The 115343-nt window shown below is 60.2% G+C and carries 92 protein-coding genes, 4 tRNA genes and 1 riboswitch (1 of these 97 running past the window's edge); of the genes, 44 read left to right on the forward strand and 52 right to left on the reverse strand.

Going from position 1 to position 115343, the window contains the following annotated elements; translation table 11 throughout:
- Positions 1–54: 54 nt before the first annotated feature.
- Positions 55–951 (forward strand): LysR family transcriptional regulator, encoded by an 897-nt coding sequence (locus HDE79_RS19330; RefSeq protein WP_184604508.1) that lies wholly within the window; start codon positions 55–57, stop codon positions 949–951.
- Positions 952–1370: 419 nt separating this feature from the next.
- On the opposite strand, the gene HDE79_RS19335 is transcribed toward HDE79_RS19330, so the two are convergent.
- Positions 1371–2126, reverse strand: coding sequence for a DeoR/GlpR family DNA-binding transcription regulator (locus tag HDE79_RS19335; RefSeq protein WP_184604510.1), 756 nt, complete (start codon positions 2124–2126; stop codon positions 1371–1373).
- An 83-nt stretch (positions 2127–2209) separates the two neighbouring features.
- Between HDE79_RS19335 and HDE79_RS19340 the strand changes: the two genes are divergently transcribed.
- Positions 2210–2812, forward strand: a complete 603-nt coding sequence (locus tag HDE79_RS19340) for an NUDIX domain-containing protein (RefSeq protein WP_184604512.1) — start codon at positions 2210–2212, stop codon at positions 2810–2812.
- Between the two features lie 75 nt (positions 2813–2887).
- Here the strand turns inward: HDE79_RS19340 and HDE79_RS19345 are convergent, their stop codons facing one another.
- A complete protein-coding gene (locus HDE79_RS19345) occupies positions 2888–3208 on the reverse strand; it encodes a helix-turn-helix domain-containing protein (RefSeq protein ID WP_184604514.1) in 321 nt (106 codons plus the stop codon).
- A gap of 127 nt (positions 3209–3335) precedes the next feature.
- Here HDE79_RS19345 and HDE79_RS19350 point away from each other — a divergent pair, with 127 nt between their 5' ends.
- Positions 3336–5213, forward strand: a complete 1878-nt coding sequence (locus HDE79_RS19350; protein WP_184604516.1) for an aspartyl protease family protein — start codon at positions 3336–3338, stop codon at positions 5211–5213.
- 213 nt (positions 5214–5426) lie between these two features.
- On the forward strand, positions 5427–6632 hold the full coding sequence (locus tag HDE79_RS19355) for an MFS transporter (RefSeq protein WP_184604518.1): 1206 nt from the start codon (positions 5427–5429) through the stop codon (positions 6630–6632).
- Positions 6633–6660: 28 nt separating this feature from the next.
- Here HDE79_RS19355 and HDE79_RS19360 read toward each other — a convergent pair whose 3' ends face one another.
- Positions 6661–7671, reverse strand: a complete 1011-nt coding sequence (locus HDE79_RS19360) for a DUF4105 domain-containing protein (protein ID WP_255488520.1) — start codon at positions 7669–7671, stop codon at positions 6661–6663.
- Positions 7672–7786: 115 nt separating this feature from the next.
- Here HDE79_RS19360 and HDE79_RS19365 point away from each other — a divergent pair, with 115 nt between their 5' ends.
- Positions 7787–9712 (forward strand): alpha/beta fold hydrolase, encoded by a 1926-nt coding sequence (locus HDE79_RS19365; protein ID WP_184604519.1) that lies wholly within the window; start codon positions 7787–7789, stop codon positions 9710–9712.
- Here HDE79_RS19365 and eat read toward each other — a convergent pair.
- The 4 genes from eat to HDE79_RS19385 form a co-directional block, all read right to left on the reverse strand.
- Complete coding sequence (gene eat, locus HDE79_RS19370; protein WP_184604521.1) at positions 9696–11072, reverse strand: ethanolamine permease; 1377 nt, start codon at positions 11070–11072, stop codon at positions 9696–9698. The genes HDE79_RS19365 and eat overlap by 17 nt on opposite strands.
- Positions 11038–11841 (reverse strand): ethanolamine ammonia-lyase subunit EutC, encoded by an 804-nt coding sequence (eutC, locus tag HDE79_RS19375; RefSeq protein WP_184604522.1) that lies wholly within the window; start codon positions 11839–11841, stop codon positions 11038–11040. The genes eat and eutC overlap by 35 nt, the downstream gene beginning before the upstream one ends.
- Positions 11841–13229, reverse strand: a complete 1389-nt coding sequence (locus HDE79_RS19380; RefSeq protein ID WP_184604524.1) for an ethanolamine ammonia-lyase subunit EutB — start codon at positions 13227–13229, stop codon at positions 11841–11843. The genes eutC and HDE79_RS19380 overlap by 1 nt, the downstream gene beginning before the upstream one ends.
- A gap of 311 nt (positions 13230–13540) precedes the next feature.
- On the reverse strand, positions 13541–14389 hold the full coding sequence (locus HDE79_RS19385) for an alpha/beta hydrolase (protein ID WP_184604526.1): 849 nt from the start codon (positions 14387–14389) through the stop codon (positions 13541–13543).
- A 176-nt stretch (positions 14390–14565) separates the two neighbouring features.
- On the opposite strand from HDE79_RS19385, the gene HDE79_RS19390 reads away from it, so the two are divergent.
- Positions 14566–14730, forward strand: a complete 165-nt coding sequence (locus HDE79_RS19390) for a hypothetical protein (RefSeq protein ID WP_184604527.1) — start codon at positions 14566–14568, stop codon at positions 14728–14730.
- On the opposite strand, the gene HDE79_RS19395 is transcribed toward HDE79_RS19390, so the two are convergent.
- From HDE79_RS19395 to HDE79_RS19425, 7 genes are all read right to left on the reverse strand, one after another.
- Complete coding sequence (locus HDE79_RS19395; RefSeq protein ID WP_343206008.1) at positions 14699–16939, reverse strand: beta-glucosidase; 2241 nt, start codon at positions 16937–16939, stop codon at positions 14699–14701. The two genes, HDE79_RS19390 and HDE79_RS19395, sit on opposite strands and share 32 nt — an antisense overlap.
- Before the next feature lie 184 nt (positions 16940–17123).
- A tRNA-Cys gene (locus HDE79_RS19400) sits at positions 17124–17197 on the reverse strand.
- 97 nt (positions 17198–17294) lie between these two features.
- Positions 17295–17370 (reverse strand) — tRNA-Gly (locus HDE79_RS19405).
- A 148-nt stretch (positions 17371–17518) separates the two neighbouring features.
- Positions 17519–17594 (reverse strand) — tRNA-Gly (locus tag HDE79_RS19410).
- Between the two features lie 72 nt (positions 17595–17666).
- On the reverse strand, positions 17667–18287 hold the full coding sequence (gene pgsA, locus HDE79_RS19415; RefSeq protein WP_184604529.1) for a CDP-diacylglycerol--glycerol-3-phosphate 3-phosphatidyltransferase: 621 nt from the start codon (positions 18285–18287) through the stop codon (positions 17667–17669).
- Between the two features lie 102 nt (positions 18288–18389).
- Positions 18390–20231: an excinuclease ABC subunit UvrC gene (gene uvrC / locus HDE79_RS19420; RefSeq protein ID WP_184604531.1), complete on the reverse strand. Its 1842-nt coding sequence runs from the start codon at positions 20229–20231 to the stop codon at positions 18390–18392.
- Positions 20232–20240: 9 nt separating this feature from the next.
- On the reverse strand, positions 20241–20747 hold the full coding sequence (locus HDE79_RS19425; RefSeq protein ID WP_184604532.1) for a low molecular weight protein-tyrosine-phosphatase: 507 nt from the start codon (positions 20745–20747) through the stop codon (positions 20241–20243).
- Between the two features lie 162 nt (positions 20748–20909).
- Here HDE79_RS19425 and fabV point away from each other — a divergent pair, with 162 nt between their 5' ends.
- Positions 20910–22112, forward strand: coding sequence for an enoyl-ACP reductase FabV (gene fabV / locus HDE79_RS19430; protein ID WP_184604534.1), 1203 nt, complete (start codon positions 20910–20912; stop codon positions 22110–22112).
- A gap of 76 nt (positions 22113–22188) precedes the next feature.
- Here the strand turns inward: fabV and kdsB are convergent, their stop codons facing one another.
- The 5 genes from kdsB to HDE79_RS19455 all read right to left on the reverse strand — a co-directional run bounded on the left by kdsB (position 22189) and on the right by HDE79_RS19455 (position 27709).
- The gene (kdsB, locus tag HDE79_RS19435) at positions 22189–22965 is read right to left on the reverse strand and encodes a 3-deoxy-manno-octulosonate cytidylyltransferase (RefSeq protein WP_184604535.1); all 777 of its coding nucleotides are present in this window, start codon (positions 22963–22965) and stop codon (positions 22189–22191) included.
- Between the two features lie 227 nt (positions 22966–23192).
- Positions 23193–24509 (reverse strand): 3-phosphoshikimate 1-carboxyvinyltransferase, encoded by a 1317-nt coding sequence (aroA, locus tag HDE79_RS19440; RefSeq protein ID WP_184604537.1) that lies wholly within the window; start codon positions 24507–24509, stop codon positions 23193–23195.
- A 69-nt stretch (positions 24510–24578) separates the two neighbouring features.
- Positions 24579–25682: a prephenate dehydratase gene (gene pheA, locus HDE79_RS19445; RefSeq protein ID WP_184604539.1), complete on the reverse strand. Its 1104-nt coding sequence runs from the start codon at positions 25680–25682 to the stop codon at positions 24579–24581.
- Between the two features lie 74 nt (positions 25683–25756).
- Positions 25757–26842, reverse strand: a complete 1086-nt coding sequence (serC, locus tag HDE79_RS19450; protein ID WP_184604540.1) for a 3-phosphoserine/phosphohydroxythreonine transaminase — start codon at positions 26840–26842, stop codon at positions 25757–25759.
- Positions 26843–26938: 96 nt separating this feature from the next.
- Positions 26939–27709, reverse strand: coding sequence for an FHA domain-containing protein (locus tag HDE79_RS19455; protein WP_184604542.1), 771 nt, complete (start codon positions 27707–27709; stop codon positions 26939–26941).
- Between the two features lie 114 nt (positions 27710–27823).
- Here HDE79_RS19455 and HDE79_RS19460 point away from each other — a divergent pair, with 114 nt between their 5' ends.
- Entirely contained in the window at positions 27824–28099 is a 276-nt protein-coding gene (locus HDE79_RS19460) for a polyhydroxyalkanoic acid system family protein (RefSeq protein ID WP_184604544.1), read from the forward strand.
- A gap of 103 nt (positions 28100–28202) precedes the next feature.
- Positions 28203–28421 (forward strand): translation initiation factor IF-1, encoded by a 219-nt coding sequence (gene infA / locus HDE79_RS19465; RefSeq protein ID WP_007508585.1) that lies wholly within the window; start codon positions 28203–28205, stop codon positions 28419–28421.
- 117 nt (positions 28422–28538) lie between these two features.
- Here infA and clpA read toward each other — a convergent pair whose 3' ends face one another.
- On the reverse strand, positions 28539–30815 hold the full coding sequence (gene clpA, locus HDE79_RS19470) for an ATP-dependent Clp protease ATP-binding subunit ClpA (RefSeq protein WP_184604546.1): 2277 nt from the start codon (positions 30813–30815) through the stop codon (positions 28539–28541).
- Between the two features lie 66 nt (positions 30816–30881).
- A complete protein-coding gene (gene clpS, locus HDE79_RS19475) occupies positions 30882–31208 on the reverse strand; it encodes an ATP-dependent Clp protease adapter ClpS (protein ID WP_184604548.1) in 327 nt (108 codons plus the stop codon).
- A gap of 131 nt (positions 31209–31339) precedes the next feature.
- Here clpS and HDE79_RS19480 point away from each other — a divergent pair, with 131 nt between their 5' ends.
- From HDE79_RS19480 to HDE79_RS19515, 8 genes are all read left to right on the forward strand, one after another.
- A complete protein-coding gene (locus tag HDE79_RS19480) occupies positions 31340–31858 on the forward strand; it encodes an NUDIX hydrolase (RefSeq protein WP_184604550.1) in 519 nt (172 codons plus the stop codon).
- Positions 31855–33009 (forward strand): tRNA 2-thiouridine(34) synthase MnmA, encoded by a 1155-nt coding sequence (gene mnmA, locus HDE79_RS19485; protein ID WP_184604552.1) that lies wholly within the window; start codon positions 31855–31857, stop codon positions 33007–33009. Before HDE79_RS19480 ends, mnmA begins: the two co-directional genes overlap by 4 nt.
- Positions 33010–33019: 10 nt before the next feature.
- A complete protein-coding gene (gene hflD / locus HDE79_RS19490) occupies positions 33020–33643 on the forward strand; it encodes a high frequency lysogenization protein HflD (protein ID WP_184604554.1) in 624 nt (207 codons plus the stop codon).
- A 300-nt stretch (positions 33644–33943) separates the two neighbouring features.
- Positions 33944–34609 carry a response regulator gene (locus HDE79_RS19495; RefSeq protein ID WP_184604556.1) on the forward strand — a complete coding sequence of 222 codons (666 nt, stop codon included), beginning with the start codon at positions 33944–33946 and terminating at the stop codon, positions 34607–34609.
- Between the two features lie 109 nt (positions 34610–34718).
- Complete coding sequence (locus tag HDE79_RS19500; RefSeq protein WP_184604559.1) at positions 34719–36107, forward strand: ATP-binding protein; 1389 nt, start codon at positions 34719–34721, stop codon at positions 36105–36107.
- A 174-nt stretch (positions 36108–36281) separates the two neighbouring features.
- On the forward strand, positions 36282–39578 hold the full coding sequence (locus tag HDE79_RS19505) for an efflux RND transporter permease subunit (protein ID WP_184604561.1): 3297 nt from the start codon (positions 36282–36284) through the stop codon (positions 39576–39578).
- The gene (locus tag HDE79_RS19510) at positions 39568–40761 is read left to right on the forward strand and encodes an efflux RND transporter periplasmic adaptor subunit (RefSeq protein ID WP_184604563.1); all 1194 of its coding nucleotides are present in this window, start codon (positions 39568–39570) and stop codon (positions 40759–40761) included. The genes HDE79_RS19505 and HDE79_RS19510 overlap by 11 nt, the downstream gene beginning before the upstream one ends.
- Before the next feature lie 4 nt (positions 40762–40765).
- A complete protein-coding gene (locus HDE79_RS19515) occupies positions 40766–42265 on the forward strand; it encodes an efflux transporter outer membrane subunit (protein ID WP_184604565.1) in 1500 nt (499 codons plus the stop codon).
- Positions 42266–42428: 163 nt separating this feature from the next.
- Here HDE79_RS19515 and HDE79_RS19520 read toward each other — a convergent pair whose 3' ends face one another.
- The gene (locus tag HDE79_RS19520) at positions 42429–43775 is read right to left on the reverse strand and encodes a hypothetical protein (RefSeq protein ID WP_184604567.1); all 1347 of its coding nucleotides are present in this window, start codon (positions 43773–43775) and stop codon (positions 42429–42431) included.
- Between the two features lie 421 nt (positions 43776–44196).
- On the opposite strand from HDE79_RS19520, the gene rnt reads away from it, so the two are divergent.
- The 6 genes from rnt to phoU all read left to right on the forward strand — a co-directional run bounded on the left by rnt (position 44197) and on the right by phoU (position 49696).
- Entirely contained in the window at positions 44197–44838 is a 642-nt protein-coding gene (rnt, locus tag HDE79_RS19525) for a ribonuclease T (RefSeq protein WP_255488521.1), read from the forward strand.
- A 149-nt stretch (positions 44839–44987) separates the two neighbouring features.
- Entirely contained in the window at positions 44988–46022 is a 1035-nt protein-coding gene (gene pstS, locus HDE79_RS19530; protein ID WP_184604569.1) for a phosphate ABC transporter substrate-binding protein PstS, read from the forward strand.
- Positions 46023–46178: 156 nt separating this feature from the next.
- Complete coding sequence (gene pstC / locus HDE79_RS19535; RefSeq protein ID WP_184604570.1) at positions 46179–47198, forward strand: phosphate ABC transporter permease subunit PstC; 1020 nt, start codon at positions 46179–46181, stop codon at positions 47196–47198.
- Positions 47198–48064, forward strand: coding sequence for a phosphate ABC transporter permease PstA (gene pstA, locus HDE79_RS19540; protein ID WP_184604572.1), 867 nt, complete (start codon positions 47198–47200; stop codon positions 48062–48064). The genes pstC and pstA overlap by 1 nt, the downstream gene beginning before the upstream one ends.
- 31 nt (positions 48065–48095) lie before the next feature.
- Positions 48096–48866, forward strand: coding sequence for a phosphate ABC transporter ATP-binding protein PstB (pstB, locus tag HDE79_RS19545; RefSeq protein ID WP_255483937.1), 771 nt, complete (start codon positions 48096–48098; stop codon positions 48864–48866).
- A gap of 104 nt (positions 48867–48970) precedes the next feature.
- Positions 48971–49696 carry a phosphate signaling complex protein PhoU gene (gene phoU / locus HDE79_RS19550; protein ID WP_184604575.1) on the forward strand — a complete coding sequence of 242 codons (726 nt, stop codon included), beginning with the start codon at positions 48971–48973 and terminating at the stop codon, positions 49694–49696.
- Positions 49697–49827: 131 nt separating this feature from the next.
- Here the strand turns inward: phoU and HDE79_RS19555 are convergent, their stop codons facing one another.
- From HDE79_RS19555 to rnr, 3 genes are read right to left on the reverse strand one after another with little or no spacing between them, the layout of a single operon-like run.
- Positions 49828–50121 carry a hypothetical protein gene (locus HDE79_RS19555; RefSeq protein WP_184604577.1) on the reverse strand — a complete coding sequence of 98 codons (294 nt, stop codon included), beginning with the start codon at positions 50119–50121 and terminating at the stop codon, positions 49828–49830.
- Positions 50118–50864 (reverse strand): 23S rRNA (guanosine(2251)-2'-O)-methyltransferase RlmB, encoded by a 747-nt coding sequence (rlmB, locus tag HDE79_RS19560; protein WP_184604578.1) that lies wholly within the window; start codon positions 50862–50864, stop codon positions 50118–50120. Before rlmB ends, HDE79_RS19555 begins: the two co-directional genes overlap by 4 nt.
- Positions 50861–53599, reverse strand: coding sequence for a ribonuclease R (rnr, locus tag HDE79_RS19565; RefSeq protein WP_184604580.1), 2739 nt, complete (start codon positions 53597–53599; stop codon positions 50861–50863). The genes rlmB and rnr overlap by 4 nt, the downstream gene beginning before the upstream one ends.
- Positions 53600–53731: 132 nt before the next feature.
- Here rnr and HDE79_RS19570 point away from each other — a divergent pair.
- Positions 53732–53818, forward strand: a tRNA-Leu gene (locus HDE79_RS19570).
- Between the two features lie 106 nt (positions 53819–53924).
- Positions 53925–54389 (forward strand): nuclear transport factor 2 family protein, encoded by a 465-nt coding sequence (locus HDE79_RS19575; RefSeq protein WP_184604582.1) that lies wholly within the window; start codon positions 53925–53927, stop codon positions 54387–54389.
- A 14-nt stretch (positions 54390–54403) separates the two neighbouring features.
- Here HDE79_RS19575 and HDE79_RS19580 read toward each other — a convergent pair whose 3' ends face one another.
- A complete protein-coding gene (locus HDE79_RS19580) occupies positions 54404–54634 on the reverse strand; it encodes a hypothetical protein (protein WP_255488522.1) in 231 nt (76 codons plus the stop codon).
- Between the two features lie 1104 nt (positions 54635–55738).
- Between HDE79_RS19580 and HDE79_RS19585 the strand changes: the two genes are divergently transcribed.
- The 8 genes from HDE79_RS19585 to HDE79_RS19620 all read left to right on the forward strand — a co-directional run bounded on the left by HDE79_RS19585 (position 55739) and on the right by HDE79_RS19620 (position 71356).
- Positions 55739–58720 (forward strand): TonB-dependent receptor, encoded by a 2982-nt coding sequence (locus tag HDE79_RS19585; RefSeq protein ID WP_184604584.1) that lies wholly within the window; start codon positions 55739–55741, stop codon positions 58718–58720.
- Between the two features lie 150 nt (positions 58721–58870).
- The gene (locus tag HDE79_RS19590; protein WP_184604833.1) at positions 58871–60685 is read left to right on the forward strand and encodes a beta-galactosidase; all 1815 of its coding nucleotides are present in this window, start codon (positions 58871–58873) and stop codon (positions 60683–60685) included.
- 95 nt (positions 60686–60780) lie between these two features.
- Positions 60781–62157, forward strand: a complete 1377-nt coding sequence (locus HDE79_RS19595) for an APC family permease (protein ID WP_184604586.1) — start codon at positions 60781–60783, stop codon at positions 62155–62157.
- Positions 62136–63065, forward strand: coding sequence for a carbohydrate kinase family protein (locus tag HDE79_RS19600; RefSeq protein WP_255488523.1), 930 nt, complete (start codon positions 62136–62138; stop codon positions 63063–63065). Before HDE79_RS19595 ends, HDE79_RS19600 begins: the two co-directional genes overlap by 22 nt.
- Positions 63062–64486 carry a 6-phospho-beta-glucosidase gene (locus HDE79_RS19605; protein WP_184604588.1) on the forward strand — a complete coding sequence of 475 codons (1425 nt, stop codon included), beginning with the start codon at positions 63062–63064 and terminating at the stop codon, positions 64484–64486. The genes HDE79_RS19600 and HDE79_RS19605 overlap by 4 nt, the downstream gene beginning before the upstream one ends.
- Positions 64487–64755: 269 nt before the next feature.
- Positions 64756–64870: riboswitch (glycine riboswitch) on the forward strand.
- 39 nt (positions 64871–64909) lie between these two features.
- On the forward strand, positions 64910–67858 hold the full coding sequence (gene gcvP / locus HDE79_RS19610) for an aminomethyl-transferring glycine dehydrogenase (protein WP_184604590.1): 2949 nt from the start codon (positions 64910–64912) through the stop codon (positions 67856–67858).
- Positions 67859–68056: 198 nt separating this feature from the next.
- Positions 68057–69097, forward strand: coding sequence for a hypothetical protein (locus HDE79_RS19615; protein WP_184604592.1), 1041 nt, complete (start codon positions 68057–68059; stop codon positions 69095–69097).
- A gap of 156 nt (positions 69098–69253) precedes the next feature.
- The gene (locus tag HDE79_RS19620; RefSeq protein WP_184604593.1) at positions 69254–71356 is read left to right on the forward strand and encodes a catalase; all 2103 of its coding nucleotides are present in this window, start codon (positions 69254–69256) and stop codon (positions 71354–71356) included.
- Positions 71357–71424: 68 nt separating this feature from the next.
- Here HDE79_RS19620 and HDE79_RS19625 read toward each other — a convergent pair whose 3' ends face one another.
- The gene (locus HDE79_RS19625; protein ID WP_184604595.1) at positions 71425–73020 is read right to left on the reverse strand and encodes an inorganic phosphate transporter; all 1596 of its coding nucleotides are present in this window, start codon (positions 73018–73020) and stop codon (positions 71425–71427) included.
- A 158-nt stretch (positions 73021–73178) separates the two neighbouring features.
- Here HDE79_RS19625 and HDE79_RS19630 point away from each other — a divergent pair, with 158 nt between their 5' ends.
- The gene (locus HDE79_RS19630) at positions 73179–73985 is read left to right on the forward strand and encodes a CHAD domain-containing protein (RefSeq protein ID WP_184604597.1); all 807 of its coding nucleotides are present in this window, start codon (positions 73179–73181) and stop codon (positions 73983–73985) included.
- 18 nt (positions 73986–74003) lie between these two features.
- Here HDE79_RS19630 and HDE79_RS19635 read toward each other — a convergent pair whose 3' ends face one another.
- Entirely contained in the window at positions 74004–75965 is a 1962-nt protein-coding gene (locus tag HDE79_RS19635) for a serine hydrolase domain-containing protein (protein ID WP_184604598.1), read from the reverse strand.
- Between the two features lie 331 nt (positions 75966–76296).
- On the opposite strand from HDE79_RS19635, the gene HDE79_RS19640 reads away from it, so the two are divergent.
- Positions 76297–77358 carry a hypothetical protein gene (locus HDE79_RS19640; protein ID WP_221440270.1) on the forward strand — a complete coding sequence of 354 codons (1062 nt, stop codon included), beginning with the start codon at positions 76297–76299 and terminating at the stop codon, positions 77356–77358.
- A gap of 422 nt (positions 77359–77780) precedes the next feature.
- Positions 77781–78008, forward strand: coding sequence for a hypothetical protein (locus HDE79_RS19645; protein WP_184604600.1), 228 nt, complete (start codon positions 77781–77783; stop codon positions 78006–78008).
- Between the two features lie 5 nt (positions 78009–78013).
- Here HDE79_RS19645 and HDE79_RS19650 read toward each other — a convergent pair whose 3' ends face one another.
- The 12 genes from HDE79_RS19650 to miaA form a co-directional block, all read right to left on the reverse strand.
- Positions 78014–79234, reverse strand: coding sequence for a GAF domain-containing sensor histidine kinase (locus tag HDE79_RS19650; RefSeq protein WP_255488524.1), 1221 nt, complete (start codon positions 79232–79234; stop codon positions 78014–78016).
- Between the two features lie 237 nt (positions 79235–79471).
- A complete protein-coding gene (locus HDE79_RS19655) occupies positions 79472–80968 on the reverse strand; it encodes an amidase (protein ID WP_184604602.1) in 1497 nt (498 codons plus the stop codon).
- Positions 80969–81235: 267 nt separating this feature from the next.
- Positions 81236–81490: a hypothetical protein gene (locus HDE79_RS19660; RefSeq protein WP_184604603.1), complete on the reverse strand. Its 255-nt coding sequence runs from the start codon at positions 81488–81490 to the stop codon at positions 81236–81238.
- Positions 81491–81525: 35 nt separating this feature from the next.
- Positions 81526–82014: a DUF6496 domain-containing protein gene (locus HDE79_RS19665; protein WP_184604605.1), complete on the reverse strand. Its 489-nt coding sequence runs from the start codon at positions 82012–82014 to the stop codon at positions 81526–81528.
- Positions 82015–82197: 183 nt separating this feature from the next.
- Positions 82198–82563, reverse strand: coding sequence for a nucleotide pyrophosphohydrolase (locus HDE79_RS19670; protein WP_184604607.1), 366 nt, complete (start codon positions 82561–82563; stop codon positions 82198–82200).
- A gap of 79 nt (positions 82564–82642) precedes the next feature.
- Positions 82643–85078, reverse strand: coding sequence for a DNA/RNA helicase domain-containing protein (locus HDE79_RS19675; RefSeq protein WP_184604609.1), 2436 nt, complete (start codon positions 85076–85078; stop codon positions 82643–82645).
- Between the two features lie 184 nt (positions 85079–85262).
- A complete protein-coding gene (locus HDE79_RS19680) occupies positions 85263–86555 on the reverse strand; it encodes an adenylosuccinate synthase (protein WP_184604610.1) in 1293 nt (430 codons plus the stop codon).
- 92 nt (positions 86556–86647) lie between these two features.
- Positions 86648–87517: a protease modulator HflC gene (gene hflC, locus HDE79_RS19685; protein ID WP_184604612.1), complete on the reverse strand. Its 870-nt coding sequence runs from the start codon at positions 87515–87517 to the stop codon at positions 86648–86650.
- Positions 87514–88599, reverse strand: coding sequence for an FtsH protease activity modulator HflK (gene hflK / locus HDE79_RS19690; RefSeq protein WP_184604613.1), 1086 nt, complete (start codon positions 88597–88599; stop codon positions 87514–87516). Before hflK ends, hflC begins: the two co-directional genes overlap by 4 nt.
- 184 nt (positions 88600–88783) lie before the next feature.
- Positions 88784–90151, reverse strand: a complete 1368-nt coding sequence (gene hflX, locus HDE79_RS19695) for a ribosome rescue GTPase HflX (RefSeq protein WP_184604615.1) — start codon at positions 90149–90151, stop codon at positions 88784–88786.
- 57 nt (positions 90152–90208) lie between these two features.
- The gene (hfq, locus tag HDE79_RS19700; protein ID WP_184604617.1) at positions 90209–90490 is read right to left on the reverse strand and encodes an RNA chaperone Hfq; all 282 of its coding nucleotides are present in this window, start codon (positions 90488–90490) and stop codon (positions 90209–90211) included.
- Between the two features lie 185 nt (positions 90491–90675).
- On the reverse strand, positions 90676–91623 hold the full coding sequence (gene miaA / locus HDE79_RS19705) for a tRNA (adenosine(37)-N6)-dimethylallyltransferase MiaA (protein ID WP_184604619.1): 948 nt from the start codon (positions 91621–91623) through the stop codon (positions 90676–90678).
- 164 nt (positions 91624–91787) lie between these two features.
- Here miaA and HDE79_RS19710 point away from each other — a divergent pair, with 164 nt between their 5' ends.
- From HDE79_RS19710 to kbl, 4 genes are all read left to right on the forward strand, one after another.
- Positions 91788–92519: a hypothetical protein gene (locus HDE79_RS19710; RefSeq protein ID WP_184604621.1), complete on the forward strand. Its 732-nt coding sequence runs from the start codon at positions 91788–91790 to the stop codon at positions 92517–92519.
- A 119-nt stretch (positions 92520–92638) separates the two neighbouring features.
- A complete protein-coding gene (gene tdh / locus HDE79_RS19715; RefSeq protein ID WP_184604841.1) occupies positions 92639–93661 on the forward strand; it encodes an L-threonine 3-dehydrogenase in 1023 nt (340 codons plus the stop codon).
- Positions 93662–93869: 208 nt separating this feature from the next.
- Positions 93870–97520, forward strand: a complete 3651-nt coding sequence (locus HDE79_RS19720; RefSeq protein WP_184604623.1) for a DUF748 domain-containing protein — start codon at positions 93870–93872, stop codon at positions 97518–97520.
- 96 nt (positions 97521–97616) lie between these two features.
- Positions 97617–98816, forward strand: a complete 1200-nt coding sequence (gene kbl, locus HDE79_RS19725) for a glycine C-acetyltransferase (RefSeq protein ID WP_184604624.1) — start codon at positions 97617–97619, stop codon at positions 98814–98816.
- 26 nt (positions 98817–98842) lie between these two features.
- Here kbl and HDE79_RS19730 read toward each other — a convergent pair whose 3' ends face one another.
- The 3 genes from HDE79_RS19730 to HDE79_RS19740 form a co-directional block, all read right to left on the reverse strand.
- The gene (locus HDE79_RS19730) at positions 98843–99547 is read right to left on the reverse strand and encodes a pseudouridine synthase (RefSeq protein ID WP_255488525.1); all 705 of its coding nucleotides are present in this window, start codon (positions 99545–99547) and stop codon (positions 98843–98845) included.
- Between the two features lie 209 nt (positions 99548–99756).
- Positions 99757–100944: an OmpA family protein gene (locus HDE79_RS19735; RefSeq protein ID WP_184604627.1), complete on the reverse strand. Its 1188-nt coding sequence runs from the start codon at positions 100942–100944 to the stop codon at positions 99757–99759.
- Between the two features lie 345 nt (positions 100945–101289).
- A complete protein-coding gene (locus tag HDE79_RS19740) occupies positions 101290–102741 on the reverse strand; it encodes a bifunctional 2-methylcitrate dehydratase/aconitate hydratase (protein ID WP_184604629.1) in 1452 nt (483 codons plus the stop codon).
- A 300-nt stretch (positions 102742–103041) separates the two neighbouring features.
- Here HDE79_RS19740 and HDE79_RS19745 point away from each other — a divergent pair, with 300 nt between their 5' ends.
- A complete protein-coding gene (locus HDE79_RS19745; protein ID WP_184604631.1) occupies positions 103042–103725 on the forward strand; it encodes a TerC family protein in 684 nt (227 codons plus the stop codon).
- A gap of 118 nt (positions 103726–103843) precedes the next feature.
- Here the strand turns inward: HDE79_RS19745 and HDE79_RS19750 are convergent, their stop codons facing one another.
- The 5 genes from HDE79_RS19750 to HDE79_RS19770 form a co-directional block, all read right to left on the reverse strand.
- Positions 103844–104617 carry an autotransporter outer membrane beta-barrel domain-containing protein gene (locus tag HDE79_RS19750; protein WP_255488526.1) on the reverse strand — a complete coding sequence of 258 codons (774 nt, stop codon included), beginning with the start codon at positions 104615–104617 and terminating at the stop codon, positions 103844–103846.
- A gap of 283 nt (positions 104618–104900) precedes the next feature.
- Positions 104901–106052: a 2-methylcitrate synthase gene (gene prpC / locus HDE79_RS19755; RefSeq protein ID WP_184604635.1), complete on the reverse strand. Its 1152-nt coding sequence runs from the start codon at positions 106050–106052 to the stop codon at positions 104901–104903.
- A 70-nt stretch (positions 106053–106122) separates the two neighbouring features.
- Positions 106123–107016, reverse strand: a complete 894-nt coding sequence (gene prpB, locus HDE79_RS19760) for a methylisocitrate lyase (RefSeq protein ID WP_184604637.1) — start codon at positions 107014–107016, stop codon at positions 106123–106125.
- A gap of 164 nt (positions 107017–107180) precedes the next feature.
- A complete protein-coding gene (locus HDE79_RS19765; protein WP_184604639.1) occupies positions 107181–108167 on the reverse strand; it encodes a malate dehydrogenase in 987 nt (328 codons plus the stop codon).
- Between the two features lie 92 nt (positions 108168–108259).
- Positions 108260–109459, reverse strand: a complete 1200-nt coding sequence (locus HDE79_RS19770; RefSeq protein ID WP_184604641.1) for a pyridoxal phosphate-dependent aminotransferase — start codon at positions 109457–109459, stop codon at positions 108260–108262.
- Between the two features lie 246 nt (positions 109460–109705).
- On the opposite strand from HDE79_RS19770, the gene HDE79_RS19775 reads away from it, so the two are divergent.
- Positions 109706–109963: a GlsB/YeaQ/YmgE family stress response membrane protein gene (locus HDE79_RS19775; RefSeq protein ID WP_184604643.1), complete on the forward strand. Its 258-nt coding sequence runs from the start codon at positions 109706–109708 to the stop codon at positions 109961–109963.
- Positions 109964–110055: 92 nt separating this feature from the next.
- Here the strand turns inward: HDE79_RS19775 and HDE79_RS19780 are convergent, their stop codons facing one another.
- Together HDE79_RS19780 and HDE79_RS19785 are read right to left on the reverse strand one after the other, a co-directional pair.
- A complete protein-coding gene (locus HDE79_RS19780; protein ID WP_184604644.1) occupies positions 110056–110484 on the reverse strand; it encodes a YidB family protein in 429 nt (142 codons plus the stop codon).
- Between the two features lie 180 nt (positions 110485–110664).
- Positions 110665–111174, reverse strand: a complete 510-nt coding sequence (locus HDE79_RS19785) for a peptidylprolyl isomerase (protein WP_184604646.1) — start codon at positions 111172–111174, stop codon at positions 110665–110667.
- Positions 111175–111478: 304 nt separating this feature from the next.
- On the opposite strand from HDE79_RS19785, the gene typA reads away from it, so the two are divergent.
- Positions 111479–113305: a translational GTPase TypA gene (typA, locus tag HDE79_RS19790; protein ID WP_184604648.1), complete on the forward strand. Its 1827-nt coding sequence runs from the start codon at positions 111479–111481 to the stop codon at positions 113303–113305.
- A gap of 153 nt (positions 113306–113458) precedes the next feature.
- Here typA and HDE79_RS19795 read toward each other — a convergent pair whose 3' ends face one another.
- Both HDE79_RS19795 and HDE79_RS19800 read right to left on the reverse strand, forming a co-directional pair.
- A complete protein-coding gene (locus HDE79_RS19795; protein WP_184604650.1) occupies positions 113459–114256 on the reverse strand; it encodes a MipA/OmpV family protein in 798 nt (265 codons plus the stop codon).
- 64 nt (positions 114257–114320) lie between these two features.
- Positions 114321–114539 carry a hypothetical protein gene (locus HDE79_RS19800; protein WP_221440274.1) on the reverse strand — a complete coding sequence of 73 codons (219 nt, stop codon included), beginning with the start codon at positions 114537–114539 and terminating at the stop codon, positions 114321–114323.
- A 260-nt stretch (positions 114540–114799) separates the two neighbouring features.
- Between HDE79_RS19800 and HDE79_RS19805 the strand changes: the two genes are divergently transcribed.
- Positions 114800–115343: the 5' portion of a response regulator gene (locus HDE79_RS19805; protein WP_184604654.1), read on the forward strand. Its footprint extends 167 nt past the window's final position; only the first 544 of its 711 coding nucleotides appear in the window; its start codon is at positions 114800–114802; the stop codon falls past the right edge of the window.

The raw sequence follows: 115343 nt of genomic DNA on the forward strand, positions 1-115343 counted from the left end.
GAACCGCTGATAATGGCCTAGATTTCAATAACATTAATTCTCAAGGCGAATGGGTTGGATAGATTCCACGAATTAAGCGCCTTCATAGCCGTGGTTGAAGCAGGCGGTTTCACCGCCGCCGCGCGTAGAACCGGCGATTCACAGTCGGCGGTCAGTAAAGCTATCGGCGCGCTCGAGCAACGCCTCGGCGTCGTGCTGTTTAACCGAAATACGCGTAGCGTGACGCTTACGGACCAAGGGAGGAGATACTACGATCGAGCAAAACCACTTCTTGACGGTATGGATGACGCCGATAGCGAACTGACCAACAGCACGCATAATGTCTCGGGTCTAATCAGGATCGCTGCATCAGGTACTTTCGGTCGTCTTCATATTTTGCCCCTTATCCCCAACCTGTTAGCACTCCACCCCGGCCTTCAAGTAGATCTCGTTCTCTCGGACTTCGTGCGAGATATGGCGGAAGATGGAATTGATCTTGCGATACGCGTCGGACCCGTGAGCGATCCTGACGCGATCGCCAAGCGCGTGGCCAGCACTCCTCTGGTATGTGTCGGGTCTCGCCGCTACTTCGAGCAACGAGGAATACCAAAGACCCCCGCCGAGCTCGTCGATCACAATTGCCTTTTATATCGCGGCTTGACGGAGCCAACGCATTGGCCTTTTGTAGGGCCAGAAGGTCGATTTAGCGTGGCCGTACGCGGAAATCTCACGTCCAACAGTGTCGAAACGATCCGGGCTGGTGTGCTAGCCGGTGTCGGAATCGGCCGGTTTGCCAAGGTCTCCCTTGCCGATGATCTCCGAGATACCGACGTCATCACCGTTCTCGACGAATTCATGAGCGACGCCAGAGACATAAACCTCATCTGGCCAAGACGCCGCTTCGTGCCGGCGCGCGTGCGACGAGTCACCGATTTCTTCGCAGAGGCTATTCCGCAGCGGATTTATCCCTAAATTTTGGAGAAATGCTCGGCGATGGTCAGAAGTAGTGACCACTTGCGCTGCCGTCTGGGCCGGATGGCTGACTTGGTCAATGAAATGTCCACTCCAGTTCCCGCCCAACAATTTATTCAAGGTGGACGGCTTCGCCGCCACTTAACTCAAACGTTGAACGTCCGCTCTTGGCCGATCTGGGATGGTCGCGCAGATCTTCGCGGTGGTCTCTTGCCAGATCTTCACCGACCGGAAGGAATCACTAGAGCATGCCGTTCAATCACCCGCGGGGTGGCGGGTTTGGTAGCATTTTGGCTGGTGGGTTTGACAGCATTTCCGGTGGCCGACTTGAGTGTGGAATCGGCGGCGGGTTTGATCGGAATACGCAATCAGCTGACGGAAGAACAAGTAGCGATCCCGAATCGCTCGTTGCCGTAAATCTAGGTACGCAGGATGGTGATGCCCAATGCAGCTAGCGGCGCCGTCAATGCTTCAGGCGTTTCGCGTTCGACCACAATGGTGTTGGCCGCGGTGACTTCTGCTATGACGTAGGCGGAGGCAGCGTTGATCTTCTCTGCCGAGGCAAGCACCACAACCTCGGCGGCACGCGCAGCCAGTGCACGCTTGATGTACGCCTCTTCCAGATCGCCCGTACTCAGTCCTGCCGTGGGATGCACGCCGGTGACACCCATGAAGTACACGTCAGCACGAATATGTCCGATAGCCTCGATTGCCACGGCTCCTACCGTAACGACCGAATGCTTGAACAGGCGACCGCCGATCAGCACCACCTCGATGTGGGGATGACCAACCAGCTCAACGGCGATGCTGGGGCTGTGCGTGACAACAGTTGCCTGAAGCGTTGAAGGCAACTGCTTTGCCAACTGAACCGACGTGGTGCCGCCATCGAGGATGACGACCTGTCCGGGCAAGATCAGTTCTGCCGCTTTGCGCGCGATGGCCGACTTGGCCACCGTACTGATCTGCTGCCGCTGTACAAAATCGGCTGCGGCTGGGGATGAAGGCAATGCACCTCCGTGCACTCGTTGCAGCAATCCATCGCTGGCCAACTCGCGCAAGTCTCGACGAATGGTGTCTTCGGACACGCCGAAGGATTCGCTAAGTGCCTTGGCAATAACCTGACCGTCACGTTTGAGCGCGGCGAGAATGGCTTTTTTGCGATGGGTTGTCAGCATGATATATGCACGAAAATAATTGACATTGCACGATAATGCACAATAAAGTTTTTCGCGTGTCCTGTCCAGACAAGAGTCGTGCAATGACTGAAACCGCCGATCGGGTCCGCGTCATCGAGAGCCATGTGCTGTCCGACGATTGGTATCTGTTGAAGAAGACGGTATTCGATTTCCGCCGCGCTGATGGCCGCTGGCAGCGCCAGCAACGCGAGACCTATGACCGTGGCAACGGTGCCACGTTATTGCTCTATCAACTGACCTCGCGGCAGATTGTCCTGATCCGTCAGTTTCGTTTCCCTACCTACGTCAATGGCCACACCGGCATGATGATCGAAGCACCCGCTGGCCTGCTCGATCAAGCCACGCCAGAGCGGCGAATCCGCGCCGAGGTGGAAGAAGAAACAGGCTATCGCGTCGGTGAGGTGCGCAAAGTCTTCGAAGCGTTCATGAGCCCAGGATCCGTCACCGAAAAATTGTTTTTCTTTGTCGCTGAGTACGATGCGACATCGAAAGTTGGCACAGGCGGGGGCATTGAAGCCGAGGGCGAAGACATCGAAGTACTGGAGCTTCCATTCGATGAAGCACTGGCGATGGTTCGTCACGGCGAGATCGTCGACGGCAAAACCATCATGCTGCTTCAATACGCGGCGCTGCATATTTTTGATGCGCCAGAGCACGTCGCTTGACGCCATGACAGCACCAGCAGCGAGCTAAAGTAACAGCTCAGCACCACCACAAACACTACAGTGCGTCGACGCAACTCATGCGCGTCGCTGAATTTCTCTCGCCCTACTCTCACCATTGGTATCGTTTGATTGCACCGCGCCGACGTGATGTCGAGCGTAGTCAGTATCCAGTGCAAGGCGATGAGTTTGCCGGTGTGCCTGGGCCGTGCTTGCAGCATTAGATCGCACCTGCACCAAACCAACTTGCAGCAGTGCACGAAGATGGTAATAGAGGCCATCTTCGCGCCGACCGAGTTGTGATGCGAGTTCCGCAACCATCGCTGCAACACCCAAGGCCTGAATCGCAGTAGCAAGTTCAGCACGAATTGGCGTGGTCAGCGCAGCGATCTTTTGCATCCTCAATGAGGCTGTTCACAAGCTTTCTCTATGCCATCAGTTGGCTTGTCCATTTTGAAATTCAATGAAATTATTCAATTAAGCATTTTTTCGCACAAGCACCTGAATCGTCAAAACGGAGACGAACATGACGCACAGACTGCCCTTAAAGGCATTACTTGGCACAGTTGCTTTATTTCTTGCAGTGATGGCTCACGCCGACGATGCAAGTACCGTATTTGAGCGCTTCAAGGCAGCAAGCGGTGGTGCAATATGGGACGGCGTACATTCACTGCAGAGCGTCGGCACAGTGAAAGCAGGCGGGCTTAACGGTGAATTCCATATAACTCAGGATCTTCTGACAGGCCGCTCCAGCGAAAGCTACAAGGCCGGCCCGATTGATGGTGCGCAAGGCTATGACGGGAAGCGATCGTGGGAACGCGAGCCTGGTAGTGAAGTCGCCGTGCATGATGCTCCTGAAGCGATCAGGCGCGCGCGAAGCTCAGCGTGGGTCGATGCGCATGGTTATTGGTATCCGCAACGTATTGCCGCAGTCTATGGAAAAGTGGAAATACGCGAGCTTGAGGGCAAGAGTTATAGCGTTATCGAAGCAACGCCTGATAAGGGGGATCCAATCACGTTATGGATCGCGGCTGACACCGGTCTCCTTGCACGCATCGTCCAACGTCAAGGTCAGGACATCTCAACGACGGTGCTTGACGATTATCGCGATGTCGATGGCGTGCGTTTGCCGTTTCGCTATCTTACCGACCTGACCGACGCCGCCGGTCGCACGGATCCGCGCAACCACGAAGAAATCCAAATCGACCACATCAATGCCAATATCGCGGTATCCAATAGCGACTTTGCCGTCCCTGCAATGGTCTCTACTGCGCATATCGGTGACGCCAGTGGCATCACCAGCATTTCGTTTGATCTGGTCAACAACCATATTTATGTCAACGGCGCAGTGGATGGCAAGCCAGCACGTTTCATGGTCGATACCGGCGGTCAAAACTTGCTCACGCCATCGGCGGCGAAGAAATTCGGATTGAACAGCGAAGGCAAAATGGCCGCAGGTGGAGTGGGAGAGCAAAGCATCGATCTGGCGTTTGCTCGCGCGAAGCAAGTAAGCGTCGGTACGGCAACCCTCGCAAATCCGGTGTTCTTAGTAGTTGATCTAGGTGAACTGCCGAAGGTCGAAGGCGTTACGTTAGATGGTCTTGTTGGCTACGAGATGTTCCAGCGATTCGGCGTAAAAATAGATTACGCAAAAAGGCAGCTGACGCTTTCTGATCCGAAGAAATTTTCACCACCACCGGGCTCTACTGCAGTGGCATTCGACTTCGATGGTCATATGCCGATCGTGTCCGGCGTATTGGACAACATACCGGTGCGACTCAGTGTCGACACGGGTTCGCGTGACTCACTAACCATGAGCGCCCCGTTTGTGCATGCGCACGGCCTGATCGAAAAATACCAGGCTGCGCCAGAAAGCGTAACCGGTTGGGGGGTCGGCGGAGCATCACGCGGACACCCGGCTCGGCTGGGCGAGCTGCGGCTCGGTAACCAGAGCATCAACAATATTGCGGGCGACTTGTTCACCGGCACCAAGGGTGGCTTCACGAATCCCGACCTGGCGGGCAATCTCGGTGGTGGCGTGTTACGGCATTTTGTCGTTGCATTCGATTATGCAAACAAGAAAATGTACCTCGCACCAAACGCCGACTTTGGCAAACCCGACGCTTTCGATCGTAGCGGCCTGTGGCTGCTCACGGACAGTGACACGCTGAAAGTCGCCGATGTTGCCAAAGATAGCGCGGCTGAGCGTGCAGGTTTGCATGTCGATGACCGCATTCAATCAATCGATGGTGCGCCAATTTCCACAAAGTCACTCGCGGACTGGCGCCGTCAATTACGCGAACTGCCAGTTGGCACGAGAATGACTGTTGAATTTGAGCGCGGCGATAAAAGCAGTGACGCAACACTGATCTTGGCCGATCGGATTCCAGCCACGATGAAATAATCCGCACAACGTCAAAACCAAACCGACCACCTTCTTCGCATCGGATCGCGCCGCCTCAATCAACGGCGCGGAATTCGTGATCGATGGCGGAACGGTACCGACGGACTGATACAGGATTTTTGGGGCGCCGTCACGGGTTAACATAGGGCAAGTCTCAAACAGGTCCGATGGGCTGGTGTTTGAACCACGCTCCGACTCCAAGGATCTGCTGCCATGTCATCCTCTGCACCTGCTGAACCCGGCATTCGCGCCGTCGCGCCACACGGTGTCGGCATTGCCGAGATCTCGCTGGCGCTGGGAGGGTTGGCGATCGGTACGGCCGAATTCGCCGCCATGGGTGTGCTTCCCGAGATTTCCAGGGATCTTGGCGTTTCCGTGCCACAGGCAGGTCATCTGATCAGTGCCTATGCGCTGGGCGTGGTGGTGGGTGCGCCGGCGATCACGATCCTGATGGCGCGTACACCGCGCAAGGCCTTGCTCGTTGGCTTGATGCTGTTGTATGCCGTGGGCAATTTTGCGACGACGATTTTCCACAGCTACGGCGCTGTTCTCGTCTCGCGCTTCGTTGCCGGCCTTCCGCACGGTGCGTATTTCGGCGTGGCGTCGCTGGTGGCCGCTGCGATGGTGCCGCCATCCAAACGGGGCGAAGCCATCGGCAAGGTCATCATGGGGTTGAGCGTGGCCAATGTGCTTGGCGTGCCGGCGGCGACCTGGCTTGGCGAGACGTTTGGTTGGCACTCGACATTCATGGCCGTGGCGGTTATCGCGTTTCTTACGGCCGCGATGATTTATGTTTTCGTACCGAGCGTGACAGCGGATAAAAACGCCAGCCCGCTGACCGAGCTGGGTGCGTTGAAGCGGCCGCAGGTCTGGCTGACACTGCTGGCGGCAGCTATCGGCTTCGGCGGCATATTTGCGGTCTACAGTTACATCACTCCCCTGCTAACCGAGGTAACCCATCTGCCGCTGACGCGTGTACCGCTGATGTTGAGCTTGATCGGGATTGGCATGGTGGTGGGAAGCATCGTCTGCGGAAAACTCGCTGACCGATGGCTCAAGGGCACGATGATCGGTATGTACGCCTTTACCGCGCTCATACTGACCATCCTGGTCTTCGTGGCGCACTCGGCTTCGACCATGATTGCCGTACTGTTTCTGATCGGTGTCTGCACGATGGTGACAGTGAGTTTTCAAGCACGCCTGATGGATGTCGCGGGCCATGCCCAATCGCTGGCTGCTGCACTGAACCACAGCGCGTTCAATATCGCCAACGCCCTCGGCGCATGGCTGGGTGGCATAGCCATTGCCGCCGGCTATGGATGGACGTCGACCGGCTGGGTGGGTCTGGGCCTGTCGCTCATTGGTATCGGCGTGCTGATCTGGTCGTTCGCGCTCGACCGGAGAAAAATCTCCGCTTGAACCTCAATGCGCCCACGCCAGTTTCATCCTAGGGTCCGCGCAGACCCACACGTATCGCCCTGGAAAAATCATCCGTGGGCAGACTGGCTCTGGCCCGGTCGGTAACGCGCCCACGTCTGCGCAGCTCGTCAATCGATACGCTTTTATCGAGTGCGCCGATTTCATACAGGTATTCCGGCAGGTAACCGGTAAGCAGCAGGCGGACGTCGTACGGCAAGCCTGGGTCTATTCGCCGGGCCATGCCATAGACGATGGTGGTGCAGTTGGAAGTGATGGTGTTGTAGAACGCGGGCGTGGTCACCAGTTGGTTCGCCGCTTTTACGTAGGATAGAAACAGCTCGCGCATCGCTGCCTTGTCCATCCGCAGCGGATAAAGATAGTCATCCTCGCCACGAACATTTGTGCGCACACGAATGATATCGCGCTCGTCAGCCGCCGTAAGTACCATTTCGAACTGCTTGAAGAACCCGCCGATAGCCGAGTATTGCTGGCCGCGCTTCTTGCGAATCTCGACCGAAAAAACCACGTGGCGACCATCGCTGAAGCCGAACGAGATCATCGCGTGGGCAATGGCCTCGCTGCCCCAGTACGACAGCACGGCATCGGCCGAGACAAGTTGATCGAGATCGTAGGTGCGGGTATACCAGCGAATGTCGTGGTCGTCTTCGGTTCGCCAGGTGAAGTCGCGCACATTGGTCAGCGTGACGTGGCTGCCATCGATCGTGCCGCTCATCAGATGGGCCACGTCGTCCGCCCAGACGCGATTATTGGAAGGTGCAATGGTCGACCACCACGCCATCAGCGCGCCAAAGGCCAACACGTAGAAACCCAGCGGCAACCAGCTGCGACGACTGATCGCGAAAGCGGCCAGCGAAATCACCACGATCGCCCAGACCAGGCTGCCGATGGTCCGCACCACGGCGCCGCCAGGTAATTGAAACCACAGCGCCATCGCCCCCCATACGCCGGAAACGAACGTGACCAAGCCGACAAAGACACTGAGCACGGTGCGGCCAATCATCCAGCGTCTCTTGGTCATTTCGCCACAACTCCCATCAATAGTTGCAAGCGTGCCGGTTTGGCGGCGCAATGACAATTCGCACAACGGTGCTGGCTGTCATTGTGGTGAGGCTTTGCGCCGCTAGAATGCAAGCATGTCGATCAACTATCGAATAGGCGCATGGACGCTGCGAGGCATCGCCCTTGCCGGCCTCCTGGGCCTGTGTGCCTGCGCGATGGTGGACATGAAACACGTCACCTCGCGCGACTACGTTACCGACCGCCGCGCTGATGTGCTGGGTGCCAAGCGCCTCAGCGACAATACGGTGCAGGCATTGAACGTGGTGGCGCTGACCACCGACGGCTGCGAGAAAGCGTTCGCCAGCTGTTCGGATACCATTCTGCAATCGACCGGCCTCAACGAAGAGCAGCGGCTCTCGGCGCTCTCCGAGCTTTGGCTGGCGAAAGCTATCAAGAACACGAAGTCGAATGCCGCTGCGATGGATGACGAAGCGCTTGACGCTTATCTGCAGTCCGCACGCTATGCCTACGCCTATCTCTTCTACACGGCACGCAAGCCGTCCGATCGCGCGTTCGAACTGCGCCAGGTGCAGGTAATCGACTTCTACAATTTCTCCGTGCAGCGCGCGGTAACGCGCTTCTTTGAAGAGCTGCCGAAGCTTGGCTCGGACTGGACGCAGGCCTCGGTCGCCGGCTGGACCATCACGCACCCGCAGACCGATGTGCGGCTGTCGGGCGACGCGCAGGTGCCAGTGGAACTGATTCCCGCCGCGGGCCTGCGCTTCAAGGGGCTGCGCGATACCTATACCCGAGACGGCTTCGGCTCGGAATTCGTCGCCATGGCACCGCCGGATACCGACTCCGACGCCGTGCCATGGCGCAACCCCGACTATGTCTCGATGACCGGTGCGCTGGTGTTTGATGGGGCAACACTGAGTGACGTGCTCGCGACCAGACAGGTTCGGCTACTGGCCAAAGATCCGTATCGCGACGACACCATCACGCTCGCTGGGCGCGATGTGCCGCTGGCCGCCAACTTTACGGCGGCATACGGCGTGTGGCTGGCGCGCTCGGGATTTGCCAGCCAGTCGATCCGTTCGCTACTGGGCCGCGAAGGCGGCATCACCACACCGCGCGTGTTGCTGATGCAGCCATACGATCCGAACAGGCTGACCGTGGTGATGCTGCACGGACTGGCGAGCAGTCCCGAAGCGTGGATCAACGTATCGAACGAAGTCATGGGCGACGAAGACCTGCGCCGCAACTACCAGGTGTGGGAGGTCTACTATCCGACCAATGCCCCGGTCGCGGTGAACCTGGCGAATATCCGCAAGGCACTCGATGCGACGCTGAAGCACTTCGACCCGACGGGCAAGGCACGCGCGTCAAACAACATGGTGCTGGTCGGCCACAGCATGGGTGGCGTGATCGCGCGACTGCTGGTGTCGTCGAGCAACGAGCAGCTGTGGAACGTGATACCGGTGCGCGCCAACCTGTCTGAAGCCAAGCGTCAAAAGCTGCGCCAACGACTCGCGCCGTATCTGCAGTTCACCCCGATGCCACAGGTAACACGGGCCGTATTCATGGCCTCGCCACATCGCGGTACTCCACTAGCGCAAGGTCGACTGGCGCTGCTGTTTCGCGGACTGATCCGGCTGCCAGCAAGCCTGTTGGCGGAGGTAACGAATTTGTCCGACGTACTGAAGGATGCCTCGGCGACCGGCAAGCCCTTCCGTCTACCCAACAGCATCGACAACCTCAGCAACAAGGATCCTTTCATCATGGCGACCGAGAATCTGCCGATCTCGCCGCGCGTGCGCTATCACACCATCGTCGGCGTGTATAAATCCAACGGCGGCCCGCTGGCCACGAGCAGCGATGGGATTGTGCCCTACTCCAGCGCGCATCTGGCCGGCGCCGACTCCGAACTCGCCATACCGTCGTGGCACAGCGTGCAGGAAACGCCGGCGGCGATCCTCGAACTGCGTCGAATCCTTCGCCTGCAGGAAGCGACGACGAAACCATCGTCACCGGTGGCGACGATCAGCGCCGCGCGCTGAACTCACCGGGCTGTCCGCGCGCAATTCGCCCGCGCACAACCAACCAGTAGTACGCCGCGGCCAGCACAAACAAGCCGACAAAGATCGCGAACAGCACCGCGTTATAAAACACCATCGTCAACAGGCAGATCAGCGCAGTCACCAGCGCGATAAAGGGAAACCACGGATAGCACGGCGCGCGAAACGGCCGCTCCAGCGACGGCTCGGTGCGTCGCAGCCGCAGCAGCGCCAGCATCGAAACCAGATAAAGCACGACGGCGCCGAATACCGAAAGCGTGACGATATTCGCGGTCAACGGCTGGCCGCCAATCTGCACCCAGCGATCGGAATAGATCGCCGCCACGCCGACCACGCCACCCGCCAGGATCGCCCAGTGTGGCGTGCGTCGACGCGCACCCAGCTGTGCCAGGATGGTCGGTAAAAAGCCTGCGCGCGCCAGCGCAAAGATCTGCCGCGAGTAGCCCATGATGATGCCGTGAAACGAGGCGATCAGTCCGAACAGACCAATCGCCACCAGCATGTGCAGCCAGCCGCTGTGGCTGCCCACGACCACGCGCATCGCCTGCGGCAATGGATCGTTGATGTTGGCCAACGTGCGCCAGTCACCTACACCGCCGGCGAACAGCATGACGCCAAAAGCCAGCACGGCCAACGTGCCAATACCGGCGATATAGGCGATCGGCACGGTGCGCCGCGGATCGCGCACTTCTTCGGCAGCCATGGCCGCGCCTTCGATCGCCAGATAAAACCAGATCGCAAACGGAATCGCCGCCACGATGCCGCCCAGCGCCTTGGCATCGAGCGAGGCATGACCGGCCCATCCGTTGGCGGTGAAATGCTGCCAGGCAAAGCCGGGGGCGACCACGCCCATGAACACCAGCAGCTCGATGATCGCCAGCAGCGTGACGATCAGTTCGAAGGTCGCCGCGATGGTCACGCCGGCGATGTTCAGCGCCATGAAAACCACATACGCGCCGACCGCCACCAGCTTCGGTTCCAGCGCGGGAAACTGCACGTTGAGGTAGGCACCGATCGACAGCGCGATCGCCGGCGGCGCAAAGACAAACTCCACCACCGTAGCGAAGCCAGCGACCAGCCCACCCCAGGCGCCGAACGCGCGATAGCTGTAGGCAAACGGCCCGCCGGCGGACGGAATCATCGTCGTCAGTTCGGTGTAGCTGAAGATGAAAGTCACATACATCACCGTGATGAACACGGCGGTGACCAGAAATCCCAGTGTGCCCGCGCTGGCCCAGCCGTAGCTCCAGCCAAAGTATTCGCCCGAGATCACCAGCCCCACGGCAATGCCCCATAGGTGAAAACCGCTAAGTGTTTTCTTCAAGCCTGCTGCTGTGTTCATCCGAGATGCCCGCCTGTGATGAAAGATCAGGTTTGAGTGCCGTGCCCGTCAGCTTGCGCTGGCGTGCTTCATGGGCCAGCCACGCCAGCAGCGTGGCGGCCCGTTCGTAGCTGAGTCCGTCCGTGTGGATATTGGAGATGCAGTTGCGCAGCGAATCCGCCTGCCCCGGCTGCGGTGCCCAGGTCAGATAGACACCGAGACTATCGGCGACGCTGAGGCCCGGCCGTTCGCCGATCAGCACCGCGACCATGCGCGCTCCCAGCCGTTGCGCGATGGCGTCGCCAAGGCCGACGCGCGCCTGCGTCGCCAGTACGATCGGTGCCATCGACCAGTCGCTGAGTCGTGCAGTGCAGGCGTCGAGCATCGCGACCGAATGATTCATCGCCGCGCGCGCCGACAAACCATCGGCGATCACGAAGACGAGGTCGTACTCGCCGCGGGCTGCGTCAAGGGCATCTTCGCCCGCGCCCAGTTCGCGTCCCCAATCGGGCCGCAGCAGATAACTCTGCCGGTTGGTGGCGCGACTGCCGACCTCGATGCACTTACGGGGCATCAGGGCCTTGCGCAGCACGTCGATGTCCAGCGCCGCATGCACCGCGTCGCGTGCCTGACTCGCGGCAGCCTGGAAATTCAGCAGCTCCTTCGTTGGCAAGGCATCGCCGGTTCTGCCGAGTCCAATGCGTGCGCGGGTGAACTGGCGCAACCGCGCAAACGGATCGCGCGCCTGCTCGTCAATGATATGCCCATCGACAGCACGCTCGTCACTCATCAGGTCGGCGCCCCCAGCAACCGTCGCAGCGGCGCCCCGCCCGTTTGCGGCGGCGGCAGCCGACCTTCACCATCGAGCATGCCCATCTGCGCCAGCCAGCGTTCGAACTCCGGTGCCGGCTTCAATCCGCGCGCATGGCGCAGGCCGAGCACGTCGTGGAACGACAGGCTCTGGTAGTTGAGCATCACGTCATCCGCGCCCGGCACCGCGATCAGGAAATTGACGCCGGCGTTGGCGAGCAGATGCATCAGCACGTCCATATCGTCCTGATCCGCTTCGGCGTGATTGGTGTAGCAGACGTCGACACCCATCGGCAGCCCGAGCAACTTGCCGCAACAGTGATCCTCCAGACCCGCACGGATAATCTGCTTGGCGTCGTAGAGATATTCCGGGCCGATAAAGCCAACCACGGTATTCACCAGCAGCGGATCGAACGCGCGTGCCACCGCATAGGCGCGCACTTCCAGCGTCTGCTGATCGACGCCATGATGCTGACCGGCCGACAACGCGCTGCCCTGCCCGGTTTCGAAATACATGGCGTGTTGGCCGACCGTGCCGCGTTTGAGCGAACGCACCGCATCGTGCGCCTCGCGCAGCAGCGACAGGTTGACGCCAAAGCCGGTATTCGCGCCCTCGGTACCCGCCACCGACTGGAACACCAGATCCAGCGGCGCGCCGCGCTCGATCGCCTGCACCGAGGTGGTGACATGCGACAGCACGCACGACTGCATCGGTATATCGAAGCGTTGGCGCAAATCGTCGAGCAGCTTCAGCAGCGTGATGCAGTCGGACAGGCTGTCGCCGGCCGGATTGATGCCGATGACCGCATCCCCCATGCCGAACAGCAGACCGTCCAGCACGGCCGCCGCGATGCCGGCCGGGTCGTCGGTCGGATGATTGGGCTGCAACCGGCTCGCCAGCGTGCCCGGCAAACCGATCGTGCTGCGAAACGCCGTGACTACCCGACACTTGGCGGCCACGGCGATCAGGTCAGAGTTGCGCATCAGCTTGGACACCGCCGCGACCATCTCGGGCGTCAAACCAGGCGCCAACGCGCCGAGCGTGGCGGCATCCGCTTCGTACGAAAGCAGCCAGTCGCGAAACTCGCCGACGGTGAGGTGCGCAACGGCAGCAAAGGCAGTGGCGTCATGCGTGTCGACGATCAGCCGGGTCACCTCGTCTTCCTCGTAGGGAACCAAGGCCTGTTCGAGGAAAGTCTTCAGCGGCAGATCGGCCAACGCGAAGCGAGCGGCGACGCGCTCTTCTTCATTCGTTGCCGCCAGTCCCGCCAGCTCGTCACCGGAGCGACGCGGAGACGCGCACGCCATCAGCGCGCGCAGGTCCTCGAAACGATAATGGGTGGAACCCACGGCCGCGGTATAGGCCATCGACTTGCCCTCTCGCCGGTCGATTCGATACTAGCGGTCATTTTGTGCATTGCGCAACGACAGATCGCTCTACCCTGCATTTCCCTACTCAGGGTGGTGCCTAACCCACCGCCGGCAGGCTGATGAAACTGGCGTTGCTCACCTCGTGCTATACGCGTTGGGGTTGGACGGTACTTGATCCGGGTACACATCGATCAGCGTCATCACCCAGTCGCTATCGCTGCTACAACATCTATCGACAACTCCTCCCGCTTCACATCGATGGCTCGATGTTTATTGTCTCGGACACAGCATCCCGATGGCCGCAACAATCATGCTGTCGGCAGGCGATCCAGCCAGTCGCCCATCTGCTTCATAACCTGGATTCGCGCCGGCTCGGCCTCGTTCATCAGCTCGTGGTAGAGCGCGGCGAAATGGCGCGTGGTCAGCTGGTTGGTCGCCCATGCTCCGGCGGCGAAATCGGTGCTGCCGGAAGGATCGACCAGCTTGTCGGCACCGGCAACCAGCAAGAGCGTCGGCACTTTCAACAGGGCTGAATCGGCAATGCAGGCGGCGCCTACGCGGAAAATGAAGTCGGCCAGGCGCGGCGTAATTTTGTTGAAAACCAGCGGATCGTTGAGGTAGCCCGCAATGACCGAGGCATCGTGCGAAAGGTCGTCGACCTTCAGACCATTGCTCAGCGGCAGATTCGGCAGCACCGACGCCAACACGTGGGCCAGCTTTCGCATGCCCGCGCCTTCCCAACTGCGCAGCGCCGGGGATGTCAGCAGCATTGCGCCGGGTTTGATACGGCCATCCAGCACGGTACGTGCCGCAACCAGGCCTCCCATGCTGTGACCAAGCAACAGTGGTGGCCTCGAATGCCCGGTGGCGTAGTCGTTATAGACAGCCGTCAGATCGGTCAACAAATCGTCGTCGTGGCGCAGTGCACCTCGCGGACCTTGTGTTTGCCCATGTCCGCGCTGGTCGTAGCTACGTACATCAAAGCCGCGCGCCTGGAACCAGGCGGCAACGTGCCGATAGCGCCCGCTGTGCTCGCCCAAACCGTGCACGAACAGCACGGCTCGCTTGGCATCCGGCAGTGGCCAGCTGCGACGGCGAAGTATCTGCCCGTCGGCCATGCGCTGATCGTCAAGCAGTCCGTCGTCTGCGCTGTTCATCGCACTGGACACGCCAGATTTTGCCGCTACGCCCATGGTCCAGCCCGGTCCTGAGTCAGAGATTGCGCATCATGCTACGAGCCGCACTGCTGTTGCCACTATCTGGTGTGAGCAACGACCGATATTTCACCTGGTCATGTATATTTTTTGAGCCATCGCGCTTGAAGAGACTTCCCATGGGCTGTCTACCCGTACCTCTGTTTTTTCTGATCGGCTTCGGTATCGGCTACTTCGTCGACGGCCAACACGGCGCGCTCTGGGGCGCCGGCATCGGGCTGGTTATCGGGTTGATTGGCATGGTTGTCATGATCAAGGCGATGCGTGGGAGCGACGGGCGCTGAAGGTGGCTGCAGGGAGATCGACGCTTGTGTCGCCCTCGAATGAGGTCGCCGAATGTCCCAACTGGATGTGATAGCTACCGCCCGGCCGGCGCCAGTTTTTCTCCGTGGCATCGAACTCGGCGAGGATGCGCGGATCAGCGATGATTTCCACATGATGCGTCGCGACCTTCTTCAACGTGATCCGACTCCAACCGGCCAGTCGACGCGACTGCTTTTCCCCAGGCAGCGTGAGGTAAACCTGCGGCACATCAATGCCATCACGAGCGCCCCGATTGGTGACATCAAACGCGACGGTCAGTTTTCCGTTTTCCCATTTCGCCTGCAGCTTGCTGTAACCGAAGTTTGTATACGTAAGCCCGTAGCCGAACGGAAACAGCGGCTCGATATTTTGCCGCTGAAACCAGCGATAGCCGACATCGGCACCCTCGATGCGGTAGTCGACGGTGTCGGCAGGCTGGCCTTGCGGAGGTACACCGATCGACGCCAAGCCAGCACCGGGAATCTGCGGTCGTGGCAACTGCGACTCATCCTTCGGCCAGGTCAACGGCAGACGGCCTGACGGAGCCACCTCACCGAACAACAACCGCGTGATAGCTTCACCGCCGCGTGCCCCCGGATACCAGGCCTCCAACACCGCACTGGTTTGATCCAGCCACGGCATGTTTACCGGCCCGTTGTTTTCCAGCACCACGATGGTGTGCGGATTGGCCTTGGCAACGGCAGCGACCAGCGCATCCTGATTGTCGGGCAGCATCATGTTCGGTCGATCGAACGACTCGGCATCCCACTGTTCGACGAACACCACGGCCACATCGGCGTGCGCTGCCAGTTGGCCAGCCGCTGCAACATCGTGGCCGTCGTTGAACTGGACCTTGCCCGGCAAGCGCCGGCTGATCGCTTCCAGCGGCGCGGAAGGCTGATAAACGCGTGGCCCTGGCCAGCCATCCGGCGGCAGACCAGGTACCGCATTGCCGGCAGGCGGATACACCACCGACGAGCCGCCACCGCTGAGCACACCCTTGTCAGCATGACCGCCAATCAGCGCGATCGATTTGAGCGATCCCGACAGCGGCAGCAGACCGTGCTCGTTGCGCAACAACACAGCACCGGCTTCTTCCGCACGCAGAGCGACTTCGCCATCAGCGGCGAAGTCGATGGGCGCTGCCTTTGCCGGCTGATCGATCACCCCCACGGCAAACATGCTGCGCAGAATGCGTCGAACCATATCGTCGACGCGTGACTGCGGCACCGCACCGGAAGCGATGGCCGCGCGCAGCGGCTGATCAAAATACACCGTCGGGTCGAATACTTCGCCCGCCGATTCCTGATCGAGCCCGGCCAGCGCGGATTTGCCGGCGCTATGCACGGCGCCCCAGTCGGACATCACGTAACCGGGATAATCCCAGTCGCGCTTCAGCACGGTGTTGAGCAACCAATCGTTTTCACAGGCGTACACCGCATTGAAGCGGTTGTAGGCGCACATCACCGAACCGGGATGGCCGATGCCGATGGCGATCTCGAACGCCAGCAGATCGGACTCGCGCGCGGCGGGCTCGTCGATCTGCGCGCTGAGCGTATTGCGCCCGGTTTCCAGTGCATTGAGCGCGTAGTGCTTTACGGTGGCGATGACTTTTTGATCCTGCACGCCACGCACCGCGTTACCCGCGATGGTGCCGGCCAGCAGCGGATCTTCGCCGGCGTATTCGAAATTGCGGCCATTGCGCGGATCGCGTTCAAGGTCGACACCACCGACCAGCATCACGTTGAAACCTTTTTTTCTTGCCTCACCGCCGATCATCGCGCCGCCAGCGTAGGCGATCTGCGGATCGAAGCTGGCAGCCGTCGCCAGACCGCTGGGCAGCGACGTCGCACCACCGCTCTTGTCTGCTTTTGCCACACCCAGTCCGGCGTCAGTCTCCTGCAATGCCGGCAGGCCGAGGCGAGCCAACGCCGGTACGTAACCAGCCGAGGTAAGCGCACCTGGTGGCATCGCCCTGCCCTGACTCGGTTGACCGAAGTCGGCGCGGATCAACCGGAACTTTTCATCCTGCGTCATCGCCTTGAGCACCAGCGTCGCGCGTTGATCGGGGGACAGCGATGTATTCATCCACGATCGCGCCACTGGCGCGCTAGAGGCTGTCGCCCATGCCATGGCAGCCACGCTGCCGACGAAGAACAATCCCGCTCCCAGATGGTTTGCGCGTGCCAAAGTGAACTCCTTTCTCGTTCAAGTCGACAACAAGGATGCCACGCTCGGTCAGGCGATGTCCGTGAACATGGTTCAGCCCAGAGGCTGCTGGCAGAACGCAAATGCCGTTGCAACATGGCAAAAGCAGGCAACAAAAAACCCGCTCGACGGCGGGTTTTCAGGGCTGCTTGCAGCCACAACGCAATGGAGGCCTAGGTCGGAATCGAACCGGCGTACGCGGCTTTGCAGGCCGCTGCATGACCACTCTGCCACCAGGCCATTGCGTGCTACTTCGCGATCATTCTTATCGAATCAGAATGATCGCAGGTTGCCTCTAAAAAACAAAACCCCGGTAGTCCGAGGCTTTGCTGAAAACTGGAGCGGGAAACGAGACTCGAACTCGCGACCCCGACCTTGGCAAGGTCGTGCTCTACCAACTGAGCTATTCCCGCAACTGAGCGGCGAATCATAGCAGAAGCAACTCGCCTGTGAATACCCGCCGCATCAAATGCCACTCTGATTTGCCGCTTTTTGAGCAACTACCAGCACGCAAGTCCCAAACGGCAAAGCTCCGAACAAGTCGGGGCTTTGCTTGAAAACTGGAGCGGGAAACGAGACTCGAACTCGCGACCCCGACCTTGGCAAGGTCGTGCTCTACCAACTGAGCTATTCCCGCATTGGAGCCGGGCATTCTAATACGTGAATGCGGATCGTCAACCCCGCGCCTCCCGATTTCGCACGATTGACCTCACGCCTCGTGATCAGGCTTGCTGGCGCCTTGCGCCACAGGCACATCGCCGCGAAGCATCGGCCATGCCGCGCGCAGGTAATAAACGCCAGACCAGATGGTGAGGATACCGGCGATTACCAGCAGGCCTTCGCCGATGTGATACAGCCGCAAGGCAGTAGCCTCTTTCTCGTGCTGCACGATCAGCACCACCAGTGCCACCATCTGCATGATGGTCTTGAGCTTGCCGACCAGCGCCACCTTCACTGTGGCACTCATGCCTATTTCAGCCATCCATTCGCGCAATGCTGACACACTGATCTCGCGACCGACGATGACGGCCGACGTCAGTGCCAGCAGGATGCTCGACCAGCCACTGGTCGGATCGGATTCGACCAGCAAAAACAGCGTCACCGCCACCATCAGCTTGTCGGCGACCGGATCGAGAAACGCGCCGAACGCTGAGGTCAGGTTCATACGGCGCGCCAGGTAACCGTCCAGCCAGTCGGTAATCGCCGCGAGCACGAACACGATGGCCGCGGTGATGTTGTGTCCCGGAAACGGCAGGTAAAACACCGCGACCATCACCGGCAGCAACGCGACACGGAAGAGAGTCAGCCAGGTTGGCAGGTTGATGCGCATTTGAAGTCCAATGGTTTGTTGCAGTGTCGCATGGCATAGCTTCAACGGATGAACAAAAACTTCAGGGATCAAGCGGAAAATACAAAATCCGGACCAGAAATTTCACGGATGCAGACTGGCATAGATTCGCTCTGCCAGACCACGATCAATACCCTTTATCTGCATCAGCTCCTCGACGCCTGCGCTCTCGACACCGGACAAACCGCCGAATGCCTTGAGCAGCGCCGAGCGACGGCGTGCGCCGATGCCAGGTACGTCTTCCAACACGCTGCGCTCGCGAGCCTTTTCGCGCCGCTTGCGATGACCGCTGATGGCAAAGCGATGGGCCTCGTCGCGTACCGCCGCCACCAGATGCAGCGCCGGCGATGACGAACCGGGATGCAGCTCGCGACCAAGACTGCCGGCGGCCTTGCGCGCCAGTACCAGGGTCTCCTCGCCTGCGCGCCGGCCTGGCCCTTTGGCGACGCCAACCACTTCGATACCGGTGACGCCCAGTTCGCCCAGCACATCCAATGCCTGCGCTACCTGGCCGTTACCGCCGTCGATCAGCAATACGTCGGGCTTCGCGCCTTCGCCGTCGGCCACCTTGCGGAAACGCCGGGTCAGCGCCTGATGCATAGCGGCATAATCGTCACCCGGCGTGATGCCCGCGATATTGAAGCGGCGGTAATGCGATTTCTCCGGCCCCTCAGGCCCGAATACCACGCACGAAGCGACGGTGGCCTCGCCCATCGTATGGCTGATGTCGAAGCACTCGATCCGTCTGGGCGAAAAATCCAGCTCAAGCACTTTCTGCAGGTCGTCAAAGCGCGTGCCCAGTGTCTGCCGGCTGGCCAGCCGGGCCGTCAGCGAGGCGCGCGCATTGCGCTGGGCCATCTGCAGGAATTGCGCGCGATCGCTGCGCACGCTGGATTTCAGCTCCACCACGTGACCGGACTGTTCGGCCAGCAGCTCGGCGAGCATGGCCTGGTCGGCAATCGGCTCACCGAGAATCAGCTCACGTGGCACCGGCCGGTCGAGGTAGTACTGCGCGATGAACTGCGCCAGCACGTCGGGCGATTCGGCATCCAGCGGCAACCGCGGAAAGAAATCGCGTGTACCCAGGCTGATGCCGTTGCGGAAAAACAGCACGCTGACGCAGGCGATGCCCGATTCGATACTGCAGGCAATCACGTCCATGTCAGCGCTGGCGCCCTGCACGTGATACTGCGCCTGCAGTTGGCGCAGGGCCGCTACCTGATCACGCAGGATCGCCGCGCGTTCGAACTGTAACGCCTTGCTGGACTGCTCCATCGCCTCGCCCAGCTCGTCGAGCACGGCGTTGCTGCGGCCTTCGAGAAACATCTGCGCATGGCGCACGTCGCTGGCGTAATCGTCCACGCCGATCAGCTGTACGCACGGCGCCGTGCAACGGCCAATCTGGTGCTGCAGGCAGGGCCGCGAACGGTTGCGGAAATAGCTGTCCTCGCACTGGCGCACCTTGAACAGCTTCTGCATCAAGCTGAGGCTTTCACGCACCGCGTAAGTGCTCGGATAAGGTCCGAAAAACTTGCCCTTGAGGTTCTTCGCGCCTCGATGAAACGCCAGCCGCGGGTAATCCTCGCCGGTCGACAGATAGATATATGGATAGCTTTTGTCGTCACGCAGCAGGATGTTGTAGCGCGGCTTGAGCGACTTGATCAGCTGCGATTCCAGCAGCAGCGCCTCGCCCTCGGTGCGGGTGACTGTGATCTCGACACGGGCTATCTGCGACACCATCGCCGCAATGCGCGGCTCCATCCGTGGTTTCAGGAAATAGCTGCCGACGCGCTTTTTGAGATTGCCCGCCTTGCCGACGTAAAGCAGCTCACCTTCATCATTGAAATAGCGATAGACGCCAGACGAGGTCGTCAGCGTCTGAACAAAGACTTTGCCGTCGAATGACTGCTGTTGGGGAACCTGCATGCCGAGACTTTAGCGCGCCGCGCTGCGTGATGACGCTGCCAACGACTCGCCGCGCCGAAGTCGACCGATCAAACCATCCACACCCTGCTCCGCCAGCTTCAACACATGACGAAAGGCATCCAGGTCCTCGTAGTAAGGATCGGGCACGATCGGTGGGACATGCCGGTCCAGGCGGGCCGCATCGAGGAAGAGGCTCACACGAGCGTTGTCATCGGCGGGGCTGCGTTCGCGCAGCAAGGCAAGGTTGTCATCGTCCATCGCCAGGATCGCCTCGAAGCGACTGAAATCATCGGCAGTCAGCTGCCGCACGCGATGATCGAGCAGACTGTAGCCTGCTTCCTCGGCGACGCGTATCGAGCGGGGATCCGCACCCTGCCCCACGTGCCAGCCTCCGGTACCGCAGGAATCCACCGCGACCGACAGCCCTGCGTCAGCAAACCGCCGGCGAGCCACCGCAGCCACCAACGGCGAGCGACAGATATTGCCCAGGCAGACGAAGAGTATCGATGAAGTCATGGTGTGAAGATGTTCGAGAAAACCATTCTGCTTTTTAGATGGGGCCGTAGACCCCGCGAGCAAGGACTGCGGGACACGATTCACCCGCGTTGCGCAATGCAGAGCCACACTGGCATCGAGCAGGCTAAAATGGGGATCGGCCCACGTCAAAGGAAACACCGAGTGATCATTCATCCCAAGGTTCGAGGCTTTATCTGCATCACCGCGCATCCCGTGGGTTGCGCGAAGAATGTGCAGGAGCAGATCCAGATCACCGAGGCGCTGGACAAGCCATCGATCGGCCCCAAGCGTGTGCTGGTGATCGGCGCTTCGACCGGCTATGGCCTGGCCAGCCGCATCACCGCGGCGTTCGGCTATGGCGCGGCGACCCTGGGTGTTTTCTTTGAAAAGCCGGGTACGGAAAAGTGCGGCACAGCCGGCTGGTACAACGCCGGCGCGTTCGACAAACTGGCCAAGCAGGCCGGCCTTTTCAGCAAATCGATCAATGGTGACGCGTTTTCGAATGAAGCACGCCAGCACGCCATCGATATCATCCGCAATGAGATGGGCGGCCAGATCGATCTGGTGGTCTATTCGCTCGCCTCGCCCGTGCGCAAGCTGCCCGGCAGCGGTGAACTGAAGCGCTCAGCGCTCAAAACCATCGGCGAGGTTTATACCGCCACCACGGTCGACACCAACAAGAACGCCGTGGTCGAAGTCTCGGTGGAACCGGCGACGGAGCAGGAAGTTGAAGACACCGTCGCCGTGATGGGCGGCGAGGACTGGTCGCTCTGGATCGACGCGCTGAGCGAGGCCGGCGTGCTGGCGGACAACGCCAAAACCGTCGCTTACAGCTACATCGGCACCGAAATCACCTGGCCGATCTACTGGCATGGCGCGCTGGGCCGGGCCAAGCAGCATCTCGATCGCACCGCCAGCGAATTGCGCGAGCGGTACAAAGCGAAAGGTCTTGCCGCGAACGTGGCCATGATGAAGTCCGTCGTGACCCAGGCCAGCGCAGCGATTCCGGTACTTCCGCTGTATATCGCGCTGGTGTTCAAGGTGATGAAGGAAAAGGGCCTGCACGAAGGCACCATCGAGCAGGCCAACCGCCTTTTCCGCGAGCATATGTACCGCGCCGACGGCCAGGCACCGGTGACCGATGACGAGCACCGTCTGCGGCTGGACGACTGGGAGCTGCGCGAAGACGTACAGGCACGCTGCAAGGAACTGTGGCCGCAAGTCACTACCGAGAACCTGTTCGAGATCAGCGACTACGCCAGTTACAAGCACGAGTTCCTCAAGCTGTTCGGCTTCGAGCGCAAGGACGTCGACTATGACGTGGATGTGCCGACCGTACTCGCCTTTGATTGCGACGAGCTTTGAGTGATCCTACGCCGTCAGCTCAACGACACGACGGCGTATATCTCAATCTGCGGATAGATTGATCAGCCCTGGTTGATCAGCGCTGCGCCAGCAGCCACTGCTCGGCACGCTGCAGGTCTTCGAGCGTGTCGATGCCAGGCGGAAACGGTTCGGGCGTCATGCGCACGGCGATGGCGTAACCATGCTCGAGCACGCGCAGCTGCTCCAGCGACTCGGCCTGCTCCAGTACCGTGCGCGATAGCGTGGTGTATTGCTTGAGAAAGCCCGCGCGGTAGGCGTAGATGCCGATATGCCGCAGAAATGGCAGCTCGACCGGCAGCGTGTCACGACTGATCGCGAAGGCGTCGCGTGCCCACGGCAGCGGCGCGCGGCTGAAGTACAACGCACGGCCATTGACCGCACGCACCAGCTTCACCACGTTGGGATCGAACAGCTCGTGTGCTTCGGCGATCACGGTGGCCAGCGTGGCCATCGACGCATCGTCCTCGGCCAGCGCACGCGCCACTTCGCGAATACCCGCCGCCGGCGCAAACGGCTCGTCACCCTGCAGGTTCACCACAATGGCGTCATCGGCCCAGCCGTAATAAGCGGCGCATTCGGCGAGCCGGTCGCTGCCGGAGGCGTGATCCGGACGCGTCATGCAGATATCGACACCCTGCCCGACCAGTGCATCGGCGATGCGTTGATCATCCACTGCCACTACCACCTGACTCGCACCTGCCTGCAGCGCACGCTGGGCCACCCGCACCACCATCGGCACGCCCGCAATGCTTCGCAGCGGTTTGCCTGGCAAGCGGGTCGACGCGTAACGGGCCGGGATGGCGACAATGAAGTCGGGTACAGCGTCAGTCATGAGAGTCTCTCGGCATGGGAGCCAAGGCTAGGAGCCTGGGCAGCAGAAACACAAGCGGCGGCGGCGGCGCTCTTTTGGCCAGCTTTTCCGCTCCTTTTCGTTGAATAGCTACGGCTATTCGCCTCAAATGATCGAAAAACCCCACTCAAAAGTGCTTTGCCTCGCTCGCTTGGTTTCTACCGCCCAGGCTCCTGGCCGCAACGATGGCCTAAGGCGAACCGGCGAACTTAATCGACCGCCCGCAGCGCGAAACCGCAGCCGTTCGCCAGTTCAAGAAAACCAGGAAATGACGTGGCGACATGGCTGCAATCGTTGATCCGCACCGGCGCTTCGGCGACCAGACCAGCCACTGCAAAGCTCATCGCAATACGGTGATCAAGATGGCTTTGCACCGAACCGCCGCCAAGCTTGCCACCGTGGATGATCGCGCCGTCTGGCGTTTCTTCGATGGACGCGCCGAGCGCACGCAGCCCAGTAGCCATCGTCGCGATGCGATCGGACTCCTTTACCCGCAACTCGGCAGCGCCGCGGATCGTCGTGGTTCCCGTTGCCACCGCCGCTGCAATGAACAGCACGGGGAACTCGTCAATCATGTCAGGCACCAGCGACTCGGGCAGCTCGATGCCGTGCAGCGGTGCATAACGGACGACAAGGTCGCCTACCGGCTCACCACCGCTCTCACGCGGCGACTCGATGACAATGTTCGCCCCCATCAGGCGCAACGCATGCAGCAAACCGGTGCGACGCGGATTCAGGCCCACCGCCGGCAGGCGCAGGTGTGAACCCGGCACGATGCTGGCAGCGACCAGGAAAAATGCTGCTGAGGAAAAGTCGGCTGGCACTTCCACGTCCGTGGCGTGCAGTGTATGGCCACCCTCCAAGCTGGCATGACCTGGCGAAAAGTCGATCGGCCAGTCGAAGGCAGCCAGCATGCGCTCGGTGTAATCGCGGGTCGGATGCGGTTCGATGATCTCGGTGACACCCTCGCTGTAAAGGCCGGCCAGCAGCAGAGCCGACTTCACCTGCGCACTGGCAACCGGCAATTCGTAACGAATGCCGCGCATGGCCTGACCACCGTGCACGATCAGCGGCGGCAGCCCATCGCGGCTATCGATGCGCGCCCCCATCTGCGTCAGCGGATCGGTCACCCGGCGCATGGGCCGCTTCGACAGCGAGGCATCGCCGACCAGTTCGCTGTCGAACGCCTGCCCAGCCAGCAAGCCGGTGAGCAGGCGCATGCCGGTTCCCGCGTTGCCGCAATCAAGCGGCTCGGAGGAACCGCGCAAACCGTGCAGGCCAACACCGTGGACCACTCGCTCGCCGCTCGAGGGCGTCTCGATGCGCACGCCCAGCTTCGACAACACTGCGGCAGTGGCACGGGTATCTTCGCCTTCAAGAAAACCGTGGATACGCGATGTACCCTCGGCAATCGCGGACAGCATCAGGGCACGGTGGGAGACGGACTTGTCGCCAGGCACACGGAGTTCGCCATGCAGGGGCTGACCCAGCTGACTGCTCCAGTCAAGACTGCTTCGATCAGACATGGTCAAACGACTTTCTCCAGAACGATTTCTTCGACAACGATCAATGCTGTATCGCGCACATCGATCATCTCAGGGCAACGCCACCGGATAGGAACCCAGCACGCGAACGGTAGCCGCGGTTTCGCTGATTTCCCCAACCGCCGCCTGCAGCTTGGCTTCATCGATATGACCGGACACATCGATGAAGAACGCGTACTGCCACTTGCCGGTATGCGCCGGCCGCGATTCGATGCGGTTGAGGCTGACGTCGTGCTTGGCGAACGGGCTGAGTACGGCGTAGAGCGCGCCCGGCTGATCGTTCACCGTGACCAGCAGTGAGGTGCGGTCATTGCCTGATGGCGGAAACAGCGAGCGACCGATCACCAGGAACCGCGTGGTGTTATCGGCGCGATCCTCAATGCCCGTGGCGAGCGTCTTCAGTCCATAGATCTTGCCGGCCGTCTCACCCGCAATCGCCGCGGCGTCATCTGCATGCCGCGCCATTCGCGCCGCCTCGGCGTTGCTGCCCACCGCAATGCATTCGACGCCCGGCAGATTGATACGCAGCCAGGTCTTGCACTGCTGCAGCGACTGCGCATGCGCGTAGACACGCTTGACGTCTTCGAGCTTACCCGCCAGCGAATGCAGGCATTGATGCACGCGCAGTTCCACTTCGCCGCAGATGGTGGCCTTGGAAGTGAGGAACATGTCCAGCGTGACCTGGATCATGCCCTGGCCGGAATTCTCCACCGGCACCACACCGAAGTCGGCATGGCCAGCCGCGACTTCCTGAAACACTTCCTCGATGCTACCCAAGGGCAAGCCATAGGCCGCATGGCCGAAATGCTTACGCACGGCCTGTTCGCTGAAGGTGCCTTCCGGGCCGAGAAAGCCGATCTTCAACGGATCTTCCTGCGCCAGGCAGGACGACATGATCTCGCGGAAAAGCCGCACCATCTCGGTATCGGACAGCGGGCCATCGTTGCGGTCCACCACCATGCGCAGCACATGGGCCTCACGCTCGGGCCGGTAATAGTCGATCGCCGACAGCCCCTCGCCCTTCACCTTCGCCACTTCCTGCGCGCGGTTGGCGCGCTCGGAAATCAGCTGCTGGATCTGCCGGTCGATGCTGTCGATACGCTCGCGCATTTCGGACAGCGGAGTCTTTGGATCGGTCGTACCACGATCAGTCATTGTGTCGCTGCCTGGAAGTAAAGAAGTCCAAATCACACATTACATTTTGCCTGAAAAATACCATCGCCGGCCAGTCAACCGTGCTGTTTGGCGAAGTCGCGCATGAATGCCGTCAGCACTTGCACTGCTTCGAGTGGCACCGCGTTGTACAGCGATGCGCGCATGCCGCCCACGGCCTTGTGCCCCTTCAGCGCCAGCAAACCGGCGGTTTCAGCTTCCTTGAGGAACGTGGCATCCAGTGCACTGTCGTGCAGGGTGAAAGGGACATTCATGCGTGAGCGCGCCGGAACATCGATGGGATTGCGGTAATAGCCGCTGGATCCATCGATCGTGCTGTAAAGCAACTCGGCCTTGGCGCGATTGCGCTCAGCCATCACCGACAGCCCGCCCAACGCATGGAGCCACTGAAAAGTCAGCCCGGCCAGATACCAGCCCCAAGTGTTGGGCGTGTTGAGCATCGAATCGTTGGCGGCCTGTTCGGCAAAGCGGAAAATCTTCGCCATCGGCCGGCCGGCCCGCTCCAACAGATCGCGGCGGATGATCATCACGACAAGGCCAGACGGACCGATGTTTTTCTGCGCGCCGGCATAGATCAGGCCAAAACGCGACACGTCCAATGGCTCGGACAGAATGCTCGATGACATGTCGGCCACCAATGGCACCGTACCGACATCGGGAACCTCATGAAACTCCACGCCATGAATCGTCTCGTTCGGAGTGTAGTGCACGTAAGCCGCGCCCGGGTCGAGCTGCCAGTTGTCGCGCGTGGGGATGCGGCGGTAGTCGTCAGCTTTGGCGCTGGCCGCCACGTTGACGTGCAGATATGGCGACGCCTCGCTGATGGCCTTGCTGCTCCAATGGCCGGTATCGATGTAATCGGCGCTGTCGCCTTCAGCTGCGAGGTTCATCGGAATCTGCGCAAACAGCTGGGTCGCCCCGCCCTGCAGGAACAACACGGCGTAATCGGCGGAAATGCCCATCAGCGTGCGCAGGTCAGCCTCGGTCTGCGCGGCCATCTCGACGAAACGCTTGCCGCGATGCGATTGTTCCATTACCGAGGAGCCGCTACCGTTCCACTCCAGCATCTCGCGCTGGGCGCGATCGAGCACTTCTTGCGGCATGGCGGCCGGACCGGCGCTGAAATTCCAGACTCTGCTCACGTGCGGTTGCATCCATCGATTGACTGTCCACGCATTATGACGCGGTGCAGAACGCGATGGCTAACCAGGAGGCTGTTGGCGCCCGAGGAGTACAACTTAGAAATGGATCAGCAGTATCGACGCAATGCCTAACGCGATCAGGGCAGCCGTAGCGATCAGCCACCACACTTCACCCGTTGGGCCAGCGGTCTCTTCTGGCAGTTTCGCCGCCGGAGGCGGTTCGCGCATGACGATCTCAGGCTCAGGCTCCATGCCCGGCGCATCGACCACGAAACGGTGCATGGCCACAGCAATCTGATCGCCGGGTTGCAGCGCCAGACTTTTCGCGATGACCCCGTTGACCCGCAGCGGGAATCGCTCGGAGTCTTGCGTGACCTCCAGCAAAAGCTTGCCTTCCTCCCAATGAATACGCAGCGAGGCTATTTCGCCCTGCGGCAATTCGAGCGGATAACGGCCTTGTGCACCCAGTTCGAGGCTGGTCTCCAGCGGCAATACCCGCCCGGAAAGCGAGCCGGATACTGCACGCAGCGCCACCGTGCAACGTATCTGTTTCGGCAGACTGGGCGAGGATCGCAGCGCAGGATCCTGATCGGCACGCAGCAGCATGCGGCAGTCACCCACGCTGATCACATCACCCGCACGCAACAGCGCCCGCTCGCGCACTGGCCTTGCATTCACATGGATACGGCTCGCCGCCGGCAATACCTGCAGCACCAGGCCACGGCGATCCTGCTGGATGCGCAGGTGCTTCGCCGCCGCCTGCGATGCGGCCAACACGAGGTCATTGTCGGGCGCGCTACCAATGGTCAGCTGCGCCTGCGTCCAATGGAAATCCTCGCGGGCCACATTGGGAAATTCGATGCGCATGGATCAACCAGTAGAAAGACAACAAAACTTTACCATGCAGCCCATCACGTCCTGACGCATCGCCCTCATTAAGATCATTGTGTTTAAGATCGGCATTCGTTCAAGGAGTCCGTTATGCCCCAAATCGATATCCGTCGGCCACACCAGCTTTCGATACCCGAGGCCCGCACCGTGGTCGACAAAGTTGCCATGAAGATGCGCGAAAAATTTGCCACCGAGAGCCAGTGGCAAGGCGATACGCTGAAATTCGCTCGATCCGGCGTGAACGGCACGATTGCCGTCGGCAGCGACGCGGTTGTGGTTCACGCGGAGCTGGGGCTGATGCTCTCGCCGATGAAGGGCATGATCGAACAGGAAATCCGGCGCAAACTGGATGAATATTTCGCCTGATCGATATTTACCGACTTTGTTGATGATTCTTTAACCAAACGCTTATCCATGGCATAATCGGCGGCTTAGCAGCCATGACGGCTGTGCGTGACTACCGGAACACATGGCCAAAGACGACGTCATCGAAATGGAAGGCACGGTCCAGGAGACCCTGCCCAACACCATGTTTCGCGTGCAACTTGAGAATGGGCACGTCATCATCGCCCATATCTCCGGCCGCATGCGCAAGCACTACATCCGCATCCTTACCGGCGACAAGGTCAAGATCGAAATGACCCCATACGACCTGAGCAAGGGACGCATCACGTATCGCATGAAGTAATCGGCATGCAGTAAAGCCGGTCTCTCTGGACACGAAAAAGCCGCGCAATGCGCGGCTTTTTGCGTTGTTGCAAGAAAGCTGTCCGGAATCAGATGCCGATCCCGAACAGCTGTTGGCTCAGGCCGCTGGCTCGGTAACTTCAGCCGGCTCGATGGTTTCGCAATCCACCTGCAGCTCACCATCCCGAACGCTCAAGCGAACCAGGCCGCCATCCGTCAACTTGCCGAACAGCAGCTCGTCGGCCAGCGCACGCTTCACCTTCTCCTGAATCACCCGCGCCATCGGACGAGCGCCCATTTGCGGATCGAAACCATGATCTGCCAGCCAGCGGCGGGCATCTGAATCGACATCCAGGCTGACATGCTTCTCGGTCAGCTGGCTTTCCAGCTCGATCAGGAACTTGTCGACCACGCGCAGGATGTGCTCGAAATCGAGCGCACCGAACTGAATGATCGCATCCAGCCGGTTGCGGAACTCCGGCGTGAAGGTGCGGCGGATCACCTCCATCGCATCCGAATCATGCTTCTGCTCGACAAAGCCCATGCTACGCCGTGAAGCCAGCGCAGCACCTGCATTGGTCGTCATGACCACCACCACGTTCTTGAAGTTGGCTTCGCGACCGTTGGTGTCCGTCAGCACACCGCGATCCAAGACCTGCAACAGAATGTTGAATACATCCGGATGCGCCTTCTCGATCTCGTCCAGCAGCAGCACCGCGTGCGGATGCTTGACCACCGCCTCGGTCAACAGGCCACCCTGGTCAAAACCGACATAACCCGGAGGCGCGCCGACCAGCCGCGACACAGAATGACCTTCCATGTACTCCGACATATCGAAACGGATCATCTCGATACCGAGCTGCATCGCCAGCTGCTTGGTGACTTCGGTCTTGCCAACGCCGGTGGGGCCAGCCAGCAAGAAGCAGCCGATCGGCTTGGATGGATCGGCCAGACCCGAACGGGCCATCTTGATCGAAGCAGCCAGTGCCTCGATCGCCGGATCCTGACCGAACACCACCATCTTGAGATTGCGCTCAAGATTGCGCAGCACGTCCCGATCCGACGCCGAGACCTGCTTGGCCGGAATACGCGCCATCTTGGCCACGATGTACTCGACCTCGGTCACATCGACCTTGCCGGTGCGCTGGTCTTCGGGCAGCAGGCGCTGACGTGCACCCGCCTCATCGATCACGTCGATGGCCTTGTCCGGCAGCAGACGATCGGGGATGTGTTTGACTGACAAATCCACCGCGGCCTTCAATGCCTCATTGGTATACGAGACGTGGTGATGCTCTTCGAAACGCGAGCGCAGGCCTTTGAGAATCTCAAGACTGTCGGCCACGGTGGGCTCGACCACGTCGATCTTCTGGAAGCGACGGGCCAGCGCGCGATCTTTCTCGAACACGCCGCGATATTCCTGGAACGTGGTCGAACCAATGCAGCGCAACTCCCCCGACGCCAGCATGGGCTTGATCAGGTTGGAGGCATCCATCGTGCCGCCCGACGCAGAACCCGCACCGATGATGGTGTGAATTTCGTCGATGAACAGGATCGCGCCCGGCTGCTTTTTCAGCTGGCCGATCACCGCCTTCAGGCGCTTCTCGAAGTCGCCGCGATATTTGGTGCCGGCAACCAGAGCGCCGAGGTCCAGCGACCAGATCGTGGCGCTTTCCAGCACCTCGGGCACTTCGCCATCGACGATGCGCTTGGCCAGACCTTCGGCCAGGGCCGTTTTGCCCACGCCAGCTTCGCCAACGTACAGCGGGTTGTTCTTGCGGCGGCGGCAGAGCACCTGGATCGTGCGCTCGATCTCGTCGGCGCGCCCGATCAATGGATCGATCTTGCCTTCCAGCGCCAGTTCGTTGAGATTGCTGGCAAACTCATGCAGCGGATTGCCCTTCGGCTCGCCGCTCTCTTCGCCTTCACGCTCGGTGCTCGGGCTGCTAGTCGCCGCGTCATCGCCAATCTTGGCAATACCGTGCGAAATGTAATTCACCACGTCGAGTCGGGTGATTTCCTGCTGATGCATGAAATACACCGCGTGCGAATCCTTTTCCCCGAAGATCGCCACCAGCACATTGGCGCCGGTAACTTCTTTGCGACCTGAGGACTGCACGTGATAAACGGCCCGCTGCAGCACCCGCTGAAAGCCCAGTGTCGGCTGCGTATCGCGCTCATCGCCCTGCGGCAGCACCGGCACGGTTTCGAGGATGATGCGTTCGAGTTCTGACGACAGCCTAGGCAGATCGACGCCGCAGGCGCGCAGTGCGCCGAGCGCCGACTGGTTTTCGGTCAGCGCCAACAGCAGATGCTCCACTGTCATGAATTCGTGGCGCTGTTCGCGGGCCTGCTTGTAGCAATGGCCGATGGTGACTTCCAGATCCTTGCTGAACATTCGGATCGTCTCCGCTTGCAAAGTTGAGCGGCCAGTTGCGCCGCGATGATCACGAAGTGGGGTCGCTCAGAGCTTTTCCATAGTGCATAACAACGGGTGTTGATGTGAGCGTGAATATTCGTTGACGTGAGTCACTTTGGTCTCGGCGACCTCCCGTGTAAAGACGCCGCAAACTCCCTTACCGCGAGTATGCACGTGCAGCATCACCTGAACCGCCTGCTCCTGATCGAGATTGAAGAAGCTTCGCAATACCTCTACCACGAAATCCATCGGGGTAAAGTCATCATTCAACAAAAAGACCTGAAAAAGTGGTGGACGAGCCACTTCGGGCTTGGCGACTTCCACCGCCAGACCGCGACCGCCGCCTTGTTCGTGTTCGGATTCGTGGGCCATGGTTTCTTGGGTAGCTCATCTTTGATACGAAGTATACGCCGCAGCGGATGCCGCTTTTTCGAGCTGCAGCGGCTCGGGCACACCTCTAGGTGATGGCACAATGGCCACTTTTCCAGTGCTGTCACGCGTCCATGATCGAACCCGTTGCCAATGCCGATACCAATGCTGATATTTGGCGCCCCCACGTCACCGTGGCCTGTGTGATCGCCGATGGCGACCGTTACCTGATGGTCGAGGAAGAGGTGAAGGGTCAGCTCGCCTACAACCAGCCCGCCGGTCACCTCGATGATGGCGAAAGTCTGCTTGATGCTGCCGTACGCGAGACGCTGGAGGAAACCGGCTGGACCGTGGCTTTAGAACACCTTATCGGCATTCATCAATGGCGCAGCACCGAACACGGCGATGCAGTGATCCGTTTCAGCTTCGCCGCCAGGGCGCTGAGGCATGATGCCGCACGCCCGCTGGACACTGGCATTCAGCGCGCCTTGTGGCTGACCCGCAGCGAAATCGCTGCGCTGGGCGACCGACTGCGCAGCCCACTGGTGCTGATGAGCATCGATGCGTGGCTTGCCGGCCAGCGGTTACCCTTGAACGCGCTCGGTTATCTCCCTGATCACGACGCTGCGCTGCCCACGGGCAAGACCGTATGAAGGTGATGCTCGGCATCTCCGGCGGCGTCGACTCGTCGGTCGCGGCGTTGCTGCTGCAGCAGGCCGGGCATGAAGTCGATGGCCTGTTCATGCAGAACTGGGAGGAAGACGACCGCAGCGGCCCGTGCACCACCGATGCGGACCGCAAGGATGCCGTGGCCGTCTGCGGCCGACTGGGCATTCCGTTCCATGCACGCAATTTCGCGGCCGAATACTGGGACGGCGTGTTCGAGCACTTTCTTGCCGAATATCGCGCCGGCCGCACGCCGAATCCCGACGTGCTGTGCAACCGTGAAATCAAGTTCAAGACGTTTCTCGACGAAGCACGCTCGCTGGGCGCCGAAAAAATTGCTACCGGCCATTACGCGCGCGTCGACTGCATGGACGGGGCCTATCGCCTGCTTCGGGCCGTGGATGCGGCCAAGGACCAGACCTATTTCCTGCACGCATTGGGTCAGCAGCAGCTGGCCGCCACGCTTTTCCCCGTCGGTGAGATCGAAAAGCCTCGCGTACGCGAAATGGCGCGAGAAGCCGCGCTGCCTACGCATGCGAAAAAAGACTCCACCGGCATCTGCTTTATCGGCGAACGCGATTTCCGCAGCTTTCTGGCGCAGTACATTCCTGCGCGCGCCGGCGAAATGCGCACGCCTGAGGGCGAGTTGATCGGCCAGCACCAGGGCGTGATGTATTACACGCTGGGCCAGCGCAACGGGCTGGGGATCGGCGGCCGGCACGGCGCCAGCGGTGAAGCCTGGTATGTGGTCGGCAAGGACGTGCCTGCCAACGTGCTGTACATCGCGCAGGGGGGCGAGAATCGCTGGCTGTATTCCGAGCGGCTGCAGACCGAGGCACCCACCTGGGTGGCCGGCACAGCCCCAGGCACGCACTTTCGGTGTACCGCCAAAACCCGTTACCGCCAGATCGACCAGCCCTGCACCGTCGAAGTCCGGGAGGATGGGCTTGAGGTACGCTTTGACGACCCTCAGCGTGCTGTCACGCCGGGCCAATCCGTCGTCTTCTATGAAGGTGAGGTTTGCCTCGGCGGCGCGATCATCGCCGCCACCGATGCGCCCTACGGCGGCTTGCTGCCAGCATTCACGCCTTCACCTACATCAACGTTTGTTTCCGGAGAACCGCAAGCTCGTGTTTGAAACCTTTGCCATGAATGAAGAGCGCGTGCTCGCCCTTGCCGGCCTGTTCCAGGCCTGTGCGCTGGCACAGCAGCTCGCCAATGAAGGACGTTGCGATGAAGGCGTCATGGAAGCCAGTGTGGCCAGCGTTTTCCGTATCGACGCGCCATCGGTCGTTGGCGTGTACGGCAATATCTCCGGCGTGCGGCTGGGCCTGCGCAACCTGATTGCGCAGCTGGATGAAAGCGACCGTGACATGTCGGTCACGCGCATGGTGGTGACCGTGATGCGGCTGGAGCGCAGCCTGTCGCGGCGACCGGAGTTGCTCGAAAAGCTGCAGCAGGGCATCGTTGCCGCGCAGCGTCAGGTGGAGCACTTCGGTCAGGGCTCGACCCAGGTCTTCGGCCGGCTGGCCGAGCTGTACGCCTCCACCCTGTCGACACTGAAGCCCCGAGTGATGGTCAGTGGCAATCCGCAGCAGCTGGCGCAACCGGCAGTGGTCGAGAAGGTTCGCAGCAATCTGCTGGCGGCGGTGCGCTCGGCGGTGCTCTGGCGGCAGGTCGGTGGTCGGCAGTGGCAGCTGATCCTCTATCGGCGCCAGTGCAGCATGCTGGCGCGCGGCATGTTGACCGGAGCCACACTGGACAACCGCTGACGGCTGCGGTCCACTCGGCCGACCTTCCTGAAACGCCATGCAAAGACGGGCACGGTACATGAGGGTCGATCAGGAGTGCTCGTGCTGGATCTGCTTGGAACGGTCGGCGCCGTGCTTATCCTGGTGATCGTGGTTCGCCACAGGCACCTGAAACTGCCCTATAACGACTCGATCGATGGGCCGCACTTGAGCTGAACACGTCAGTTAACGATGTCCTCATCCAAAAGGTCTGCACAAGCATTCTCGTCCACCATGCATTGGAACCCTGCCCGCCTTAGTTGCAGCCACCGGTAGCCCGACGTGCACATTCTGCTTGTGGAAGACGACATCCAGCTCGGCGAAGCGATCCGGCACGCGCTGGAGCAACAATCCTATGCCGTTACCTGGCTACGTGACGGCAACGAGGCCGCTCGTGCGCTACGCGACCCCACGGCCGATCTAGTGCTGCTCGATCTCGGCCTGCCCGGCAAGGATGGTATGGATGTATTGCTGGAAGCGCGGCGCCAGGGCGTGAAAACACCCATCCTGGTGTTGACCGCACGCGACGCCATCGATACGCGCATCCGCGGGCTCGATCTGGGCGCGGACGATTTTCTGGTAAAACCGTTCCACCTCGGCGAGCTGGCCGCGCGCATCCGCTCGTTGACCCGTCGCGCGCAGGGCCTGGCCGACAACCTGATCGAAGCCGGCGGCATGCGGCTCAACCTTTCGACCGCCGAAGTCGAATTCCGCGGTGAAAAGGTCAGCCTGACCCGGCGCGAATTCGCGCTGCTGCAGGTGCTGATGGAGCGCGCCGGACGCATCGTGCGCCGCGATGCGCTCGAAAACTCCGTTTATGGGCTCGATACGGTGGTCGAACGCAACGCCATCGAGGTGCAAGTGCACTGGCTGCGGCGCAAGCTCAGTCCCGAGGTGATCACCACGGTGCGCGGTATTGGCTACATGGTGCCGCGCGAGCCAAAATGAGATCGCTGCGATGAGTGCAGCTCCATGGAGAGCCGATCGATGAGAACACCCTTATCAGGGAAGCTCCATCATGGCGGCTCCATGAGCGCATCTGCATGAGCGCACCTCAATGAGAGCTGCCAGCCTGCGCACACGCCTGACCTGGCTGATCATCGCGGTGCAGGTCGGCGTGCTGATTCCGCTGGGCGTGCTGAGCTATCAGCGCGAGCTCAGCGAAATGGATCACCTGCTGGACGGACGCCTGGCACAGGCTGGCCGCACACTGGGAACACTGATCGAACATGTCTCCTCTTTGCCGGGGCACAACGCGGGCAACGCCGTGCTGCCGGCTGATGCACTGCGCGGCGTGATGGTTCGGGTGCATGAGCGCAACTTCGAGCCCGAAGTCGGCTTTCAGGCCTACGCCGCCGATGGGCGTCTGCTCGCCGCCACCGCCAATCTCGCCACGCTGTCGCCGCCTCCCGCCGACGAGCGCGGCTTTCGCGATTTGAGCCTGCAGGATCAGACGTGGCGTATCTTCACGCTGAAAAATCAGGCTGGACTGGTGATCCGCATCGGTGAGCGCTCCGACAACCGCCATGCCATCACCCGCACGCTGGTCATGGAACACAGCCTGCCGCTGATCATCGGGTTGCCGTTGCTGGCGTTGCTGGTGAGCTGGGCGGTCGGGCGCGGGCTGCGGCCGCTGGACCGTCTTACGGAGCAGCTAGCCAGTCGCTTGCCGGGCAGCCGGCAGCCCGTTGCCGTTGATGACACACCGCGCGAGATCACGCCGCTGGTACTGGAACTCAATCAGCAGATCGAGCGACTGGAAGACACCATCGAACGCGAACACCGCTTTGCCGGCGATGTGGCCCACGAGCTACGCACGCCGCTGGCCGCCACCATGATCCATCTGGAAAGCGCGCAGATTGCGGGCAGTGCGGAGGAAGTCGATGCCATGCTGCAAAGTGCCCAGATGGGTCTGGCACGAATGGCACGACGGATCGAGCAGATCCTCGCACTGGCACGACTGGAAGCTGGCGCCGCATCCGAGCAGCGCGCACGGATTCAACTGATCACGCTCACCACCGAAGTGATCGAAGAACTGGCGGCACTGATCGCCGAAAAGGACATCGCGCTCAGCCTCACACACGACATCGATGAAGTCTGGGTCAGTGGGCACGAAGTGGCGATGACCGCGATGTTTCGCAACCTGATCGAAAACGCGCTGCGCTACTCGGGATCGGGGGGCCAGGTGGACGTGGCCATCCAGCGCGAAGGCGATGCAGTCATCATCGCCATCTCCGACGATGGTCCGGGCATTCCGGTCGAGAAGCGTGAAGCAGTCTTCGAACGCTTTCATCGCGAGGTGGAAAGCGAATCGCGCGGTTATGGTCTGGGCCTCAGTATCGTGCAGCGCGCGATCCAGCTGCATCAGGCAAACATCGAGCTATTGGCCTCGCCATTCGGTAGCGGGCTGCAGGTGCGCATCCGTATGGCCAGCGCGGACCGTTGATCACAGCCGATTGCCAGCTACCCGACAAACAGCCATTCAGCTGACAGCAGGCCGCGCGAAGCATCCAAAAAGGTTTAGCAAAGGCTGGCTTGCCATGATCCGTGGCAATCGCTGACCGTACCGCGGAGCTCTCCGCGGTGGTCATTGAACGCTGCTGCCATCTGGAAAACCTCCATGCTCGGTCTTGTTCGCTTAGCCCTGTCACGACCCTACACCTTTGTTGTGCTGGCGCTGGTCATCCTTATCGCTGGCCCGCTGGCCGCATTGCGTACGCCGACCGATATCTTCCCGAACATCGGCATCCCGGTGATCAGCGTGGTGTGGACTTATAACGGCCTGCCGCCCGACCAGATGTCCGGCCGCGTGATCTATTACTACGAACGTCAGCTGACCACCTCGGTCAACAATATCGAGCACATCGAATCACAGTCGCTGCCCGGTGCCGGCGTGGTGAAGATCTTCTTCCAACCCGGCACCGATATTCGTACAGCTACGGCACAAGTCACCTCGATCTCGCAGACGGTGGTCAAGCAGATGCCACCGGGCATCACGCCGCCGCTGATCCTCAATTACAACGCGTCGACCGTACCCGTGCTGCAGATGGCGCTGTCGAGCAAGACGCTGTCCGAATCCAAGATCCGCGACATTGCGCAAAACGAGGTTCGACCCACGCTTGTATCGGTCAACGGCGTGGCGATTCCGACGCCATACGGCGGCAAGCAGCGTCAGATCACCATGGATCTGGATCCGCAGGCACTCGATGCCAAAGGTCTGTCCGCACAGGACGTCGCCAACGCGCTGGCCTCGCAAAACCAGATCATTCCGGTCGGCACCGCCAAGATTGGCACGTACGAATATCACGTGCAGCTCAACAACAGTCCGAAAGCCTTCTCCGATCTGAACAACCTGCCAATCAAGACGATCAACGGCGCCACCATCACCATCGGCCAGGTCGCCCACGTACGCGACGGTTCTCCGCCGCAGAACAACGTGGTGCGCGTGGATGGCAAGCGCGCGGTGCTGATGCCGATCCTGAAAACCGGTAGCGCTTCGACGCTGGCCGTGGTCGCCGGCATCAAGAAGCTGATGCCACTGATCGAGGAGACGATGCCGCCCTCGCTGAAAATATCGATGCTCAACGATCAATCCGTGTTCGTGAAATCGGCGATCGCCTCGGTCGCGCGCGAAGGCATCATTGCGGCGTTGCTGACCTCGGTGATGATCCTGGTCTTTCTCGGCAGCTGGCGCTCCACCGTCATCATCGCGGTGTCGATCCCACTCTCGATCCTGTCGGCCATCGCGCTGCTGTCCGCCACCGGGCAGACGCTCAACGTGATGACCCTGGGCGGCCTGGCGCTAGCCGTCGGCATCCTCGTCGACGATGCCACAGTGACCATCGAGAACATCAACTGGCATCTCGAGCAGGGCAAGGACGTCAAATCGGCCATCCTCGATGGTGCGGCGCAGATCGTCACGCCCGCCTTCGTCTCGCTGCTGTGCATCTGCATCGTGTTCGTGCCGATGTTCATGCTCGACGGCATCGCCGGTTTCCTGTTCCGGCCGATGGCGCTGGCGGTGATTTTCGCGATGGCCTCCTCGTTCGTGCTCTCACGCACGCTGGTGCCGACCATGGCGATGTTTCTGCTGAAGCCCCACATCATCGAGGGCGGCAGCGGCGACCATCCGGAAGATGGCTATATCAACCACCACGATGGCGATCAACATCATGCCCACCGCAACGTGATCGTGCGCAAGGCGATTGCGTTCCAGCTCGCCTTCGAACATCGCTTCACCAGGATTCGTGACGGCTATTACGCAATGCTCGGCGCGGCACTTGCCCATCGGCGTAACTTCATCCTCGGTTTTCTGGGCTTCGTGCTGATCTCGTTTGCGCTGGTGCCATTCCTCGGACGCGACTTTTTTCCGAATGTCGACGCCGGATCGATCGCACTGCATGTTCGCGCACCGATGGGTACTCGCGTGGAAGAAACCGCGGCAGAGTTCGATCACATCGAACAGACGATCCGCCAGATCATTCCCGCCGACCAACTCGACACCGTGATCGACAACATCGGCTTGCCGTTGAGCAGCGTCAACCTTGTCTACAGCAACACCGGCACCATCGGTCCGCAGGACGGCGATATCCAGATCTCGCTGAAGGAAGGCCATTCGCCAACGGCAGACTTCGTCAAGAAGCTGCGCGAGCAGTTGCCCAAATCATTCCCGGGCACCGAGTTCGCGTTTCTACCAGCCGACATGACCAGCCAGATCCTCAACTTCGGCGCGCCGGCACCGCTCGATGTATCGATCACTGGCCGCAACAGCGATGAAAACGAAGCGTATGCAATGCAGATCATGAAGAAGCTGCGCGCCGTACCGGGCATCGCCGACGTGCGGTTGCAGCAGAGCACCAGCTATCCGCAATTGAACGTGCATGTGAATCGCACCCGCGCCGATGCCCTGGGTATCACCGAGCGTGACGTGACCAACAGCATGGTCGCCTCGCTCGCGGGTAGCGGTCAGGTCGCGCCGGCGTTCTGGCTCAATCCGAAGAACGGCGTGTCGTACGCCATCGTCGCCGCCACGCCGCAGTACAAGATGGATTCGATGGCTGACCTGGCGCGGCTGCCGGTGACGTCGTCCACCGACAAGTCCAGCCAGATGCTCGGCGGCATCGCCAGCTTTACGCGCGAACCCAGCGCCGCAGTCGTTTCGCACTACAACATCCTGCCCTCGTTCGACATTTACGCGTCGGTACAGGACCGTGATCTCGGCGCGGTGAGCACCGATGTCAACAAGGTGCTGGCGCAGTTCGCCAAGAGCCGACCCAAGGGCACCCTGGTCACCTTGCGTGGACAGGTCGGCACGATGAACGAGGCCTTCAGCGGCCTGCTGTTCGGCCTGCTCGGCGCAGTAGTGATGATCTACCTGTTGATCGTGGTCAACTTCCAGTCGTGGCTCGATCCGTTCGTAATCATCACGGCGCTCCCCGCCGCGCTGGCCGGCATCGTATGGATGCTGTTTGTCAGCCACACGACGTTGTCGGTACCCGCACTGACCGGCGCGATCATGTGCATGGGCGTGGCCACCGCCAACTCGATTCTGGTGGTGAGCTTCTGTCGCGAGCGACTGGCCATCCACGGCGACGCGGTAAAGGCTGCGATGGAAGCCGGTTTCACCCGCTTCCGCCCGGTCTGCATGACCGCGCTGGCGATGATCATGGGCATGCTGCCAATGGCACTGAGCCAGGAACAGAATTCACCGCTGGGCCGTGCCGTGATCGGCGGCCTGTTGTTTGCCACCTTTGCCACGCTGCTGTTCGTGCCGGTGATTTTCAGCCTCGTCCATGCCGGCGAAAAGCACGCCGTTTCCGCCGACTCAAATTCACCCGATCCCAATTCACCCGATCCAATTTCACCTGATCCAATTTCACCCGTTCTGATGCCTGGAGAAAATCCTCATGTCGCCTAACCACGATGCTCCAGCGCAGCACCCGCTGCGGCTGGGCCGTCCTATCGCCATCGTTCTCGTGCTGGCGGTGCTGGCAACGGCGATCGGGCTGACCGTGCGTGCGCACGACTACCATCAGCTGGTCAGCTGGACCAATGCGCAGGAACTGCCAACGGTGCAGCTGGCACCGATAGCGGGCAAAAGCGATAACCATGCGATGACCTTGCCCGGCCGCGTCGATGCGTGGATCAGCGCACCGATCCATGCCCGCGTCAGTGGCTACCTGAAAAGCTGGGACAAGGACATCGGCAGCACGGTGAACGCCGGCGATACGCTAGGCATCATCGATACGCCGGAGCTCGACCAACAGTTCGAACAGGCCAAGGCCGTGCTGGTGCGTGCCAAGGCCGATCAACGGCTGGCGCAGGTCACCAGCCAGCGCTGGCAGCATCTATTGAGTTCCAACTCGGTATCCAAACAGGAGGCCGATGAAAAAAGTGGCGAGGCCGAAGTGGCCGCCGCCAACGTGCTCTCGGCGCAGGCCGATGTGGACCGACTTGCTGCGCTGGAGTCGTTCAAGCACATCACCGCACCTTTCAGCGGCACGGTGACCAGCCGCAATACCGACATTGGCGATCTGATCTCATCCACCAGTGAAAACAGCCCCGCCCTGTTCACCGTGGCCGACACCAGCAAGATGCGTCTGTACGTGCGCATTCCCCAAGGCTACGCGGCATCGATCAAGCCCGGCATGACAGTCAACCTCAGCGTGCTCGAACATCCAGGTGAAACCTACAAAGCCACGCTGATCGGCTCGTCGGGCTCGGTCAATCAGGAGTCCGGTTCGTTGCTGGCGCAGTTCGAAGCACCCAACCCGCATGGCGAACTGTTACCTGGCGATTACGCGGAAGTGACGCTGCCGGTCGCGGTCAACACGCATCTGATCACCGTGCCGGCAACCGTGCTGATCTTCCGCGCCGCCGGTCCACAGGTCGCGGTGCTGGGTGCGGACAACCGCGTACAACTGCGCGATATCCACATTGGCATGGACTTGGGTGACGCGCTGGAAATCGATCACGGCCTGCAGCTAGGTGATCGCATCATCGACCATCCGCCGGATTCGCTGTCACAGGGTGACAAGGTGCAGCTTGCTGCCGCTGCTTCCAGCGACACCGCCGCGCATGAACAGCCGAAGCAGGGGTGACCCCATGCGCATCCTATCCACCATTTGCAAGCAGCGATCGCGTTGGCAGACTGGGGCACGTCATGCTTTGGCCGGTTGTCTACTGACCGCAGTGGCTGGCTGCTCATTGGCGCCGACGTACCATCGTCCCGATATCACCATACCCGCCAATTACAAGGAGGCATCCGGACTGTGGGCGCCTGCTGCGCCCGCCGATACGCTCGCCCGGGGCGACTGGTGGCAGATCTTTGGTGATACGGCGCTGGATGGACTGGAGCACAAGCTGGACGCCAGCAACCCTTCCCTGGCGGTCGCACTATCGCGCTACGACATGGCGCATGCCTACGAGGGCGAGCTTCGTTCCGGTCTGTTTCCGCATCTAGGTGTGGACGGCGGACCGTCGAACAATCGCCAGTCGAACAATCGTCCGCTGCGTGGCAGCAACCAACCGAACGAATACGATGCCAACACCGCGCAGTTTTCGGCGGACTACGAGTTCGATTTCTGGGGCCGCGTACGCAATGAAGTAGCCGCCGGCAAGGCGCAAGCACAAGCCGCCGACGCCGACCTGGCCTCGGCAAAGCTGAGCCTGCAATCGCAGCTCGCCGATCTGTATATCCAGCTGCGCGGCTATGACATCCAGGCGCACATCCTCGCCGATTCGCTGGATGCTTACCGTAAGGGTCTCGTGCTCACGCAGAACCGTATGGAAGGTGGCATTGCCTCGGGTCTGTCGGTTGCACGCGCCAAGAACCAGTTATCCGACGCCATGGCACAGGCCGCCGAAGTAAGCGCACAGCGGGCGCTTACTGAGCACACAATCGCCACGCTGGTGGGCGTGCCAGCGTCCCAGCTCTCGCTGCCATCTTCGGACATTCAGATCGACCTGCCGATGATCCCCTCCGAAATACCTTCCACCCTGCTGCAGCGCCGCCCCGATATCGCTGCCGCCGAGCGGCGCACATTCGCCGCCAACGCCGATATCGGTGTGGCGCGCGCAGCGTTCTATCCAAGCTTCAGCCTGTCCGCTCTTTTCGGCTGGCAGAACACCGGCAACGGCAGCCTGCTCAGTGCTGGCAACCGCATGTGGGCGCTCGGCCCGATTGGTGCATTGAGTCTGTTCGACGGTGGCTTGCGGCGCAGTCGCGAGCGCGAGGCGAAAGCCGGATTTGATGAAGCTGCCGGGCAATACCGCGTCACCGTGTTGACGGCCTTTCAGCAAGTGGAAGACAACCTGTCGCTATTGACCAATCTCAGTCACGAAGCGCATGACGAGGATGATGCGGCAACGGCCGCGCAGGACGCGGCAACGATCGCAACGAACCGCTATAGCGAAGGTATCGTCAACTATCTTGACGTGGTAACAGCCCAGACCAGCTACCTGCAAGCCAAGCGCAATGCCGAGCAAGTTCGCACCCGCCGTCTGCAGGCCAGCGTGAATCTGATTCGTGCCCTGGGCGGCGGCTGGAGCGGCACAGAAATGAAAAAGCCGCCAACCGATCAACCGGTGGCGGCTGTTCCATGAGTAGCGCAAAAGCAAACGGCGGGCCGTGCCCGCCGTTTTCCGTCCTTGGGTCGAACTCCTTTCCGATAACTCGTTACAGCTAAAGCCTGACACGCATAGATGACACTACGACATCAGGGCGATGACAAATCTCTTGTCATCGCCCTTGCTCCGAGAACGGCGATCAGAACTTGTAGCTGAGCATCACGCGGTTATACGTAAACGGCTGGTTTCCTGGATTCAGGTTGTTGAGGCCGCCCGAGGATTTTTCCCAGCGGTCGCGAATCTGAAAGCCCTTCATGAAACCATCAAAGTTATAGATGATGTCGAAGTACGTATCGTGGAAGCTGCCGTTCAGATCGGTGGTGTACTTCGCATACGCAGCAACCAGCTGCACCTTCTTGTCGAAGAGGTCATAGGAGAACTTGGCCTTCGTTGCATGGCCCGGGCCGGCTTCCACCAGACCACGGATCATCGAGGTCGTGTACAGCGGATCAGTCGCGTAGCTGGCGGTGAACGGCGAGATGATCGAACCGTCACCGATGACCGAACCGGTCTCCTTCTCAACCTTGTTGTACATGAGGTCGAAGCGGCCATTCGGGATCACGACGCCGAGGTCGGCACCCCAGACACGGCTCTTCACGTTGGTGCCGGCAATGTTGTTGATCTTGAGCTTGTTTGCCACCAGCACGTTGTCCGAACCACCGCCGCTCTCGGTCAGCCCCTGCAAGCCAATGACTGGGTTGAAACCGGTACCGGTGTCGAAAACATAGCTGCCGTCGGCATAGCCCATGCGAGCGAAATCGAGGAAGTCGTAGTACCAACCCTGCGCCTTCAGGCCGCCGTTGACATACGTGCTACCCAACGCCCACGTGCCACTGGTTTGTTTCGCGGTCAGCGGCAACCCCTGGTTACCACCGTAAAGCGTGTCGCCCTCATAGAGGGCAGCGTAGTAGTTGTTGTCGTTGAAGTAGTCATCGGACGTGCGGCTCTTGTAGCTAAGCTCGCGGATTCCGATAATGTTCCAGCCGGTGATCGGCGTGAAAACAGTGCTCAGTGCTTCGTACGAGTTAGGCAGCAAGCGGCCATCGCTGTTACCCATCCACGGCGTGTTCAAATACTGGTAACCGGCGCGCGCCATAACCCAGTCATTCTTGTACTGCAGGTAGGCCTGGCTCAGCGCCGTGAGCGAATCGTTGGCCCCCATCAGCGTGGTATCGACCCGCTTCGGATTGTCGGCCAGCGAGCCCAACGAATTGGCACTGACCAGCGACGCGCCGGCACTGAAACCATCCAGCGAGGCAGTCTGTGCATTGAGCAGGATCGAGCCGCCAAAGGCGCGGGCACTCGGCTTCGTCGCAATGTCGTAGTCATAGGTGCGGTTGAAGTCGTAAAGACGAAGCTCACCATCCACATGACCCTGCGTGAACAGGTCACTGAAGGTATTGATATTGGCATCATCGGCGTGCGCGACTGCGCTGAGTGTGCCGAGCACGGCAGCAATGGCTGCGGCGACGATTTTATTGCGCATGATGAGAAGCTCCGCATCGAGTTAGTAAAGACGTACGACGGAGGCGACACTCAAAAGTGTCTGTTAAATTCACTTAACGCCCCATCTCGAAGCGCAGCATGCCGCGCATACGTGACGCTTACGTATACAAATAATGACAGTTAGATGACAGCGAGCACCACAAGCATTTAACGTGGGCATCCCATAAGCAACCGATGCCCCGCCACTTTCGCTTCAAGTGACTCTCGCTTCCTATCGAAGCATTTGGGAGCCATGACTAGATGTATACGTGATTGCATTGCGACACAAACAGCTATGCAAATCACGGGAAACGGGCAATCGACGATTGAGAACCCTCTTAAGGCATGCACCGATCAAGGCATTGAACGGTGAATGCTATGCTCATCGCATGTCATATACCCCCCTTACCTCCCCTGCCCGCATGGCGGAACGCTTCCGCGGTTTTCTTCCTGTTGTCGTCGATGTCGAGACGGGAGGGTTCGATGCCGAGCACGATGCGCTGCTAGAGATTGCGGCTGTGACAGTAACCATGGATGCCGGTGGTTATCTGCGTCCTCATCAGACCATATCGACCCATGTCGAGCCATTCCCAGGCGCCAATATCGACCCGCGCTCGTTGGAAATCACCGGTATCGATCCTTATAACCCGCTACGTGGCGCGCTGACCGAACGCCTGGCGCTGGATCATATTTTTCAAGCAGTGCGGCAGGCCGTACGCGACGCTGATTGTCAGAGAGCGATCCTGGTCGGGCACAACGCGGCTTTCGATCTGGGTTTTCTCAATATGGCGGTGCGTCGTTGCGGCAATAAACGCAATCCGTTTCACCCCTTCAGCTGCTTTGACACCGTAAGTTTTGGTGGGCTCGCTTTTGGTCAGACAGTATTGAGCAAGGCCGTGCTGGCGGCAGGCCACACGTTCGATGGCCGTGAGGCGCACTCGGCTGTCTATGATGCCGAACGGACCGCGGACCTGTTCTGCACGGTGGTCAATCGCTGGCGGCAACTGGAACTCCTGGAGCAGGAGCATGCTGCGATTGACGTTCCACAGGCAGGCTTGGGCTAGTTTTTTCGGCTGGCCCTGGTGCATTTTTCGCAATTCCTGACAGCAATATCTTGCGTTGTCATCTTTTTGCAACATTCATCTCATCTCATTGCAACACGAAAGGCCTGAAATGGCGGGGTCCAATCCTCCGCCCCTCATAAGGAGCTACCGTGTTGATCACTTGCAAATCTCCGTTCCGATTCGCGGCCGTTGCCGCGATCGCCGTGTCTTCGACGTTTGCCGTCGCCGCCCAGGCAACCGATATCACCGGCGCTGGCTCCAGCTTTGTGTATCCGGTCATGTCCAAGTGGTCGGCTGCGTATGCCGAGAAGACCGGCAATCATCTTAACTACCAATCCGTCGGTTCCGGCGCCGGTATTGCACAGATCAAGGAAGGCACCATCGATTTCGGTGCGTCCGATGCCCCGATGAAGGCTGAGGATTTGCAGCAGCTCGGTCTGGGGCAGTTCCCGGTCGTAGTCGGCGGCATTGTGCCGGTGGTTCATATCGAAGGCATCGCGGAAGATCAGGTCAAGCTCGATGGCACCACTTTGGCTGACATCTTCCTCGGCAAAATCACCAACTGGAACGACCCGAAGATCGCCGCGCTGAATGCTGGCCTCAAGCTGCCGGCCGGCAAGATCACCGTAGTCCATCGTTCGGATGGTTCGGGTACTTCGTTCAACTTCACCAACTTCCTCTCCAAGGTCAACGCGGATTGGGCCAGCAAAGTGAAGTTTGGTACTGCGGTGGAATGGCCGACGGGCGTGGGTGGCAAGGGCAACGAAGGCGTGTCGCAGTACGTGCGCCAGATTCCGGGTTCCATCGGTTACGTTGAGTATGCCTACGCAGTGAAGAACAAGCTGGCCTGGGTTGATCTGAAGAATGCGAGCGGCAATTTCATCAAGCCGAATGCCGCTGCTTTCGCCGCCGCTGCCGCAACCGCCGACTGGAAAAGTGCGAAAGATTTCAATCTGGTGATGACCAATGCACCGGGTGCTCAGGCGTGGCCGATTACTGCCACCACCTGGGTAATCATGTACAAGACGCCAAAGAACGTTGCGAACAGCAAGGTAGCCTTCGACTTCTTCAAGTGGTCGCTGGAAAAAGGTCAGGCTGACGCTTCCTCGCTCGACTATGTGCCGCTGCCGGCGGCATTGGTCTCGCAGATCGAGGCTTACTGGGCTTCCGATTACAAGCAGTGATATCGCAGGCGGTGATCAGCTTCCAGCCTTCATCGCCCGCTGCATAGAACACATGCTGCAACGCCGCCCTTTTCCGGAAGGGCGGCTTTTCGCTAGAGGCAGCTGGCACAGCTTCGTTACATCCGGTTTTCTGTTTGCTTGAGGATTGCATCGCACATGTCAGCGCAACCCGGCACCATTGCACCTCCCCGTGTTGTGGAGCAACGCACTCACCGCGACGCCCGCCAGGAGCGATTATTCCGATGGCTGCTCAAAGGCTGTGCCCTGCTGGTGCTGGCGTCACTGCTTGGTGCCGCGGGAGCCACGTTGTGGGGCGGTCGCGAGGCCTTCGCCAAGTTTGGCTGGCACTTCCTGGTCAGCACCGCGTGGGATCCGAGCAACGACGTCTACGGTGCGCTCGTGCCGGTCTATGGCACCATCGTCACCTCACTTATTGCTTTGCTGATCGCCGTACCGGTGAGTTTCGGTATTGCGCTTTTTTTGTCCGAAGTAGCGCCAACCTGGCTGCGCACGCCAGTGTCGTCAGCCATTGAACTGCTGGCTGGTATCCCTTCGATTATCTACGGCATGTGGGGACTGTTTGTCTTCGCGCCGTTCTTTTCCGAGCACATCAAGCCGTGGCTGACCAGCAACCTCGGCAACAAGCCTGATGATGGCAAGCTGTCGTGGCTGGCCCAGCATGTGCCCTTTGTGGGCAAGCTCTTCGGTAGCGACTACCCCTTCGGCGCCAGCATCCTGGTTGCCGGCATCGTGCTGGCGATCATGATCATCCCGTTCATTTCCTCGGTGATGCGCGAGGTGTTCCAGACCGTACCGACGCGGCTGAAGGAGTCCGCCTATGCGCTGGGCTCCAGCACGTGGGAAGTATCCTGGGACATCGTGCTGCCGTACACGCGCTCGGCGGTGATCGGTGGCATTTTCCTCGGCCTCGGACGCGCGCTCGGCGAGACGATGGCGGTGGCCTTCATCATCGGCAACTCGATGACGTTTTCGGCATCGCTGCTCGATCCCGGCACCTCGATTGCTTCGACCATCGCCAACCAGTTCAGCGAAGCCTCGGGCCTGCAGAAATCGTCGCTGATGGCGCTGGCGTTTCTGCTCTTCGTGGTCACCTTTATCGTGCTGCTGATCGCTCGGTTGATGCTGCGCCAGTTGAAGCGCAAGGAAGGTAACTGATGAGCTCCATCTATCTGCGCCGCCGCATCACCAACTGGCTGGCGATGGGGTTCAGTGCCTTGGCAACGCTGATCGGGCTCACCTTTCTGGCCTGGATTCTGTGGGAGACCCTGCGCCAGGGCATCAGCGCGCTGAATTTCAAGCTGTTCACTGGTATTACCGCCAACGGTGACGAGGGTGGCCTGGCCAATGCGATGGTCGGTAGCCTGATCATCAACTTCCTCGGCATCGCCATCGCCACGCCGATCGGCGTACTGGCAGGCACCTGGCTGGCCGAATACGCCAACCGTACCAAGCTGGGCGAGACCATCCGGTTTCTCAACGACATTCTGCTGTCCGCACCGTCGATCGTGATGGGCCTGTTTGTCTACACCATCATCGTGTTGCCAAGTACGGTGCTGACCCATGGCTCGACCAGCTTTTCAGGTTTTGCCGGCGGCGTCGCGCTGGCGCTGATCGCCCTGCCCGTGATCGTGCGCACCACCGACGAGATGCTCCGATTGGTGCCTTCCACGCTGCGCGAAGCGGCGCTGTCGCTGGGCGTGCCGCAGTGGAAGCTGACCATGCAGATTCTCATCCGCGCCGCGCGCTCGGGCATCATCACCGGCGTACTGCTGGCGCTGGCGCGCATCTCGGGCGAAACGGCACCGCTGCTGTTCACCGCGTTCGGCAACAACTACATGACGCTAAATCCCATCGACAAAATGTCCAGCCTGCCGCAGATCATCTATCAATACGCCAATGATCCGGGCGACACAGCCCATGCCATGGCCTGGGCTGGCGCGTTTGTGGTCACCATGTTCGTGCTGCTGTTGAGCCTCGGCTCCCGTCTGGTCTTCTCTCGCAACAAGGTGTCCCATGACTGATTCTGCCCTCGCCGTAAACACGGCGCAGACCATGGCCGCGCCGCTGGCTGACACCAAGATCACAGTGCGCAACCTGCACTTCTACTACAACGGTTTCCATGCGCTGAAAGGCATCAACATGGATATACCGGAGAAGAAAGTCACCGCGATCATCGGTCCTTCCGGCTGCGGCAAGTCAACGTTGCTGCGCATCTTCAACCGCATCTACGCGATCTATCCCAAGCTCGAGGCCAAGGGTGACATCGTGCTCGACGGCGAGAACATTCTCGATCCGGGCTATTCGATGAATCGCCTGCGCAGCAAGGTCGGCATGGTGTTCCAGAAGCCGGTGCCGTTTCCGATGACCATCTTCGAAAACGTGGCTTACGGCATCCGCCATCACGAAAAGCTGTCCAAGTCCGACATGGAAGGTCGTGTGGAGCAGGCGCTGCGCAGCGCTGCGCTCTGGGATGAGGTGAAGGACAAGCTCAAGCAGAATGCGCTCGGCCTCTCCGGCGGCCAGCAGCAGCGCTTGTGCATTGCCCGCGCGATCGCACTGAAACCCGAAGTACTGCTGCTGGACGAGCCGACGTCAGCGCTCGATCCGATCGCCACCAGCCGCATCGAACAACTGGTCGAAGAGCTGAAAAGCGAGTTCACCATCGTCATCGTGACGCACAATATGCAGCAGGCGGCCCGTTGTTCCGATCTCACCGCTTTCATGTACATGGGTGAGTTGATCGAGTTCGACAACACCGAAAAAATCTTTACCAAGCCCGGCAAAAAGCAGACCGAAGATTACATCACCGGCAGATTTGGCTAAGTCGAAACAGTCCCTCTTCCTCGCGGGGAAATCCCTCACAGGAACAGGTTTGAGTGAGACGCTAGCCGGCTCGCACTCGATACTCGAAGCATGAGAGAACACCTATGAGCAGCACTGGCAAAGAACACATCATCAAGAGCTACGACGGCGAATTGACACGGCTCACTGGCGAAATCGTGCGCATGGGCGAGTTGTCGGTGAGCCAACTCGAAGCAGCCATCGACGTGATCGACCGTCGCGATGAGCGCGCCGCGCAGCGCGTGGTTGGCAATGACGACGCGATCGACCAGCTCGAACAGGAAATAAGCCATGACGTGGTGCGCCTGCTGGCGCTGCGCGCGCCGATGGCCGGTGACCTGCGCAACGTGTTTGCAGCACTGCGTATCGCCGCGGATATCGAACGCATCGGCGACTACGCCGCCAATGTGGCCAAGCGCTCGATCCCGCTGTCGATGGTGGCGCCGGTGGCGCCCACGGCCGGCCTGGGCTACTTGGCCGAACTTGCCGCCACGGAAGTACGCGACGTGCTGCTTGCCTATCGCGACCAGAATGCCGAGAAGGCTTATCAGGTGTGGAAGGACGACGCCGAACTCGACGATGCCTATACCGGCTACTTCCGCCAGTTGCTCACCTACATGATGGAAGATCCGCGCAATATCACGCCATGCACGCATCTGCTGTTCATGGCCAAGAACATCGAACGGATCGGCGATCACGCCACCAACATCGCCGAGAACGTGTGGTTCCAGGTCACCGGCGAGCCGCTGAACAAGCAGCGCACCAAGCGCGATTTCACCTCGAATCCCGAACTCGGCAAGCTTGGCGAGTAAAAAATAACGCACTGTGCGTTGCTTTGCCTGAATCCAAAAAGGAAGCGCCTGATGTGCTTCCTTTTTGTTTTAGCTGGCCGATAAAGGCCATCCATGTCACCAACGGAATATTGATCAGCTGAGTCGATGAACTACCACAGCGGCAAAGTGCGACCCTCTTCACGCGCACGCTTGCGCAGGCGCGTGCCGTGCACAATGCCGAATACGCCGATGATGATCCATGCCAGCTCCATCAGGAACGCCGGCCAGTTGACCGGACCCAGTCCAAACACCAGCGACAGAATCACCCCGAGCGCACCCAGCACATTCAATAACTGGTAGATAAGGCCGTTGCCGCGGATCTTGTGCACCTGCAACAGCAAGTAGGCAAGCAACACGAAAAAAACACCGATGTAACCGACCCAGTCATGCCAGAAAAGATTCATTTCACTGCACTCCGTTGACGCAAGGCCTCGAATAAAACCACACCGGTAGCGACAGATACGTTAAGACTTTCCATCGTGCCCGGCATCGGAATCTTCGCCACGAAATCGCACAGTTCACGGGTCAGGCGACGCATACCCTCGCCTTCGCTGCCAAGGACGATAGCCACCGGTCCCTTGAAATCAACCGCGTAAATCGATGTCTCCGTCTCGCCGTCCAGACCGGTGATCCAGACACCTGCGTCCTTCAGCTCGCGCAGCGTACGCGCGAGATTGGTCACCGCAATCAGCGGCACACGATCGGCGCCGCCGGCCGAGGCACGCCGCACCACGGGAGTAAGGCCGACAGCACGATCCTTCGGCACGATCACGGCCGTCACCTTGGCGGCGGCCGAGCTGCGCAGGCAAGCACCGAGATTGTGGGGATCGGTCACCCCATCGAGCACCAGCACCAGCGTATTGCTGCCGTCGCGCTCCATCAGTGCCGCCAGGTCATTCTCATGCGCCATTGGCGGCGCCTCATACAGGGCCGCCACGCCCTGGTGGCGAGCCTCCCCAGCCAGCTTGTCCAGTTGCTCGCGCGGACGATGGTTGACCGTAATCTTCAGCGCCTTGGCGCGCTCGGCCAGCTCCAGCACGCGCGCATTGCGCTGTCCCTGCTCGATGACCAGCTCGCGCACACGCTCCGCATCGTTACTCAGTGCACCTTCGACCGGGTTGATCCCGACGATCCAGCTCTCACTCATGGTTTGCCTTTCGGTTTCGGTTTACGCGGGCCGCGCTTGCGATTGCCGCTCGATGGGGTTGATGCAGGAGCAGGCGCGGCGTGGCTGGATCGGCTCTGCCCCTTGCCGCGACTCGGTCCGCTCGATCGATTCGACGCTGAATCGGCAGGAGCTGATCCACGGCGCGGGCGATTGCCGGACTCGGCAGGTCTGGTAGACGAGTAAGAACGCGTCGGCGGCAAGTTATCGCCATGTCCGCTGCGCACGGGCGCTTCCGGAACCTCGGATTCCTTGCGGCCGAAAGCGCGGCCGATGGCCTTGGCCGCACGGCCAAACATGCCCTGCGCTTTCGCTTCAGCTACAGGCTTCTTCGGCAAGGAATAACGCTCGCCACTCGCTGCGTAGTTGTACGCCTTGCCAGGTGCCTGGGCTGGAGCTGCAACAGCTCGCGTAGGTACCAATCTGAAATCGATCTTGCGATCTTCCAGACTCGCACGCAGCACCTGCACGCGCACATGATCGCCGAGACGGAACTGCGTGCCGGTGCGCTCGCCTTTCAGCAGTTTGCGGATCGCATCGAAGTGGTAGTAGTCGTTGGCAAGCTGGCTGATGTGCACCAGACCCGACACCTTTGACTCGTCCAGCTCCACGAACAGGCCGAACGAGGTCACGCCGGTCACCACACCTTCGAACTCGCTGCCGATGTGCTTTTCCATCCACGCGCACTTGAAACGCTCGTCAACATCGCGCTCGGCCTCTTCGGCACGGCGTTCGCGCTGCGAACAGTGAATTGCCATCGCCGCCATTTCGGCTGGACTATAGCTGTAATCGCTGGGTTTGCCGTTGGTCAGCGCGTAGCGAATGGCACGGTGTACCAGCAGATCGGGATAGCGACGAATCGGCGAGGTGAAGTGTGCATAAGCCGTCAGCGCCAGGCCAAAATGACCTCGGTTATCCGGCTGATACGCCGCCATGCTTTGCGAGCGCAACAGCACCGACTGGATCAGTTCGCGCTCGGGGCGATCCTTCACCATGCGCAGCACTTCAGAGAAGTCCGCTGGTGTGACGCGATCGACCGACGGCATGCTGAGTTTGAACTCACGCAGGAACTGCTGCAGATCTTCGTATTTCTCTGCCGGCGGCGGCTCATGCGCACGGAACAACGCAGGGATTTTCTTCTTCTCCAGGAACAGCGCTGCCTGTACGTTGGCGGCGATCATGCATTCCTCGATCAGCTTGTGCGCGTCGTTGCGCTCGGTCGCGCCCATCGACTCCACGCTGCCGGTCTGGTCGAGACGGAACTTCACTTCCGGCGTTTCAAAGTCGATCGCGCCACGCCGCTTGCGTTGCGCCACCATCGCCTTGTACAGCGCGTGCAGATTTTCCAGCTGCGGCAGCACGTCGGCGACTTCCTGCAAAGCATCTTCTTCGCGCAATCCCACCGCCTGCCAAACCTTGTCGTAAGTCAGTCGTGCGTGCGAACGCATCACGGCGTCATAAAACTTCGACTTGACTACATTGCCTTCGGCATCGACCTGCATGTCGCAGACCATGCACAGCCGCTCGACCTTGGGGTTCAACGAACAGATGCCGTTGGACAGTGTCTCCGGCAGCATCGGCACCACGAACCCAGGGAAGTACGTCGAGGTGCTGCGCTCGTACGCTTCCTTGTCCAGTGCGCTGCCCAGGCGCACGTAGTGCGAAACATCGGCAATCGCCACGATCAGGCGGAAGCCACCGCCACGCTTGGGCTCGGCATACACCGCATCATCGAAGTCGCGCGCGTCGGCGCCATCGATCGTCACCAGCGGCAGCGAGCGGATATCCGTACGGCCCTCGCGCTCGGCAGCACTGACTTCGGGCTCGACCTGCGCGGCATCGCGCAGCACTTCTGGCGGCCATTCGTGCGGCAGGTCGTGGCTGGCAATAGCCATCTCCACCACCAGTGACGGCTGCAGACGTTCGCCCAGCACCGCACGGATCGCACCCTTCGGACCGCGTTGAGCGGTCGGCGGATCGGTGATTTCGACCACCACGATCTGACCCGTAGTAGCACCCTGCTCTTCGCCGGGCTTGATCATCACTTCCTGATGGATACGTCGGTCGTCCGGCGTCACTGAGGTCACGCCGTTCTCGACGATCACGCGGCCGACCAGCCGCGATGAGCGGCGCTGCAGCACTTCGGCAATCGCGCCCTGGCGACGACCGCGACGATCGATACCGACAACGCTGGCCAGCACGCGATCGCCGTGCATTACGGCGCGCATCTGCTGTGGCGAGAGATACAGGTCATCGCCACCCGCGTCGGGACGCAGAAAGCCGTAGCCCTCGGCATTGGCGATCACCACGCCGGCGATCAGATCGAGCTTCTGCGTCGGCGCATAGCCGCCGCGACGCCCCAGCAGCAGCTGGCCGTCACGCACCATCGCGCCGAGCCGCTTGCGCAGCGCCTCGAGATCGGTCTCATCGAAGATTTCCAGCGCCTCGGCAATGCGCGCCTCAGTCAACAACTCACCGCGCTCCTCGAGCAACGCAAGAATCGCCTCGCGGCTGGGAATCGGGTGCTCGTACTTCTGTGCTTCGCGCGCCGCATGCGGATCACGCGCGGCAACGCCGGAAGCCTTGTTGCGCGGTTTCGATGGGCCGCTGGTGCGCGGGGCTCGTCCGGCAGGTTTCGCCCGGCCTTTGGTCGGGCCGGAGTCCTGTCCGTTTCCGGCCTGGCCCTTGCCGGACTGGGGGGGTGTTTTTCTGGTCACTAAAATACCTTGAGGTGTTCGCGCTGCGAAGGATGACACGACGCGATGAATAGGGTGAAAAAGAGTTGACAAGCCACCGGCAGGTGCCTACATTACGCGGCTCACGCAGCTTGTACAGCCGGGTGACACCCTGCCCGGGTGGCGGAATTGGTAGACGCACTAGCTTCAGGTGCTAGCGGGGGCAACTCCGTGGAGGTTCGAGTCCTCTCCCGGGCACCAATTGTAAACGAAGGCCGCCCCACAAAGGCGGCCTTCGTCTTTTGGGCGATCGGCTGGCGGGCCAATCAGCGATACGATAAGAACTTCTGCTCAACGGAGTTCGACCATGTCACGTCCGCCGCTGCCACCTTTCACCGAAGCCACGGCGATCCAGAAAGTGCGCATGGCCGAAGACGCGTGGAACGGCCGCGACCCCGCCAAGGTTGCACTGGCATATACGCCCAACAGCCAGTGGCGCAACCGCGCGGAGTTCATCAACGGCCGCGAAGCCATCGAAGCGTTTCTGGCACGCAAATGGGCGAAGGAGCTCGACTACCGCCTGACCAAGGAACTGTGGACCTTTGCCGGCAACCGCATCGCCGTGCGCTTTGCCTACGAATACCACGACGACAGCGGCCACTGGTTTCGCGCTTATGGCAACGAGAACTGGGAATTCGACGAAGAGGGCTTGATGCAGCGTCGTCTGGCCAGCATCAACGAACATCCCATTGCCGAGGCGGATCGCAAGTTTCACTGGCCGCTGGGTCGTCGGCCGGATGACGCGCCCGAACTGAGCGCATTGGGCCTGTAAAAACCCGTGACGTTCTAGATGGTCGCCGGACCTTTCAGTTCGATCATATTGCCCTGCGGATCGAACAGGTAGATCGACGGACCCTCACCTTCCGCACCGTATCGCGATCCCACCTCGCCGATGCGCACACCATGCGTCGCGCGATGCGCCAGGATCGATGCTTCGTCGTAATTCTGCACACGCAGACAAACGTGATCCACATTGTGGGCGTCGCTCTCCCGGCGCGACGCCTCCAAAGCGTCCAAGCTTGCCGTCAATGCTGATGCAAATAGCCCGTACCGGAGACATTTTCCCGCATGCAGGATGATTGCGCTGATGCCATCGGCGAAATCACGAGCGCAATGACCAGCATTTTTACGGTAAGTAGAAAGCTCGCTTTCAACTGCACGAATATCCTCTTGAAATCGAATATCTATTCAGTATTGGCCCGAGGAGTGTCTGGTCTTTTCAGCACAAGCGGCAGTGCGTAGCACCGGCAACGCTGGCTGCCTTGGCAAGCCGCGCGCTGCCGCCTGTAGGTCTTGGAGACACCACCTCATATCTCTGTTTCCATTCCCTGTTTCTATCGGTTGGGCCGGTTCTGCCTAGGTTGAATAGCTCAGACCATCCCGGGGATTTACCGGGCACACGAACATTTTCAACGACGGATCGGAAGCAAACAAACCCGCAATGACAGTGCCGATGACTATAAGCCAGTGTTGCGGTACATCTGCAAACGTCTGACATACAAACGGCCGGCATGCTCGCAGCGAACCGCGCGCCAGCCGACATGGAGCGAATCCCAGAACAAGCATCATCTCTTCGATCGGCATTTACCGACCTATCGCTGATAGAAAGTAAGCAGTTGACGCGCGTCCGCCGTATGCGGTATGACTACGCTGCCACCGCGGTATCGTCTTATCGACATGCCGGGGTGGTAACTCGCTAGCCCGAATCTTTCTGCAACAGGAATTCGGGCTCGTGGAAACCCTGGGGATACAGCTACATGAGCTGCCAAAGTTCAACCACCACGAACTTGAGCCGCGTGCCCGCGAACGAACGGCGGCGTACGCCTTTTGCAGCCATCAAAGTTTCCATTCGTATCCGCGCCAAGCTGAGCGCCCTGCGCTCGCGCTCGAAATGCCTGGCAGGCTATTCCCCACCGATCGGACCCTTGCGCGCAACTGTTTGATCTGATCGGCGCCTGCGAAAACAGCGACGCTTGAACGTGTCACCGCGTGCCTGTGCACGCGTGACAAGCGCTGACTGTCATGAGCTGAAGACTGGCCAACCGCTCGGAATGAACAGTGGATCGGACAACTGACGTTTACGTCGTTGCTCTTCGACACTTTCCAGCAGGGGAAACACGCATGCAAAGCAAGAACTATCCGAGCAGGAAATTCCTGTCACGCACCATTCTGGCCGCACTGGGTGGCGTTCTGGCATCGACGCCGTTAATCGCGGGTACGCTGACGGGACAGGTGCATCAGGGCTCATCCGGGCAGCCGCTGGCGCGCGTCCTGGTGAGCCTTGCCGGCACGCCTTACAAGGCCGAATCCGACGCAGCGGGACACTTCGTGATCAACGGCGTGCCTGCCGGCAAGTACAGCATGGTCTCGAACCTTGCCGGCTTCGAGGAAGTCACCACACCAGTGGAGGTCGCCAAGAAGGAAACGGCAGCGCTCACGGTAAATCTCACGAAAGCGACCACCTTCAACTTGAAAGCCGTCACCGTGGTGCGCAATCGTTACGATGCGGGCCGCATGCAGATGGACGCGACCAATACGGTGGACGTCCTGTCTGCGAACGACCTGCAGCATACCGCCGTGCACAACGTCGCCGAGGCACTCGGATTGATGGCTGGCGTCAATGTGACGACGACCGGTACCGGCTATTTCGGCGGCATCGATGGTGCCGCTCGCGGCGAAGGCATGTTCGTTTCGGTACGCGGCCTGCCCTCGGAATACAACGTCAATCTGATTGATGGCGTCGATGTGGCCCAGGGTATGCCCTATAGCCGAAGCGTCCAGCTAAGCCTGCTGCCACCCTCTGGACTGCAGACCATCGTGTTGAACAAGACCTCGACCGCCGACATGGACGGCGACGCGATCGGTGGCACGATAGACTTCCGAACACCGAGCGCGTTCGATTACAAGCAAGACAGCAGCGGTAGCATTACCGTCAGCGGTCGCTCGGAAAGCCGCGCCCGCGACTATGGTGACAGCGGCCTGGGCGGCGGGTTGGCAGGCGAATTCCAGAGCAAGTTCGGTGCCGATAAACAGTTCGGCGTGTATGCCAGCGGCTATTACGACTACCGGGTTTTTGCCAACAGTGAAGTCGGCGCTGCGGAAAGCGCCTTGAACGATGGCTCCTGGGCGTTTTTGCATGCGAACCAGGACGGTACGAGCGCGCCAGGGTACGACCCGGCCCGCAACCTCACCAGCACCGGCTTGAATGTAGGCATCGCACCGGGTTACGAACGCCGCTATGGCGGCAGCGTCGCTTTCAACTGGAAGGTCGACGACACGCTTCAGGCGTATGCGCGAATGACCTATGCCTACGCGCTGACCGATCAGGACACTACCTATACGCAACTGCTTCCGGCGAACGTGACGTATGTGGCGGACGGAAATTCAGGAATTTACACGCCGAATATCGGGCGTATCGCCAACCGTTTCTGGTTCGAGACCAACCCCGAAAAAGCCGATCTGGCGACGTTTCAGTTTGGCGCGGACAAGACCGCGGGCGGCTGGACGATCTCGCCGAATATCTTTTACAGTTTCGGCGATAACGACCGGCCCGATCACGTTGAAATCGACGGCCGCGAGGACAAATATTCGCAGGCCAACTTCGCCTATGGCGGCAGCTCGATACTGGGTTACGGCGCCGACAACTTTCCCTACCCGCAGTTGACGTCCGGACTCCTGAACCAGGTCAACCATATTCCGTCGATGTACGCCAACGACTACGGCGAAGTGACCAAGATCTATTCGGGACAGAAAAAAGGCGGGGCCAAGATCGACTTCCATTACGACTTCACCGACGGCATCCTTTCGTCGATCCAGTTCGGCTTAAAGTACAGCGACAGTTCGCGCAAATTCACCGATCGGGACTGGTCCACCAGCGGCATCGACGACGGCACTACGACGTTGGGCGATCTGGGTATTTTCAACGGCTCGTACGCTTCGATCTTTCCGGGAAAATTCGACTGGAGCACGCCGAAGGTCAGCGAGTCGGCGGTCGCCAACCTGATCAGCCGCTACTTGCAACCGAGCGACCTGGACACCTGCAGCAGCCTGGCTATCAATAACTACAACTGCGACACGATGCGGGGCACCGAGGCCGTCAGCGCAGCCTATGCGATGGCGACGTTCCATTGGGATACGCTGGAAATCATCCCTGGCGTACGCTTCGAACATACGGCCATCCGCAATACCTTCTGGACCACGCCGACCGATGCGCAAGGCAACGAACTGCCCGGTTACTTCTCCAACAACCATACGGTTTACAACGAACCGCTGCCGAGCATCCTGCTGAACTATCGGCCCGATCCGAATACCGTCTATCGCGCATCGGTCTGGTACAGCTACACCCGGCCGGCCTTCGTCCAGTTGGGCGGCGGAGCGCAGATCGACACCTCCGATGGCGTGACGACCATCACCGAGGGTAATCCGAACCTCAAGCCCATCAAGTCCACCAATGTCGACCTTTCCGGCCAGTGGACGACCGACCACGGCGGGTTCGCCTCGCTCACGGGGTTCTACAAGGGCATCAGCAACTACATCTACGACAGCGGCGGCGGCCAGGCCAACTCCAATACCAGCGACAGCAATACTATCTTTTACAAGACGCCGAAAAACGGCGGCGATGGCAAAGTTTACGGACTGGAAGTCATGTTGCGTCAGAAGTTTGAAACCTTGCCATCGCCCTTCGACGGCCTGGGTGCGAGCGTCAACTACACGCAACAGCGCTCGAAGGTCGACCTGGGCAAAGTGGGCTTTTCCAGCCAGCGCATACAGGATGCCCCCGACGTCATGGCCAATGCGCAGCTGTTCTACGAGAAAAACGGTTTTTCGCTGGATCTGAGCTACCGCTACACCGGGTCGTACCTGTCGTCTTACGATTTTCTGAATCAGGGCGCGCCCTGGGACGACCTGTGGATACGGCCGCTGCGGCGTGTCGACCTGCACGCCGGTTACGAGTTCGACCACCAGTGGCGGGCAGATCTTTCGATCTCCAACCTCACCCGCAACTATAGCTACTGGGCGCATATAGGCAGGAACAGCCTGATCAATTCCGACATCGTCGACGCCGGAATGACAACCCTGCTCACCGTCAAGTATTCCTTCTAGCTAGGCAGAGCGTAGCCCGATGAATATCGAAGTCGCCGGCAGCCCGGCCGTTGCAACCCTCACCACGGCCGCATCGTGAGGCGACGTGACTTTCTCGGCCTGACCGTGCTCGCGCCGCTCGCGGCATGGGCATCGACGTTGCCTGCGGGCATGCGATCGTATGCGAAGAGTCAGGCCGAGCGGTTGCCCGATGGCGCGCCACACCGTTTCGCTTTTACCGATCGGCAGTTCGTGCTGGACGACCGGCCGATGCGGATATACAGCGGCGAGATGCATCCGTCGCGCATTCCAAGGGAACACTGGTTGCACCGTATTCGCATGGCCAAGGCCATGGGACTGAATACGATTTCGATATACCTGATGTGGAATTATCTGGAGAGTGAACCGGGCGTATTCGACCTGAGTTCGGGCAACCGCGACTTCACCGCCTTCATCAGACTTTGCCAGCAGGAACAGATGTGGGTCTATCTGCGGCCCGGGCCGTACATCTGCGGCGAATGGACCATGGGCGGGCTGCCGGCCTATCTATTGCGCGATCCGAACGTCAGCCTGCGCGATCGGCATGATGCCGGCTACATGGCCGGCGTGCAGCGTTATATCGATGCGGTGGCGCCCCGCATCGCCCCGTTGATGGTCGCCCGCGGCGGCCCGATCCTGATGTTGCAGGTCGAAAACGAGTACTCGATGTTCGCCAGTGACGTGGGCTACCTGGAAGCCATCCGAAATCTCTGGAAAGCGCATGGCATCGACGGGCCATGGACGGTATCCGATGGCTGGCCCGACCTGCAGCGCCGCCGCGCTTATCTTCCCGGCGCGGCGCTGGGGCTGGACGGCGCCACGCCGCCGGTATTGGCCCTTGGACATACCTTCGCCCACGAGGCGCCGGTCTGGGTCGGCGAATGTTATCCAGGCTGGATCACGCACTGGGGCGAGCGCCATTTCGCCCGGCGTGACTGCGTCAGCGCATTGCGCAGCATCATGTCACGCGGATACTCGTTCAACCTCTACGTGGTCCATGGCGGCACCAATTTCGGTTTGACGGCCGGAGCCAATGCCGACGACGACGGTTCGAATTTCCAGCCGGTGATCACCAGCTATGACTACGGCGCGCCCATCAATGAACAGGGCGATCCGACGCCGGCTTATTTCGCCTTGCGCAGGATGATCCTGGCGCAAGCGCCATCAAGGTCGATGCCAGTACCGGCACCAACGCCCAAGGCGGGCTTCGCCGATGCGCTGGCGCGGCCGCATGCTTCACTCTGGGACAACCTCCCCGCCACGCCGGCGAAGGTAACAAGACCGGTCGCCAACGAAATAGTGCTGGGCCAGGATCAGGGTCTGGTGCTTTACCGCAAGCGCACCGCTCGCGCCACGCAACTGCATGTCGACGGGGTCAGGGACTACGCCACGATCCACGTGGATGGCAAGGAGATCGGGCATGTGTCACGCATGCGGCATCCCAAGCTTCACACACGGCCTGATCATGCCCTGCCCGCCAGCACCGAGCGGCAGGACATGCTGCTGGAGATATTGGTGGACAGCTTCGGGCACGTGAACTTCGGTCCGCCGCTGGGCGATCGCAAGGGCCTGGTAGGAAACGTCCATCTCGATGGCGTATGTATCGAGGACTGGGAGGTCTACGGCCTCGCTCTCGACGACCAGCTGCCGGCGTCACTCAAACCGCTGCAGGCGCCGACCTTGCGCCCCGGACTGTTCTTTCTGGGCGAATTGCAGATGAACGCCAAGGGCGATACCTACCTGGACATGCGTGCATGGAACAAGGGATACGTCTGGGTCAACGGCCATCTGTTGGGTCGATACTGGCACATCGGTCCGCAGCAGAGTCTTTATTGTCCCGGCGAATGGCTGCATAGGGGCGTCAACCAGGTAGTCGTGCTGGATCTCCACCAGACCCTGCCGACAACGATCCATTGTGCCGATCGTCTGCTGCCGACCTTCGCATGACGCGGTCACGCACAGTCCCCGTCCGCCATCGCGGCGTACGCGCATCCATCGCGCAAGCTTCGTCGAGTTCCCTCGACGTCCAGGGGGCATGACACGTGTTGCAGCCCGCTCTTGAACCGCATACTGCATCAACCGCCCAGCCGGCCCCGCCGCGTGTCATTGGTTTCTGGGGCGGCCTGTCGGCCAACCTGCTGAACATGGTGGGAGTCGGCCCCTTCATCACGATCCCGCTGGCGCTCTCGGCACTGGCCGGTCCGCAGGTCTTGCTGGGCTGGATAGTGGGCGCACTGCTGTGCCTGTGCGACGGCATGGTCTGGGCCGAACTGGGTTCGGCCATTCCCGAATCAGGCGGCCCCTACCATTACCTGCGGGAGGCTTACGGACGCGAAAAAGCCGGGCAGCTGTTCGGCTTTCTGTATCTGTGGCAGACGCTGCTGACCGCACCCTTGTCGATCGGTTCGGCCGCGGTCGGTTTTGCGCAATACCTGGCGTTTCTGCTGCCTGGCATGACGCACTGGCAGCAGGTGCTGGCGGCCGCCCTGCTCTGCCTGTGCAACACCGCCGTGTTGTACCGGAAAATCGACTCGGTGCAGCACCTTTCGCTGCTGGTCAGCATGCTGGTGATCGGCGCCTGCGTGTGGATCGTGGGCAGCGGCCTGCTGCATTTCAATATGCGCTTGGCCATGGAGTTCATGCATACCACGACCAAGTCACCGAACGGGTTCTGGCTCGGGTTCGGCGCGGTGGCGCTGATCGCCGTCTACGACTACGGCGGCTACAACAATGTGTGCATGCTGGGTGGCGAAATAAAACGCCCGCGGCGAACCATTCCGCTGGCCGTGCTGTGTTCCATCCCTATCGTGGCGGTGCTCTATCTCGGGCTGAACATGGCCATCATCGGCGTTCTGCCCTTGCAGCAGGCCGCGCAATCCAAGGCCGTCGTGGCGGATTTCATGCAAGTGATCTACGGCCACTTGGGCAGCACCCTAGCGGTCATTCTCATCATCGTGGCCAGTTGGGCATCGGCACTGGTCGTGCTGCTGGGCTATTCGAGAGTACCGTTCGCGGCGGCCCGCGAGGGCCAGTTTTTCAGCGTGTTCGCAAGGCTCCATCCGAAAGGGCGGTTTCCGACGGTGGCGCTGCTGTTTACCGGCATCACGGCCGCCTTCGCCTGCCTGCTTTCGCTCGACGCACTGATCGCCACGCTGATGGTGATACAGATCATGTTCCAGTACATCGCGCAGTGTTTTGCCGTAGTCATCCTGCGGCGGCGAAAGGAACGCAACCCCGATACCTTCGCGATGCCGCTGTATCCCTGGCCGATCGTCATCAGCCTGATTGGCTGGCTGTACATCGCATTCACCAGTCCGTGGAGGTATGTGCTGGCGGGCGTCATCGCCCTGCTCGGCGGCAGCGTCATCTTTTTTTTGCAAGCATGGAGACAGAACACATGGCCATTTCGGCATCCATGAAAATTTGGGATGTCGCCGTAATTGGCGAAATTTATGCGGACCATATTTTCAGCGGTTTCGCCAGTTGGCCGCAGCCTGGTGAAGAAGTCGTCGCGGAAAGTTATCTACGCGAACTGGGCGGCGGCACGATAAATACCGCCTGCGGCTTGGCCCGGCTGGGGCGCAAGACGCGGCTGATCGGTTTGATCGGAGAAAACGACCGACCCTGGTTCGCGCAGCGACTGCAAGATTTCCATCTCGGCACCAGCGGACTGGTTTCCGATGCCACCGGCACGGGCGTTACCGTAAGCGTTTCGACTCGCGAAGATCGTTCTTTCTTCACCCATGTGGGCGCCAACCAGCATCTCGCTGCCCTGCTTGGCGACAGCGCTATCGTGGCCGAGCTATGCACCGCACGGCACGTGCATTTCGCCATGCCGCTGCCGCGTGAGCGAGCCGCCGTTGTGCTGCCACAGCTAAAGGCAGCGCACTGCACGACCTCACTCGACGTCGGTTTCAGTCCGGCATGGCTGGGCGATCCGGCGAATCGGGCCACGCTCGGGGAAATCGACTATTTCCTGCCCAATCAAAAAGAAGCCGCGCTGCTTGCCGGCAGTGAAAGCGAAGAAACATTCATTGCATGGGCACGGCAGCTCGGGCTCGATCATGCCGTCGTCAAGCTCGGCGACAAAGGCGCGCTCGCCGTCTACCCCGATGTCGTGCACTACGCGACCCCACCCGAAGTTACCGCCCTTGACACCACCGGCGCAGGCGATGCCTTCGATGCCGGGTTTATCGATGCGTTACTGGATGCCGAGCCGATCGACGGCTGCCTGCGTCGGGCCTGCATCTGCGGTGCGCTGTGCACCACCCAAGCGGGTGCCATCGAAGGGCTCCCGGATTCAACACGGCTAAGGAGCTATTTATGAGTACTTACACAGGACGTAAAGTCGCCCTGATCGGAGGCGGGAGCGTCCGCGCGCCCTTGGTGGTCTATGGCGTTAACGAGGTTTCCGAAGCGCTCGGCGCCGGAGAGATGGTGCTGTACGACCCCGATGCCGACCGTCTGCAAATCATGGTCGCGCTGGGCCAAGCCATCGTGACCGAGTTCGGCGGTAGCCTGCAGGTGCGCGGCGCCACCTCCCTCGAAGAGGCCATCGAGGGATCCCACTTCGTACTCAGCAGCATCCGCGTCGGCGGTATCGCCGGGCGCGCGTCCGACGAACTCGCGGCGATCGATAAAGGCTACTCGGGGCAGGAAACCACCGGACCGGCCGGCATTGCCATGGCGCTGCGCACGGTGCCGATCGCGATCGCGCAGGCGCGGCTGGTCGAACGACTCAGTCCCGACGCCTGGCTGGTCAACTTCACCAATCCCGCCGGCCTGGTCACACAGGCGGTGAGCACGCACACACGGGCCAGGATCGTCGGTATCTGCGACACCCCGACCGAGCTTTTTCACAATATCGCGCACGCGCTCGGCGCGGGCAGCGACGAGCTGGAATGCGACTATGTTGGACTGAACCACCTGGGATGGGTGCGCAGCGTGCGCTGGCGAGGCGAGGAAGTCATCGATCGCCTTCTCGGTGACAATGCCTTGCTGCGTAAGCTGTATCTGGCACCGCTGTTCGATTTCAAGATGATTCGCACCCTGCGGTTGATCCCTACCGAATACCTTTTCTTTTACTACGAGCGACAACGCGCACTGACCAATCAACGGGCGCAGGGATCCAGCCGCGGCACTGAAATCGAAAAGCTCAACCACGCGCTTGTCGGCGCGCTGAAAAGCCATCTGGGCAAGGGCGACGGCCACGGAGCCGTGCAAGCCTATGCGGCCTATCTCAACCAGCGATCGGGCTCGTATATGAAGCTGGAAGCCGAGGCCGGTTCGGCGTTCGATGAAGGAATGAGCCTGCAGGTGGACCCGTTCCGGGTCAGCTCGGGGTATCACCGCATTGCGATGGATGTGATGAGCGCGCTGACCGGCGCCAAGCCGGCAAAGATCGTCGTCAATACGCTCAACCAGGGCGCGATGCCCAGTTTGCCCGATGAGGATGTCGTGGAGATCGCCTCGGACATATCGCGCGATTCCATTATCCCATGCCCTACGCAAGCGCTGCCGGACGCGGTGCAAGGCCTGGTGCGATCCGTCAAGGCTTATGAGCGCGCGGCCATCGAGGCGGCGCTGAGCGGGGACTGGCTAACGGCACGCAAGGCGATGCTCATCCATCCGGCGATCGGCGAGTGGACGCCATCGGAAGACCTGCTGCAAGGATTGTTTGGCCACTGTGGCGATGATGGTGATAACCCCTGCCAGGGACCCGTTCATTGGCATGTCGCCAGGCCATGATCGATCAACGTATTGCGTAAGAGCCTGTTCATCCTCTCCACGTAGTCTGCACCGGGGAAATTTTGAACAGGCTCTGAGCGAACTCGGCCTTTAACCCATCGCACCGGACGCTCTGATGCAGCGACCGGCACGCTGGCGAATATCCTGCTGTGCTGTCTGTATAATCCATGGGGTAAACGCATGGTGGGAGAAGTGGGCGGCCCCGGAACGGGCTGTACCGCTGCCGAAGACGCAACGCCCGTAATCGCTCAGGCTCCTGTACCACCACGCGCAAACACTCTGGAGAGACCGGTTGAATCCGGCGCCGAAGGTGCACGAAACGCCGCGATCCTATCGATCGGTCGGCATTTCCAAACTCTCAGGCAAAAGGACAGAGGGGCGCCTACGTGCGGCACGGCACGTTGCCTTTGGATGCCTCCAGTCATGACCCAGTCCACCTCGTCTTTCTCTCGTACCCCTTCGTTGCGCGAGCTTGAGCATCATCACGCGTTTATCGAGCGCCATATCGGCCCCAACGATGCCGAGATCGCGCAGATGCTGCACGTCATCGGGCATGAATCGCTGGAAACGATGACCGATGCCATCGTGCCGGCTGCGATCAAATCGTCCGCGCCGCTGTCGCTGCCGCACGCGATCACCGAAGTCGAGGCACTGGCCAAGATCCGCGTCATCGCCAACAAGAATCAGGTGTTCCGCAGCTTTATTGGCCAGGGCTACTACGGCACCCATACGCCGAACGTCATCCTGCGCAACATCCTCGAGAATCCGGCTTGGTATACCGCTTACACGCCGTATCAGGCGGAGATCTCGCAGGGCCGCATGGAGGCGCTGATCAACTTCCAGACGTTGTGCGCCGACCTTACCGGCATGGAGATCGCCAACGCATCCCTGCTGGATGAAGCCACCGCCGCAGCCGAGGCGATGACCCTCGCCAAGCGTTCGTGCAAGTCCAAGTCCAACGTCTTTTTCGTGTCGCGCGGCGTGCATCCGCAGACACTCGAAGTGTTGAACACCCGCGCCGAGGCGATGGGCTTGGAGCTGCACATCGGTGAGGATACCGAAGCCGCCAGCGTCGATAGCTTCGGCGTGCTACTGCAGTACCCGAACACCTTCGGCCAGATCAACGACTACAAAGCGCTCGCGGATGCCACGCATGCGCGCGGCGGCCTGGTTGCCGTCGCCACCGACTTGCTTGCGCTGACCTTGATCGCCGCGCCGGGCGAATGGGGCGCGGATATCGTGGTCGGCAACTCGCAGCGCTTTGGCGTGCCGTTCGGCAACGGCGGCCCGCATGCGGCCTTCATGGCCTGTCGCGATGCGTACAAGCGTTCGATGCCTGGCCGTTTGATCGGCGTCTCCATCGATGCCGAAGGCAAGCCGGCGTACCGCCTGACCCTGCAGACACGCGAGCAACACATCCGCCGCGAGAAGGCCACGTCCAATATCTGCACCGCGCAGGTGCTGCTGGCGGTCATGGCGAGCATGTACGCCGTGTACCACGGTCCGGAAGGCCTCACCCGCATCGCCCGTCGCGTGCATCGCCTCAGCGCCATCCTGGCTGGTGCGCTGGGCAAGGCCGGCATTGCCGTGGGTCCGGATTTCTTTGACACGCTACATGTAGTAAACGTCGACGCCGACGTCATCCATGCCAAGGCGGAATCAGCGCATCTCAATCTGCGCCGCATCGATAGCAAGAGCCTGGGCATCAGCCTGGATGAAACCACTACACGCGAGGACGTGATCGCATTGGCCAAGCTGTTCGGCGCTGGCGTGGCTATCGATAACATCGACGCGCTCGACGCCGCCACCGACGACGCCCTGCCGGCCGGTCTGCGCCGTACCAGTGCGTTCCTCACGCACCCGGTGTTCAACACGCATCACAGCGAGCATGAAATGCTGCGCTACATGCGCACACTGGCCGACAAGGATCTGGCGATGGATCGCACCATGATCCCGCTGGGCAGCTGCACCATGAAGCTCAACGCCACCGCCGAGATGATTCCGGTCACGTGGCCCGAGTTCGGCAATATCCATCCGCTGGCGCCGTCCTCGCAGACACAGGGCTACACGCAGCTGATCGACAGCCTCGAGGCGATGCTGGTCGAGTGCACCGGCTATGACGCGGTGAGCCTGCAGCCGAATTCCGGCGCACAGGGCGAATACGCCGGCCTGCTGGCGATCCGTGCGTACCACCGTTCGCGCAACGAGGGCCATCGTGACATCTGTCTGATTCCCGAATCCGCGCACGGCACCAACCCGGCCTCCGCGCAGATGTGCGGCATGACGGTGGTGGTGACCAAGTGCGATGCGAACGGCAACGTCGACATCGACGATATCCGCGCCAAGGCCGAAAAGTATTCCGATCGTCTGGCCGCGCTGATGATCACCTACCCGTCCACCCATGGCGTATTCGAAGAAGACATTGTGGCGATCTGCGAAACCATTCATCAGCACGGCGGCCAGGTCTATACCGACGGCGCCAACATGAATGCGCTGGTCGGCGTGGCCAAGCCCGGCAAGTGGGGCTCGGACGTGTCGCACCTGAATCTGCACAAGACCTTCTGCATCCCGCATGGCGGTGGCGGCCCGGGCGTGGGACCCTGCGCAGTGAAATCGCATCTCGCTCCCTTCTTGCCCAAGACTGCCATTAGTGCCGACATCCTTGTCGGCGAAAATCAAGCAGCGTCCATCCATGGCCGCACTCCTGATAAGAGCTTCGGGGGCATGGTATCCGCGGCGCCCTTCGGATCGGCCTCGATCCTGCCGATTTCGTGGATGTACATCACCTTGATGGGCAGCGAAGGCCTGCGCAAGGCCACGCAGGTGGCGCTGCTCAACGCCAACTATGTGGCCAAGCGACTGGCCCCGCATTACGAGACGCTCTATACCGGCCGCAACGGTCTGGTGGCGCACGAGTGCATCCTCGACCTGCGTCCGCTGAAGGACGCCACCGGCATCGGTGCGGAGGACGTCGCCAAGCGTCTGATCGACTTCGGCTTCCACGCACCGACGCTGAGCTTCCCGGTGTCCGGCACGCTGATGGTCGAACCGACCGAAAGCGAGTCACAGCACGAGCTGGACCGCTTCATTGACGCGATGATCCAGATCCGCGAAGAAATCCGCGCCGTCGAGGAAGGCAAACTCGATCGCGAGGACAACCCGCTGAAGAATGCCCCGCATACGGCGACGGCCGTGTCGGCCAGCGAATGGACGCACGCTTACCCGCGCGAGCTGGCAGCCTTTCCGCTGCCCAGCCTGAAGCTGCAGAAATACTGGTCACCGGTAGCGCGAGTGGACAACGTTTACGGCGACAAGAACATCATGTGCGCTTGTATTCCCATCGATGCGTACAAGGAACAAGTGGAAGCCTGACGCCTCCTTGATCCTCCCGCTTGATAAAAGGCCTCGCCATGCGAGGCCTTTTTTTTGCCGCCATCTTTGTCGATCCGTACTTGCTCAGCTGCGCCCGACACGCCATGGATTTGTCCAGACGGAAACCACCACATTCAACCGTCTGTGGCGCCCGCATGGCACACGCCCGTTTTTGTCTTCGATGCTAGCTTTACCCGCATGATCGCGCGATGCCTGTTCATGTTCAGTGCCTTGTCGATACCGCTGCACGCGGTCGCGAGCGACACGCCGACAGCAGCCGTCGGCCTGCTTCGCAATGTTGTGTTCACCGACTATTCGCCGCTCTCGCGCAGTGCCGAACTGGCACGGCGCCTGTTGAGTCCGTTGAACGCGTTGCACGTACATCGGGAATCGATGCGCTCGAATCAGGCCATGCGCGAACAGCCTGTCGATCTCGCGCATGAAAGATTCGCCGTCTATGTACCTGCCAAGGTACCTCCACACGGTTATGCGCTGCTGGTATTCGTGCCGCCGTGGCAAGACGCCATCGTTCCTGCACCATGGATCGCGGCGCTGGATCGCCACGGTGTGATCTTTGTCAGCGCGGCAAATTCGGGTAATGACGCCAACCTTATCGATCGCCGCGAGCCGCTGGCCCTGCTTGCAGCGCAGAACATCATGCGACGCTATCCGATCGATCCGCAGCGGATTTACATCGGTGGATTTTCCGGCGGCTCACGGGTGGCCATGCGCGTTGCACTTGGCTATCCGGATCTGTTTCATGGAGTGCTGCTGGATGCCGGTAGCGATCCTATCGGCGAACAGATCCCGTTACCTCCGGCGGAATTGTTCCGACAGTTCCAGGACTCGACACGATTGGTCTATGTGACCGGTCAGCATGACGATGCCAATCTTGCCATGGATGTGCTTAGCCGAAAATCGATGCAGACCTGGTGCGTTTCAAATGTGGATATCGAGACGGCGCCATGGGCATGGCATGCACCCATCGATCCGGCAGTTCTGGATCATGCTCTGCATATGCTTGAGAAAGATACGCAACACAACCCGGACCAACTCGCCGATTGTCGCGCATACATCGAGAGGCAACTGACCGATCAACTGCAGCAGGTGACTACACTGCTTGCCAATGGCAGGCGCGATGACGCGCGGACCTTGCTCGACAAGATTGACGCCCATTACGGCGGACTGGCGGCGCCACGCAGCATCGAACTCGCGGAGAAAATCGATACACCGCCTTGATCAGCGATTGCGACATGCTCGATATCGATCGTGATCGTAAACCGGAACAGCGATTTCTTGCCAAGTAATCCACAGGGCATTCACCTTGTCAGGCATAACTTCGAGCCATCGCGCCCACTGCGCCGATCACTCACTATCGCGCACTGGAACAAAATCATGGCGAAGAAAAAACTCAACCCGTCGTCCTCGAAGTCTGCTAATGACAAAGCCACCCGCGACAATCGCGGTAACGGTGACGAGTTGCATCAGGTTGCCGGCGGCAGACATCCGCCATTGACCACCAACCAGGGCTTACCGCTATCGGACAACCAGAATTCCTTGAAGTCCAGTCCGCGCGGGCCGACGCTGCTGGAAGATTTCATCCTCCGCGAAAAAATTACCCACTTCGACCACGAACGCATTCCCGAACGTATCGTGCACGCGCGTGGTTCGGCAGCACATGGTTATTTCGAATTGACCAAGTCGCTGCGCAAATACACCACTGCGAAAATCCTCACCGAGACCGGTGTGAAAACCCCACTGTTCACGCGTTTCTCCACCGTGGCTGGTGGTGCGGGCTCGATTGATACGCCGCGTGACGTGCGCGGCTTCGCGGTGAAGTTCTATACCAAGGAAGGCAACTGGGATCTTGTCGGCAACAACATACCGGTGTTTTTCATCCAGGACGCGATCAAGTTTCCCGACCTGATCCACGCGGTAAAAATGGAACCTGATCGTGGATTTCCGCAGGCCGGTTCGGCGCACGACACGTTCTGGGATTTCATTTCGCTCACGCCCGAATCCATGCACATGATCATGTGGGCGATGTCCGATCGCGCCATTCCCCGCTCGCTGCGCATGATGGAAGGCTTCGGCATTCATAGCTTTCGTCTGCTCGATGCAGAACGCAAATCGACCTTCGTGAAGTTTCACTGGCGTCCCAAGCTCGGCCTGCAGTCCACCGTATGGGATGAAGCAGTCAAGCTCGCGGGAGCGGATCCGGACTTTCATCGACGCGATCTGTTCGAGTCGATCCAGGCCGGAGACTATCCCGAGTGGGAACTTGCCGTGCAGCTGTTCACTGAAAAAGAGGCCGATGCGTTTCCGTTCGATCACCTCGATCCGACCAAACTGATTCCGGAAGAACTCGTGCCACTGACCGTGATTGGCCGCATGGTACTGGACCGTTACCCGGACAATTTTTTTGCCGAAACCGAGCAGGTGGCGTTCTGCCCATCGCATGTTGTGCCGGGTATCGACTTCTCAAACGATCCGCTACTGCAGGGGCGGCTGCATTCCTACCTCGACACGCAGTTGTCGCGTCTGGGCTCACCCAATTTCCACCAGCTGCCGATCAACGCGCCAAAGTGTCCGTACGCCAACCAGCAACGCGATGGTCATATGCAGATGGAGGTGCCTAAAGGCCGCGTGAACTACGAACCGAGTTCGCTCGACCCAACTTCACCGCGCGAAAACCCGGCAGGTTTTCACAGCGCGGCCGTGGTGGACACGGACGGCGCCAAAGGCCGCATTCGCCCTGCAAGCTTCGCCGACCACTATAGCCAGGCACGCCAGTTTTTCCGCAGTCAGACCAAGTACGAGCAGGCGCATATCGCTTCGGCACTGGTCTTTGAGCTATCCAAAGTAGAAACCCTGCACGTGCGTGAAGCGGTCGTGGGACATCTTCGCCATATTGGCGAGGATCTTGCTCGTCGCGTCGCTGACGGTTTGGGGCTCGATGCTTTACCACCCGCTCCGGCCGCCGCCGTGAAGGCCGAAGAAAGCAAGGTATCGCCCGCACTGCAGATCATCGGCAAGATGAAAGACACGCTGAAAGGCCGCACGGTGGGCATACTCATTCACGATGGCTCCGATGCAACTACCATCAAGGCGCTGAAAACGGCCGTCGAGGCAGCGGGCGGTGCAGTCAAGCTGGTAGCCATCCACGTCGGTGGTATCAAGCTCAGCGATGGCAAGTCGATCGCCGCCGACGGTCAGCTGGCCGGCACACCTTCACTGGTATTCGATGCCATTGCCCTGGTGCTTTCCGATGCTGCCGGCAAGCAGCTCGCCAAAGTGGCCGCAGCAGTGGATTTCGCACGCGAAGCGTTTGGTCACCTCAAAGGTATCGCAGCCGATGAGGGAGCACAGGCCGTACTGAAGGCTGGCGGTATTGCCAAGGACGCCGGCGTCGTCGACACCAAAGATACCAAGGGCTTCATCAAAGCCGCGAAGACTCGGCAGTGGGATCGCGAGGCAAAGCTGCGCACGCTCGCCTGAACTTGAGACACGCTGGACCGGTAGTTGGCTCCGCACAAACGTGCAACACCGGTATCGGCCGCACAAGTTCAGAACACGTGGCGGAATGCCCAGAATAGACCGGCAGCCAGCGCAATGGAGACCGGCAGGGTCAACACCCATGCCAGCAACAGGCTGCGCACGGTGCTCCACTGCAGGCCAGAACCGTTCGCCACCATGGCGCCGGCAACGCCTGACGACAGCACATGCGTGGTACTCACCGGCAGACCAAAGCGATCGGCTGCGCCAATGGTAATCGCTGCCACCAGTTCCGCTGAAGCGCCCTGCGCATAGGTCAAGTGTTGCTTGCCGATACGCTCGCCGACGGTGCGCACGATGCGCCGCCAGCCCACCATGGTGCCCAGGCCCAACGCGATCGCCACCGCCACCTTGACCCAGGTTGGGATGAACTTGGTCGAGCGGTCAAGCAAGGTGTGGTAGTTGTCGAGCACCGCCTGATCCGCCGGCGCGAAGGCCGGCTGCTTGGTCTTGGCCATCAGGCGCAATGCCTCGGAGGTCAGATACATGTTGTTGCGCACGTTGTTGACCTGGGTCTGCGGAACGTCCGACAACGATGGGCTTTGCCCGGCCTGACTGCCGATGGTATCGGTCAACTGACGCACTGCCACCAAGGTCGTTGGTGTCACCTGATGGCTATTGATGTAATGCTCGATCTCGTCGCGCGGCGACGCCACCGGCGTGGCACCGGTGGTGTAATGACCCAGCACTTCACTGGCGTGATGCGCCACCGAGATAAAGGTTTGTGTCTCGCTCGGCGTCACGGTGCGGTTCAGCGCATAGGCTGCGGGCACCGTGCCGATCAGAATCAGCATAATCAGGCCCATGCCTTTCTGGCCGTCGTTGGAACCGTGGGCGAACGACACGCCGGTGCAGGTAAGAATCAGGATGCTGCGGATCCAGAACGGTGGCGGCTGCTCGCCCTTCGGCTCGGCATACAGCGCCGGCACGCGCACCAGCAGTTTCAGCGCGTAGAGCAGCAGCGCCGCGAAGACGAAGCCAACCACCGGCGATACCAATAGCGATTTGCCCACGTTCCAGGCCTGGCTCCAGTCGACGCTGCTGCTGGCCGCGCCGCCGTGCATCAACTGGTTCATCAGGCCTACGCCGATGATCGAGCCGATCAGCGTGTGCGAACTGGACGACGGCAGGCCAAGCGACCACGTACCCAGGTTCCAGATGATCGCGGCGATCAGCAGCGCAAACACCATCGCAAAGCCGACACCCGACCCCACGTTGAGCACGAGGTCGATCGGCAGCAACTGCAGAACCGCGAAGGCCACTGCACCGCTGGAGACCATCACACCGACGAAATTCCAGCCGCCCGACCAGACCACCGCAAAGCTCGCTGGCAGCGAGCGGGTATAGATCACCGTGGCCACTGCGTTGGCGGTGTCATGGAAGCCATTGACGAACTCGAAACCCAGCGCGATCAGCAGCGCGGTGGCCAGCAGGAAATAGCTCGTCGCCGTGCCGGACGGGATGATCGTCAGGTCGTGATTGAGCTGCACGCCCACGTAAATGGCGGCGATCAGCAGACACAGGCCAAAGATGCCGAACCCGAAAAGCCGTTGATTCGGTGATCCCTTCACGCTGTCGATCAGGTCGGAGCTGGTCGTGCTGTTCATGGTGGCGCACCGGTAGAGATGAGTCCCCCGACTTAAGCAGCCGAATATGACCTGCATATGTCATCCGTTGGTTTATCGATGCTTACCTCCATAAAACTGTCATGGTTCGAGCGTTTGCAACGTACACTGGCGCTTCGTCAGCCAGGATCGTCCGATTCATGAATGCCGATACGCCACCCGTGACAGGCACTTTTCTGGCCGCCCTCGCCCGCAAGGAGTGCAAGGCTATCGCCAAGGCACTGGGCAACAGGAAGGATCGGCACCGCGGCATCCACGAGGCACGCAAGGCCATCCGCCGCCTGCGCAGCCTGCTCGCGCTGGTCAGCGATGCGGTTGGGCACGAAACGGCCAAGATCGACATCGCGCTACGAAATCAGGCCAAGCGCCTCTCGGCGCTGCGCGATTCGCAGGTCGTCGTGGCGATGGCCGAAAAGCTGGCGATTGGTGACGAGACGGGTGAATGGGCGATCGCGGCGCAAGTGCTGGCCGTGCAGCGAGACCTTCTCCTCGAAACCGAGCTGAACAAAGATCCTGCGTTCGCTCGGCGTACCGCCGCGATAGGTGACATCGCCATCGTGTTCGACAAGTTGCGCTGGAAACGCGTCAGTCAGAAATCGCTGCAGCTATCCATCAAGAAAAGCCATCGCCGGGTCAACAAGTCCGAACACGACGCCGCCGAACAGGGAACCCCCGCCAGCCTGCACCGCTGGCGACGACGCGTGCGACGTCTGCGACTGCAGCTGAATACGATTCATGCACTGAACCGACTAGCCGGCAGCAAGATTCAGACCAGCGATACGCACAAAAGCAAGTCCGCCAAGGCACTGGCCCGCCTCGCCGATCAGCTGGGCTGGCGGCAGGACATCCAGGTACTGCGCGCCGCGCTCAAGACCTTTCCCGATCCACGCATTCTCGCCAGCCTGCGCAAGCGGCTGCGCCTGGAAACCAAACTCGCACGCTACTGATCAACCTGCGCATGCGGGTCAGTAGTTCAGATGCACGTTGAGCAGATGCAGGCTGAAGGCAAACCAGATCGCGGCGAGACAAGCAATCAGCAATAAGAGACTATTCGTCTTGCGCCACCAGCCGCTCGGCTGGCGCCACGCGCAAACGGCATTCATCGCCACAGCAACCGTGCCGAGTATCGCCAGCACACCAATCAGCTGAATCAAGCGCAGCGTGCCATCGAATGCGTTGTTGAAATGAGCGATGCCGATATTCAACTGCAGCAACGCCAGCAACCAGCCAGCGGCAAACAGCAGATGCAGAATCGCTACCACTCGGCTGAGCCGGTACCAGCGCCGAGCCGCGCCGATAAGCGCAAAGGATTTGCCGCAGCGATAGCGCACCAGCGCCGCGACAGGCCAGAGCAGCGCCGTCAGCAGAAACACCAGCAGTGACAAATACAGCAGCGGCAGATTCCATGCGGCTGACTGCCAAAACGATACCGGCATCCACACCGCCACCGGCGATGCCTCATCGAACGAAATCCAGCGCACCTTGCCGTTCTGCGTCAGCGCGCCCAGATGGCTGTCGCTGGCATCGTCCAGCCATAGAAATGGTTTCACCTCGCGCCAGTGTCGCGGCTGCCCAGCCATATTCTTGAAGTCCGGCGTGATCAACGTGCCGTCCGGTGTCATGAAAATTTTCGGCTGCGACAGCAGATTGCCGATCGACAGAAAATTGTCGAACGACCCGCGGCTGCCGATATAGCGACCGGCCAGCAACATGCCATGCGCCCGTGCCGTACCCAGCGTCGGCTGCGGTAGTTGCGGCAACGCTGGAAAATACCGGTCGGTGAAGGCTTCCAGCAGCTGCTTGCGCAGGCCACCGTCCTTGTCGCCGTCGATCGAGACGAAGATGCCGACGTTCTGCTGCAGAAAAAGCATCATCCCGCTGTGGAACAGCTCGGTATCGCCACCGTGGCCAATGATGGTCTGGCCGTTGCGATCCATGTGATAGAAACCCAGCGCCATCGGCATCAGCCCCGGCACCGAATAGTGCGTGAAATCGTGCATCGCCTTTGCCGTCTCCGGCCGCAGAATCTGCACGTTGTTGTAAGTGCCGTTCTGCAGGTGCGCGATCATGAAGCGCGCCATGTCCTCGCCGCTTACCGACATGCCACCGGCCGGGTCGCTTACCACCATCTCGAACGACTTCGGCGGTGTGCTGGCCGATGCATAACTCTTGGCCATATCACCCTTGAGATTGGCCGGCAGCGGCTGGCGGAACGTGGCGTGTTGCATGCCTAGTGGCTGGTAGATGTGCTGCTCAATGTATTCGTCGAACGGCTGGCCGGAAACGCGCTGCACGATATAGCCGGCGAGCGCCGCACCATAGTTCGAATACGCTGACACTTCGCCCGGCGCAAATACGCGCTCGGGTATCCACTCCTTCAGCCACGCCTCGTTGCTCATCGGCAACTGGTCATCATGCGAAAACAGATTCTTCAGCGTCTCCTCGAAGCCCGGCGTATGCGTCATCAGGTCGCGCATCGTGATCGGCTTGCCGTCGCGTGGCGCGATGGTGAAATCCAGATACTGGTTCACGTCCGCATCGAGATTGAGCTTGCCCTGCTCGACCAGCTGCATCACTGCCGTCCACAGGAACGTCTTGGAGATCGAGCCCGGACGAAACAGCGTGGTTGCCGGATCGACCTTTTTATTCGCCGCAATGTCGGCGTAGCCATAACCCCTGGACACAAGAATCTGGCCATCCTTCACCACCACCACGACCGCCGCCGCCAGATTGTTCTTGGCCAGTCCGTAGGGAAACAGGCCATCGAGCCATACACCTGAATCGTCCGCCGTCAGCGGATGGCTGCCGATCGTCACCGGAATATTCGGCTTCGCGTCCTTCAGCGGTTTGATCTGGATCTGTGCGGCGCCAAGCGATGCGACCAGCAGAAGCCCCAATGCGACAAAGGTGCGGACGATGCGTTTCATCACAGTGCAACTCCAGCGGAAACGGGGACAGTGTGAGCATACGATGCCCGATAGCGTCAAAGCCTAGCATCGGCGAAGCGTCTACGATGCACCGCGATACCGCACACCGCATCAAACGCGCTCAGACCGCGTTTCGCCTGAGGGAAACTTCCGATAGGACTCAACCCATCAGGTTTATGAAGGCAGGCAATATGCTCTGGCAACGCTCCTTCTCCCACGCGTTGAACATGCTCTACGCTGACTAGACCAAAGCCTTTGATGACGCCTCATGCATGCTCACGGTTTGAGTTCCATTGTTCGGCTTTTTCTTCGCACCGTTATCGGCATGGTAATGCTTGGTTTGCTGCCGATAGCGGCACATGCGGCCTCAGTACCTTCTTGCCAGCAGCAGGCATCCAATGATTGCTACTTTTCGTTTCAACCCGCACCGGGTTCGGGGCAGCTGCACTACTACGCATCGCAATCAGCGGAAGCTGCTGCGGGGCCAGCTGAACCCCGTTCGGCACTGATCGTGATCCACGGCCATCCGCGCGATGCCAACATCACATTCAATGCAGCGCTGGCTGCATCAAGCTTGGCTAACTCCAGGGAAAACCCCGTCGTTATCGCGCCGGTTTTCCAGGTATCGCCTGATGAAGCCAGCAAGTGTTCGACAGCCGGCGTTCCCACGGCGCAGACCGGCGATCTTCTATGGACCTGTGCCAGCTGGCTGGATGGTGGTGAAGCTGACAACGCACGCGGCATAACCTCGTTCACCGCATTGGATGCGCTAGTCGTTGAAGTCACGCGACGGTGGCCAACGGTGCGCGTGGTAACGATCGCTGGCTTCTCCGCCGGTGCGCAGATGGTGCAGCACTACATTGGCTTTGCGGCAGCGGATGTTTCCAGCAAGGTAACCATCCGTTACGTCGTCGCCGATCCGGGAACGTGGCTATATTTCGACGGTGTACGACCTGTCGCAGATGGGGATACGACAAGTGGATCCACTTGTGCAGATGCGAGCTGCCGCTTCCATCTCGCTCCACCGATCAATGCCTGCCTCACCGTCAATCAATGGAAATACGGCACTGATGGATTGCCTGCTTCACTAAAGCGCGCAGCATCAGTTGCACGCGCGCATTACGCCAGCGCTGACATCTTCTATCTGGAAGCTGCACAAGACAGCGGTACCGGCAGAGGTACGTACTCGCACATCCTCGACAAATCCTGCGCCGCCGAAGCGCAGGGCAGTTTTCGACTGCAGCGCGGGCTGGCTTACGCTGCGTACGATCGCCAGCTTCTCGCGCCGAACAAGCATCGAGCCGTCGTGGTTATCCCCGACTGTGCGCATGATGTGACCTGCGTATTCACGTCGCCTACGGCACGTGCGGCGCTGCTCGGTCCATCGCGCTGAAGTACTGCGTTAGTGGATCAGTGGTTGGCCGTGTCCACCATGCAACTGCTGCGCACAAATGTTTCGAGGCCGACTATTTGCTGCACTGCCGCGCGCCTGAACCGTAGCCACATTTGTAAAGAAGCGGCGAAGACAAGTGCCTGAACAAGTCCGAGAATCAGGACAGCCCGTCGCATCCGTCGTCAGAAGCACTGATCGAATACGCTGATTCGATCCCGGACGTCGATCGGGCCGACATTGCCAACACTGTATGCTGCTCAGCGCCAATCGATTATTCATCAACACAGAAATCAGAAATGCCTCTTCGTGATGAGTGATCTCTATCACGCTTTATGCGTATGCAACACACTTGGCCCTCACGCCAGCAATGCATCGACTATCTCGATAATCGCACCGCACGTGGTGCTCGAGGATAGTGAGCCATGATTTTTTACGAGATTCCCTACGAACAGGGGAACACACAAACGTGGCATCTGGATGGATTGGCCGAAGGCCGCAAGGACTTCGATTCCCGTGTCGCTGCACTTGCGTTCGCGATGCAATCAGCCAACGCTGCCGTCAAAAAATGTGGTGACCAGGCGTGTATCGCCATTCAGGGTGCCGACGGCAATTGGCGCACGTTCGGCCCTGACATGCTTCCGTTCAAATAGTCTGCTCAGACTATTTGAATCACCGGTTCATCGGACACATCAGGAGATGGCAACGCAGGAATGCGCAGCGTGAAATGCGTCCCTTGGCCAAGGATGGACCGCACCTGCACCGTAATACCCAACGCCTCGGCCGTCCGCTTGACGATCCATAGGCCCAAGCCATGTCCTCCGGACCTCTCCTCCCCTTGCCGGAAAGCCTCGAACAGCGCATCGATGGCTTCGTTCGCCATGCCGATACCTGTATCGATGATATGCAGCGCGACGTGATCGGAGTGACGGCGGCAACCAATGACAACCCGTCCGCCCGCTTCGGTGTACTTCACCGCATTGGCCACCAGGTTGCCAACCAGCGTTTCGAGTTGGGCGCCGTCACTGATCACCCGCAGGCGCGTACGCATCACGCGAAAGCGAATCTCCTTGTGTTCGGCGGCCGGCGAAAAATTGGCACTGATATATTCAAGAATATCGCCGAGGTTTGTATCGGCGAAATTGGCCAACGTAAAAGTCGCCTTGACACTAGCCGCAATAAGCATGCGATTAAGGCCATTTTTGATGGTTTCCATACCGACATCGGCCAGCTTCAGGCGCTTGATCTGCTGCGGAGCCGCGTCCGGCAACAGGCTCTGCACCGAAAGCGATGCGACAAACAGCGGCTGGCGCAGTTCGTGCGCTGCATTCGCCAACAGGTGGGCACGGTAGTCACTGCTACGTTCGCTGTTCTTCAGCATCTTGCGTAACTCAAGCAGCAGCATTACCTGACGCGCCAGCATGCGCAGCGTGTCTATCTGCTCAGGCGTCAAGATGCGCGTGATCGTATCCACCACACAGACCGTACCCAATGAGACGCCGTCCGCCGTCGTGATCGGTGCGCCGGCATAAAACTTCAGACCGGGATCGTCGGTGAACAAGGGGTTGTTGGCAAAGCGTGCGTCGACACTGATATCGGGGATAATCAACACATCATGTTCCAGCATGACATGCATACAGATCGACGCATTGATCGGCGTCTCCGACCCACCCATTCCGATCTCTGATTTGAACCACTGCCGCTCGGCGTCAATCAGGGTAATCGACGCCCTCGGCGTGCCGCAGACCATCGACGCGATGCGAGCGATATCGTCAAAGGCTGCCTCACGCGGCGTGTCCAGAATATCGTAGGAATGCAGTACCGATAGTCGCCGGGATTCAACCAACGGCGGCAAAGTTGGCGTGGAATATTGTTTCAACAAGCCCCCCAAAAGGTCATCCGAGAAATTTTGACAGCTCGATCCATTTCGCCACAAGGCGATACGTCACTTTAGACGTCCACCTGTATTGTCTGTTTTCTGGAAGTGTTGTTGATGTGATGATGCCAGAAGCGAAGAACAGTCTGTAGCTCGCGCTGAAGATCAGCGCCACCATCCGATCTTCAGCGCGCTCACCAACGGCAGTGGTACTTCGCCATTAGGGATCAGGGATCCGCCTTACTGCAGCGGCGGCCTGCACTCACTCCACGGCTGCGCCTGCTCCAGTTGCGCGGCCAAGCGCAACAGCATCGCCTCATCACCAAAGCGCGCCACAAACTGCACGCCATAGGGTAGTTCTGCGCCACCCGTTTCTGCCGGTGCCCAGTGCAGTGGTACCGACATGCTCGGCGTGCCGGTGAGGTTGGACAGCTGGGTAAACGGTACGCGCTGCAAACTCGTCGCCACCAATTTGTCGACCATGCCACTTTTGAAAAGCAGCTTGCCCGCGCCCAGCGCCAGCACGATTTTTGCCGCGACCTGCTGCAGCGGCGGCGTGGCCAGTTCACCGATGCGGTTGGGTGGCTGCGCCGCTGTCGGCGTCAGGTAGAGATCGTAACTTTGATGAAAACGACCCAGCGCACGCGCATAGTCGTTCCAGCGCGCGCGCTGATCTACATAATCACCGGCGCTAAGCGTACGACCGAGTAACGCGAGCACACGCGTCTCCAGTTCGAACGCCTCGTTACCTGCGCCAGTGAGGCGCCTGGCCTGCGCAATACTCGCCGCCGCCTGGCCGAAATACATGGTGATGAAACTGCGCGCCAGCGCCTGACCATCGACCTCGGGCTGGGCAGGCTCCACATCGTGGCCAAGTTCGGTGAGCAGCTTTGCCGTGCGCATCACCGCCTGCACGTATTCGGGATGCACCGGTGTACCCAGTGGTGATTGCACGCTGTAGCCAATGCGCAGCTTGCCCGCCGGCCGCTGTATCTCTTCCGCGTAAGAGCGCTCGGGCGGTGCGATCGCGAATGGCGCGCCGACGTCAGCGCCAGCAATGGCATCGAGAATGCGCGCCGAGTCGCGCACGCTGCGCGTCAATGCATGCTGACTCGATGCGCCATCCCAGAACTCGCCATGCGCCTGCCCGCTGGGCACACGACCACGCGAAGGGCGCAACCCAAACAATCCGCAGTAAGACGCAGGAATTCGAATCGAGCCGCCACCATCCGACGCACCCGCTGCCGGCACGATCCCCGCAGCCACGGCCGCCGCCGCACCGCCGGATGAACCACCGGGTGTGCGGTCGAGATCCCACGGGTTGCGCGTGGGGCTGCCCCAGATCAGCGGCGCGGTCTCGCCCTTGAACGCAAACTCGGGCGTCGACGTCTTGCCGAAGATCACCAGCCCCGCATCGAGAAACCGCTGCACAATTTCTGCATGCCTGGTCGGCGTCCAATGGCGCAGCGCCCTGCTCCCGGCTGTGGTCGGCACGCCGGCGTAATCCTGCGCAATGTCCTTGATCAGAAACGGCACGCCGGCGAACGGACCCTGCAAAGACATCTTTCCCCGCTCGCGCGCCATCGCATCCATCGGAATGCAGATCGCCGCAAGTTTTGGATTCACCTCGGCCGCTCTTGCCATCGCAGCCTCCAATACCTCCGTCGACGAAACATCGCCGCAGGCGATCAGCTCGGCCAGACCGCTCGCGTCGTAGCGGGTGTATTCCTTGAACATGGGCGCCTCATGAAAACGGGATGGCGTGGATTCAACTCAACGCAGATTACACAGGTTCCCTTTGAAGTGCCTTTGATCGCTCAAACAATCTTGTTCGTGCAGGGTCTGCTGCACATCGATTGCACAGACCATGCGTATGCATCTAAGGTCAAAAGGCAAAACCGGGTCGCACCGAACTTTCATATTGCTTCACGCTGGTCGTTAATGAGGAACTCTGACCTCACGCGTCGGCACCGCATTTGCTAGCCATACGATTCCTTCCGCACGTCACGACGTCGCATCACCCGTCTTGCCGGGAATCGGTGGTTTGCTGATCGGTGTTTCCGGCACGCCGCCCGGCGTGATCACCGGCGCCTTGCGTGGGTCGCTTGGTTCGGGCCTGGTCGGTGGCGGAGAATACGGATGTGGAACCGGTGGCTCTTGCTGCGGCAATGGGGGCCGCGGGCCATTCGGATCAACCGGCGGATCAATCGGTTCGGGATGACGCGGTATCGGAATTTCACCGGGTTGCTGCTGTGTCACGTGGTTGCTCCTCGACAGAACATCGGTCGGGTCGTTCAATCGGCTTTCTTGCGCGTGCGCGCAGCCTTTTTCGCGGCGGCGGATCGCCCTGCTGCACCCTTCGTCTTCACCGCCTTTTTCGCGGCAGCCGAACGCGATGCAGCCGTGCGTTTGGCACTGGCCTTTTTGGTTTGCGCAGACAGCGCCTTGATGGACGCTGCGATGTGGCCTTCCTTCTTCAGCGCCTTGGTGATCGCCTTCGATCGTGTGGCCGACGGCTTGTGCGGATGCTTGCCCGCCTTCGTATCCTGCGCGGCCTTTTTCTTTACCGTCTTGCTGGCTGTTTTCGACACCGGCAGTTTGATGCCGTCACGCCGCGCCTCGGACAGACCAATCGCAATCGCCTGTTTGGTCGAGCGCGCACCGTGCTTGCCCTTGCGGATATTTTCGATCACCTCATGCACATACTCACCCGCCTGCGTACTAGCGGACTTGCCCTCGCGCTTGTCCTTCTTCGCTGCAGCGCGTGCTTTCTCAATAGCCATGGCAATGCTCCCGCTTGTGACGTCGACTAGCGACAGTGCTCCGATTTAGCGCGTAGTGCTGTCGATGGCGTGTCAATCGTCTATCTGACAATTAAGCCGCCGATTTCTCTACCTTAAAAAAACCGCTACAAATACGGTGACAAGGTGAGTCATTGCAAATCATCGACTATTGAATCTCCACCTCTAGTCATAATCGGTGTATTTGCGCGCATCACCACGAACTTTCTCAGCCGGATACTTCACTCGATTCAGCGCAATTTTTTCCCGAACTGCCGATGACAAATCAATATCCAATCGGTCCGCGAAGCGAATAAGATAGATAAACACGTCCGCCACCTCGTGGCGGACGTGTTCGAGTTTCGCGGCACTCAACTCGCCGCTTTCACCCGTGGCAAGCCACTGGAATGGCTCAAGCAACTCGGCCGCCTCGACGCTTAGCGAGACTGCAAGGTTCTTCGGAGTATGGAACTTTTCCCAGTCACGCTCGCGAACGAATTCACGTACAAGATCCCGCAACTCGCCAAGAACATCCACGGCATGTTCGCTCATTCTTGAATAACTCCCATTGTTACGTTTGCATGCGTGGCCATAGAAGTTTTATGGTTGAAAGTGAAACCACTTCGGTGGTTCAAACCAAAGTAAGCACTAAGATGGCGATGATCCGCGCCTGGTCGTCATCATGGAGATCGATGCTGATCGCTTGATAACGCTCATCCGTGCTATCCGGTCTGAGTGTGACCGACTCATAGACGATACCGCTGTCATCCTCATGCTTGCGTGCATCGTATATTTTCAGGGTATAGCGGCCGCTCTCGTCCGGGTCGCCAAGTTCACGCCGCTGCGCAAGTACGACCTTCCCTTGTCTACTCCCCCTCATGCTCGTTGTGAATAGCGCCCATGTCCCATTGGGCACTCTGCGGTTCATCGAATCACCTACGACTTGCGCAACAAATTGTCCTGGCTGCGGACGAATATGGTCTGGCAGGGTTACCCATTCCAGCGCATCCTCTTCCAATGACTGAGCATCGCTGAAATCGCCCGCGGCGATCTTTAGGTCAAGTAACGGCACCGCATTTTCCCAAGGGCGAACATCCCTTCCCGGCAGAACCTGAAACGGCCTGCTATCGAACATGGGTGTCTCGGGAACCATCTCCCGTATGGGTTTATCAATCGACAGTTTCGGTGCAAGCCCAAGATTCTCGATACGGCTACGCACGAACTTCTCGGTCTCCCGATCCTCGAAGTAGATGTAGCAGCCCTTCATGCCACGAGACAACAAGACACGATACGTGTTCTTGACCAGAGCCAGAAAGCCCTCCGCACGACGCTTTACTTCTCCATCCTGCGAGACGGCGCGATCTCCGATCCACTCGCTGGTCGCTGGATCGTATCGAAGATCCCTGCCCCAGATGACCCCGACGTAGTCGAACTCGAACCCCTGTGCCGTATAGATGCAGCCGATCTGCTCGATCCCTGCTGCATCGTGGGCCCAGAAATCGGATTTGGGAATGCCTGCGGGTAACCCTTTCATATCCGCCCGTGCATTCCATGGGCGCTCGAAGTCGCCGATCTTGACGTCTTTTTCAAGCTGGCCGTCGGCTGCGAGAGTTGTCGACCAAGGCCAGCAATAGCCGGCGACCAGGCGGGCCGAATGACCCTCGGCTGCTTTGCCGCGGATCGCGGTATCCAGGATCTCGGGACTCTCGACAATCAGGATCTCGAAAGTTTCCTGCGCCTGATCAAAGATCGGATGAGCTGTCTTGCGCACGCTTAGGGTATTGTCCACCCAACCCACGAATGCCTCCGATCCCGAGCAGCGAAACTGCGCCTCGAGCCGGCTCTCGTGCAACATGCATTGCTGGCGGCTCGCAAACTCCCGAATCAGGGTTGAAGTACCGATTTCGTTAGGACGAACTACTTGCTGGTCGTCCACCAGGAATACAGTGACCTTGGCCGATTCAATCAATTCCTGCATCTGCGGTCGTTCGGACTTGTCCGCTTTCTTGGTAAATCGATGGTTGCTGGTGGAGCGTATGCGATGTGCTTCGTCGCAGATCAGTACATCGATGTCGTTATGCGACGCGTGTACGAAATTATTGAAAAACCTGAATTGCTGTCCCGCTCGGGTTCCAACAATCTTCTGCAACGTCCTGGTAAACGCTTTCGAACCGGTGGCATGCTGCGCATTGAGCCCCTGGGTCGACAACTCCGCAAGCAGATTGAGCGCCAGCACCGATTTACCCGTGCCTGGGCCACCGTGTACAAGAAAGACATGCTTGCGATGATCCCGCACCGCGGATTCAACAGCCGAGCGTACCTGACTGAAGATAATCTGCTGCTCGTCGAGCAAGACAAAGGCCGGCTCCTGCCTGATCACCTGCCCCACATGCGCCAGCAGCTTCTTGGCCGGACGATAACGGCTATTGACGATGCGGCTCAACGCTTCTTCGCCACCATCCAAGCCGAGATGATCGACAAGATGCTCTGCCAAGCGCGTCGTATCGCCCCCTGTAAACACGGGGACCAGTCGGCGAACCGCCTCAGAACGCTCGTCAAAAAGCGGATCGACACCTTCGGGGTGATAGTTGTGAAGGTAGGCGCAAGCATCCAGCGAGACCCTGTCTTCACCCTGGAAAGCTTCGTGCATATCTGTCAGATAGCGTCGATACTGATTAGCCTGCACCGACGGATGCAATACGTCACGGTGGCTGCCGCCGACCCAGGTGCGCAGCAGATCATCCGCACTGCCCAGCTCCGACTGACTCCATTGCTTCAGTTCAACGATCACACCGCGTTGGCGCTTTCCGTGGCTGCCGGTGATCAAGGCATCGAGTCGACGAGAAGTCAGTGGCAACTGAAACTCAAGCAGCACACCACTGTCTCTCAGCTGCCCGATTTCAATGACGCTAGCCAGCGACTTCAGGGAATTTTGCCAGGACTGGAATTCGCCAGGAGAAGGGCGATACCTGAAGTGCTCAAAGAACGCGTCAGATAGGCGCAAGGCTATCGCATTATGTGTTGCGGCTTGTACGAAATTCCCTGCCATTCCTGCGTACAGCTGCATGCTCGCTCCTAGGTAAACAGCACAGCTCTGGCTGCGGCGCTCGTGCACTTTCCAGTATCGGGAAGCATACGACAGGTCCGGAATTCATCGTTCCTTTTTCGTTGCATCCTTAGACTTTCGCGCAGAAACAAAAAAGCCCCGCGACGCGGGGCTTCTCTGTTCAACCATTACCTCAAGCTCGTGCTCAGGCAAACGGATCATCCAGCACGATGGTGTCTTCGCGGTCGGCGCCGGTGGCGACGAGGGCGAGTTTGCAGCCGGAGAGTTCTTCCACGGCGCGCAAGTAGGCGCGGGCCGCAGGCGGCAGCTGGTTCCAGTCGCGGATGCCGGCGGTGGATTCCTGCCAGCCGGGGAATTCCAGATAGACCGGCTTGCACTCGTCCCAGCCGTCCGCATCGAGCGGGGCCAGTTCGCGACGCTTACCGCGGTACTCGTACGCGATGCAGACCTTGATGGTGTCCAGGCCGTCGAGCACATCGAGTTTGGTGATGGCCAGGCCATTGATGCCGTTGATCTGGGTGGCACGCTTGAGCGCGACCAGATCGATCCAGCCGCAGCGGCGCGGACGGCCGGTGCTGGCGCCAAACTCGTTACCGACTTTGCGCAGGCGTTCGCCCATCTCGTCGTTCAACTCGGTCGGGAACGGACCGCTGCCGACGCGCGTGGCGTAGGCCTTGCAAATGCCCAGCACGTAGTCGATATCGCTGGCGCCGACGCCGGTACCGGCCAGTGCGCCACCGATCGTGGTGTTGCTGGAGGTGACGTATGGATAGGTGCCGTGATCGATATCGAGCAGTGCGCCCTGCGCGCCTTCGAACAGGATGTTGCCGCCGCTCTTGCGCACGTCATGCAGGATGGTGGCGACGTCGTCGACCATCGGGCGGATGTATTCGCCCCAGGCCAGCGCGTCCTTGAGCACGGTGTCGTAATCGACCGGCTCGGCCTTGAGCCACTGGGTGAGAATGAAGTTGTGGTAGTCGACGGCGGTTTTCAGCAGCGTCGGCAGTTCGTGCGGATACATGAGATCGGCTACGCGGATGCTGCGGCGGGCGACCTTATCCTCGTACGCCGGGCCAATGCCGCGACCGGTGGTGCCGATGGCCTTGCCGCCAGCGGCGATCTCGCGCGCCTTATCCACCGCGATGTGGTACGGCATGATCAGCGGCGTGGCCGGGCTGATCTTGAGGCGCGAGCGCACTTCGACACCATTGCCCTCAAGCTCGGCGATCTCTTCCATCAGCGCGGCGGGCGACAGCACCACGCCGTTACCGATCAGGCACAGCGCGTCGTCGCGCAGGATGCCTGAAGGGATGAGATGCAGCACAGTCTTTTTGCCCTTGATCACCAGCGTGTGGCCGGCGTTGTGGCCACCCTGAAAACGGGCGACGGCGCCGACGCGCTCCGTCAGCAGGTCAACGATCTTGCCCTTGCCTTCGTCGCCCCACTGGGCACCCAAGATAACTACTGACTTACCCATGATTTTCTCGCTCACGTTGGTGTTGCCCGCTGCTGGGGCGACGTCATTGATACGTTTTGCAGCCCGGCAAATTGCGCCAGTATGATGTTGGCTCAGCGCTTCGGCGACGGATCGTCGAAGTAACGCAGGAATTCCGAATCCGGCTTGAGGATCAAGACGCCCTTGCCGTTCTTGAATGCGGTGCTGTACGCAATGAGGCTGCGGTAGAAGTTGTAGAACTCCGGGTCCTGACCGTACGACTGCGCGTAGATGGCGGCGGCCTGGGCGTCACCGTCGCCGCGTACTTTTTCGGCGTCGCGCTCGGCATCGGCTTTCAGTACGACGATCTGGCGATCGGCATCGGCCTGGATCCTGGTTTTTTCTTCCTGTCCGGCCGAGCGTAGCTGGTTGGCGACCTGCACCTGCTCGGCGCGCATGCGCTTGTAGACGGCGGCGTTGACCTCGTCCGGCAGGTCGATGCCCTTGATCCTCACGTCGACCACTTCCATGCCGAGGCTCTTGCGCGCAGCAGCGTCGGCCAAGGTACGCGACTGCTCGGTAATCTGCTGGCTGCCGCCGTCGATGATCTCGTCCAGCTTGTGCGCACCGAACTGCGCGCGCAGGGCGTCGTTGATCAGCGGCATCAAGCGCTGCGCGGCCTGCAACGGATCACCGCCAGTGGCACCGTAATAGGCGGTGGCATCGGCAATGCGCCACTTCACATAGAAGTTGACGTTGACGCTTTTCTTTTCGGCAGTGATGTACTGCTGCGGCTGCGCATCGAGCGACAGAATGCGGTTATCGAATTCCACCACCTGCTGCATCAGCGGAATCTTGGCGTGTAGGCCCGGCTGGTAATCCGAACGCAGCACACGGCCAAACTGCAGCAACAGTGCGCTATGCCCCTGCTTGACCACGAACAGGCTGTTGAGTCCGAGGATGATCAGCAGCGCAATGACAGCAGCAATAATGATTCTGTTCATGGCTGCTTGCCCTTGTCGTCGGTTACCGGTGCATCGACGGATGCCGGCACAACCGCGTTGACGGTGGCCGACGTCGCTGGAACCGTGCTGGTGGTATCGCCACTAACCGCCGGCAGATTGATGATGTTATGCCCACCGGAGCCGTCGACGACCTTGGTGTTGTTAGCCATCACCTGCTCCATGGTTTCCAGGTACAGACGGCGGCGGGTGACTTCGGGCGCGCCCTTGTATTCCTTCAGGATCAGGTTGAAGCGGGTGGTATCACCCTCGGCGCGGGCGATGCGCTCGGCCTTATAGCCTTCGGCGTCGGCCGCGATACGCGAGGCGTCGCCGCGGGCGATGGGCAGCACTTTGCTGGCGTAGGCCTGGGCGGCGTTTTCGCTGCTCTGCTTGTCTTCGCGGGCGTTGTTGACGTCGTCGAAAGCGTCTTTCACGTCCTTCGGCGGCGCCACGCTCTGGAAGCTGACGTCGCTGACCTGCATGCCTGCGCTATAGGCATCCAAGGTTTTCTGCACAGCCTGCTTGGCCTGCCCCACCAGCGGCGTGCCGCCGCCAGAAAGAATCTGATCCATGGTGCTGCCACCGATCACGCTGCGCACGGCGGCTTCGGCTGCCGTCTGCACGGTGCCGTCCGGATCGTTGAGCGAGAACAGGTATTTCTGCGCATCGGTCACTTGGTATTGCACGGTGAAATCCACCGCGATGATGTTCTCGTCGCGTGTCAGCAGGGTGACCTTGTCGTTGACCGAGCGCACGCGGGCGATGTCGACCTTTTCGACCGACTCGAACGGCTGCGGCAGCTTGAGATGGAAACCCGGGCCGAGTGTGCGCGAGTAACCGCCAAAACGCAGCACCACGCCAACCTGGCGGGCCTCGATGACGGTGTAGCTGCTCAGCAGCAGGCCCACAACCAGCAGCACGATGACACCCGTGATGAGGTTGCGCGACATCTGCTTGGGTGAGCCGAGCAGCTTTTTGGCCTGCTTGAACAGATCGTCGAGCGGCGACTTGCCGTCCGGCTTGCGGTTGTTCTTGCCCCACGGATCACGCTTCTGCCCGTCGCCGGGTTCATTCCATGCCACTGTCAGTCTCCTTGGAGGCGGGAGGCCGGCAACCACGGCCGGAACACACGTTGAGGGGGATAGCGCATGTGAGGTCGCCAATACTGTCGAAACGGGGTGCTGCCCGAAAGGTTTTTGGCCGCACAAACACCGTGGATTCTACCAGAGTGTGTTGCCGTCGTCCGCGACCTTGGGGCTCAGTGGCTTACGGCGAGGGTGCCTCGGCCAGCAGTTCACGCAATAGCTGGGTCTCGGTGGCATCGCCGCCACTGAGCGGGGCGATAACGCTGCGCGGGGCATCGATGCGCAGCTGCCAGCCATGCTCGTCCACCGTTTCACCGGTGATCGCACCGGCTGCCTTGAGCCGAGCGTGCAAACGACCCGCGGAAAGCGGCAGCTGCAGACCAGACTGAATACGCTCGCCGCCGAGCAGCTCGCCCAGCGCCTGACGCAGCAGCTCGATGCCCTCGCCCGTGACAGCGGACAGCCAGACCCGCGTCGGTTTGCCGGCGGCGTCGCGATCGATGCGCGGTGTGATGCTTGATGGCAAAGTACGAGCCACCGCCTGATCATCACCCGCGGAGTCGCCGGGCAGACCTTGTACCAGGTCGATCTTGTTCATCACCTGCAGCTGCGGCAGGCCGCCGGCATCGATTTCTTCGAGCACGGTGTCGACCACGTGATGCAGGCGGTCGCGCTCGTCATCCGAGGCGTCGCACACGTGCAGCAGCAGATCGGCATCGCGCGCCTCGGCCAGAGTGGCGCGGAAAGCGGCGACCAGATCGTGTGGCAGCTCGCGGATAAAGCCGACCGTGTCGGCCAGCACGGCCGGGCCGCAGGTCAGGCCTTCCAGCTTGCGCACGGTGGGATCGAGCGTGGCAAACAGCTGATCGGCGGCGTAAACCTCGCCCGTGGTCAGCGCATTGAACAAGGTGGACTTGCCGGCGTTGGTATAACCGACCAGCGCCACGCGCGGCACGGTGTTGCGCAGACGCGCGCGGCGCTGCTGGGTGCGCTGGGTCTGCACTTTTTCCAGCCGCTTGGTAAGCATCTTGACGCGCTCGGCGAGCAGCCGGCGATCGAGCTCGAGCTGGGTTTCACCCGGGCCGCGGTTACCGATAGCGCCGCCGCGCTGGGCATCCAGATGGGTCCAGCCGCGCACCAATCGGGTGGCGATGTGCTTGAGCTGGGCCAGCTCCACTTCCAGCTTGCCTTCGTGCGAACGCGCCCGCTGGGCGAAAATGTCAAGGATCAGGCCGGCGCGGTCGACCACGCGAATACCCAGGTGTTCTTCAAGGTTGCGCTCCTGCACCGGCGTCAGCTCGTGATCGACCAGCACCAGATCGGCACCAACGGCCCGCGCAGCCTCGGCTACTTCGTCGGCCTTGCCGGTGCCGATGAAATAGCGCGGGTTGGGATTCTCGACACGGGCAGCGATGGTGCCGAGCACCTCGGCACCCGCCGACTTCACCAGCTCAGCGAATTCTTCGCCACGACGCACCGTATCGTGCTCGGCACGGGAGTGCGGCAGCACAAGCAAGGCGCGATCGCCTCTTTTCTGTCTATCAAACACGTGTGGGTGTGGCCTAGTGGAAACCTACCCACTTCATGCGGGCTGACGCCCCGTCAATCAAGCGCCGGTGTCAGCCGAGGACGCATCGGCATGGCCGTCGTGACCATCCGGGCCATCGTGGCCGTTGCCGATCTTGACGTTGCGGCTGGGCACCACGGTGGAGATGGCGTGCTTGTAGACCATCTGGCTGACCTGATTGCGCAGCAGCACCACAAACTGGTCGAACGACTCGACCGTGCCCTGCAGCTTGATGCCGTTGACCAGATAGATGGCCACGGGCACGCGCTCGCGACGCAACGCGTTCAAAAACGGATCCTGCAACGATTGTCCCTTGGACATTTCTTATTCTCCCCTTGGTGCGACCAGGTCCGAGAAAAAACGCCAAAGGCGCCTCGGCCCAACATGACCTTGATCTTAACCGCTTTTAAATGTCTGATGAAAGGGGCTTTTTGCGTAGGGGACCGCATACTGGGGAAGTGGCACGCCTGCGGATTTTCACGATGCTCCCGATTGAGCCGAATTGCCTAGGGAAGCTGCCCCAGAAAAAGCTGCACGGCATCAACCGCGCGGGCAAGCAGATGCGGTCGATCCGGATCGAATACGCGAGCACCCACATCGCTGCGCAGCCAGGTGATTTGCCGCTTCGCGAGCTGGCGGGTGGCGAAGATCGCACGGTCGCGGAACTCGGCGGCATCAATGGCACCCTCCAGGTGTTCCCAAGCCTGCCGATAGCCGACGGCGCGGATGGCTGGCAGATCGGCGTGCAGGTCACCGCGGGCACGCAGTGTTTGCATCTCGTCGAGAAAGCCCTCAGCCAGCATCGTGTCGAACCGCTGTGCAATGCGCGCATGCAGCACGCCTCGATCCTCCGGCAGCAGCGCCAGCTTGAGCACGCGCCAGGGAAAGCGCGTATGGCCGCGTTGCTGGAGTTCAGATAGCGGGTGGCCAGTAATTTCGATCACCTCCAGCGCCCGTTGCAAGCGTTGCGCATCGTTGGCGCCGATGCGCAACGCGGCCGCTGGATCGAGCGTGGCCAGACGCGTGTGCATGGCCGGCCAGCCGATCTGCTGCGCTTCGGCGAATAGTCGTGCACGCACAATCGGATCGGCATCGGGTAGATCGGAGAGCCCCTGCTGCAGGGCGCGGAAATACAGCCCCGTGCCACCGACCAGCAGCGGCACCCTGCCCCGCGCGCTGATCTGCTGCATCACCGGCAGCGCATCGGTGGAAAAGTCGGCAGCGGAATATGGCTGCGATGGCTCGCGGATATCGATCAGCGCATGGGGATAGCGCGCCAGCGTGGCTGCATCCGGCTTCGCCGTGCCGATGTCCATCCCGCGATAGACCAGTGCGGAATCCACGCTGATCAGGTCAAGCGGAAAGCGTTCGCTCAGCTCGCACGCCAGCGCGGTTTTGCCCGAGGCGGTGGGACCCATCAGAAAGATGGCAAGCGGGCGCTGATCGATGGGCATCGACGCATTGTAAAGGTCTGTTACGCAATCGATGCACCGTCAACGGATGTCCCGGACCGGGCGTTTGCATGCTTTGCTATACGTTCGTACTTATATCGAGGCGCGCGCCATGCCTGCATCAGGCGTGACGGGAACGATCCGACACCATCATCACGAAGCCGCCCATGTCATTGTCGAAGTCGCTATGCCTCTCTTTTTTGCTACTCGCTGGCACCATGCTTGCCGTGATGGAACGTGCGCGGGCTGCATCGCCGGCCCTGCCTGATTTCAGCGGCATCTGGCGATTGAATGATCAACAGAGCGATAGCCCGGAGGACATAGCCGCACGCCTGCGTGTCGAGCGAAAACGTGAAGAAGCCGCCGCCCAACTGCCGGCCAGCGCCTCGTCAAGCAGCACCCCCGCGGCAAGCACTGCTTCCAATTCGCAGGGCGGCCGTGGCGGCGGCGGACACGGCATGGGAGGTGGTGGTGGCATGGGCGGAGGTACGGGTGGTGGCGGCCACGGCCACGGCGGCAACCGCAACCAGAGCAAGGCAAGCAGCGACGGCACGTCGCCGATCGTCGATACACCACCGCCCCTGCTTGCCAACGACTCCATACTCAACGTGCAGCAGGACGCGAAACACGTGCAGGTGGCGCTGAGCGACAGCGATCGACTGGAGGCCAGGCTCGATGGGGTCGCGCAGCAATCGCTCAATGGCGGTGCGGTGGTGCAAACGCGTAGTTACCCTGATGGCCTGCTGATTACCATGCAGTTCGATGGCGGCACGCATCTGGACCAGTACTGGGTGAAGTCGTCCGATGGCCATCATCTGACGGTGACCGAGCAATGGACCACGCCAACGGTGAAGCAACCCATCGTGTTTAAGCGCAGCTACGACCGCCTGGATATCTGAACCTTCGCAGGATTTGTTGACCAATGATGCGGCGCATCAGGGCGCCGGAAGGTCGAGGCGATCTATAATTCGAGATTGCCTTCACTCCCATCCCTGGATCTCCCATGCAGCAGCAGACAATGAAAGCCCTGGTCAAGCGCAGGCCCGAACAGGGTATCTGGATGGAAGAGGTACCGATCCCCGAGATCGGCCCCAACGAAGTACTGATCAAGATGGAAAAGACCGCGATCTGCGGCACCGACCTGCACATCTATAAGTGGGACGAGTGGTCGCAGCGCACGATTACGCCAGGCCTGACCATCGGCCATGAGTTTGTCGGTCGCATCGTCGAAATGGGCCCCGGCGTCACTGGCTACAAGATTGGTGACCGCGTTTCGGCCGAGGGGCATATCGTTTGCGGCCATTGCCGCAATTGCCGCGGCGGGCGTACGCACCTTTGCCCGAACACCGTAGGCATTGGCGTGAATCGCAACGGCGCATTCGCCGAATACATGGCCATGCCGGCCTCGAACCTGTGGCCGATTCCGGATCAGATTCCGTCCGAGTTGGCCGCGTTTTTTGATCCCTATGGCAATGCCGCGCACTGCGCGCTGGAATTCGACCTGATTGGTGAGGACGTGCTGATCACCGGCGCCGGCCCGATCGGCATCATCGCCGCCGGCATCGCCAAGCATGTCGGCGCACGCAACGTCGTCGTCACTGACGTCAACGACTATCGCCTGAAGCTGGCCGCCGATATGGGCGCCACACGTGTAGTCAACGTCTCCAAGCAGTCGCTGAAGGAAGCGATCGCCGACCTGCATATCGAAGGTTTCGATGTCGGTATGGAAATGAGCGGCAACCCGCGAGCCTTCGGCGACATGCTCGACTGCATGTACCACGGTGGCAAGATCGCCATGCTCGGCATCATGCCGCGCGGTGCGGGCATCGACTGGGACAAGGTGATCTTCAAGGGCCTTACGCTGCAGGGTATCTACGGCCGTCGCATGTACGAGACATGGTACAAGATGACTCAGATGGTGCTGACCGGCTTTCCGCTGCAGAAGGTGCTGACGCACCAGATCGCCATCGACGATTTCCAGAAGGGCTTTGACCTGATGGATGCTGGCGTATGCGGCAAGGTGGTTTGTTCCTGGCACTGAGTCGGGCGCTTTAATCCCCAACACAACACCCCGCCTTGACGGGGTGTTGTCGTTTTGGCTTTAAGAAAAAGCGCACTGGCAAGCGGACGAGCAACACGCAGCGGGCGTAGAGTTATCATCAGGATGTCAGGGAGCCGTAGCGAAGGGACAAGGTGCGCCGCCATGCCGGCCGCGCGCGACGACTCGCAAACAGCTGGAGCACGGTCAAATGCGGAAATGGAAGCTGCTCTCATGGTCACATCCCACCGCCTGGCGCGAGCCGGCCGGCAAACTCTATCGATCCCATCGGGTACGCAAGACAGTACGCATCATCGCCATCGTGCTGGTCGTATTCGGCCTGCTCGGCTTTTTTGCGGCGCCGCCGCTGATCCGCAACCAGCTGCAGAGTCGACTGAGCATTGCACTGCAACGACCGGTCACCGTGCAGCAGGTGCATCTGAATCCGTTCACGCTGCGGCTTGCGCTGGACGGTTTGCATATCGGCGATCGCGATGGTCACAGCCGTTTCGTCGATGTCGATCACCTGATCATCAACGCCTCGTGGAGTTCGCTGTTTCGGCTTGCGCCGATTCTCGATCAGCTGCAGCTTGATCGACCGCGGATTCTGCTGTCACGGGACGCACCGCAGCACTTCAATTTCTCCGACCTGATCGACAAGTTTACGGGCGGTCCAGCGAAACCGGACGCGTCGCCGGCGCGATTCGCGCTTTACAACATCAGCGTGCATCAGGGCGATATTGTTTTCGACGACGGTGTACTCAAGGCGCATCACGAAATCGCTCAGCTGGAGTTGGGCATTCCGTTTATCGCCAGCCTGCCCAGCGACACCGATATTTTTGTGCAGCCGCTGCTGGCCATGACGGTAGATGGCAGCGCAGTCAGGTTGGCCGGCCAGATCAAACCATTCGCCAGCACGCGCGAGTCGGTGATGCATTTCCATATCGATCATCTCGACCTGCCCCGCTACCTCGATTATGTACCTACGCCGCTACCAGTGGCAGTGGCAAAGGGGCAGCTGTCGGGTGAACTGGATCTGCACTTCATCGCCGATCCGAAGACACCGCAACTCAGCCTCACCGGCACACTGCAGCTGGATCAACTGGCCGCGAACAGCAAAGACTCGACGCCCTTGCTCAGTCTGCAACAGGCACAGGCGCAGCTGACCGACGTGCAACCGCTGTTATCGCGCTACACGCTTGGTACGTTGCGGCTCGATCAGCCGGAACTGCACTACGTCAGCCTCGCCGGTGGACACAGCAACTTCGATCCGTTGCTCGGTGGCGGCAAGCCAACGGATGGCAGCACGACTGCCGTACGCATTGCGCGGATGGACTTGACCGGTGGTCACCTGGTCTACGTCGATCGAACGGGCACGTCACCGACGCAGCTGAGCGTGGAAAATCTGCACGGCAGCATCAGTGGATTGTCGACCGTGGCAGCACCGGCGGCCACTATCGATATGGCCGCGCAGCTCAATGGCGGCAGTCTGAAAGCGAAGGGCACGGTCGATATTGCAGCCAGCCAATTCCACGGTGCCGTAAGCCTGGATGGTGTGGATATTGCGCCGCTACAGGCCATTGGCGACCCCACTCTGGCCGCTAGCATTAGCGGCAAACTTGCTGCGCACGGCCAATTACAGGCGCAGTGGAGTGGCCCATTCGACGCACAACTGAGCACCACGCAGATCACGCTGAGCGATGTCGCGCTGATGCCGAAGAAGCACAAGGATTCGGAGGTTCACTGGAAAAACCTGCAACTGGGTCTCGACCAATTCGACTTGATCAAACAGCAGGCAAAGCTCGGTACGGTGAGCATGCAGGGACTGACGGTTAACGCGCAGCGATTGGCCAATGGAAATATTGATCTGGCCGAACTCGCTTCCTCGACGTCGGGCTCCTCCACATCAGCGTCATCGACACGAGCCACTGCTGGTCATAAAAAAGTACCCAAGGGAGCCAAAGCTTCGGGCGCATGGCATTGGCATATCGACCACTTCACTCTTGATGACGGTGCGCTGGCGCTGACTGATCACAAAATGCCAGGCAAACCACAGACGTTGAAGGTCAGCAAGATCAGGCTGAAGGCCGACGGTCTGTCCGACGATATGCATCAACTGCTGAAGCTCGACACATCGGGCACGATCGGCAAAAGCGGCAACTATCAAGTCAGTGGTACCGTGACGCCGCAACCGCTGAATGCACAGTTGCAGATCAAGACCACACGGCTTGACCTGGCACCGTTCGAGAATTACGGCAGCGTGCCACTCAATGTACTTGTCAGCAGCGCGTTGCTTAGCAGTGATGGGCGCGTGCGTTATATGGAACACGGCGACCAATCGCGAGTGAACTACCGCGGCCGCGTCACACTGGGACGCGTGCGCGTGCAGGACAAGGTTAGCGGCGACGATTTTCTGCGCTGGCAGGCGCTCACACTGAGTGGCCTGAACGTGCAACTTGGCGATGGTGCACCCAAGATTTCCATCGGTACGCTGGCGCTGGATCAGGTCTACGCACGACTGATCATCAACGCCAATGGACGGCTGAATACGCAGGATGTGATCACCAATCCCGCTGCCGCCGCGCCGGTGTCGGTGACCCGAGCCGAGACCGTGCCGGCGCCAGCAGCGAGCACACCCAGCCCGGCAATCGCGGCCAACATACCAGCGCCACAGGTTCATATCGGTGCCATCACCGTAGCCAACAGCCAGCTCAACTACACCGACAACTTCATCAAGCCCAACTACACCGCCAATATCACCCAGCTCACCGGCAAGATCGGTGGCTTTGGTACCGATGCCGGGCCGCCAGCTGACCTTAGCCTGCAAGGTCAGCTCGACGACAACTCGCCGGTGGATATCGAGGGCTCGATCAACCCGCTCGCGCCGGTGGCGTTTCTCGACATCAGCGGCAAGGCCGAGGGCATCGAACTGACGAATCTCAGCGCCTATTCGGGTAAATATACCGGTTATCCCATCACCAAGGGCCGGCTCAATGCCGACGTCCACTACAAGCTGGACCAACGCAAGCTTTCGGCCGACAACCATATCTTCATCGACCAGCTGACCTTCGGTGATCGTATCGAGGGCAAGGGCATCAGCCACCTGCCCGTCAAGCTGGCAGTAGCACTGCTGAAGGATTCACAGGGTCGCATCGACGTACATCTGCCGGTATCCGGTTCGCTGGATGATCCAAAGTTCAGCATCGGCGGGCTGGTCTGGCACGCGTTCGTCAACTTGATCGGTCGGGCCGTGACTGCACCGTTCCGGCTGCTTGCTTCGGCATTCAGCGGCAGCTCCGGGCAGGATCTGGGTTATGTGGAATTTGCTCCGGGCAGCAGTGAACTAAGTGCAGACGCCCAGAAGAGGCTGACCCTTATCGTGAAAGCGCTGACAGACAAGCCCTCGTTGAACCTCGACATCATCGGCCGTACCGACCCGACTAAGGACGAAAGCGGCCTGCGCACCGTGACAGTCGACCAACTGGTGAGAGCCGAACAGCGCGACGACGAAGGTGACAAGGACGATGCCAAGGCATCCGGCGCCGAAGCGCCACTGAGTCCCGATGACTACAACAAGTATCTGGCGAAAGCGTACAAACACGCCAAATTCAAAAAGCCGCGCGACTTGATCGGCCTGACCAAATCGCAGCCACCTGACACGATGAAAAGCATGCTGGAAGCCAATGTTCCGACGGATACGGATGCGATGCGTCATCTGGCGCAGCAGCGTGCAGATGCCGTGCGCAGCTGGTTCCGTGGCAAGATTCCCGACAAGCGACTGTTCGTGCTGGCACCGAAACTCGATGCCAAGGGCATCGACGACAAGGGGCTTACCACACGCGTGGATTTCGGCTTGCACTGAGGTTTGATAAGCGTTGCCGGGCGATGCGAACGCCTGAGGTTTTCCGATGGACGTCGAGGGCTCACAATGGGCGCTTTCTCACCGTCGGAATTCCCCATGAGCTACCCCGGCCAGGCGCGCTACCAGAGCGAACTCGAATCCATCCGCGAACAGGGCCTGTTCAAGGCCGAGCGCATCATCACTTCACCGCAGTCGGCGGAAATCACTCTGGCCGATGGCCGCAAGGTGCTGAATTTTTGTGCCAATAATTATCTTGGCCTGGCGGATCATCCCGATGTGATCCAGGCCGCCAAGGATGCCTTGGACACGCACGGCTTCGGCATGGCGTCGGTGCGTTTTATCTGCGGCACGCAGGATCTGCACAAACAGCTGGAAGCGAAGATCGCCGAATTCTTTGGCACCGAGGACACCATCCTCTATGCCGCCTGCTTCGATGCCAACGGTGGCCTGTTCGAGCCGCTGTTCGGCGAAGAAGACGCCATCATCTCCGACGCGCTCAACCACGCATCGATCATCGACGGCATCCGCCTGTGCAAGGCCAAGCGCTTCCGCTATGGCAACTGCGACATGGCCGATCTGGAAGCACAGCTGCAAGCCGCTGACGCCGCTGGCGCGCGCACCAAGCTGATCACCAGTGACGGCGCGTTTTCGATGGACGGCTTTATCGCGCCGCTGGATCAAATCACCGCGCTGGCGAAGAAATACAACGCACTGGTGCATATCGACGAATGCCACTGCACCGGTTTTCTTGGTGAGCATGGCCGTGGTGCGGCGGAAGTGCACGGTGTAATGGACAAGATCGACATCTTCACCGGTACCCTTGGCAAGGCACTTGGCGGTGCACTGGGCGGTTTCACCACCGGCCGAAAGGAAGTGATCGAGATGCTGCGTCAGCGTTCGCGCCCGTACCTGTTCTCCAACTCGCTGCCACCCCATGTGGTCGCCGCTGGCATCAAGGTGTTCGAGATGCTGGCTTCCGCTGGCGATCTGCGCACCAGGGTGCAGGACAACACGCGCTACTTTCGCGAGCAGATGAGCGCGGCGGGTTTCGATATTCGCCCTGGCGTGCATCCGATTGTGCCGGTGATGATTTACGACGCGCCAAAGGCCCAGGCCATGGCATCGGCGCTACTCGAGGAAGGCATCTACGTCACCGGATTTTTCTTCCCGGTAGTGCCGCAAGGCAAGGCCCGCATCCGTACGCAGATGAGCGCAGCGCATACGCGCGAGCATCTGGACAAGGCGATTGCCGCATTCACCAAGGTTGGAAAGCAGCTGGGTGTGATCGGCGGGTAACCTTTACCGCGGAACAACGTTTACTGTTATAGCCGTGTATCCAGCTCACGTACTTCCTGGGCAGTGAGCTGGCGCCACTGACTTTTGGCCAAGTCGCCCAGTGCCAGTGGGCCGATAGCGACGCGGATCAATCGCAGAACGTCAAATCCCAGTACGGAGAGTAGACGACGAATGTGGCGATTGCGGCCCTCGTCAAGCACGACTTCGAGCCAGGCGTTCTTTTCACCGACACGAAGCAAGACCGCGTGTTTTGCTTTCAGCAAATCGCCCGACTCGTTGACGCCCGAGAGCATTTTGACAAGCACTGAATCATCCGGTTGCCCGGCCACCTGGACGTGATACGTCTTGTCCAGGTGGGTCACTGGATCGGTAATGCCGGACGCCCATGTCGTGTCATTGCTGAGCAATAGCAAGCCTTCGCTAGCCTTGTCCAGTCGCCCGACCGGCCCAAGCCACGGCAAACCTGCGGCAGCCAGTGCGGTGTAGACGGTGTCCCGACCGCGTTCGTCAATGGCGCTGACGACCAACCCGCGCGGTTTGTTGAACATCACATAGACATGCGCAGCAGCTTTGACGTCGACCCCATCCACCGCAATCACGGATCGATCGATCACGGTTGGAAACTGCGGGTCGCGCTCTACCCGACCGTCAAGGCTTACCCGACCGTCACGAATCCACTGCTCGGCCTGACTGCGTGAACAGACACCCATTTTGGACAGCACACGCGCCAAACCGTGTCGTGGTGATTTGACGGTTACGGTTGTCCGCATGGAACGAGAAATGGGGCGAGGCATCCACGTAGCGTATCGGCGTTGACTGCGGCGCTACAAGGATTGATTAACGACACTCCACAGACGTGGACCTCATAAACGAATTTCTGGCAACCGCGCATAAAAAAACCCGGCCGAAGCCGGGTTCTTTATTTACTTGCTGCGGTCTATTACTGCTTGACCTGCAGTTCGGTACGACGGTTCTGGGCGCGACCGGCATCCGTGGCGTTGTCGCCGATCGGATCGTTCTTGCCGTGACCGATCGGGCCGTCGAGGCGGCTAGCATCGATACCGTGGCTGGTCAGGTAGTCGTACACGATCTGCGAACGACGCTCCGACAGGCTCTGGTTGTACGCATCGGTACCCTTGCTGTCGGTGTAGCCAGCAACGGTCACGTGCACCTGCGGGTAACGCTGCAGGGTATCCACAGCCTGGTTCAGCACTGCCAACGAGTCAGCAGTCGGAACGGCCAGTGCCTTGCCGATTTCGCTTGCCTTCACGTGACCCTTCTTCGGGAAGTCGAACTTGAAGTTCACGCCGCGCAGGTCGATAACAACCTTCTGCGGGCAACCGTCAGGTCCAACGATCGTGCCTTCCGGCAGGTTCGGGCACTTGTTGTCGCACAGGTTCACGCCGTTGACGACGGTCTTCGAGCAGTCAGGTGCTGGCGGCGGCGGAGCAACGGCCGGAGCCGGAGCGGCCGGCGGGGCGCCAAAGCGCGAGACGATGCTCAGGCCCAGGAACGCGTCGCCATAACCATTGCGGTTGGTGTTGTTGCCGGTGTTGGCAAAAGCAGCGTTCTCGCTGGTCTTGTCGTCCCAGTCATAACGGTAACCGGCTTCGACACGGATGTCGGTGCTGTCGGTAACGGTCTTGGACACGCCAACACCGAGTTCGGCAGCCGGAGCCCAGCCGCTGTCATACGGGTTGTTGTGGTGGCTGCCAATTACGCCAGCCAACAGGTACGGACGGAAAGCGTTCCAGTCGCCAACATAGTAACGAGCGGCGACGCCAACGTCGTTGCTAGCCCACGAATTGCTGCTCTGACCACCACCGTTCGCCGGACCGTTGTCGATCTTGCGCTTGGTGCGGTCAACGAACAGGTCGATCGACAGGTTCGGGGTGAAGAATTTGCCAAAGCCTAGGCCGTAGTAGAACTGACGGCTGTTGGTGTTGCGCTTGTCATCGTTGTAGTAACCGCCGACGGTCGGCGCGATGTACCAACGGTCATCAAAGCTCGAGACCGGAGCTGTCGAGGCGGAGCTGTCACCGGCTGGAGCGGCTGCGTCTTGCGCATGAACGGCACCTACGCCGCCCAGGGCCAGCGCGATCAGAAAATATAAGCCCTTACGATTCATCAGGTGTCTCCTCATTTTTAGGTTTTTTTTCGCGTCCGTTCAAATCAAACCGGAAATCGCGTATCGGAACTAAAGTACGTCATTCAGGGTTTCAAGCCCGTGCCTGGCGTTCATGCAACAAGCGGTGGAGAGTGTAGCAAATTCGTTAAGTGGTTGGCACGTTAACACATTGGCAACTTAATCACCCCGGTGAGACTTCATTCAGGAAACCTCGATGGCTTTCATATTGACAACCCACCGAGATAATCCCTCAAAACCACGCCAGCGCTAAACCAATTCATTCAACCCAGCGAATCAAGCCACTGATTCCCTTCGCACACGCTTAATATTCCAGTCACCTCGTCTTTACAATGTGAAGAGGCCGAGGAAATGATGTAACGGCATAGCGTCCAATGTTTCCGGGGTCTTGGTCGCCTCGAGAATGGCCTCGACACGATGCGCTGGTAAATGGTCACGCATGGCAGATTCGAATTTCCGGAGCAGCACCGGAATACCTTCCGCGCGACGTTTGCGGTGCCCAATAGGATAATCGATCGATACCTTGTCTGTGCTGGTGCCGTCCTTGAAGAACACCTGCACCGAATTGCCGATGTAGCGCCTATCGGGGTCGAAGTAGTCCTTGGTGAACTGCGGGTTCTCGCTGACCACCATCTTGTCGCGAAGCGCATCAATGCGCGGATCCGAGGCAATTTCGTCATTGTAGTCGCTAGCCACCAGGCGGCCGAAGATCAGCGGCACGGCGACCATGTACTGGATGCAGTGATCGCGGTCAGCGTAGTTCGCCAACGGCCCGGTCTTGTCGATGATGCGGCAACCGGCTTCCTGGGTCTCAATGACAATCTTTTCGATCTGGTCGATTTTCCCGGCTACCTGTCCATGCAGCTCCATCGCACATTCCACTGCCGTCTGGGCATGGAACTCGGCCGGATAGCTGATCTTGAACAACACGTTTTCCATCACGTAACTGCCGAACGGACGCTCGAATTCGAAGGCGTTGCCCTTGAAGGCCACGTCGTAGAAGCCCCAGGTCTTGGCTGACAGCGCCGAGGGATAGCCGGCAACTCCGCGATACACAGCATTAATAGCGTGAGTCACCGCGCGACGGCAGGCATCGCCAGCGGCCCAGCTCTTGCGGGGGCCGGTATTTGGTGCATGACGGTACGTGCGCAGTGCACCGTTGTCGATCCAGCTGTGCGAGACGGCGGTGACAATCTGCTCCTTGCCGCCGCCAAGCATCGCCGTGGCAACAGCCGTCGAGGCAAGGCGAACCAGGATCACATGGTCCTGCCCCACCCGGTTGAAGCTGTTCAACAGTGCGTAGCAGCCCTGGATTTCGTGTGCCTTGATCGCATAACCCAGGACGTCACGCACGGTAAGCGGCTGGCCACCCTCGCGCTCCGCTTTGCGGCTGAGGTAATCACCAACGGCCAGGATGCTGCCCAGATTGTCAGAAGGATGACCCCACTCCGCGGCAAGCCACGTGTCGTTGAAATCCAGCCAGCGGATCTGCGTGCCGATCGCGAACGCCGCCTGTACCGGGTCCAGCTCATGGCTGGTACCCGGCACGCGGGCGCCGCCGGGCAAGGTTGCGCCCGGTACGACCGGACCCAGATGTTTCACGCATTCGGGAAACTTCATCGCCAGCATCGCGGTGCCCAGCGAGTCGAGCAACATATAGCGCGCCGTGTCGTAAGCCTCTTTTGAATCGACCGCGTGATCAATCACGTAATCGGCGATGTCGACCAGTGGCTGGTCCGGATCGGGACGTACGGCAGAACGGATATCGTGCGCACTCATGAACTGTTCTCGCGGCAGGGAAAGCCGCCATTTTAGCCGACTGTCGCACGCCACAGCATTCTTGCCTGCCAGACGTCGAACGCTTGACCCTGACGGTATCCACACCGACAATCGAACCGCACATCCCAAAAGGGAGTAGTTCCCGACGCAGTCGTCATCGCGTCAGTGCAGTGATCGTCAACACGAGCAATGCCTTGCTCCGGTCACTGCGGCAGCCATGTTGCGAACGAGACTTTTGCGGTGAAAACGGGTCGCGCGCACTCGTTTTCTCCGCATTGTCTTACGCGCATGGAAATGCTCATGGAACTGACCGGCACCGACTTTCTCTCTGGCCTGATGGCCATCATTCTGCTCGATCTCGTGCTGGCCGGTGACAACGCCATTGTCATCGCGATGGCCGCACGCAGCTTACCCAAAGCTCTGCAGAAACAGGCAGTGTTCTGGGGCAGCTTTGGTGCCATTGCCATACGCCTGCTGCTCACGGCGGTAGTGGTTCATCTGCTCGAGCTACCGGGACTGATGCTCGCAGGCGGTCTGTTGCTGCTTCCCATTGCATGGAAACTGCTGCTGCAGAACGATGATGCCAAGCATGAAATCAGCGCGTCGAAGAGTTTCTGGGGCGCGCTGCGCACCATTATCGTTGCCGATGCACTCATGGGCATGGATAACGTACTCGCGATCGCTGGCGCCTCCAAGGGCCACCTCGGGCTGGTCATGCTGGGACTGTTGATCAGTGTGCCCCTGGTTGTATGGGGCTCGACGATGATCCTGAAACTGATCGAGCGCTTCCCCATCATCATCTACTTGGGCGCAGCAGCCATCGCGTGGACTGCCGCACATATGATCGCTAGCGACCATCTGATTTCCGGATGGTTTGATGCCCATGACTGGGCGGCATACGGCCTGCAGGTCTTGCTGGTGGTGAGCCTGTGCAGCGGTGGCTGGTTGATGCAGCGTTGTCGACGGCGCATCACTTCATGTTGATTACTGCATGTTGATCACTTCAAGGCTGATCACTTCAGGCTGAGAAATTTTCGACATTCAAGAAAGGGCACGGTCAGGAAACCGTGACCTTTCGGGGTCAATCATTCAGCGGTAGCCATCAGAAGCGGAATTTCACGAACGCCGACGGACCGTGCAGCTTCAAGTCCAGGTTCGCGTTGTAGCTATCCTGCTCGTCGTTGAGTTTGATGCGGGTATACGCATATTCCGCACCAAATCCGAGATTTTTCCAGGGATACCATTCCAGGCCCAGGGCTGCATTATATATATGGCCGTTGAGATCGCCGCCGTTTTTCTTGACGCCCGACGCGTCGAAGTACACGCGCAAGCTGTCGTTGAAAGCATGCCGCCAGCCTAGCTGTAGCAGAGGCGCTCCAGCGGTTTCGCTATAGCTGGTCGAAGCCTGGGCGCTTTCGCCATCCAGCGTGGCAATGCCGCTAATGCCGGCGCGCACACGGTAATAAGCCGCACCGATGCCCAGGCCAAAGACATCGTTGCCACTGCCAAACCACCAGCGATACGCCGCGCTGCCGAAGTCGAAATCGAGTTTGCCGCGAACCGAAGCCGAGGCGTCGTAGTCGTTGCCGCCGTAGCTGATATCGTCGCTGAGCGTCTTGGTTCTCGAACGATTGATGCTGAAGTAGTCGAACGAAAACCCCTGATGATCACCGATGAGAAAATCGAGCTTCACACGCGGAACGGTTTTGTGGTCTTCGAAGCCAAGATCCCGCTCGAGATTCACATTGCCCTTGAACTGACCGCTCTTGTCGCCGGCGCCGATTGTGGTGTCGGTGTTGGCGTAGTAGCCGCCGAGTGAAAGGTCGAAGCGATCGAGGGCTGGCGACACGTCGGCGAACGATGCGGAACTTGCCAAAAGAAGGGGCGCAATCAAAAAGTGATGGCGCCGCAAACGAGGGCGTGAGAGATTAAATTTAAATAGTGAACTCATTGGGCATTTCCGTACTGATCAGTGCAGGAAATGCCAATTTAAAGAGAGCCGTGTGCAGACTCTGTGGAGGAGCCGATTTCCTTTCGCTGCGCGCGATATCTGCACGCACTACTGCAGAACTGATGCCACTCGCGCACATGCAAAAATCCGTTGCAGCACATGTAAAAAGGGAGCCGATGGGCTCCCTTTTATACGTCTGTCGATCAGTTCAGCGTTTGTCGATCGGCACGTAGGCCTGGTCTTCCGGTCCGATGTAATTCGCGCTGGGACGAATGATCTTGCCATCCTCACGCTGCTCGATCACGTGCGCACTCCAGCCCGAGGTGCGGGCAATCACGAACAGCGGCGTGAACATCGCCGTGGGCACGCCCATCATGTGGTACGCGCTGGCGGAGAACCAGTCGAGGTTGGGGAACATCTTCTTGATCTCACCCATCACTTTCTCGATGCGCTCGGACACCTCGAACAGCGTGGGATTGCCACCATCCGTGCACAGCTTGCGCGAGACTTCCTTGATGATCTCATTGCGCGGATCGGACACGGTATACACCGGATGACCGAAACCGATCACGATCTCCTTGCGCTCGACGCGGGCGCGAATATCCGCCTCCGCTTCATTGGCATTGCGATAGCGCGCGATGATTTCCATCGCCACCTCGTTCGCGCCGCCATGCTTCGGTCCGCGCAGTGCGCCGATGGCACCGGTAAGTGCGGAATACATATCCGAACCAGTACCGGCAATCACACGCGCCGCAAACGTCGAGGCATTGAACTCGTGCTCGGCGTACAGCACCAGCGACTTGTCGAGCGCATGCGCGTGCAGATCGCTGGGCTTCTTGCCGTGCAGCAGGTGCAGAAAGTGCGCGGCAATCGAGTCATCGTCGGTCTGCGTTTCGATGCGCTTGCCGTTATGGCTGAAGTGATACCAGTACAGCAGCATCGAGCCGAAGCTCGCCATCAGGCGATCGGCAATCTCGCGAGCGCCGGTGACGTTGTGATCGTCCTTTTCCGGCAGCACCGTGCCGAGTACCGAGCAACCGGTGCGCATCACGTCCATCGGATGCGTAGCGGCCGGCAGCAGCTCCAGCGCGCTCTTTACCGGCGCCGGCAGCCCACGCAGCCGCTTCAAGCGTGCACGGTAGTGATTCAGTTCGGTCCAGTTCGGCAACACGCCGTGAACCAGCAAATAGGCCACTTCCTCGAAACAGCCTTTGGCCGCCAGATCATGGATGTCATAACCGCGGTAATGCAGGTCGTTACCGCTGCGGCCGACAGTGCACAGTGCCGTATTGCCGGCCGGCACGCCGGAAAGCGCGACGGATTTCTTGGCCTTGGGCACGGTTTGCGTGGTTTCGCTCATGGATAAACCCTCGATCGATGAAACTGCGCCGGTAGGCCGGCGAAGCAAGAAGGAAAAGCGCGTTGTGCAATCAGTCGCCGGATTTGCCGTCGGCAAAAAGCTCGTCGAGCTTGCGCTCGTAAGCGTGATAGTCGAGATAGTCGTATAGCTCTTCGCGAGTCTGCATGGTCGTTACTGCAGCCTTCTGCGTGCCATCGCGACGCACTGTCTCGTAGAAATTCAGCGCCGCCTTGTTCATCGCCCGATACGCGCCGCAGCAGTAAAGGATGATGTCAACGTTCGCGCTGGCCAGTTCGTCGCGCGTAAACAGCGGAGTCTGTCCAAATTCGGTGATGTTGGCGAGGATGGGTACCTTCACAGCTGCCTTGAACTCGCGATATTGATCGAGTGTGTAGATAGCTTCGGGGAAAATCATGTCTGCGCCCGCTTCGACGCAGGCCTGCGCGCGCTCGATCGCCGATGCCAGACCTTCGACTGCAATGGAGTCGGTACGCGCCATTAGGACAAACTGATCGTCAGTGCGTGCGTCTACTGCAGCCTTCACGCGATCAACCATTTCCTCTTTCGAGACGATGGCCTTGCCGGGACGGTGACCGCAGCGTTTGGCCGCGACCTGATCCTCGATATGCAACGCACCTGCACCGGCCTTGATCAGCGATCGAACGGTTCGCGCAATATTGAACGCCCCGCCCCAACCCGTATCCACGTCGACCAGCAGCGGCAGTTCGCAGACATCGGTGATGCGGCGGATATCGGTGAGCACATCTTCCATCGTGCTGATGCCCAGGTCGGGCATACCCAATGAATTGGCAGCGACACCACCGCCGGACAGATAAATTGCCTTGAAGCCAGTGCGCTCGGCCATGCGTGCTGCATAGGCGGTAATCGCGCCGACGACCTGCAGCGGCTGTTCTTCAGCGACTGCCGCGCGAAAACGGGCGCCGGGAGATGCGTTCTTCGTCATGGCTGCTTTATCCAAAACGCCATTTTAGCGCACCGGCAAATTACACGCTCCCGCACTGCGTCAGCGGCAATCGATGAGCTCCTCTCTGGATCCCTTGTAACATGCAAGAAAAAAGCGGGCCGACTGAAAAGCCGACCCGCCGTGCTTCAAACTAAACGCTGCGCTTACTTCTTGGCAAACAGATGCTCGACGCCGGCGCGCTCTTCGCGCAGTTCTTTTTCGGTGGCGTCGATGCGTGATTGCGAGAAGGCGTTGATCTTCAAATCCTGCACGATTTCATATTTGCCGCCCTTCACCGTCACCGGGTAGCCGAAAATCACGCCCGGCGCGATACCGTACGAGCCGTCCGAGGGGATGCCCATCGAAACCCAGTCACCGTTGACGGTGCCCAGTGCCCACGTGCGCATATGATCGATCGCGGCCGACGCGGCAGATGCAGCCGACGACGCACCACGCGCCTTGATGATGGCCGCGCCGCGCTGCTGCACGGTCGGAATGAAATCGCTTTCGTACCAAGACTGGTCAATCTGCTCCAGCGCCGGCTTGCCCTTTACGGTGGTCTCGTGCAGATCCGGATACTGGGTCGAGCTGTGATTGCCCCAGATGGTGACCTTCTTGATGTCGGTAGTGTGCGCACCGGTCTTCTCGGCCAGCAGGCTCAGGGCACGGTTGTGGTCCAGGCGCACCATCGCGGTGAAGCACTTCGGATCGAGATCCGGCGCGTTCTGCTGGGCAATCAGCGCATTGGTGTTGGCCGGGTTACCGACCACCAGCACGCGTACGCCGCGCTTGGCGTGATCGTTCAGCGCCTTGCCCTGCGGACCGAAGATCGCGCCATTGGCTTCCAGCAGGTCCTTGCGCTCCATGCCAGGACCGCGCGGACGGGCGCCGACCAGCAATGCGTAGCCGACATCCTTGAACGCTACGTTGACGTCATCGGTAGCAACCACACCGGCCAGCGTCGGGAACGCGCAGTCGTTGAGTTCCATCACTACGCCCTGCAGGGTTGGCAACGCAGGGGTGATTTCCAGCAGGTGCAGGATCACCGGCTGATCCGGGCCCAGCATGTCGCCAGCAGCGATACGGAACAGCAACGCATAACCGATCTGGCCAGCGGCGCCGGTGACGGCAACTCGAACGGGTGCTTTCATGGGGTTGGCTCCTTGAGTGAGCGATGAGTGATTACGGGGGAAGACACATCTAGTAGCGACGCGCGCAGGTCACGCAGCAGGTATCGAGGCGCTCAGACCAGTTCGGCAAAGAACTGCTGAATGCGTTGCAGGCCAGGCTCGAGCTGGACCGTCGGGCAGGTGTAGGAAATGCGCAGCGCCCGCGGCTCGCCAAACGCCGAACCCGGCACGCAGGCAACGCCCTTGGCTTCAAGCAGCGCAGCGCAGAATTCCACGTCGTTGCTGATCAGCGTTCCATTGTGGCGCTTGCCGAACGCCACCGAGATGTCCGGGAACGCGTAGAAAGCCCCCTGCGGCCGCGGGCAAATGACGCCGGGAATCGCGCGCAGCGCGTCGACCACCACATCACGCTTGCCGGCAAATTCGGCGCACTTGGCCTGCGGAATGTCCTGCGGTCCGCTAAACGCGGCAATCGCGGCGGCGGTGATCACTTCCGGCAGGCTGGTGATGTGATTGGAGTTGAGCGTAGTGACCGCTTTGGCCACCGACTCTGGCCCGGCAATCAGTCCAACGCGCCAACCTGGCATGCCATACGTCTTGGACACGGAGTCGATGAAGATCAACCGCTCGCGCAACTCGGGCTTTTCCAGCACAAAGTTGTGATAGCCGATACCGTCGAAGACCATCGAGTTGTAGATATCGTCGGTAACAATCCAGGTGTCCGGATACTTTGCCAGCACGTCGGCCAGCGCAGCGATTTCTTCGCCCGTGTAGACCATGCCGGTGGGGTTGGACGGATTGTTGAACAGAAACATCTTCGGCTTGCGCTGCAATGCCGCTTCCAATTGTGCTGGTGCAAGCTTGTAGTTCTGCACCGAAGGGCATGGCAGCACGTTGACCTTGGCACCGACGATGTCGGCGATGTCGTGGTACGTGGTCCAGTAGGGCGCCGGAAAACAAATCTCGTCGCCTTCGTCGAGCAGTGTTTCAGCAAGGTTGTACAGCACGTGTTTGGCACCGATGCCAATCGAAACATTCGTGCGGCCATAACCACTGAAACCCAGCACCTCGATGTGCTTGAGGAACGCATCCAGCAAAGCATCGGGACCGCGATTGCTGCCGTACTGTCCACTATCGTGCGATAAAGCGTCGCGCGCCGCGGCATACACATGCTCACCTGGCAAAAAGTTAGGCACGCCGATCGAGAAGCTGATGATGTCGCGGCCGGCAGCCTTGAGCTGCTTTGCCTTTTCCGCAATGACCATGATCGCGCTGGGTTTGGCACGACCGACACGTTGGGCAAGTTGGGGCATGACTTTCTCTGTTCCTTTTAAGGATATGAACGCAGAAAACCTGAGAATTTTAGCATGCGGCAGCGCGTCATCCGTCGACTACCGAAAAGCCGGTGTACGCCAACCGGTGCATTCCTCGGGTAGCCCATGCATGATGCGCACGCCACCAGCGCTTCGACACGTCCCAGCCCGGGGGCACCGGCCGGCGAAATGCAGGCCAACCAACCTCAGAAAGATCTACCCAACTCTCGCGGAGGACACACGGATATGTTTCATCTGATCTGGTCCATCATCGTTGGTTTTTTCATCGGTCTGATTGCCCGCGCGCTGATTCCCGGCGCGGAACACATGGGATTCTGGATGACTGTGGTTGTCGGCATCGTGGGTTCGCTGATCGGTGGCGTGATCGGCAATCTGATAAGCCGACCGCCGCCGGGCAGCAAATTCCACCCCGCCGGTTTTCTGATGTCCATCGTTGGCGCCATCGTGCTGCTGTTGATTCTTCGCTACGCCTTCCACATGTAATTTATTGGAAGTTGCAGATAAGCACTTCGCTTGAAACAAAGCGGCGGAAATGATCCCGCCGCTTTGCAGGCCAACTGAGCAAGCCAACTAAGTCAGGCTGCCGAACCGCCGAACAGTTTGCCGGCCAAGCCTTCCAGTGCTCCCAGATTGAAACCACCGCCCTGCGAGGCGTCTGGCACTTGCCCATCGGGTGTCAGATGATCGACCGCATGCGGCAACACCTGTGAGAGTTTGCCGAGCAGTTCATTCGGATCCACACCCAGTTTGGCCGCCTGTTCCTGCACCACCGAGCCGAGGCCCCCGTTCTGCAAGGCCTGACCGAGCTGGTCGCTCGAAATCGGCTGATTCGCGCCAGTACCCACCCACGACTGCACCGCACCGCCGAGTCCGTGTTGCTGCAGGGTGCTGACCAGGCCCTGCACGCCGCCGGCGCGATCGATCAGCTGACCGGCTGCCGAAATCAATGACCCTGCACCCGCCTGTTGTCCCTGACCACCGAGCAAATCGTTGAGGAATGACATGGTCGTTCTCCTTCAATAGTGGATGATGTCTGTTGCCCGCCGATCATAGGCCGGCGCCGCGGTCGCCGCCATGACAAGCGCGCAAAAAAACCGCCGGCTGAACCGGCGGTCTGGGTGACTCGTTTGCTGCATGTCAGCTATCGCAGAGATCTAAATGTCACAGATCGGACAGCAACGGAATCAGGCGCGCTTGTCGAGCACTGCGTTCCATTCCTTCACGCGGTCGGCGTGCGCAGCCAACAAGGTATCGACGTCGCCTTCCACCGTCACTTTCTCCACCGTGTCGCCCTGCTGGACGGCATTGACCACCTTCTGGTCTTCCGCGCCGATCACTTCACCGAACACGCTGTGCTTGCCATCCAGCCATGGCGTGGCGCCATGGGTAATGAAGAACTGGCTGCCATTGGTGCGCGGACCGGCGTTGGCCATCGACAGCACGCCGGGCTTGTCGTGACGCAGCGAGGCGTTGAATTCGTCTTCGAACTTGTAGCCAGGGCCGCCGCGACCGCTGCCTTCGGGGCAACCGCCCTGCACCATGAAGTCCGCGATCACGCGATGGAACGACAGGCCGTCGTAGTAGCCGCGCTTGGCCAGATTGACGAAATTGGCCACCGTGAGCGGCGCCTTGTCATCGTGCAGACGCAGATGGATCGGGCCGCGGTTGGTGCTGAAAGTAACGTTGATGGTCATCGCAAATCCTCGGGGTTCCTTGACAACATCACCGTGTCCGGCACGGCGATGGGGCGGGAAGAATACCGCAGTCGCGTGAAGGGTCCCATAAATGCCCCGGAATGAGGTTGGGCAACGGTAGTGGCAGCTGGCCATCGACGGACCACTTCCGACCGGCCCGGCGACGCAACGCGGCACCACCAGAGCCGCCGAATGAACGAATTGACGAAACCGCAGGCAAGCTGACACATAAGTCCGTATAATCGACAAGTTAATCCTTCTGTTAAACCATCAGGCGGCCCATCCGGCGCCGGCCGAGTCTTTTATGTCTATCGAAAAACTGCGCAATATCGCCATCGTCGCCCACGTCGATCACGGCAAGACCACCCTCGTCGATTGCCTGCTCAAGCAGTCCGGCACGTTCTCCGATCGCACGGTGCTGGCTGAACGCGTGATGGATTCGAACGACCAGGAAAAAGAGCGTGGCATCACCATCCTGGCGAAGAACACCGCGATCCAGTGGCGCGACAACCGCATCAACATCGTCGACACACCGGGACATGCTGACTTCGGCGGCGAAGTGGAACGCGTGCTGTCGATGGTCGACTCGGTGCTGATCCTGGTCGATGCGATGGACGGCCCGATGCCGCAGACACGCTTCGTGACGCAGAAGGCGTTCGACATGGGCTTCAAGCCGATCGTGGTGATCAACAAGATCGACCGCCCTGGCGCGCGCCCGGACTGGGTGCTGGACCAGACATTCGATCTGTTCGATCGCCTCGGCGCCACCGACGAGCAGCTCGACTTTCCGGTGGTCTATGCCTCGGCCCTGCACGGTTACGCCAGCCTCAGCAGCGAAGCGCGCGAAGGCGACATGACCCCGCTGTACGAAGCGATCATGCAACACGTGAGTGCGCCGAACGTCGATCCGGACGGTCCGTTCCAGATGCGCATCAGCCAGCTCGACTACAACAGCTACGTCGGCCTGATCGGCATCGGCCGCATCCAGCGCGGCAAGATCAAGACCAACCAGCAGGTCTCGGTGGTCGATCGCCACGGCAAGAAGCGCACCGGCAAGGTGTTGCAGGTGCTGGGCTTCATGGGCCTGGAACGCCGCGAAGTGGCCGAGGCCGAAGCCGGCGACATCGTCGCGATCTCCGGCCTGGAAGGCCTGAGCATCTCCGACACGGTCTGCCAGCTTGATACACCCGAGGCGCTCGAAGCGCTGACCGTTGACGAGCCGACCATCAGCATGACCTTCCAGGTCAACAACTCGCCGTTCGCCGGCAACAAGGACAAGAGCGGCGGCAAGTTCATCACCAGCCGCCAGCTGCGCGAGCGCCTCGAGCGCGAAACGCTGCACAACGTGGCGCTGAAGGTCGAGGAAGGTTCGGACCCGGACAAGTTCCTGGTCTCCGGTCGCGGCGAGCTGCATCTGTCGGTGCTGATCGAGAACATGCGCCGCGAGGGCTACGAGTTGGCCGTGTCGCGTCCCGAAGTGATCATCAAAGAAATCGACGGCAAGATGATGGAGCCGATCGAACAGCTGGTGGTCGACGTCGAAGAGGTTCACCAGGGCGGCGTGATGGAGCGCTTGGGCATGCGCAAGGGCCAGCTGAAGAACATGGAATCGGACGGCCGCGGTCGCGTGCGCCTGGACTATGAAATCCCGGCGCGTGGCCTGATTGGCTTCCAGACCGAGTTCCGCACGCTGACCCAGGGCGGCGGACTGCTGTTCCACGTGTTCGACCATTACGGCCCGAAGGCCGACGGTGCGATCGCCAAGCGCCAGAACGGCGTGATGATCTCCAACGCCACCGGCTCCACGCCGGCCTATTCGCTCGGACCGTTGCAGGATCGCGGCAAGCTGTTCGCGGCCGAAGGCGACGAAGTGTACGAAGGCCAACTGGTGGGTATCCACGCCAAGGACAACGACCTCACGGTCAACGTCATCAAGGGCAAGCCGCTGACCAATATGCGCGCGTCGGGCAAGGACGATGCGATCCAGCTCTCACCGGCGATCAAGTACTCGCTCGAACAGGCGCTGGAGTTCATCGAGGACGATGAGCTGGTGGAAATCACCCCGAAGGAAATCCGCCTGCGCAAGCGTCACCTCACCGAGAGCGACCGCAAGCGTTCGTCGCGCAGCTGAGTTGTCGCGCAATCCATAAAAAGGCCGCCGAAAGGCGGCTTTTTTATGTCGTGGACTTCGTTAGGCCATATTCCAGCATTTCAACCAGCGCATTGAAAAACTCCCCGCCGCCCGAAGGTCAGCGAGGACAAAGACAACGCCGCCAGCGGCCAATCAGAGTGCGCGGCTGAAACCAACCAGCACGGAGCTTCCGTGGTCGCCATCGATCAGCGGGCTGTTGCTGATCTTGTCCGGCAATACGCTGTATCTGGCACCGATCATCAGCGCCCACTTTGCGCCGATGGGCCGGGTCAAATTGACGCCCACTTGCGGAATCAACGCACCGCCCGGCTCATAGCCAGGCACACCGCGGCGTACTTCGTCCGGATGGATGCCGTAGTAATAGTCGGCAACCTTGGACGACAGGAAAGTGGCACCGACCGTCGGGGTAATCCGGAAGCCGCCCCATTGCAGCGGATAGCCATATTCCAAGGAATATTCCGCCCCTTCGCTGCTGCCCGATATATCGGTCTTGGCCACCGCCTTCAGCTGCCCGAGGCTACCGGTCCACGACGCGGCGAAACCGGCATCGATGCTGCGATCGCGATCCTCCAGGTCATTTCGGTTGATGCCTCGGCGAGCCAGAGCGGCCCGGTCGAAATCGGATGCATCGATGTTGTTGAAACCGGTCGTGATGATGGCATCGACGACAAAGCCGTCGGACTTCAGCAAATGGATACCGCCGGTGATCCCGCGGAAGAAAAAGCGGTCGCCCTCATAGTCGACCAGCGGAAACGGCGTCACCTTCGAGCCCTGTCCGACATAGGCGTTGTCGGATACGGCCACTCCCAAGCCAAGCCGCCAGCGCGGGGCTGTCGCCGCATCCGTCTGATCGTCCGGCGCGGCCGTCGATTGAGCCCACACACTTGCCGGCATCAGCATGATCAAGAGGCAGGAATATAGTTTTTTCATCGGACAACTTTCCTTGAGTAATCGCTGTAAAGGTTGTTTCGCGAGCACGGACCGTCTCGCGATATCAGCGATCACGATGACCGCTTCGAATCGTCACCAGCATGTCCAGCAGCCGTGCCGTGGCACCCTCCTCGACCAGTTGCTGAGCCGTCTTGCCGCCCAGCTCGCAGATCACGTCACAGCTAAACCAGTGCATGACCTTATCGGCATCCGGTTCGATGCCCCTGGCAACGGAAAGCACGACTGCTCGCTCCCACTCGACCCGGGTACGCGACGTCGTCATGCTGCTCTTCATGGGCGCGGGAGGCGGCACGTCGCCGAGCAGAATGGGCTGACGTCGCTGGAGCAAGTTGCGGAATGTCGCAGGCATCGGGAGTGCCATGGCGGCTGGGGAGGTAGCGCATACTGACAATGCGATATGTCCCGCGTTTCTCCCGAAAAATATCCTACCGCAACAATGTTTCATTACTGAAATATGTGCTTATCTGCTGGCGTTGCCGTATAACAGCGGGCATCAGATTCAGGGGAAGCAAGGTGATCGCCGTGCCCAACATCCTAGTCGTCGATGACGACGAAGAGCTTCTTGCATTAATCAAGAAATTCCTTGAGCGATACGATTATAAAGTCGAAGTCGCAGGCTCGGGCTCGCAGATGGATACAGCAATGGCCAGCAGGGATTTCGACGCGCTGATTCTCGATGTCATGCTGCCTGGCGAAGACGGCTTCAGCTTGTGCAAGCGGGTAAGAGCCGCATCGAGCAGCCTGCCTATCATCATGCTGACCGCAGTGACGGAAACCACCGATCGCATCGTCGGCCTTGAACTGGGTGCGGATGATTATCTGGCCAAGCCCTTCGATGCGCGCGAGCTGCTGGCACGAATCCGTGCTTTGCTGCGCCGGGCTACGCTGCGCCAGACCAGTGCCGATCATCACCCCGGCCTGCTGTTCGGAAGCTGGCGACTCGACCTGGCCAAGCGCGAATTGCGTTCCAGCGACATGACTCTGGTGCCGCTGTCCAGCGGTGAGTTCGAGCTGCTGCTGGCCTTTCTCGAACATCCACAGCGCTTGCTGACGCGTGAGCAACTGA

It is taken from the genome of Rhodanobacter sp. MP1X3, from assembly GCF_014207165.1.
GTDB lineage: Bacteria > Pseudomonadota > Gammaproteobacteria > Xanthomonadales > Rhodanobacteraceae > Rhodanobacter.

Coding starts and splice junctions, on each gene's coding strand:
- HDE79_RS19335 (WP_184604510.1), bottom strand. CDS start 2,126: ATGCTGACAACCCATCGCAAAAAAGCCATTCTCGCCGCGCTCAAACGT.
- HDE79_RS19340 (WP_184604512.1), top strand. CDS start 2,210: ATGACTGAAACCGCCGATCGGGTCCGCGTCATCGAGAGCCATGTGCTG.
- HDE79_RS19345 (WP_184604514.1), bottom strand. CDS start 3,208: ATGCAAAAGATCGCTGCGCTGACCACGCCAATTCGTGCTGAACTTGCT.
- HDE79_RS19350 (WP_184604516.1), top strand. CDS start 3,336: ATGACGCACAGACTGCCCTTAAAGGCATTACTTGGCACAGTTGCTTTA.
- HDE79_RS19355 (WP_184604518.1), top strand. CDS start 5,427: ATGTCATCCTCTGCACCTGCTGAACCCGGCATTCGCGCCGTCGCGCCA.
- HDE79_RS19360 (WP_255488520.1), bottom strand. CDS start 7,671: ATGACCAAGAGACGCTGGATGATTGGCCGCACCGTGCTCAGTGTCTTT.
- HDE79_RS19365 (WP_184604519.1), top strand. CDS start 7,787: ATGTCGATCAACTATCGAATAGGCGCATGGACGCTGCGAGGCATCGCC.
- eat (WP_184604521.1), bottom strand. CDS start 11,072: ATGAACACAGCAGCAGGCTTGAAGAAAACACTTAGCGGTTTTCACCTA.
- eutC (WP_184604522.1), bottom strand. CDS start 11,841: ATGAGTGACGAGCGTGCTGTCGATGGGCATATCATTGACGAGCAGGCG.
- HDE79_RS19380 (WP_184604524.1), bottom strand. CDS start 13,229: ATGGCCTATACCGCGGCCGTGGGTTCCACCCATTATCGTTTCGAGGAC.
- HDE79_RS19385 (WP_184604526.1), bottom strand. CDS start 14,389: ATGAACAGCGCAGACGACGGACTGCTTGACGATCAGCGCATGGCCGAC.
- HDE79_RS19390 (WP_184604527.1), top strand. CDS start 14,566: ATGGGCTGTCTACCCGTACCTCTGTTTTTTCTGATCGGCTTCGGTATC.
- pgsA (WP_184604529.1), bottom strand. CDS start 18,287: ATGCGCATCAACCTGCCAACCTGGCTGACTCTCTTCCGTGTCGCGTTG.
- uvrC (WP_184604531.1), bottom strand. CDS start 20,231: ATGCAGGTTCCCCAACAGCAGTCATTCGACGGCAAAGTCTTTGTTCAG.
- HDE79_RS19425 (WP_184604532.1), bottom strand. CDS start 20,747: ATGACTTCATCGATACTCTTCGTCTGCCTGGGCAATATCTGTCGCTCG.
- kdsB (WP_184604535.1), bottom strand. CDS start 22,965: ATGACTGACGCTGTACCCGACTTCATTGTCGCCATCCCGGCCCGTTAC.
- aroA (WP_184604537.1), bottom strand. CDS start 24,509: ATGTCTGATCGAAGCAGTCTTGACTGGAGCAGTCAGCTGGGTCAGCCC.
- pheA (WP_184604539.1), bottom strand. CDS start 25,682: ATGACTGATCGTGGTACGACCGATCCAAAGACTCCGCTGTCCGAAATG.
- HDE79_RS19455 (WP_184604542.1), bottom strand. CDS start 27,709: ATGCGCATCGAATTTCCCAATGTGGCCCGCGAGGATTTCCATTGGACG.
- HDE79_RS19460 (WP_184604544.1), top strand. CDS start 27,824: ATGCCCCAAATCGATATCCGTCGGCCACACCAGCTTTCGATACCCGAG.
- infA (WP_007508585.1), top strand. CDS start 28,203: ATGGCCAAAGACGACGTCATCGAAATGGAAGGCACGGTCCAGGAGACC.
- clpA (WP_184604546.1), bottom strand. CDS start 30,815: ATGTTCAGCAAGGATCTGGAAGTCACCATCGGCCATTGCTACAAGCAG.
- clpS (WP_184604548.1), bottom strand. CDS start 31,208: ATGGCCCACGAATCCGAACACGAACAAGGCGGCGGTCGCGGTCTGGCG.
- HDE79_RS19480 (WP_184604550.1), top strand. CDS start 31,340: ATGATCGAACCCGTTGCCAATGCCGATACCAATGCTGATATTTGGCGC.
- mnmA (WP_184604552.1), top strand. CDS start 31,855: ATGAAGGTGATGCTCGGCATCTCCGGCGGCGTCGACTCGTCGGTCGCG.
- hflD (WP_184604554.1), top strand. CDS start 33,020: ATGAATGAAGAGCGCGTGCTCGCCCTTGCCGGCCTGTTCCAGGCCTGT.
- HDE79_RS19500 (WP_184604559.1), top strand. CDS start 34,719: ATGAGAGCTGCCAGCCTGCGCACACGCCTGACCTGGCTGATCATCGCG.
- HDE79_RS19505 (WP_184604561.1), top strand. CDS start 36,282: ATGCTCGGTCTTGTTCGCTTAGCCCTGTCACGACCCTACACCTTTGTT.
- HDE79_RS19510 (WP_184604563.1), top strand. CDS start 39,568: ATGTCGCCTAACCACGATGCTCCAGCGCAGCACCCGCTGCGGCTGGGC.
- HDE79_RS19515 (WP_184604565.1), top strand. CDS start 40,766: ATGCGCATCCTATCCACCATTTGCAAGCAGCGATCGCGTTGGCAGACT.
- HDE79_RS19520 (WP_184604567.1), bottom strand. CDS start 43,775: ATGCGCAATAAAATCGTCGCCGCAGCCATTGCTGCCGTGCTCGGCACA.
- rnt (WP_255488521.1), top strand. CDS start 44,197: ATGGCGGAACGCTTCCGCGGTTTTCTTCCTGTTGTCGTCGATGTCGAG.
- pstC (WP_184604570.1), top strand. CDS start 46,179: ATGTCAGCGCAACCCGGCACCATTGCACCTCCCCGTGTTGTGGAGCAA.
- pstA (WP_184604572.1), top strand. CDS start 47,198: ATGAGCTCCATCTATCTGCGCCGCCGCATCACCAACTGGCTGGCGATG.
- pstB (WP_255483937.1), top strand. CDS start 48,096: ATGGCCGCGCCGCTGGCTGACACCAAGATCACAGTGCGCAACCTGCAC.
- phoU (WP_184604575.1), top strand. CDS start 48,971: ATGAGCAGCACTGGCAAAGAACACATCATCAAGAGCTACGACGGCGAA.
- HDE79_RS19555 (WP_184604577.1), bottom strand. CDS start 50,121: ATGAATCTTTTCTGGCATGACTGGGTCGGTTACATCGGTGTTTTTTTC.
- rlmB (WP_184604578.1), bottom strand. CDS start 50,864: ATGAGTGAGAGCTGGATCGTCGGGATCAACCCGGTCGAAGGTGCACTG.
- HDE79_RS19575 (WP_184604582.1), top strand. CDS start 53,925: ATGTCACGTCCGCCGCTGCCACCTTTCACCGAAGCCACGGCGATCCAG.
- HDE79_RS19585 (WP_184604584.1), top strand. CDS start 55,739: ATGCAAAGCAAGAACTATCCGAGCAGGAAATTCCTGTCACGCACCATT.
- HDE79_RS19590 (WP_184604833.1), top strand. CDS start 58,871: ATGCGATCGTATGCGAAGAGTCAGGCCGAGCGGTTGCCCGATGGCGCG.
- HDE79_RS19600 (WP_255488523.1), top strand. CDS start 62,136: ATGGCCATTTCGGCATCCATGAAAATTTGGGATGTCGCCGTAATTGGC.
- HDE79_RS19605 (WP_184604588.1), top strand. CDS start 63,062: ATGAGTACTTACACAGGACGTAAAGTCGCCCTGATCGGAGGCGGGAGC.
- gcvP (WP_184604590.1), top strand. CDS start 64,910: ATGACCCAGTCCACCTCGTCTTTCTCTCGTACCCCTTCGTTGCGCGAG.
- HDE79_RS19615 (WP_184604592.1), top strand. CDS start 68,057: ATGATCGCGCGATGCCTGTTCATGTTCAGTGCCTTGTCGATACCGCTG.
- HDE79_RS19620 (WP_184604593.1), top strand. CDS start 69,254: ATGGCGAAGAAAAAACTCAACCCGTCGTCCTCGAAGTCTGCTAATGAC.
- HDE79_RS19625 (WP_184604595.1), bottom strand. CDS start 73,020: ATGAACAGCACGACCAGCTCCGACCTGATCGACAGCGTGAAGGGATCA.
- HDE79_RS19630 (WP_184604597.1), top strand. CDS start 73,179: ATGAATGCCGATACGCCACCCGTGACAGGCACTTTTCTGGCCGCCCTC.
- HDE79_RS19635 (WP_184604598.1), bottom strand. CDS start 75,965: ATGAAACGCATCGTCCGCACCTTTGTCGCATTGGGGCTTCTGCTGGTC.
- HDE79_RS19640 (WP_221440270.1), top strand. CDS start 76,297: ATGCTTGGTTTGCTGCCGATAGCGGCACATGCGGCCTCAGTACCTTCT.
- HDE79_RS19645 (WP_184604600.1), top strand. CDS start 77,781: ATGATTTTTTACGAGATTCCCTACGAACAGGGGAACACACAAACGTGG.
- HDE79_RS19655 (WP_184604602.1), bottom strand. CDS start 80,968: ATGTTCAAGGAATACACCCGCTACGACGCGAGCGGTCTGGCCGAGCTG.
- HDE79_RS19665 (WP_184604605.1), bottom strand. CDS start 82,014: ATGGCTATTGAGAAAGCACGCGCTGCAGCGAAGAAGGACAAGCGCGAG.
- HDE79_RS19670 (WP_184604607.1), bottom strand. CDS start 82,563: ATGAGCGAACATGCCGTGGATGTTCTTGGCGAGTTGCGGGATCTTGTA.
- HDE79_RS19675 (WP_184604609.1), bottom strand. CDS start 85,078: ATGCAGCTGTACGCAGGAATGGCAGGGAATTTCGTACAAGCCGCAACA.
- HDE79_RS19680 (WP_184604610.1), bottom strand. CDS start 86,555: ATGGGTAAGTCAGTAGTTATCTTGGGTGCCCAGTGGGGCGACGAAGGC.
- hflC (WP_184604612.1), bottom strand. CDS start 87,517: ATGAACAGAATCATTATTGCTGCTGTCATTGCGCTGCTGATCATCCTC.
- hfq (WP_184604617.1), bottom strand. CDS start 90,490: ATGTCCAAGGGACAATCGTTGCAGGATCCGTTTTTGAACGCGTTGCGT.
- miaA (WP_184604619.1), bottom strand. CDS start 91,623: ATGCCCATCGATCAGCGCCCGCTTGCCATCTTTCTGATGGGTCCCACC.
- HDE79_RS19710 (WP_184604621.1), top strand. CDS start 91,788: ATGTCATTGTCGAAGTCGCTATGCCTCTCTTTTTTGCTACTCGCTGGC.
- tdh (WP_184604841.1), top strand. CDS start 92,639: ATGAAAGCCCTGGTCAAGCGCAGGCCCGAACAGGGTATCTGGATGGAA.
- HDE79_RS19720 (WP_184604623.1), top strand. CDS start 93,870: ATGCGGAAATGGAAGCTGCTCTCATGGTCACATCCCACCGCCTGGCGC.
- kbl (WP_184604624.1), top strand. CDS start 97,617: ATGAGCTACCCCGGCCAGGCGCGCTACCAGAGCGAACTCGAATCCATC.
- HDE79_RS19735 (WP_184604627.1), bottom strand. CDS start 100,944: ATGAATCGTAAGGGCTTATATTTTCTGATCGCGCTGGCCCTGGGCGGC.
- HDE79_RS19740 (WP_184604629.1), bottom strand. CDS start 102,741: ATGAGTGCGCACGATATCCGTTCTGCCGTACGTCCCGATCCGGACCAG.
- HDE79_RS19745 (WP_184604631.1), top strand. CDS start 103,042: ATGGAACTGACCGGCACCGACTTTCTCTCTGGCCTGATGGCCATCATT.
- prpC (WP_184604635.1), bottom strand. CDS start 106,052: ATGAGCGAAACCACGCAAACCGTGCCCAAGGCCAAGAAATCCGTCGCG.
- prpB (WP_184604637.1), bottom strand. CDS start 107,016: ATGACGAAGAACGCATCTCCCGGCGCCCGTTTTCGCGCGGCAGTCGCT.
- HDE79_RS19765 (WP_184604639.1), bottom strand. CDS start 108,167: ATGAAAGCACCCGTTCGAGTTGCCGTCACCGGCGCCGCTGGCCAGATC.
- HDE79_RS19770 (WP_184604641.1), bottom strand. CDS start 109,459: ATGCCCCAACTTGCCCAACGTGTCGGTCGTGCCAAACCCAGCGCGATC.
- HDE79_RS19775 (WP_184604643.1), top strand. CDS start 109,706: ATGTTTCATCTGATCTGGTCCATCATCGTTGGTTTTTTCATCGGTCTG.
- HDE79_RS19780 (WP_184604644.1), bottom strand. CDS start 110,484: ATGTCATTCCTCAACGATTTGCTCGGTGGTCAGGGACAACAGGCGGGT.
- HDE79_RS19785 (WP_184604646.1), bottom strand. CDS start 111,174: ATGACCATCAACGTTACTTTCAGCACCAACCGCGGCCCGATCCATCTG.
- typA (WP_184604648.1), top strand. CDS start 111,479: ATGTCTATCGAAAAACTGCGCAATATCGCCATCGTCGCCCACGTCGAT.
- HDE79_RS19795 (WP_184604650.1), bottom strand. CDS start 114,256: ATGAAAAAACTATATTCCTGCCTCTTGATCATGCTGATGCCGGCAAGT.
- HDE79_RS19800 (WP_221440274.1), bottom strand. CDS start 114,539: ATGACGACGTCGCGTACCCGGGTCGAGTGGGAGCGAGCAGTCGTGCTT.